The organism is Paenibacillus rhizovicinus (genome assembly GCF_010365285.1).
Classification (GTDB): Bacteria; Bacillota; Bacilli; order Paenibacillales; family Paenibacillaceae; genus Paenibacillus_Z; species Paenibacillus_Z rhizovicinus.
In genome coordinates this window covers 2,836,201-2,951,543 of sequence record NZ_CP048286.1, presented here as the reverse complement: position 1 = coordinate 2,951,543, position 115,343 = coordinate 2,836,201, and the positions used below count along the sequence as shown (strand labels likewise).

Annotated in this window: 102 protein-coding genes, 2 pseudogenes and 1 riboswitch (2 of these 105 only partly in view); of the genes and pseudogenes, 78 read left to right on the top strand and 26 right to left on the bottom strand. The window is 56.1% G+C overall.

What is annotated here, in order from left to right; all coding sequences use genetic code 11:
• A protein-coding gene (locus GZH47_RS13180; RefSeq protein ID WP_162640503.1) for a TetR/AcrR family transcriptional regulator crosses the window boundary here: on the top strand, positions 1 to 281 show its final stretch. The gene continues 325 nt to the left of window position 1, outside the view; 281 of the gene's 606 nt are visible here — the last part of the coding sequence; the start codon falls outside the window, past its left edge; its stop codon occupies positions 279 to 281.
• Between the two features lie 99 nt (positions 282 to 380).
• On the opposite strand, the gene GZH47_RS13175 is transcribed toward GZH47_RS13180, so the two are convergent.
• Positions 381 to 1,019, bottom strand: a complete 639-nt coding sequence (locus tag GZH47_RS13175; protein WP_162640502.1) for a fumarylacetoacetate hydrolase family protein — start codon at positions 1,017 to 1,019, stop codon at positions 381 to 383.
• A 190-nt stretch (positions 1,020 to 1,209) separates the two neighbouring features.
• Here GZH47_RS13175 and GZH47_RS13170 point away from each other — a divergent pair, with 190 nt between their 5' ends.
• The 10 genes from GZH47_RS13170 (at position 1,210) to GZH47_RS13125 (ending at position 15,489) form a co-directional block, all read left to right on the top strand.
• Positions 1,210 to 2,574 carry an extracellular solute-binding protein gene (locus tag GZH47_RS13170; protein ID WP_162640501.1) on the top strand — a complete coding sequence of 455 codons (1,365 nt, stop codon included), beginning with the start codon at positions 1,210 to 1,212 and terminating at the stop codon, positions 2,572 to 2,574.
• A gap of 156 nt (positions 2,575 to 2,730) precedes the next feature.
• On the top strand, positions 2,731 to 3,621 hold the full coding sequence (locus GZH47_RS13165) for a carbohydrate ABC transporter permease (RefSeq protein ID WP_162640500.1): 891 nt from the start codon (positions 2,731 to 2,733) through the stop codon (positions 3,619 to 3,621).
• 17 nt (positions 3,622 to 3,638) lie between these two features.
• Entirely contained in the window at positions 3,639 to 4,463 is an 825-nt protein-coding gene (locus tag GZH47_RS13160; RefSeq protein ID WP_162640499.1) for a carbohydrate ABC transporter permease, read from the top strand.
• A 51-nt stretch (positions 4,464 to 4,514) separates the two neighbouring features.
• Positions 4,515 to 6,374, top strand: a complete 1,860-nt coding sequence (locus GZH47_RS13155) for a sensor histidine kinase (RefSeq protein ID WP_404823784.1) — start codon at positions 4,515 to 4,517, stop codon at positions 6,372 to 6,374.
• Complete coding sequence (locus GZH47_RS13150) at positions 6,352 to 7,527, top strand: response regulator (protein WP_162645229.1); 1,176 nt, start codon at positions 6,352 to 6,354, stop codon at positions 7,525 to 7,527. Before GZH47_RS13155 ends, GZH47_RS13150 begins: the two co-directional genes overlap by 23 nt.
• Before the next feature lie 1,204 nt (positions 7,528 to 8,731).
• Positions 8,732 to 9,991, top strand: coding sequence for a DUF445 domain-containing protein (locus tag GZH47_RS13145; protein WP_162640498.1), 1,260 nt, complete (start codon positions 8,732 to 8,734; stop codon positions 9,989 to 9,991).
• A gap of 273 nt (positions 9,992 to 10,264) precedes the next feature.
• Positions 10,265 to 10,458: riboswitch (cyclic di-AMP (ydaO/yuaA leader) on the top strand.
• Positions 10,459 to 10,635: 177 nt separating this feature from the next.
• Positions 10,636 to 12,972 carry a histidine kinase gene (locus tag GZH47_RS13140; RefSeq protein ID WP_162640497.1) on the top strand — a complete coding sequence of 779 codons (2,337 nt, stop codon included), beginning with the start codon at positions 10,636 to 10,638 and terminating at the stop codon, positions 12,970 to 12,972.
• A gap of 180 nt (positions 12,973 to 13,152) precedes the next feature.
• Positions 13,153 to 14,055, top strand: a complete 903-nt coding sequence (locus tag GZH47_RS13135; RefSeq protein WP_225446471.1) for a basic amino acid ABC transporter substrate-binding protein — start codon at positions 13,153 to 13,155, stop codon at positions 14,053 to 14,055.
• A 39-nt stretch (positions 14,056 to 14,094) separates the two neighbouring features.
• The gene (locus GZH47_RS13130) at positions 14,095 to 14,745 is read left to right on the top strand and encodes an amino acid ABC transporter permease (protein WP_162640496.1); all 651 of its coding nucleotides are present in this window, start codon (positions 14,095 to 14,097) and stop codon (positions 14,743 to 14,745) included.
• Positions 14,746 to 14,751: 6 nt separating this feature from the next.
• Complete coding sequence (locus GZH47_RS13125) at positions 14,752 to 15,489, top strand: amino acid ABC transporter ATP-binding protein (RefSeq protein ID WP_404823807.1); 738 nt, start codon at positions 14,752 to 14,754, stop codon at positions 15,487 to 15,489.
• Positions 15,490 to 15,689: 200 nt separating this feature from the next.
• Here the strand turns inward: GZH47_RS13125 and GZH47_RS13120 are convergent, their stop codons facing one another.
• Positions 15,690 to 16,925, bottom strand: coding sequence for an aminopeptidase (locus GZH47_RS13120; RefSeq protein ID WP_162640495.1), 1,236 nt, complete (start codon positions 16,923 to 16,925; stop codon positions 15,690 to 15,692).
• Between the two features lie 324 nt (positions 16,926 to 17,249).
• On the opposite strand from GZH47_RS13120, the gene GZH47_RS13115 reads away from it, so the two are divergent.
• The 7 genes from GZH47_RS13115 (at position 17,250) to GZH47_RS13085 (ending at position 24,697) form a co-directional block, all read left to right on the top strand.
• Positions 17,250 to 17,558: an MGMT family protein gene (locus GZH47_RS13115; protein ID WP_162640494.1), complete on the top strand. Its 309-nt coding sequence runs from the start codon at positions 17,250 to 17,252 to the stop codon at positions 17,556 to 17,558.
• A gap of 42 nt (positions 17,559 to 17,600) precedes the next feature.
• The gene (locus GZH47_RS13110) at positions 17,601 to 18,521 is read left to right on the top strand and encodes a DMT family transporter (protein WP_162645226.1); all 921 of its coding nucleotides are present in this window, start codon (positions 17,601 to 17,603) and stop codon (positions 18,519 to 18,521) included.
• Between the two features lie 33 nt (positions 18,522 to 18,554).
• Complete coding sequence (locus tag GZH47_RS13105) at positions 18,555 to 20,297, top strand: ABC transporter ATP-binding protein (RefSeq protein ID WP_162640493.1); 1,743 nt, start codon at positions 18,555 to 18,557, stop codon at positions 20,295 to 20,297.
• Between the two features lie 69 nt (positions 20,298 to 20,366).
• Entirely contained in the window at positions 20,367 to 22,175 is a 1,809-nt protein-coding gene (locus GZH47_RS13100) for an ABC transporter ATP-binding protein (protein WP_162640492.1), read from the top strand.
• 22 nt (positions 22,176 to 22,197) lie between these two features.
• A complete protein-coding gene (locus GZH47_RS13095) occupies positions 22,198 to 23,262 on the top strand; it encodes a phosphotransferase family protein (RefSeq protein ID WP_162640491.1) in 1,065 nt (354 codons plus the stop codon).
• 25 nt (positions 23,263 to 23,287) lie between these two features.
• Entirely contained in the window at positions 23,288 to 24,232 is a 945-nt protein-coding gene (locus GZH47_RS13090) for a hypothetical protein (protein ID WP_162640490.1), read from the top strand.
• 114 nt (positions 24,233 to 24,346) lie between these two features.
• The gene (locus GZH47_RS13085) at positions 24,347 to 24,697 is read left to right on the top strand and encodes a cupin domain-containing protein (protein ID WP_162640489.1); all 351 of its coding nucleotides are present in this window, start codon (positions 24,347 to 24,349) and stop codon (positions 24,695 to 24,697) included.
• A 104-nt stretch (positions 24,698 to 24,801) separates the two neighbouring features.
• Here GZH47_RS13085 and GZH47_RS13080 read toward each other — a convergent pair whose 3' ends face one another.
• On the bottom strand, positions 24,802 to 25,824 hold the full coding sequence (locus GZH47_RS13080) for an LLM class flavin-dependent oxidoreductase (protein ID WP_162640488.1): 1,023 nt from the start codon (positions 25,822 to 25,824) through the stop codon (positions 24,802 to 24,804).
• A 441-nt stretch (positions 25,825 to 26,265) separates the two neighbouring features.
• Positions 26,266 to 27,231, bottom strand: a complete 966-nt coding sequence (locus GZH47_RS13075; RefSeq protein WP_192043606.1) for an MraY family glycosyltransferase — start codon at positions 27,229 to 27,231, stop codon at positions 26,266 to 26,268.
• A 206-nt stretch (positions 27,232 to 27,437) separates the two neighbouring features.
• Here GZH47_RS13075 and GZH47_RS13070 point away from each other — a divergent pair, with 206 nt between their 5' ends.
• The 16 genes from GZH47_RS13070 (at position 27,438) to GZH47_RS12995 (ending at position 40,299) form a co-directional block, all read left to right on the top strand.
• On the top strand, positions 27,438 to 28,019 hold the full coding sequence (locus tag GZH47_RS13070) for a DJ-1/PfpI family protein (RefSeq protein WP_162640487.1): 582 nt from the start codon (positions 27,438 to 27,440) through the stop codon (positions 28,017 to 28,019).
• A 52-nt stretch (positions 28,020 to 28,071) separates the two neighbouring features.
• Positions 28,072 to 28,626: a hypothetical protein gene (locus GZH47_RS13065; protein WP_162640486.1), complete on the top strand. Its 555-nt coding sequence runs from the start codon at positions 28,072 to 28,074 to the stop codon at positions 28,624 to 28,626.
• 307 nt (positions 28,627 to 28,933) lie between these two features.
• Positions 28,934 to 30,553 carry an ABC transporter substrate-binding protein gene (locus GZH47_RS13060; RefSeq protein ID WP_162645224.1) on the top strand — a complete coding sequence of 540 codons (1,620 nt, stop codon included), beginning with the start codon at positions 28,934 to 28,936 and terminating at the stop codon, positions 30,551 to 30,553.
• A 73-nt stretch (positions 30,554 to 30,626) separates the two neighbouring features.
• Entirely contained in the window at positions 30,627 to 31,577 is a 951-nt protein-coding gene (locus GZH47_RS13055; RefSeq protein ID WP_162640485.1) for an ABC transporter permease, read from the top strand.
• 4 nt (positions 31,578 to 31,581) lie between these two features.
• Complete coding sequence (locus GZH47_RS13050; RefSeq protein WP_162640484.1) at positions 31,582 to 32,424, top strand: ABC transporter permease; 843 nt, start codon at positions 31,582 to 31,584, stop codon at positions 32,422 to 32,424.
• 27 nt (positions 32,425 to 32,451) lie between these two features.
• Positions 32,452 to 33,468, top strand: coding sequence for an ABC transporter ATP-binding protein (locus GZH47_RS13045; protein WP_162640483.1), 1,017 nt, complete (start codon positions 32,452 to 32,454; stop codon positions 33,466 to 33,468).
• Positions 33,465 to 34,376 carry an ABC transporter ATP-binding protein gene (locus GZH47_RS13040; RefSeq protein WP_162640482.1) on the top strand — a complete coding sequence of 304 codons (912 nt, stop codon included), beginning with the start codon at positions 33,465 to 33,467 and terminating at the stop codon, positions 34,374 to 34,376. Before GZH47_RS13045 ends, GZH47_RS13040 begins: the two co-directional genes overlap by 4 nt.
• 27 nt (positions 34,377 to 34,403) lie before the next feature.
• Positions 34,404 to 34,841 carry a hypothetical protein gene (locus GZH47_RS13035; RefSeq protein ID WP_192043605.1) on the top strand — a complete coding sequence of 146 codons (438 nt, stop codon included), beginning with the start codon at positions 34,404 to 34,406 and terminating at the stop codon, positions 34,839 to 34,841.
• Positions 34,842 to 34,998: 157 nt separating this feature from the next.
• On the top strand, positions 34,999 to 35,568 hold the full coding sequence (locus GZH47_RS13030; protein ID WP_404823782.1) for a methylated-DNA--[protein]-cysteine S-methyltransferase: 570 nt from the start codon (positions 34,999 to 35,001) through the stop codon (positions 35,566 to 35,568).
• Positions 35,569 to 35,759: 191 nt separating this feature from the next.
• Positions 35,760 to 36,389, top strand: a complete 630-nt coding sequence (locus GZH47_RS13025) for an HD domain-containing protein (protein ID WP_162640480.1) — start codon at positions 35,760 to 35,762, stop codon at positions 36,387 to 36,389.
• 144 nt (positions 36,390 to 36,533) lie between these two features.
• Positions 36,534 to 37,061 (top strand): GNAT family N-acetyltransferase, encoded by a 528-nt coding sequence (locus GZH47_RS13020; protein WP_162640479.1) that lies wholly within the window; start codon positions 36,534 to 36,536, stop codon positions 37,059 to 37,061.
• A 71-nt stretch (positions 37,062 to 37,132) separates the two neighbouring features.
• Complete coding sequence (locus tag GZH47_RS13015; protein ID WP_162640478.1) at positions 37,133 to 37,567, top strand: SMI1/KNR4 family protein; 435 nt, start codon at positions 37,133 to 37,135, stop codon at positions 37,565 to 37,567.
• Positions 37,568 to 37,607: 40 nt separating this feature from the next.
• Positions 37,608 to 38,153 (top strand): hypothetical protein, encoded by a 546-nt coding sequence (locus GZH47_RS13010; RefSeq protein WP_162640477.1) that lies wholly within the window; start codon positions 37,608 to 37,610, stop codon positions 38,151 to 38,153.
• Between the two features lie 41 nt (positions 38,154 to 38,194).
• Positions 38,195 to 38,710: a GNAT family N-acetyltransferase gene (locus GZH47_RS13005; RefSeq protein ID WP_162640476.1), complete on the top strand. Its 516-nt coding sequence runs from the start codon at positions 38,195 to 38,197 to the stop codon at positions 38,708 to 38,710.
• 90 nt (positions 38,711 to 38,800) lie between these two features.
• The gene (locus tag GZH47_RS13000) at positions 38,801 to 39,256 is read left to right on the top strand and encodes a hypothetical protein (protein ID WP_162640475.1); all 456 of its coding nucleotides are present in this window, start codon (positions 38,801 to 38,803) and stop codon (positions 39,254 to 39,256) included.
• A 152-nt stretch (positions 39,257 to 39,408) separates the two neighbouring features.
• Complete coding sequence (locus GZH47_RS12995) at positions 39,409 to 40,299, top strand: NAD-dependent epimerase/dehydratase family protein (protein ID WP_162640474.1); 891 nt, start codon at positions 39,409 to 39,411, stop codon at positions 40,297 to 40,299.
• A gap of 135 nt (positions 40,300 to 40,434) precedes the next feature.
• On the opposite strand, the gene GZH47_RS12990 is transcribed toward GZH47_RS12995, so the two are convergent.
• Positions 40,435 to 46,368, bottom strand: coding sequence for an S-layer homology domain-containing protein (locus GZH47_RS12990; protein ID WP_162640473.1), 5,934 nt, complete (start codon positions 46,366 to 46,368; stop codon positions 40,435 to 40,437).
• 312 nt (positions 46,369 to 46,680) lie between these two features.
• Between GZH47_RS12990 and infC the strand changes: the two genes are divergently transcribed.
• The 6 genes from infC (at position 46,681) to GZH47_RS12960 (ending at position 52,432) form a co-directional block, all read left to right on the top strand.
• Positions 46,681 to 47,178, top strand: coding sequence for a translation initiation factor IF-3 (infC, locus tag GZH47_RS12985; RefSeq protein WP_162645222.1), 498 nt, complete (start codon positions 46,681 to 46,683; stop codon positions 47,176 to 47,178).
• 182 nt (positions 47,179 to 47,360) lie between these two features.
• Entirely contained in the window at positions 47,361 to 48,038 is a 678-nt protein-coding gene (locus tag GZH47_RS12980; RefSeq protein ID WP_162640472.1) for a FadR/GntR family transcriptional regulator, read from the top strand.
• 100 nt (positions 48,039 to 48,138) lie between these two features.
• Positions 48,139 to 49,455, top strand: a complete 1,317-nt coding sequence (locus GZH47_RS12975) for an ABC transporter substrate-binding protein (RefSeq protein ID WP_162640471.1) — start codon at positions 48,139 to 48,141, stop codon at positions 49,453 to 49,455.
• Positions 49,456 to 49,530: 75 nt separating this feature from the next.
• Positions 49,531 to 50,412, top strand: a complete 882-nt coding sequence (locus tag GZH47_RS12970; RefSeq protein ID WP_162640470.1) for a carbohydrate ABC transporter permease — start codon at positions 49,531 to 49,533, stop codon at positions 50,410 to 50,412.
• Complete coding sequence (locus GZH47_RS12965; protein ID WP_162640469.1) at positions 50,412 to 51,239, top strand: carbohydrate ABC transporter permease; 828 nt, start codon at positions 50,412 to 50,414, stop codon at positions 51,237 to 51,239. Before GZH47_RS12970 ends, GZH47_RS12965 begins: the two co-directional genes overlap by 1 nt.
• Positions 51,236 to 52,432, top strand: a complete 1,197-nt coding sequence (locus GZH47_RS12960; protein ID WP_225446469.1) for a trans-sulfuration enzyme family protein — start codon at positions 51,236 to 51,238, stop codon at positions 52,430 to 52,432. The genes GZH47_RS12965 and GZH47_RS12960 overlap by 4 nt, the downstream gene beginning before the upstream one ends.
• Positions 52,433 to 52,504: 72 nt before the next feature.
• Here GZH47_RS12960 and GZH47_RS12955 read toward each other — a convergent pair whose 3' ends face one another.
• From GZH47_RS12955 to GZH47_RS34100, 5 genes are all read right to left on the bottom strand, one after another.
• Entirely contained in the window at positions 52,505 to 52,759 is a 255-nt protein-coding gene (locus GZH47_RS12955) for a hypothetical protein (protein ID WP_162637933.1), read from the bottom strand.
• Between the two features lie 109 nt (positions 52,760 to 52,868).
• Positions 52,869 to 53,837 carry a hypothetical protein gene (locus GZH47_RS12950; protein WP_162640468.1) on the bottom strand — a complete coding sequence of 323 codons (969 nt, stop codon included), beginning with the start codon at positions 53,835 to 53,837 and terminating at the stop codon, positions 52,869 to 52,871.
• A gap of 21 nt (positions 53,838 to 53,858) precedes the next feature.
• Positions 53,859 to 54,857, bottom strand: a complete 999-nt coding sequence (locus GZH47_RS12945; protein ID WP_162640467.1) for a cysteine peptidase family C39 domain-containing protein — start codon at positions 54,855 to 54,857, stop codon at positions 53,859 to 53,861.
• Positions 54,858 to 54,867: 10 nt separating this feature from the next.
• Complete coding sequence (locus tag GZH47_RS12940) at positions 54,868 to 55,791, bottom strand: helix-turn-helix transcriptional regulator (RefSeq protein WP_162640466.1); 924 nt, start codon at positions 55,789 to 55,791, stop codon at positions 54,868 to 54,870.
• A 201-nt stretch (positions 55,792 to 55,992) separates the two neighbouring features.
• Positions 55,993 to 56,181 (bottom strand): hypothetical protein, encoded by a 189-nt coding sequence (locus GZH47_RS34100; RefSeq protein ID WP_225446468.1) that lies wholly within the window; start codon positions 56,179 to 56,181, stop codon positions 55,993 to 55,995.
• Between the two features lie 160 nt (positions 56,182 to 56,341).
• Here GZH47_RS34100 and GZH47_RS12935 point away from each other — a divergent pair, with 160 nt between their 5' ends.
• Positions 56,342 to 56,851, top strand: a complete 510-nt coding sequence (locus tag GZH47_RS12935; RefSeq protein WP_162640465.1) for a hypothetical protein — start codon at positions 56,342 to 56,344, stop codon at positions 56,849 to 56,851.
• A gap of 209 nt (positions 56,852 to 57,060) precedes the next feature.
• Here the strand turns inward: GZH47_RS12935 and GZH47_RS12930 are convergent, their stop codons facing one another.
• The 4 genes from GZH47_RS12930 to GZH47_RS12915 all read right to left on the bottom strand — a co-directional run bounded on the left by GZH47_RS12930 (position 57,061) and on the right by GZH47_RS12915 (position 60,632).
• A complete protein-coding gene (locus tag GZH47_RS12930; protein WP_162640464.1) occupies positions 57,061 to 57,765 on the bottom strand; it encodes a PspA/IM30 family protein in 705 nt (234 codons plus the stop codon).
• Positions 57,766 to 57,839: 74 nt separating this feature from the next.
• The gene (locus GZH47_RS12925) at positions 57,840 to 58,067 is read right to left on the bottom strand and encodes a PspC domain-containing protein (protein ID WP_162640463.1); all 228 of its coding nucleotides are present in this window, start codon (positions 58,065 to 58,067) and stop codon (positions 57,840 to 57,842) included.
• 283 nt (positions 58,068 to 58,350) lie between these two features.
• A complete protein-coding gene (locus GZH47_RS12920) occupies positions 58,351 to 59,643 on the bottom strand; it encodes a glycoside hydrolase family 18 protein (protein WP_162640462.1) in 1,293 nt (430 codons plus the stop codon).
• Between the two features lie 158 nt (positions 59,644 to 59,801).
• Entirely contained in the window at positions 59,802 to 60,632 is an 831-nt protein-coding gene (locus GZH47_RS12915; RefSeq protein WP_162640461.1) for a hypothetical protein, read from the bottom strand.
• Positions 60,633 to 60,931: 299 nt separating this feature from the next.
• On the opposite strand from GZH47_RS12915, the gene GZH47_RS12910 reads away from it, so the two are divergent.
• Positions 60,932 to 61,519 (top strand): guanylate kinase, encoded by a 588-nt coding sequence (locus tag GZH47_RS12910; protein ID WP_162640460.1) that lies wholly within the window; start codon positions 60,932 to 60,934, stop codon positions 61,517 to 61,519.
• Positions 61,520 to 61,611: 92 nt separating this feature from the next.
• Here the strand turns inward: GZH47_RS12910 and GZH47_RS12905 are convergent, their stop codons facing one another.
• Both GZH47_RS12905 and GZH47_RS12900 read right to left on the bottom strand, forming a co-directional pair.
• Positions 61,612 to 62,814: a copper amine oxidase N-terminal domain-containing protein gene (locus GZH47_RS12905; RefSeq protein WP_162640459.1), complete on the bottom strand. Its 1,203-nt coding sequence runs from the start codon at positions 62,812 to 62,814 to the stop codon at positions 61,612 to 61,614.
• A gap of 146 nt (positions 62,815 to 62,960) precedes the next feature.
• Positions 62,961 to 63,818 (bottom strand): helix-turn-helix domain-containing protein, encoded by an 858-nt coding sequence (locus GZH47_RS12900; RefSeq protein WP_162640458.1) that lies wholly within the window; start codon positions 63,816 to 63,818, stop codon positions 62,961 to 62,963.
• Positions 63,819 to 63,932: 114 nt separating this feature from the next.
• Here GZH47_RS12900 and GZH47_RS12895 point away from each other — a divergent pair, with 114 nt between their 5' ends.
• The 7 genes from GZH47_RS12895 (at position 63,933) to GZH47_RS12865 (ending at position 71,862) form a co-directional block, all read left to right on the top strand.
• A complete protein-coding gene (locus tag GZH47_RS12895) occupies positions 63,933 to 65,006 on the top strand; it encodes a Gfo/Idh/MocA family protein (RefSeq protein ID WP_162640457.1) in 1,074 nt (357 codons plus the stop codon).
• 117 nt (positions 65,007 to 65,123) lie between these two features.
• On the top strand, positions 65,124 to 66,005 hold the full coding sequence (locus GZH47_RS12890) for a sugar phosphate isomerase/epimerase family protein (RefSeq protein WP_162640456.1): 882 nt from the start codon (positions 65,124 to 65,126) through the stop codon (positions 66,003 to 66,005).
• A 26-nt stretch (positions 66,006 to 66,031) separates the two neighbouring features.
• A complete protein-coding gene (locus tag GZH47_RS12885; protein WP_162640455.1) occupies positions 66,032 to 66,865 on the top strand; it encodes a sugar phosphate isomerase/epimerase family protein in 834 nt (277 codons plus the stop codon).
• 95 nt (positions 66,866 to 66,960) lie between these two features.
• Entirely contained in the window at positions 66,961 to 67,317 is a 357-nt protein-coding gene (locus GZH47_RS12880; protein ID WP_162640454.1) for a VOC family protein, read from the top strand.
• A gap of 169 nt (positions 67,318 to 67,486) precedes the next feature.
• Positions 67,487 to 69,286, top strand: a complete 1,800-nt coding sequence (locus GZH47_RS12875; RefSeq protein WP_162640453.1) for a copper amine oxidase N-terminal domain-containing protein — start codon at positions 67,487 to 67,489, stop codon at positions 69,284 to 69,286.
• A 121-nt stretch (positions 69,287 to 69,407) separates the two neighbouring features.
• Positions 69,408 to 70,901, top strand: a complete 1,494-nt coding sequence (locus GZH47_RS12870) for a stalk domain-containing protein (RefSeq protein WP_162640452.1) — start codon at positions 69,408 to 69,410, stop codon at positions 70,899 to 70,901.
• A 106-nt stretch (positions 70,902 to 71,007) separates the two neighbouring features.
• Complete coding sequence (locus GZH47_RS12865; protein ID WP_162640451.1) at positions 71,008 to 71,862, top strand: helix-turn-helix transcriptional regulator; 855 nt, start codon at positions 71,008 to 71,010, stop codon at positions 71,860 to 71,862.
• A 77-nt stretch (positions 71,863 to 71,939) separates the two neighbouring features.
• On the opposite strand, the gene GZH47_RS12860 is transcribed toward GZH47_RS12865, so the two are convergent.
• On the bottom strand, positions 71,940 to 72,740 hold the full coding sequence (locus GZH47_RS12860) for a phytanoyl-CoA dioxygenase family protein (protein WP_162640450.1): 801 nt from the start codon (positions 72,738 to 72,740) through the stop codon (positions 71,940 to 71,942).
• Positions 72,733 to 73,023: a hypothetical protein gene (locus GZH47_RS12855; RefSeq protein ID WP_162640449.1), complete on the bottom strand. Its 291-nt coding sequence runs from the start codon at positions 73,021 to 73,023 to the stop codon at positions 72,733 to 72,735. Before GZH47_RS12855 ends, GZH47_RS12860 begins: the two co-directional genes overlap by 8 nt.
• Positions 73,024 to 73,301: 278 nt before the next feature.
• On the opposite strand from GZH47_RS12855, the gene GZH47_RS12850 reads away from it, so the two are divergent.
• The 6 genes from GZH47_RS12850 to GZH47_RS12825 all read left to right on the top strand — a co-directional run bounded on the left by GZH47_RS12850 (position 73,302) and on the right by GZH47_RS12825 (position 81,170).
• Positions 73,302 to 73,805, top strand: a complete 504-nt coding sequence (locus GZH47_RS12850) for a glutathione peroxidase (protein WP_162640448.1) — start codon at positions 73,302 to 73,304, stop codon at positions 73,803 to 73,805.
• A 238-nt stretch (positions 73,806 to 74,043) separates the two neighbouring features.
• The gene (locus tag GZH47_RS12845) at positions 74,044 to 75,840 is read left to right on the top strand and encodes a type 2 periplasmic-binding domain-containing protein (protein WP_162640447.1); all 1,797 of its coding nucleotides are present in this window, start codon (positions 74,044 to 74,046) and stop codon (positions 75,838 to 75,840) included.
• A 106-nt stretch (positions 75,841 to 75,946) separates the two neighbouring features.
• Positions 75,947 to 76,843 (top strand): ABC transporter permease, encoded by an 897-nt coding sequence (locus GZH47_RS12840; RefSeq protein WP_162640446.1) that lies wholly within the window; start codon positions 75,947 to 75,949, stop codon positions 76,841 to 76,843.
• A 12-nt stretch (positions 76,844 to 76,855) separates the two neighbouring features.
• Complete coding sequence (locus GZH47_RS12835) at positions 76,856 to 77,734, top strand: carbohydrate ABC transporter permease (protein WP_162640445.1); 879 nt, start codon at positions 76,856 to 76,858, stop codon at positions 77,732 to 77,734.
• Positions 77,735 to 77,752: 18 nt separating this feature from the next.
• Positions 77,753 to 79,546: a sensor histidine kinase gene (locus GZH47_RS12830; RefSeq protein WP_162640444.1), complete on the top strand. Its 1,794-nt coding sequence runs from the start codon at positions 77,753 to 77,755 to the stop codon at positions 79,544 to 79,546.
• A 10-nt stretch (positions 79,547 to 79,556) separates the two neighbouring features.
• Positions 79,557 to 81,170 carry a response regulator gene (locus GZH47_RS12825; RefSeq protein ID WP_162640443.1) on the top strand — a complete coding sequence of 538 codons (1,614 nt, stop codon included), beginning with the start codon at positions 79,557 to 79,559 and terminating at the stop codon, positions 81,168 to 81,170.
• A gap of 145 nt (positions 81,171 to 81,315) precedes the next feature.
• Here GZH47_RS12825 and GZH47_RS12820 read toward each other — a convergent pair whose 3' ends face one another.
• From GZH47_RS12820 to GZH47_RS12795, 6 genes are all read right to left on the bottom strand, one after another.
• Complete coding sequence (locus tag GZH47_RS12820) at positions 81,316 to 81,759, bottom strand: GNAT family N-acetyltransferase (RefSeq protein ID WP_162640442.1); 444 nt, start codon at positions 81,757 to 81,759, stop codon at positions 81,316 to 81,318.
• A gap of 44 nt (positions 81,760 to 81,803) precedes the next feature.
• Entirely contained in the window at positions 81,804 to 82,235 is a 432-nt protein-coding gene (locus tag GZH47_RS12815; protein ID WP_162640441.1) for a VOC family protein, read from the bottom strand.
• Positions 82,236 to 82,293: 58 nt separating this feature from the next.
• A complete protein-coding gene (gene fdhD, locus GZH47_RS12810) occupies positions 82,294 to 83,085 on the bottom strand; it encodes a formate dehydrogenase accessory sulfurtransferase FdhD (RefSeq protein ID WP_162640440.1) in 792 nt (263 codons plus the stop codon).
• Positions 83,086 to 83,197: 112 nt separating this feature from the next.
• On the bottom strand, positions 83,198 to 85,582 hold the full coding sequence (locus GZH47_RS12805; protein ID WP_162640439.1) for an FdhF/YdeP family oxidoreductase: 2,385 nt from the start codon (positions 85,580 to 85,582) through the stop codon (positions 83,198 to 83,200).
• 222 nt (positions 85,583 to 85,804) lie between these two features.
• Complete coding sequence (locus GZH47_RS12800) at positions 85,805 to 86,173, bottom strand: Na-translocating system protein MpsC family protein (protein WP_162640438.1); 369 nt, start codon at positions 86,171 to 86,173, stop codon at positions 85,805 to 85,807.
• Positions 86,174 to 86,291: 118 nt separating this feature from the next.
• Positions 86,292 to 86,792: a hypothetical protein gene (locus tag GZH47_RS12795; RefSeq protein ID WP_162640437.1), complete on the bottom strand. Its 501-nt coding sequence runs from the start codon at positions 86,790 to 86,792 to the stop codon at positions 86,292 to 86,294.
• Positions 86,793 to 87,005: 213 nt separating this feature from the next.
• On the opposite strand from GZH47_RS12795, the gene GZH47_RS12790 reads away from it, so the two are divergent.
• The 14 genes and pseudogenes from GZH47_RS12790 to GZH47_RS34755 form a co-directional block, all read left to right on the top strand.
• The gene (locus GZH47_RS12790; RefSeq protein ID WP_162640436.1) at positions 87,006 to 87,572 is read left to right on the top strand and encodes a PadR family transcriptional regulator; all 567 of its coding nucleotides are present in this window, start codon (positions 87,006 to 87,008) and stop codon (positions 87,570 to 87,572) included.
• A gap of 191 nt (positions 87,573 to 87,763) precedes the next feature.
• A complete protein-coding gene (locus tag GZH47_RS12785) occupies positions 87,764 to 88,219 on the top strand; it encodes a DUF2269 family protein (protein ID WP_162640435.1) in 456 nt (151 codons plus the stop codon).
• Between the two features lie 102 nt (positions 88,220 to 88,321).
• On the top strand, positions 88,322 to 89,269 hold the full coding sequence (locus GZH47_RS12780) for a DMT family transporter (RefSeq protein ID WP_225446467.1): 948 nt from the start codon (positions 88,322 to 88,324) through the stop codon (positions 89,267 to 89,269).
• Positions 89,270 to 89,791: 522 nt separating this feature from the next.
• Complete coding sequence (locus GZH47_RS12775; RefSeq protein ID WP_162640434.1) at positions 89,792 to 90,682, top strand: ABC transporter ATP-binding protein; 891 nt, start codon at positions 89,792 to 89,794, stop codon at positions 90,680 to 90,682.
• Positions 90,683 to 90,763: 81 nt separating this feature from the next.
• Complete coding sequence (locus GZH47_RS12770; RefSeq protein WP_162640433.1) at positions 90,764 to 91,516, top strand: ABC transporter permease; 753 nt, start codon at positions 90,764 to 90,766, stop codon at positions 91,514 to 91,516.
• A gap of 4 nt (positions 91,517 to 91,520) precedes the next feature.
• Complete coding sequence (locus GZH47_RS12765) at positions 91,521 to 92,666, top strand: sensor histidine kinase (protein WP_225446466.1); 1,146 nt, start codon at positions 91,521 to 91,523, stop codon at positions 92,664 to 92,666.
• Positions 92,667 to 92,747: 81 nt separating this feature from the next.
• Positions 92,748 to 93,347: a response regulator transcription factor gene (locus tag GZH47_RS12760; RefSeq protein ID WP_162645218.1), complete on the top strand. Its 600-nt coding sequence runs from the start codon at positions 92,748 to 92,750 to the stop codon at positions 93,345 to 93,347.
• A 280-nt stretch (positions 93,348 to 93,627) separates the two neighbouring features.
• Complete coding sequence (locus GZH47_RS12755; protein ID WP_162640432.1) at positions 93,628 to 95,043, top strand: S-layer homology domain-containing protein; 1,416 nt, start codon at positions 93,628 to 93,630, stop codon at positions 95,041 to 95,043.
• A gap of 28 nt (positions 95,044 to 95,071) precedes the next feature.
• Positions 95,072 to 95,776 (top strand): signal peptidase I, encoded by a 705-nt coding sequence (lepB, locus tag GZH47_RS12750; RefSeq protein ID WP_162640431.1) that lies wholly within the window; start codon positions 95,072 to 95,074, stop codon positions 95,774 to 95,776.
• 82 nt (positions 95,777 to 95,858) lie between these two features.
• Positions 95,859 to 96,809 (top strand): magnesium/cobalt transporter CorA, encoded by a 951-nt coding sequence (gene corA / locus GZH47_RS12745; protein WP_162640430.1) that lies wholly within the window; start codon positions 95,859 to 95,861, stop codon positions 96,807 to 96,809.
• 97 nt (positions 96,810 to 96,906) lie between these two features.
• A complete protein-coding gene (locus GZH47_RS12740; RefSeq protein ID WP_162640429.1) occupies positions 96,907 to 97,200 on the top strand; it encodes a small, acid-soluble spore protein, alpha/beta type in 294 nt (97 codons plus the stop codon).
• A gap of 226 nt (positions 97,201 to 97,426) precedes the next feature.
• Positions 97,427 to 98,110 carry a response regulator transcription factor gene (locus tag GZH47_RS12735; RefSeq protein WP_162640428.1) on the top strand — a complete coding sequence of 228 codons (684 nt, stop codon included), beginning with the start codon at positions 97,427 to 97,429 and terminating at the stop codon, positions 98,108 to 98,110.
• Positions 98,107 to 99,132 (top strand): annotated as a pseudogene (locus tag GZH47_RS34760) (histidine kinase dimerization/phospho-acceptor domain-containing protein); the annotation flags it as partial. The gene GZH47_RS12735 and the pseudogene GZH47_RS34760, both read left to right, overlap by 4 nt.
• A gap of 474 nt (positions 99,133 to 99,606) precedes the next feature.
• A pseudogene (locus GZH47_RS34755) lies at positions 99,607 to 99,831 on the top strand (ATP-binding protein); the annotation flags it as partial.
• Between the two features lie 305 nt (positions 99,832 to 100,136).
• On the opposite strand, the gene GZH47_RS12725 reads toward GZH47_RS34755, so the two are convergent.
• Both GZH47_RS12725 and arfA read right to left on the bottom strand, forming a co-directional pair.
• Complete coding sequence (locus tag GZH47_RS12725) at positions 100,137 to 100,508, bottom strand: VOC family protein (protein WP_162640426.1); 372 nt, start codon at positions 100,506 to 100,508, stop codon at positions 100,137 to 100,139.
• A gap of 381 nt (positions 100,509 to 100,889) precedes the next feature.
• Positions 100,890 to 102,398 carry an arabinosylfuranosidase ArfA gene (gene arfA / locus GZH47_RS12720; protein ID WP_162645217.1) on the bottom strand — a complete coding sequence of 503 codons (1,509 nt, stop codon included), beginning with the start codon at positions 102,396 to 102,398 and terminating at the stop codon, positions 100,890 to 100,892.
• Between the two features lie 166 nt (positions 102,399 to 102,564).
• Here arfA and GZH47_RS12715 point away from each other — a divergent pair, with 166 nt between their 5' ends.
• The 9 genes from GZH47_RS12715 to GZH47_RS12675 all read left to right on the top strand — a co-directional run.
• Positions 102,565 to 103,479: an ArsR/SmtB family transcription factor gene (locus tag GZH47_RS12715; protein ID WP_162640425.1), complete on the top strand. Its 915-nt coding sequence runs from the start codon at positions 102,565 to 102,567 to the stop codon at positions 103,477 to 103,479.
• An 11-nt stretch (positions 103,480 to 103,490) separates the two neighbouring features.
• Positions 103,491 to 104,453, top strand: coding sequence for a TRM11 family SAM-dependent methyltransferase (locus GZH47_RS12710; protein WP_225446465.1), 963 nt, complete (start codon positions 103,491 to 103,493; stop codon positions 104,451 to 104,453).
• Positions 104,454 to 104,788: 335 nt separating this feature from the next.
• The gene (locus tag GZH47_RS12705; RefSeq protein WP_162640424.1) at positions 104,789 to 106,123 is read left to right on the top strand and encodes a response regulator transcription factor; all 1,335 of its coding nucleotides are present in this window, start codon (positions 104,789 to 104,791) and stop codon (positions 106,121 to 106,123) included.
• 17 nt (positions 106,124 to 106,140) lie between these two features.
• Entirely contained in the window at positions 106,141 to 108,885 is a 2,745-nt protein-coding gene (locus GZH47_RS12700) for a sensor histidine kinase (protein WP_162640423.1), read from the top strand.
• 422 nt (positions 108,886 to 109,307) lie between these two features.
• Entirely contained in the window at positions 109,308 to 110,741 is a 1,434-nt protein-coding gene (locus GZH47_RS12695) for an ABC transporter substrate-binding protein (RefSeq protein ID WP_162640422.1), read from the top strand.
• Positions 110,742 to 110,804: 63 nt separating this feature from the next.
• Positions 110,805 to 111,707 carry a carbohydrate ABC transporter permease gene (locus GZH47_RS12690; protein ID WP_162640421.1) on the top strand — a complete coding sequence of 301 codons (903 nt, stop codon included), beginning with the start codon at positions 110,805 to 110,807 and terminating at the stop codon, positions 111,705 to 111,707.
• A 3-nt stretch (positions 111,708 to 111,710) separates the two neighbouring features.
• Positions 111,711 to 112,541 carry a carbohydrate ABC transporter permease gene (locus GZH47_RS12685; protein ID WP_162640420.1) on the top strand — a complete coding sequence of 277 codons (831 nt, stop codon included), beginning with the start codon at positions 111,711 to 111,713 and terminating at the stop codon, positions 112,539 to 112,541.
• A gap of 202 nt (positions 112,542 to 112,743) precedes the next feature.
• Positions 112,744 to 114,222 carry an ABC transporter substrate-binding protein gene (locus GZH47_RS12680; protein ID WP_162640419.1) on the top strand — a complete coding sequence of 493 codons (1,479 nt, stop codon included), beginning with the start codon at positions 112,744 to 112,746 and terminating at the stop codon, positions 114,220 to 114,222.
• A 204-nt stretch (positions 114,223 to 114,426) separates the two neighbouring features.
• Positions 114,427 to 115,343 carry the 5' portion of a glycoside hydrolase family 2 TIM barrel-domain containing protein gene (locus GZH47_RS12675; RefSeq protein WP_162640418.1) on the top strand. The gene runs 2,206 nt beyond the window's last position, so only the first 917 of its 3,123 coding nucleotides appear in the window; it begins with the start codon at positions 114,427 to 114,429; its stop codon lies off the right edge, out of view.

Genomic DNA, 115,343 nt, shown 5'->3' with positions numbered 1-115,343 from the left:
TCTACCGCATCATGCTGTTAACGAGCGGCGTGCCCGATCTGACGAACCGGCTGCATGACCAGATGAACCGGTCGCTGCATCTGTCGTTCGCAAGGTCGAAGGAAGCAACCGCCGAGATCGACCACGACCTGTTCATCGCTTGGATTATCGGCGGGGCGATCGGCGTGTACAAGTATTGGCTGCAGAACGGCATGCGGCAAACGGAAGAGGAAATTACGAAGCAGATGCTCCGTATCACGCTGGCATCCAGGCATGTCTTCAACGTCCGGCGATCGATGTAAGCAAGCGGAAGCGGCGCTGTCCGAAACAACGTACATCCTTCTAAAATAATAGGGGCCGCCCCGACGTCAAAGAATTGACGCCGGGGCGGCCCCTTCCTGCTATTCGATCAAATCCACGTACAGCGGACCGAACGTCTCTTCCTTGCCGCCGGCAGCGAGCTTCAGCTCCAGCGTATCGCCGTCCGCAAGCGGGCCGACGCCTGCCGGCGTGCCGGTGTAGATAATGTCGCCGGCGCCGAGTCCCATGCGCGTGCCGATGAAGTCGATCAGCTGCTGCAGGGAGAAGATCATGTCCCGCGGCGAGCCGCTTTGCACGGTTTCTTCGTTTTTCATAAGGCTGAAGGTCAAGTTCTCGAATGCTTCTCCACCCTCGAACGGCTGGAACGGCGCCAATACGGCGGAGCCGATGAATCCTTTGGCCAGCAGCCAGGGGTGGCGCTTCTCCTTGAGCTGCGACTGCACGTCGCGCGCGGTCAAGTCGATGCCGAGCGCGATGCCGTCGATGAGCTCGTCCGCTTTCATGCCCGGCTTGTATGCCGTTCGGATCCGAACGACAACCTCCAGCTCGTAGTGAATCTCCCCGATCGTGCCGGGCAGGGCAAGCTTGCCGCTTGCCGGATGCAGCGCGTGCGTCGGCTTGGAGAAGATCATCGGCTCCTCCGGAACGTCGTTGCCAAGCTCCTTTGCGTGCAGCGCGTAATTGCGCCCGACGCAGTAAATATTGCGGATTTCTTCCATATGAACGATCTCCTTCATCAGCGTAGGTCTATTTTTCCATCCTTCTTTCATGATAGCACGAAGGTGGGAAAACTTCATATTCGGTCCTCAGCACCTTAAAAAAGCAAACCTCATCCCTTGATTTCGCGCATTGTTGAAAACAGGTTGGTACATGATAATAAGCGTATATTAACCCAAGGGGGATTCAAAGATGGTTAAAAAGTCTACAAAAACAGCCGCGATTGCACTGACGGCGGCAGCGTTGCTTCTAGGCGCGACGGCATGCGGTAACAAAAACAACGACAACAACAATACAAATACCGGCAATGCAGGCACGAACGCTGGTACGAACGCGGGCGGCGCGAATACAGGCGCAAGCGACGAGAAAGTTACGATCAATTTCCAAAACATCTACCCGGATCCGGCGACTCCTTCCTACAAAATGCTCCACGCGATCGTGGACCAATACCAAAAAGATCACCCGAACGTAACGATCGCGCTCGAGTCCATGAATACGGACCAACAAAAGCTGAAATTGAAGACGCAAGCGGCTTCTAACACAGTGCCGGACATCACGATCGTGAACCCGTCCGCTCAACTGCAGCCTTACCTTAAGGTTCTTGCTCCACTGAACGACATGCTCGATAAGAATGGCCTGAAAGACACGTTCCAAAAAGGCCTGCTCGATTACTACAGCGCTGACGGCAACACATACGGCGTGCCGGACGGCAACAACATCGAAGTCGTCTACTACAATAAAGACCTGTTCGCGCAAGCGGGCATCACGGCTCCTCCAACGACGTTCGATGAATTCTTGGCGGACGTGAAAGCATTGCGCGCGAAGAACATCACGCCGATCGCCGAAGGCGAGAAAGACTCCTGGACGGGTTCGTTCCTGTTCATGAACATCCTGCTTCGCACGAATGGCGGCCCAGGCTTCCTGCAAGACGTCGTTGACGGCAAGAAAACGTTTAAAGATCCAGCGTTCATCGAGGCCGTTACAGCTATGCAGGATCTGATTCAAGCCAAAGCATTTGAAGAAGGCGCAACGTCCATCGACTACAACACGGGCGGCAACATCTTCAAAACAGGCAAAGCGGCTATGATGATCATGGGTACGTGGGAAACCGGCGCGGTCGACTCTTCGGCTGTAGGTCCTAAAGTAGGCGTATTCAAATTCCCAACGGTTAACGGCAAAGGCGATCCGGACCAATACATGCTGGCGCCAGGATCCGCATTTGCGATCTCCGCTAACAGCAAGCACCTGCAAGCAACGAAGGATTTCCTGAACTACTTCATGACGGAAATGCCGAAGAAACAATTCGAACTGAAAAACGCGGTCGGCAGCGGCCAAATCATTGCCGGTGACTTCAAAGCGGCTGGTTACTCGCAACTGCAGCAAGACGTGCTTGAAATGTTCAAAGGCGTTAAAGGCGGCGACATCTCGTTCGATAACACGATGAAACCGGCCGTAGCGCAAGCTCACCTGAGCAGCATCCAAAACATGTTCGTACAGAAAGTAGATCCGGCTGCAGTAGCTGCCGAGCACCAATCCGCATTCGACGCTAACAAGTAAGAATCGTCCAAAAACGCACCGAAGTCGGTGGCGGGCAAGTCGCTTCGGCGGCTCTGCCCGCCCATTGGCTTTGTCCTACGAAGCAGCATCGCGGCGGCCTTCACGGAAGCCGTGATCGTTGCTTCATACTTTTCCATGAATCAGGAGGCAACCCCAGTGAATGTTTTAAAAGTACCGGCCCGTACAATCGCAGTATTCGTCCTGCCGTGTCTACTTATTTACATCGGTCTCGTGTTTGTTCCCATCATCGTTTCGGTTTACGACAGCACGCTCGAATGGGACGGCATCAATGCGGCGAAGCACATCGGGATCGATAACTTTAAGACGATGTTCGCGCACGACGCGCACTTCTGGCCGGCTGTCCGACACACCCTGATGTACGCAGTGTTCTCCATGCTTGAAATTCCGATTTGCTTGTTTATCGCGGCATTGATGAACCGTTATGTCAAGAAAGCGAACACGCTCGTCTCGCTCTACTTCGTACCTGTCGTTCTGTCCACCGTCATCATCGGCCAATTGTGGAAAACAGTCTACAACCCGACGGAAATGGGCGGTATGCTGAACGGCATTCTGAACTCGTTAGGTCTTGACAGCTGGACGCACAACTGGCTCACGGAGCCGAAAATCGCGATGTATTGCCTGTATATCGTATCGTTGTGGCAATATTTCGGTTATCACCTGCTCATTCAATTCACGGGCGTGCAGAACATCCCGCAAGAAGTGTACGAGGCTGCCAAGATCGACGGCGCCGAGGGCTTCAAATCTGACTGGTACATCACGTTTCCAATGGCCGTTCCGATCTTCAAAATTTCTATCGTACTCGCGTTTATCGGCTCTTTGCAGTCGTTCGACCTCGTATGGGTCATGACTGGCGGCGGTCCCGCGCACGCGACGGATACGATTGCGACGCTCATGTACAACAGCTCCTTCACGTCCTACCAATACGGTTACGGAAGCGCTCTTGCTACATTCCTCGTTGTCTTGTGTCTGGTCGTTACGGTTATTATCAACGCCGTGTTCAAAAAAGTCGAAGAGAAGTACAGCTAGAAGGGAGAACGGCAATCATGAAGTCAATATCCAAATGGGTCGTGTATTTGCTTCTGGCGATCCTCGTTATCACGCAAATTTATCCATTGTTTTGGCTGGTTCTGTACTCGCTCAAAACGAACGATCAGATTCTCGGAGGCAGCTTCTTCTCGATGCCGACGACGCCGCAATGGGCTAACTATAAAGCCGCCTACACGAGCGGACATTACTTGCAATATCTCGGCAACAGCGTGCTCGTTACTTGCGTGACGCTGCTGTGCGTCATCGTCTTCAGCTCGATGGTCGCTTACGCGATCTCGCGCTTTAAATGGAAATACGGTCCGATCGTCACGCTCATCTTCCTGATGGGCATGATGATTCCGATGTCGGCGACGCTGCTGCCGCTGATGGTCATCTTCAAGAACATTCACATCCTGGATACGCGCTGGGCGCTCATTCTCCCGTACGTCGCCTTCTCGACGCCGATCTCGGTCTTCATTCTGAGCGGCTTCATGCGAGGCATTCCGGCCGAGATCGAAGAATCGGCGTTCATGGACGGCGCCAGCGTTTATCGGATCTTCCGCAGTATCATTCTGCCGGTATCGGTGCCGCCGATCATGACGGTCATCATCTTGACGTTCATTACGATTTGGAACGAATACATCATGGCCGCGACGTTTATCTCGTCGGAGAAGTTGAAAACTCTCCCGTTCGGCATCTACACGTTCGTGAGTCAGTACAACGTCAACTACGGTGCAATCGGCGCATTCCTTATCCTCGGCGCGCTGCCGGTATTGCTCGTGTACTTCATTCTTTCCGAACGCATTACGAAAGGTATGGTAGCGGGAGCGGTTAAAGGTTAAGCTTAGAGGGTTACTTACACAGCGTGAAGTATAAAGGGTAAGCAAGAAGGAATGCTGCCTTGGAAAGGCGGTAACGGCGTGACGCGCGGTTTTCATTCCATACAATATCGACTGTTCGTGCTTTTCCTGGTGAGCATGTCCGCGATCGTGCTTACGGTCAGCGTCCTGTACTACAACCGAACGACGGTGCAATTTCATGAGAAGATCAGCAGCCTCTCGAAGCAGAACGTATCGCAGACGGCAGGCCTGTTCGATCTTCTTCTGAAAGGGTATGACAGCTTATCCAAATCCGTAACCGGCAATACCGACCTCACTCGCATATTGAGCAATCCTCAAATCGACAGCCCTGCTGTCGATTATTTTAATGAGCAGGCAATTACCAATATATTGGGAGCCGCGTTCTTGTCGCAGGAGGACATCATCGGCATTCATGTGCTGACGGATAAAGGGAAAGTCTATAATTACGGGAATTATGCCAATGTCATTAATCCGGAGTACAGGTCGACCGGCTGGTATGGCGTGATCTCGGCTTCGACCGGCGATATGCAGTGGCTCGGCGTGTTCGATCATTCCATCATCGATCAGGTCGACGACCGCGACGTGTTCGCGTTCGGGCGGCCGATATACGATCTCAACAATCATCGGCCGATCGGCGTAGCCTTGTTCGAGACGGATCCGCAGGCAATCACCGCCGCAATGGACAATTTGAAGCTCGGCGCGCACAGCGAGGTTTTCCTGATGAACAGCAAGGGGGATATTATATCCGCTACGGCTTTCCATTGGGACCCCGCTTGGCTGGCGAAACTGCCGCGTCCGCAGAACGGCGTGCCGGTCGTCGAGGAGCATGACAAGCGGCTGGTCGTCGCTTCGCAGCTGCCGTTCGCGGATTGGACGGTGCTTAGCGTGACGCCGGACCGGGATCTGAACGTGGAGTTGACGGAGACGAAGCGATTCCTGATCATCGTCGGCGCCATCCTCGTCGTGTTCTCCGTGCTGCTCGCGTCGATCTTCTCGCGCACGCTCTCGTCGCCGCTGAAACGGTTGATTTCCGAGATGAAGCAGGTCGAAATCGGGAATTTCCGCGGCTCGCTTAACGTAACGTCCTATCGGGAAATCAATATTCTGGTCGCGTCCTTCAATCAAATGGTTAATCGGATCGCGGAGCTGATCGAGCGGGTAAAGGTATCCTCGATCAGCGAGAAGAATGCGGAGCTTCAGGCTTTGCAATCGCAGGTCAACCCGCATTTCCTGTATAACACGCTCGACATGATTTATTGGATGCTGGACGAGAAAGGCCATGACCGGCTCGGGGAAGTCGTGCTGTCGCTATCCCGGTTGTTCCGCTACAGCAGCCACTGGGTGGATGGCGCGGCCGTCACGCTTCGCGAGGAAACCGAACAGATCGAGCATTATTTGACGATTATCGTAACCCGCCTGGAAGGGCGCTTGACGGTCGACGTGGATGTCGGTGAAGCGTGGTCGAACATCGCCGTTCCCAAAATGACGCTGCAGCCCGTGATCGAAAACGCCGTGAAGCACGGCCTGGAGCCGCTTGTCGACCGGGCGGGGGTGCTGCGCGTCTATATGGAGGAAGAGGATCGCCAGCTGCGCATCATGGTCGCGGATAACGGTATCGGCATGGATGCCGCGACGCTCGCCGAGCTGAACGCGACGCTGAAACGGGCGAAGGACGACACGGTCCAGGATGTGAACGAGGAATCGGAACGGCAAGAGGGCGGCATCGGTCTGGTCAATCTGCAGCGGCGCCTTCAGCATATGTTCGGCGGCGCGTACGGACTGGAATTAATCAGCGAACGGAATCGCGGGACGACGGCGATCATTACGATCCCGATCCTGCCGCAGAAGGAAGGAGGAGCCTTGCATGGCAGTGAACATCCTTATCGCGGATGACGAGAGCGTTATCCGTGAAGGTGTTAAACGCACGATCAAGCGGGCTTTTCCCGCTTATACGATCCATCTGGCCGGCTCGGCCGAGGAGGCGGTCGGCATCCTGGAAAGCCGGCCGATCGATATCGTGCTGACGGATATTTTAATGCCGGGCATCAACGGTCTGGAATTCATGAAGATGTCGCGCCGCAAATATCCGCAGGTGAAATGGGTCGTCATTTCGGCGCATTCCGAATTCTCCTATGCCCAGGAGGCGGTGCGGCTTGGCGCGCGCGACTATCTGCTTAAGCCGATCGGCAAGCAGCGGCTCATCGAGCTGATGGAGCAGTTGGCCCTGGAGACGCAGGCGGAGACCGAGATGTCGCTGGAAGGGGATATGCTGCGTCAGAACTTGAAGTATCTGCGCGAAGCGGTGTTCCAGCGGCTTGCGACGGGGCTGGATATCGGCAACCTGGACATTGCGCCGATTTTTGAGAAATATCCGAACTTCCACCTCGTGCTTGCGCACATCGAAGAGGCGGTCAAACCGGTACATCTAGAGCATTTTATTATCGAGAACGTGCTGTCTGAACTGGTGGACCGGCATGGCCAGGGGTTCGTCGTCAATTTCGACCGGCAGACCTTGCTGGCCATCGTTCATTTCTCGAACCCGGCGGGCGTAGAAGCGATGCTCACGGAGCTGAAGACGCATCTCCGCCACTATCTCAAGGTGCCGTTCCATATTACGCAGTCCGGCACGATCACCGACTTTCAACGGATCGCGCAGGAAGTGAAGCGGCTGCGTCAAGCTGCTTCCATACCCGGCGCGGATCGGACCGAGGGCAGCAGCGACCATGCTATCGACGTGGCGCTGCAGTACTTGAAGGCGCACTACAACGAGGAGCTGTCGCTCGAGAAGGTGGCGTCCGTCGTGTTCCTGAATCCCATTTACTTCAGCCAATTGTTCAAGCAGAAGACGGGGCAGGGGTACAAGGAGTACGTGATAAGCCTGCGCATTGAGCAGGCGAAGGAGCTGCTGCAGCAGCACGGTTTGAAGCTTGCGGACATTGCCGAGCGGATTGGCTATGGGGACGTCCGGCATTTCACGCAGGTGTTCCGCAAGAAGATGAACGTGACGCCTACGGAGTATCGGCAGCAATTCCTCGCGGAGCGGTGAGGGGGCGGGGCCCCTTTGACCCTCCTTTTTTTTATTTAATAACGTTTAAAATTAGGTCAAAAGCGTTCTACAACCTTTTAAAAGCGGTTCAAAACCTTCAAAAAGCGTTTCACAACCCCCTAAATCCCCTTGCCTAAGGGGGACCCCAGGGGCTCCGTCCCTGGACCCGGAAATTTGTCGTGTGTGCTACATTGGCTTTCTTCGAACTAACGTTTGAGGAGGGCTCGTTTTTGTCCGCATGCGGACACACTTTACTTTTCTTAGTGTCTAGGTCAGAAGCTTTCAAAAGCGGTTCAAAAGCGTTTCACAACCCCCTAAATCCCCCTTGCCTAAGGGGGACCCCAGGGGCTCCGTCCCTGGACCCGGAAATTTGTCGTGTGTGCTACATTGGCTTTCTTCGAGTTACGTTTGAGGAGGGCTCGTTTTCGTCCGCATGCGGACACACTTTCAGGCGGCGTCCTTATTAGCTATTGGCCAGCCATCAGTTGAACGCTAGCCGCTTTGAATCATGTCTCCGATGCTAACGAATCGAGTTGGCGTTATTTGCCCTTATATTCTGCTTCTTACATTCTAACGAATCCCAGCAGCGCTAGTTGGCCTTTTGGACCTGCCTGCGAGTCATTTTTGCCTTAATAAGGCGTGCTGGATTCCTTAGCCGGATTCAGATGATTATTTTGTTGGTATAAGACGTATACGGTTCGTTAGAGTCGGCAGCACATCTTTCCTAGCCATACCCTAAAGTGTGTCACACCCCCTGGAACTCCCCATGCATAAGGGACCCCAAGGGTTCCGCTCCGCCCTGGGCCTGGAGGTTGCCGTGCCCGCCATCCCGGCCTTCTTCGAACTGACGTTTGAGGAGGGCTTGTTTTCGTCCGCATGCGGACACACTTTACGTTGTGCGTTCTTCCTTACTATTTGCCTGAAGTTAGCTTGAAGTCGGATATAACTTCTTTATAGATGTATCTAGTCAGTGTTTGTTGAAATGATAGACATATCGTCATATTTTGACGGCTGAATGCGGAAGGTAGTAATTACGGTTCACCTGGGTCCGACGGAAAGACCACATGTAGTAGTTACATGGCCTTGCATAGCTTCACCAGCCGTGCGGGTTGCCGGCCGCTAAGGCCCGTCGGTTCGCGCAGATGTTTTGCAACAGGTTCCCTCATAGTGGTATGGTGTAAGTAGCAATCCTAGGAGGAAGAATATGGCGAACGAATCGAAGAAAAATAAACATTTTGCCAATATATCGCTCGGGGTGATGGCGGCTGGTTTTGCTGCGACTATTCCGTTCCGCGGCGGGGGACTCGGGCTGCTGCACGCGGGTTTTGAAGCCGGCGTCATCGGGGGGCTTGCGGACTGGTTTGCGGTGACGGCGCTGTTCCGCCATCCGCTGGGCATTCCGATTCCGCATACGGCGCTGCTGCCGCGCAATCGGAAGAAGATGTCCGAGGGCATCGTGCGCGTGCTGGAGGACCGGCTGCTTGCCAAAGAGAGCATGCTCGAGAAGCTGAAGCAGTTCGAACTGATGGGGCAGCTGCTGCCCGCCGTCCGCGGCGCGCTGCATTCGGCGGTGCACAGTGAACGGCTTCCGCATCTATTGGAAGGCGTGGTTCGCAGCGTCGACGCGGAACGCTTCGTTCCGATGCTGGCCGGAGAGATTCAGGCGGCCGTGCGGCGGATCGATCTCGAGGCCGCGCTTCGCAGCTTCCTGCGGAAGGCGGAGGAGAACGGCATGGACGAACGGATGCTCGACATGCTGTTAGAACGCGCGGAAACGTGGGTTGCCACGGAAGGCATGCGCCGCGAGCTCGGCAGCGCGGTCATGACGCTCATTAAAGGGCTGAACCTGGGCGGCCTGATGGCGTTCGCGGTCAATGCGTTCGTCGGCTACCTGGAAGAGGATAAGCTCGGAACGATGCTGCAGTCGTTCATCCTTGCCAAGATCAATGAGCTGAAGATCCCGGACACGCAGCGCCGGCTTGTCGTCATGAGCAAGCTGCGCGAAGCGCTGGACCTGCTGATTACGCAATTGGCGGCATCCGGCCAGCTTGACGCCATGCGCGACGAGCTGCTGAACGCTTTCGATATTGAAGGCGAGCTGTACAAGCTGGTTGAGCTCCTGCGGGAGAAGGGAATCGACTTCCTGCACGGCGAAGCTTTTACGACGACGACATGGCCTTTTATTGAAGGGTTGATGAACCGGTTCGAAGAGAACGAAGCGCTGGTCGACGATGCCGAGCAATGGCTCAAGGGCCAGGCCGCGGCGCTGATCGAGCGCAATCATGTGCGGATCGGCTCCTTCGTCAGGGAGAACCTGGACCGTCTCGACAACGACCAGCTCGTCGAACTGATCGAAGACAAGGTCGGGCAGGATTTGCAGTGGATCCGCGTGAACGGTGCGCTATGTGGCTTCCTGATCGGCCTGCTGCTGCGGGGCATCGAGATGGCGACCGGAAATGTCTAATCTAGTGTACGTGGAAGGCCGAAGCGGATGCGTGCAGCCGGATTCCTTGATCATTTGGCAGGGAATAGGCGAATGCGGCGTTGATCGGCCTCCGCTGCTGTCCGATTTTGCGAAAAACAGCCATATAGTGAGGATGCGGGAGGATGCTGGAGATCGCTTCATTTGTAAGCGTTATATCTGGCACGGTTGACTGCATACGCGAGCGGAGTGCGTACGAACTTCCTTTACAAAAGGCGACGGCAAGCGTAACATACGATTCGTGCTTAAACGATGTAATTGATCACGCTGAATTTCCGAGCAGTGGAAAACGGGGGAACCAATGGCATGCCAAGTATCTGAAGATCTTCTTCGGAGCTTGCGCCTGGGGTGAATCCTGAGCAAGGCAGCCGCGGCCGCCAAGCTCGGGTAGGGCAGCTCTCAAGTCCGAATCCGACAGCTAACCTCGTAAGCGATCCGAGAGAGGCGACGAATGTGCGTGCAAATGGACACTTTTTTATATCTGTGCCAAGAAGCCGCGAGGGGCGTTCCTCTAGATAGAGGCCGTTTTTCGTTGGCTTCTTTTTGATGTTCGTTTTCATATGGAGCATAAGTTTCAAGGAAGAATGTAAATTTATAGGTATAGGGCAGGAAAGGGGCTTGTTGTTATGGCCGGCTACCGGCGTAAAACTCCGGAGGAATTGTTATTATCCATTTCTAAAATCCATCGCGGACGACTAAAAATCTATATCGGCGCCGTCAGCGGCTCCGGAAAAACCTATCATATGCTGCGCGAGGGGCAAGCGCTCAAGCAGCAGGGGATCGAGGTAGTCGTGTGCGCCGTTTCGACGATGCGCCGTCCGGAAACCGTTGAACAGCTCGCGGATTTAGAGCGTATTCCGAGCATCCATTGGATGAAAGGCGACGTGGAAAAGAAGGATTTGAATTTGGATGCGATCGTGGAACGCAATCCGGAAGTGCTGCTCGTGGATTCGCTGGCGCATGAGAACCGTCCGGATGCGAAATTTCCGACCCGGCGTGAGGATATCCGGTATTTGCTGAGCCTTGGCATCAGCGTCATCACGACAGTCAACGTCTACGAGCTGGAAGGCGTGACGGAGCAAGCCCAGAAGCTGACCGGCATTGCGCCGGAATGCACCGTGCCCGCCGATTTGCTGGAGCTTGCGGACGAGGTGCGCCTTATCGACGTGTCGCCGGAGACGATATTGAATCGGCTCAGCGAAGGCCGGCTGAACAACGTGAAGGACCCGGAACTGCTGAAGCGCGGCAATGTCGGCAAGCTGCGGGAATTGACCCTGCGCCTGGTGGCGGAGGGCGTGAACGAGTCGCTGGAGAAATACCGCGAGGAACAAGGCTTTATCGGTCCTTCCGGGGCATCCGAGCGCATCTTGGTCGCGGCGCAGTACCATATTAATGGTTCGATCTACATTCGGCGCGGGCAGCAAATTGCCAAGCGTCTCGGGGGCGATCTGCAAGTCGTCGTCTTCACCGACACCAGCCAGGAACCGACCAAGGAGCGGGAAGCGTTCAAGAAGTCGATCCTGAAGCTGGTCGAGAAGATCGACGCGGGTTTCCGCGAAATCGCGATCTCGGGCCGCAAGCAAGTGCCGCGGGCGTTGATCCGTTACGCGATGCTGATTAACGCGACCCGGATCGTCATGGGCCATTCCAAACAGACTCGAACGGAAGAGCTGCGTCAGGGCTCTATCGCGCGCGCCCTGTTGAAACAGACGCGCAATATCGATGTGTTCTTCATGGCCGACCGTGCGGAGCATGAGGGCGAGCGGGTGCTGCCGGTGAAACGCGCGGTGTCGAAACCGCCTTCCGAGCCTTACCGCCGTTTGAGCGAGCAGGAAGTCGAGAAGAAGATCGAAAGCATCCGGCGCGGCACGTTCAAGGTGTACGTTGGCGCGGCGCCGGGAGCGGGGAAAACCTATATGATGCTGCGCGAAGGCAATGATTTGCTTCGCAAGGACATCGATGTCGTCATCGGTTACGTGGATACGCATGGCCGGGCGGATACGGACGCTCAGGTCGGCCGGTTGACGGCTATTCCGCGGATTGAAGCCGGGGAGCGGGGGACCGAAGAAATGGACGTTGCAGCCATCATCGCCCGCAACCCCGAGGTGGTGCTGATCGACGATCTGGCGCACGCCAACGTCCCGGGCAGCCGCAACAAGCGCCGTTATGAAGATATTCGCGAAATCCTGGATGCTGGCATCTCGGTCATTTCGACGATGAACGTGCAGCATCTGGAGAGCTTGAAGGACGCCGTGGAACATATTACGGGGACGATCGTGAGTGAAACGGTGCCGGATCAATTTCTCCGTCTGGCGGACGAAATCGAGCTGATCGACGTTGCGCCAAGCGCGCTGCAGGAGCGTATGCGGGACGGATTGATCTACAAGGCGGAAGATGTGGAAGGCGCGCTTGCCGGCTTCTTCAAGACCGGCAATCTGATCGCGCTCCGCGAGCTTGCGCTGCGGGAGATCGCCGACGATGTGGATGAGCGCTTGGAGTCGTGGGAACGCCACGGTTCGCTGCGCGGTCCTTGGCGCCGGCACGAGTCCATCTTCGTCGCGGTCACGACGGGCAAGAACGCGGAACGCCTCATTCGCCGCGGCTTCCGTATCGCTTACCGCCTGAAGGCCGATTGGCATGTGCATTACGTGCGTCCCGAAGGGGAACGCTCGGCTGCCTGCGATCAGCGGATCGAGGAGATCAAGGATCTCGTCGACCGGCTCGGAGGGACGTTCGAAGCGGAGCAGGGCGTTACCGCGAACCGGATTCCGGATGCGCTGCTTGCGAAGGCGAACGGGCTGAAGAGCACGCAGATGATTCTGGGACAGTCGGGCCGCGGTTTCTGGAGCCGGTTGAAGCAGAAACCGGTCATTGATACGATTTTGCGCGAAGGCCGTCATATGGATGTCTTGGTCGTGGCGGACTTTAATCCGAATATGGCATTAGGGGAAGAAGAAGAGTAGTAGAAGATAGGCGTTGGAACGTTAGGCGTCCGGTTCTGCAGCGAGCGTGCTGCGGATCGGGCGTCTTTTTTGTAGATTATATGTTAGATAATCTAACATTATTTCTGGAAATGAATTGAATACCCGAACTTTCCTTGATAGAATTGGCTTATGATTCGGATTTCATGAGGGGGACGTAGGATGAACAGGAAGTTTATGTTAGGTATCATTACATTAATGTGCGTAATCATGCTCGCAGGCTGTGGAGCAAAGAAGGTTGAAAATACCGAAGGCGGAGCAGCGGCCGATACTTCCGGCACCAACGATGGCGGCTCTGGCAACGGCAGCAGTACTGCCGCCAACACCGGCAGTGACAGCGGAAATGCCGCCGCCGAGACGACGTACCAGTTTGCCAGCGATGCCAGCTACGCCCCCATGGAATTCATGGATAAGGACGAACTGAAGGGCTTCGACATCGATTTTCTCGCGGCGGTGATGAAGGAAGCAGGGCTGAAATACGAGGTGCGCAACGTCGGTTGGGATGCCATGCTGGAGAGCGTCAAACAGGGCAAGGAGTACCAGGCCGGCGTATCGAGCATTTCGATTACAGCGGATCGGGCGCAGACGTACGATTTCTCCATGCCGTATTTTGAATCCAAGAATGTCATCATGGTCAAGGAAGACAGTGCCATTGCGAGCGCGCTGGATTTGAAGGGGAAGAAGGTTGCCTTGCAGGGCGGAACGACGGCGGATACGCTCATGACGAAGATTATGGGGAAAGGCAATACGGACTTGAAGAAGTTCGACAGCAATGCCGTCGCGTTGCTGGAGCTGGATAAAGGCGGCGCAGATGCCGTCGTGGCGGACATCGCCATCGTTCGGGATTACATCAAGAACAATCCGGACAAGAAATACAAGGAAGTGCTGGACGATGTCAACTTCAATCCGGAGTATTACGGGCTGGCTTATCCGAAAGGCAGTGAGCTGAAAGCTGAGCTGGATCCGGCAATCAAAGCTGTCATCGAGAACGGCACGTACGCGGACCTCTACAAGAAATGGTTTGACGAAGTGCCTGACACCACCCGTTTGCTGGCAGCGAAATAAGGATCGAAGCACCGAGCGAAGGCGAAAGGGCGGAGGGGCATGGATTTCAGATTCGATATCGTAGAAGGCTATCTGCCGCTGCTGCTGCGGGGCACGCTGTACACGGTTTGCATTTCGCTTGCTTCGATCGCGCTTGGCTCTCTTCTCGGGCTGGGCGTCGGCTTGGGGAAAATGTCGCGATTCTGGTTTCTCCGCTGGCCGATGCACGCCTATATCAATTTCTTCCGCGGGACGCCACTACTCGTGCAAATCTTCATCGTTCACTTCGGTCTCATTCCGCTTCTTAACGGCAAGACCAATGCGATCGCGGCGGCAGTGACCGCGCTGGCGCTCAATGCGGCGGCGTATACCGCGGAAATTTACCGGGCCGGCATTCAATCCATCGACAAAGGACAGTCGGAAGCAGCGCTGTCGATCGGCATGACACCGTGGCAGACGATGCGGTTCGTCGTACTGCCGCAGGCGGTTAAACGCATGATTCCGGCGTTCGGAAACGAGTTTATCGTGCTGCTGAAGGATTCGTCCCTCCTGACATTGATTACGGTTCCGGAAATCATGTATTGGAGCAACGCGATGAAGAATCAGTACATCCGCATCTGGGAGCCGTATTTGACGGCCGCGTGCATCTATTTCATCCTCACCTACACGCTCAACAAGCTGCTGCAAGCGTTGGAAAGGAGAGTAAGCTGAATGCCGATGTCCGCGCAGCCTATCATTCAAGTTACGAACGTATCCAAGCGGTTCGGCAAGCAGGAGGTGCTGAAGGAGATTTCAGTCGACGTCGCGCCGCAGGAAGTGCTGGTCGTCATCGGTCCTTCCGGGTCCGGAAAATCGACCCTGCTGCGCTGCCTCAACTTGCTGGAGCAGCCGAGCGGCGGCGAGATCGTCATCGATGGCATATCGCTGCTCGCGAAGGAGACGAATATCGTCGCCGTTCGCGCGGAACTCGGCATGGTGTTCCAGCAGTTCAATCTGTTCCCGCATCTAAAGGTGCTGGAGAACATCACGCTGGGACCTGTGCGCATCCGCAAATGGCCGCCTGCCAAAGCGCGGGACAAGGCGATGGCGCTGCTGCGCAAGGTCGGCTTGGAAGACAAGGCGGACGTCTATCCGTCATCGCTTTCCGGCGGTCAGGCGCAGCGCGTCGCCATTGCCCGCGCGCTCGCGATGGAGCCGAAAATCATGCTCTTCGACGAGCCGACGTCGGCGCTCGATCCCGAGATGGTCGGCGAGGTGCTCGCTGTTATGAAGCAGCTCGCCAAGGAAGGGATGACGATGATCGTCGTCACCCATGAGATGGGCTTCGCCCGCGAGGTCGGAGACCGCGTGCTCTTCATGGAACAGGGCCGGATCGTCGAGCAGGGCCCGCCGAACGTCTTGTTCGAATGCCCGCAGCAGGAACGGACGCGGGGTTTTCTGTCCAAGGTGCTGTAGGGAGCCGTAGAAAGCTATCGAGTAACAAAGCGAAAAAGTAACAATGCGAAAAAGTAACAAAGCGAAAAAGTAACAATAAAAAGTAATAATGCGAACAAGTAATAATGCGAAAAAGTAACAAAGCAAAAAACCTTCAAAGCCACCGTGTGGATGTGAAGGTTTTTTGCATGTGTTCGGTTCCTGGACGCGGAGCCGCTGGACTAGATCGCCCAGTTGCCGCCGCGCATGAGCGGTTCAGCCGAACCGTCGGCGCGGATGCCGTCGATGTCCAGCTCGGCGGAGCCGATCATGAAGTCGACATGCACGAGACTGGTGTTCAGGCCTGCTTCGGTTTGTTGTTCTTCGTTCATTTCCTTGCCGCCCTCGATGCAGAAGGCATACGCTTTGCCGATGGCGAGGTGGCAGGAGGCGTTCTCGTCGAACAACGTGTTGTAGAAGGTAATGTTCGTATCCGAGATCGGGGAACGGTGCGGCACGAGCGCGACTTCGCCAAGGAAGGCGGCGCCGTCGTCGGTGCCGATCAGGTTCTTCAGCACTTCCAAGCCCTCTTCCGCCTGAATGTCGACGACTTTGCCGTCCTTGAAGGTCAGCGAGAAGTCCTTGATCAGGTTGCCGCCGTAGCTGAGCGGCTTCGTGCTCGAGACGACGCCGTTCGTGCCATTGCGAAGCGGTGCGGTGAACACTTCTTCCGTTGGCATATTCGCCACGAAGATGTCGCCTTTCGCGTTCTCGCTGCCCGCGCTGATCCAAATATGGCCAGGCGCCAGCTCCAGCGTCAGGTCCGTGCCCGGGCCGGTGTAACGGAGCGCGAAGTATTTTTTCTCGTTCAGGAAAGAGGCCTTCGTATCGAGCGTCTCGATATGCTGCTTCCACGAAGCGACCGGATCCGGCTCGTTGATGCGCGTTGCCGCGAAGATCGCGTCCCACAGCGCATCTTCCTGTTGCTCGGGCGCGACGTCGGGGAAGACTTTCGCCGCCCAATCCATGGAAGGCACGGCTACGATCGACCAGCTGACCTTATCCGACATCGTGTAGGAACGCCATGTCTTAAGCGCGATGCCCGCCGCTTTGTTGGCATTGGCAATACGCTCCGGCTTAATGCCTTTGAGCAGATCGGGATTGGCTGCGATAATGCTGAGGAAAGCCGCGTTGTCCTTGGCCATGTCCTCCCAGCCCTGCGCCCGCCATTGCGGGTATTCCGTGAACGCCTCGTCCGGAGCGAGCTCGTATTTCGTGCGGGTTACCGTATCGTCGTTCCATTCGACGTGCACGTTCTTGGCGCCGACTTCATAGGCTTTCTTCACGACCATGCGCACGAACGGCGCGGACGAAATGCCTGCCGTGACGACCAGCGTCTGGCCGGGCTGGACATTGACGCCGACCTCGACGGCAAGCGCCGCGTAACGCTCGAGCTTTACTTGGAAATCGTTAATCATTTGAAACCACTCCTTACTTGCGGATAACCCTATTTTAGCATATTAGGCGTCCAAACTCTAAAGCACGATGGGGCAGGAGGATAGCACTGGCCGTTGCGGCGAATGTCGTATTTTGCTCTGGATTCGGCTTCTTTTTTGTGGATGCGCTTCGTGGCGCGGTACGGAAATTTCACGAACATATTTTCGTATATTTTGCTCCGTAAACGGGATAATTGAGGTATACTAGGAAGAAATCGGGTCATTTATTCTGTTAGGGAGATACGGCGCATCAAGCGGCTCGCATCACCGGCCCGGAGCTATCGTACGAAAGGAAGGTTCGCGGTCTTGACGCCTTTTACAGCAGACGTAGTGAAGATCATCCGCAGCATCCCGGAAGGCCGCGTCATGACCTACGGCGGGATCGCGGCCCGGGCGGGCAGCCCGCGCGCAGCGAGACAGGTAGTGCGCATCCTCCATTCCATGAGCGGAAAGCACGATTTGCCCTGGCATCGCGTCATTAACGCCAAGGGTGAGATTGCCATCGGCAGCGACGAGGGACGTTTCATGCAGCGGGCGCTTCTTGAAGAGGAAGGCGTGTACGTTAACCCGGCGGGCGCCGTCGACCTGGGGGAGTTCCGGTTCGAGCCCAGTTAGCGGATGTCGGGATTATTTAAGCGAGAGAAAGAAGGAATGCCGGTGCCCAGACTCGTCTATGTCGCACTTCTAGGTTTAAGTCTCATCTGGGGCGGGTCGTTTTATTTTATCAAAATGCTATTGCATGACTTCGGACCGTGGTCCATCGCTTGCCTGCGTTCATCCTGCGGACTCGTCGTCGTGCTGCTCATTATGCTTGCCTTCCGGAAACCGTTCGGCTTCCGTACGATTCCGTGGGGCGCGATGTTCATCATGGCCGCCATTAACACGGCTATCCCTTGGACGCTGATCGCGTTCAGCGAACAGCGGATCCCAAGCGGCATGGCTTCCATCCTCAACGCGACGACTCCGGTATGGACGGTACTAGTCGGCATGGCGTTCTTCCGCGGACGGTCCGGCCGGATGCAGTGGGTCGGCCTCGGCATCGCCACGATCGGCTTGCTCGTTCTGCTCGGCGTCAAGCCGGGCTCCCTGCTGTCGGTGGACGGCATCGGCTTCGCCGGCATGATGTGCGCCGCTTGCTGCTACGGCCTCGGATCGCAGTTGTCCAAACGGCTTTCGGTGCGCGGCTGCACCATGTACCAAATTACATACGGCACCTTGCTGAGCAGCGCGGTTGTGAGCGGAGTGCCCGCCTTGATGACGGAATCGATCACCTTGCCGCATTTGACCTCGATGTCCAACATTCCGATGCTCATCGGTCTGGGCATGTTCGGTTCCGGCTTTGCTTATATTTTGTTTTATTACATGGTGGAGAAGGGGAGTGCCGAATTCGCCTCCATGGTGACGTATCTGGTGCCCTCGACCGCCTTGGTCTGGGGTTACGCGCTGCTTCATGAGACGATCAAATGGAATATGCTTGCCGGGCTCGTCGTTATACTGGCCGGCGTCTTTCTAGCCGGGAGCAAGGGCTCGCGGAGAGAACGGCCGCCCGGCCGGCGCGAAGGCATTCCATCGAGCTAGCGCCCGAGAGGGCAGAAGGAGTGGGGAGAAGACGTGTCTTTCGTTACGCGGCTGCAATGGTTCTTCAAAACAAGATGGCTGCATTACACGCTGGCCATCACATTAATGACGGCGGTCAGCCTGCTGCAGACCATACCGCCCAAGATGATCGGCAACACCATCGACGATATTCAGAAAGGTCATCTGACCGCCTCGGATTTAAGCCGGACGGTCGTGTTCCTCATCGGCTTGGCGCTGCTGCTCTATGTGCTTGTGTACGTTTGGATTACGACGCTCTACGGCAACTCCGTTCTGCTGGAGAAGCTGCTGCGGGGCCGCTTCATGGCCCATCTGACGCGGATGACGCCGAGCTTCTTCCAGCGCAACAGCACGGGCCAGCTCATGGCGCTCGCCACCAACGATATCCTCAACATCGGCAATACGGCGGGCTACGGCGTCATGACGCTCGTCAACACGCTGGTCGGCGCCTCCGTCGTTATCGTTACGATGATTTCGCTGATCGATTACAGGCTCATGCTGGCCGCGCTCATTCCGCTGCCGCTGCTCGCCGTCGTCATCAGCTTCCTAGGCCGCAAAGTACGGGCACGCTTCATGGCCGCTCAGGATGCATTCGGCAAAATGAACGACCATGCGCTCGAGTCCATCTCGGGCATCCGGGTACTGCGCTCCTATGTGCAGGAGAACCACGACCTTGCCGCCTTCGACGACGTGACCTCAGTGGTCATGGACCGCAATCGGGAAGTCTCGCTGCTCAACGCGCTCTTTCAGCCGCTCATCTCGTTGATTGTCGGCGTCAGCTATTCCATTGGCATCGGGTACGGTTCGTACTTGGTCTTCCATGGGGAGATTTCGCTTGGTCAATTGATTTCGTTCAACATCTATTTGGGCATGCTGATCTGGCCGATGATTTCATTCGGGGAGTTCATTAACGTGCTGCAGCGCGGAAACGCTTCCGTGGATCGCGTGGAGCAGTCGTTCTTGCAGCAGCCCGACTTGGCCGATCAAGAGCGGCCCGTCCAAGTGGACGTCCCGGCGAGCATCGAAATGCGGGGGTTATCGTTCACCTATCCGACGGCCGAGCAGCCGAGCTTGCGGAACATTTCGTTTACGCTGGAACGCGGGGGAACGCTCGGCATCGTCGGCCGTACGGGAAGCGGGAAGAGTACGCTGCTCAAACAATTGCTGCGGCAGTATCCGCTGGCGGAGGAACAGCTGTTCATCGCGGGCGTGCCGGTGGAAGCGATCGGGCTCGACAGGGTGAAGCAGTGGGTCTCTTATGTACCGCAGGAGCATCTGCTGCTGTCCAAGTCGATCCGCGATAATATCGCCCTCGGCAAGGTGGACGCCACCGACGAAGAAATCGCCAAAGCGGTGGAGATGGCTTCGTTCACTTCCGATATTGCGCTCATGCCCGAAGGCATGGGAACCATCGTCGGCGAGAACGGCGTCATGCTCTCCGGCGGGCAGAAGCAGCGTCTGGCAATTGCGCGGGCACTGATTCTGGACGCGGAAATACTGGCGATGGACGATTCGTTGTCGGCCGTCGACGCGCGGACCGAGAGCCGGATTTTGCAGCATATCCGGAAGGAACGCGCGGGCAAAACAACGTTCATCACGACGCACCGCCTGTCTGCCGTCAGCCATGCCGACTGGATTCTCGTTCTCGACGAGGGCCGCATCCTGGAAGAAGGCACCCATGAGGAATTGATGCATTTCGGCGGCTGGTACCGGAAGCAATGGGAGCGTCAGCAGATGGAAGCCGGGCTTGAGGATTAAAGGAGACGCGCATCGCGCAACCATTTCACGCGCCCATCGAGGCGACAATCGTCAGGAGGTCTTAGAGCGATGAAGTCATCCACGACGAGCAGGCTTGCCCGCTATGCGCTCGTCTACAAATACCGCATTATCGCGGCCATGCTCATTCTGTGCTGCGCCGTCGGATCCGAGCTTGGCGGACCGTATATCGCCAAGACGATCATCGACAAGCATCTGTCCTCCGGAGACAAGGACATCGACGCCGTTCTGATGCTGCTGGGGTTGTACATCGGCCTGCTGCTGACCGCGAGCGTCTGCAACTTCACGCAGTCGTATTTGCTCCAATCTACGGCTCTGCGCATCATCAAGAATATGCGGATGGACTTAATGAAGCATATTTCCCGCATACCGGTGCGGTATTTCGACAATACGCCGATCGGGCAGGTCGTCTCCAGGATCGCCAACGATACGGAAGCGATTCGCGATCTGTTCATGAGCTTCATGGCGACGTTCGTCGTGAGTCTCGTGCAGTTGACAGGCATTTATGTGGCGCTGTTCATCCTGGACGCGCGGCTGGCGCTGTTTACGCTGATACTGCCGCCGCTGTTCGTCATCATCATGTACGTGCATCTCAAATACTCCAAGATCTACATCACGATCATGCGCGCCCGGTTGAGCGACATGAACGCCATGTTCAACGAGACGATCAACGTCATGCCGATCATTCAGGCGTTCCGCCGGGAGAAGGTGACGATCGAGGAGTTCGAGACGCTCAATCACGACAGATATATCAATCAAGTGAAACAGTTCCGGGTGTTCTCGCTGTCCTCGCGGAATATCGTCGGCACGATCGGCGGTCTGTTGACGGCGATGGTGATTTGGTATTTCGGGAACGAGTCGCTGACGAAAGCGGCGATTTCTTTCGGCGTATTCTACGCGTTTATCGATTATTTGGGCAGAGTTTTCGGTCCCATCATCGGTATTTTCGATCAGCTCACGAACGCGCAGCGGGCGTTCGTATCCGCGGAGAAAGTGTTCGCGATCATGGATCTCGAGGGCACGGATGTCCAAGAAGCGGACGGAACGGCTCGTCCCGAAGGCGTCGTGAAGTTCGACAACGTGACGTTTGCCTACAAGGAAGGCGAGAACGTGCTGAAAGGCATTTCCTTCGAAGCGCGCAAAGGCGAGACGCTGGCGCTTGTCGGCCATACCGGCTCCGGCAAAAGCTCGATCATGAACCTGCTGCTCGGATTCTACGAACCGCAGCACGGCGTCATTTCTATCGATGGCAGGGATATCTCGACATTCTCGAAGCAGGCGCTTCGCAAGCACATGGGCATCGTGCTTCAGGATCCGTTCTTGTTCGCGGGCGACATTAAATTCAATGTCAGCCTCTATAATAAATCCATCACGCTCGACCGCGTGAAGGGCGCGCTGCGCGAGGTCGGCGCTTCGACGTTCATCGAACAGCTCCCGCACGGCTATGACGAGCAGGTCGTCGAGCGGGGCAGCACGCTGTCTTCGGGGCAGCGGCAGCTCATCTCGTTCGCCCGCGCGCTGGCGTTCGATCCGTCCATCCTCATCTTGGACGAGGCGACGGCGAGCATCGACAGCGAAACGGAAGGCCTTATCCAGCAGGCGTTGAAAGTCGTCAGCGAAGGGCGGACGACGCTTGTCATCGCGCACCGGCTGTCGACGATCCGCGAGGCCGATCAGATTCTGGTGCTGCATCGGGGCGAGATCGTGGAGCGCGGCAATCACCGCGAGCTCATGGCTTTGGAAGGACGTTATTATAAAATGTACCAGCTGCAGACTGGAGAAGGCGCCGCGAAGCAAGCGGGCAGTACGGCATTCGAAGGCGGGATGCCGCAAGCCGGCGGATCGCCGATCGTGATTTAGGACTGGGAAGGGAGCGGCGGCGATGATAAGCAATGTGGTGAGACCGGACGGAACGCTCGATGAAGCGATGATCGGCAGCCGCGAGACGCTGTACACGGGAATGAACGGACAACGCGTGGAACGGCTGATCCTCGCTTCCGGCGAGCGCGTAATATTCAAGCCGCTGACCAATGACAGCCAGCATGGCCGCGAAGCATGGGTATATACCCACTTGCTTCCTTCCTTTCCCGCGATCTATCCCCGATTGCTAGCCTATTCGGGATGGGAAGGAACGGATGGCGCACAAGCCGGCATGGCGTTTGAAGCGAAAGCGGCGGAAGACGATTCGACGGCATCGGCCTCTGGCGCCAGCAAAGCGGGCGGCGTCCGTTGGTGCCTGTTCGAAGACTTGGGAACGTTGTCCCATGCGTTCGAAGTCGACGCGGCCGAAGCGTTGATGCCTTTGATTGCGCAGTGGCACTCGCTCCCCGTGGAGGCATGGCTGGATGCTCCGTTTCTAGGGCCTAAGCCGATGATCGAAGCGCTTCTTCAAACGGTACTGCAACAGGAAGCTGCGCTGCGAACGGCATTAATCGGAGTTCCGTTCGGAGATGAATTACTTGAACGGGTGCTTGTGCCGCTGCGTGACGGCGGCGAAGCCCTGCCGGCCAGCTGGAACCTCCGGGTACTGTCCCACGGCGATCTGCATCTCGGCAACTATGCGCGCGTGAACGGAGCGGTTTTTGTGCTGGACTGGGAGCATGTGCATCTGAATAGTCCGCATTGGGACCTGTACCATCTGTTGGACTTGTCTCATCCGGTCTTCCCGAAGGCGCTGGATGCATCCGACAGAGAACGATTGCTCGATCGCTATTTGACGGAATCGGAAGGCCAAGGCATGGCGCGGATGGCGGCGGATGGCTTCAAACAGGACTATGCGCGGTTCTCTGCCGTATTCTCGCTGTGGATGCTGCTGCTGATCGAGAAGGATCTTGCCGCGTTGAACCGTGCCAAGGCACTTCCGGCCAAATGGTCGCCGGAGCAGCTGGCCAGGCAGCGGACGGAGACGCTCGATAGCTTCGTACAGTGCGCGGAGATGCTTGGATAATCGAGCATGAAAGGGGTCATGACCTATGGATGCTGAGTCTAGAACCGATCTTGAGCGCATTCTCGGCCGACTGCGGCAGCCGGAGCTGGTGCGGCTGTTGACAGAAGAATTGTCGGGAAGCGACTTCAATACGCTGCTCTTGGAGGTGTTCCGCGAACGAATCGAAGGTTCTTCTGCCGCTGATCTGCTCAAACGGTATACGGAGAACCGCTTCGTCCATCCGGCCCATGTCGATCCGATCGCATTGAAGCAGCTGGAGCTGGAATTGCTCCACATTGCGGTGCGGCATCATGTCGCTCCCGTCCAGCTGTCGCCCGTCGCGCCGCTCGGCTCGGCGTCGGTCATGGGGAAGGTCGACCAGAATAAAGTGATCTCTGCCTCGCGGGGGACGGAGGTCGTACCGGATGCGACCAATCTTCTGGCGCTGCATGTCTGCGATACGCTTCGGAAGGGCGGGGAGCCGCACAAGCGGAGCGGGTTGTTACGGTATTGCACCACGCACCGGCATGTCCGCGCCCAGAACTTCGGGAAGGCGCCCGGCATGCTGCCGCATTTTCACTTGTTCGGCATGGTCACTTCCGGACTGGACACCGGCTCTTATGGATTCGAGAAGCAAGCGTTCTGGGAGCATGTCGAGGTTTACCGGACGATATTTCGCGAGGCGTTCGATTCCGAGATCGAATTGATCCTTAGTGCGCGTAGCGGGTATCGGGATGCGGAGGGCCTTGTTGCCCGCCTCGTTGCTTACGGCGAGGAATGCTGCAACGATTTGAAGGTTACCGTCGGGCCGGCGTCCCCGGGCAATCTCTACTACGCGGGCATGCAATTTACGATCAAGACGACGATCAGAGGCAAGGATTATGCTATCGGGGACGGCGGTTTCGTCGATTGGACCCAGCAGCTGCTCGGCAGCAAGAAGGAACGGCTGCTCATCAGCGCGATCGGAATGGATCGGCTTCTGGATGCTTAACTGAGCGCACGGAAATAGCAGTCGGATGACAACCGACCGGAAATCTCTGCATGACGAAGGGCATAAGAAGGTTGGGGCGATGGATCGTATAACATGGAGCCAAAGGGGATTGCGATGAAGAAGAAAAACTTTCTAGCGGAGGAGCTTGAATCACTGGATCATTGCCACGAGGGCGTGGGGACGCTGCGTCATATTACCTTGTATAACTCATCTGAGCTTGAGAGCAAATTGAAGTTTTTCAATTACACCGTACTGCCTCCCGGTACCTCGATCGGTTATCATAAGCATGCCCAAGACGAGGAAGTCTATGTCATTCTAGAAGGAACAGGCACGATGACGGTTGACGGCGAGTCGACCCCGGTGAAGAAAGGGGATGTCCTCGTCAATCGTCCTTGGGGCGAGCACGGACTCGTCAACGATTCGGAGGATGATCTGTGCATCCTTGTTTTTGAAGCAGGGTGCTAAAGGCAGCGGTGTGAGCGATGCGGCTGGCAGGGGAATGGCAATTTAACGACAAAAAGAGCCGGAAAGACGCATATGCAATGCGTTCTTCCGGCTCTTCGGTTTCATTAAGCTCCGTTGTCCGCTTGGAGATTCGCGGCTTCGGCGACAATTTCATAGGAGCGCAGACGCGCTTGATGGTCGTATATCTGCGAGGTGACGATCAGTTCGTCGGCCATCGTGTCCTTAAGAATTTCCTGCAGGCGGGTTTGCACAGCGGCTTTGCTGCCGGCTATGCCGAATTGGAATTTGGACAGCAGCGCCTCGCGCTCATGCGGCTGCCAGAGATCGTCCATGTTATCGACCGGCGGCTTCAGTTTGCCGGGACGTCCGCGAATTAAGCTGAGAAATTGCTGCTGCTGCGAAGTAGCCAGACGCTTTGCTTCCTCGTCGGTGTCGGCGGCGACGATGTTGACGCCGACCATGATATACGGCTTCTCCAATGCTTCCGACGGGCGGAAGCTGCTGCGATACAGATGAATGGCCGGCATTAAATACTCCGGCGCAAAATGGCTCGCGAACGAGAAGGGCAGGCCAAGCTCCCCTGCCAGCTTCGCGCTGAAGCCGCTGGAGCCAAGCAGCCAAATCGGCACATTCAGTCCTTCGCCCGGCGTTGCCCGTACCGGCCGGAACTCGTCGGCCGGCGGGTTGAAGAACGCCCGAAGCTCAGTCAGCAGTTCGGGGAATTCCTGCCCATGCGTCGCCAGGTCGCGGCGCAGCGCGCGTGCGGTCGTCTGGTCGGAGCCGGGCGCGCGTCCGAGGCCAAGGTCGATCCGGCCGGGATACATGGACTCCAGCGTGCCGAATTGCTCCGCAATAACGAGCGGGGCATGGTTCGGCAGCATGATGCCGCCGGAACCGACACGAATCCGTTTCGTGCCTCCGGCTACATAGCCGATGACCACGGACGTTGCGGAGCTGGCGATCCCCGCCATGTTATGATGCTCGGCCAGCCAGTAGCGATTATAGCCAAGGCGCTCAGCCAGCTGTGCCAGTTCCAACGTATTGTGGAAGGACTCCGTTGGCGTTCCGCCTTCCACGACGGATGCCAGATCAAGGACGGACAGCGGCACGGTGCGTGTATCAGTCATAGGAAAACCTCCTGGAAGTGTAATGAGTGGGGCGTTTGAAACCGGTCTGTCCGGCATCAAGGCAAAGGCAATGCACCGGAACGCATTGCGAAAGCAAGCCTCGTCAAGTCAAGACAATGGGCATGCAAGGTTAACGCGAATCGAGATGGTATGGCGGACGCAGCCGCCTGATGCACGATCGCGGCGACATGTAGGATGGAAACATAACCGTTATTACTATCTACCCTCATATTATGATACAGTGACATATATTTATCAAGCAGCTAACTATAAGTTAGTGGTTGATCGTTGATCACAATTGCTGGTAATGATGCAATGGGAGTCACCCGTTACCTGCCACCAGTCATCCGTCATTCTTTACAACCAGCTTCACCCAACCTCACTCAACTTCGCGCCTAACCTCGCCTTCCCTCACTCAACTCCACCCAACCTCACCTGCCCTCACACCTGCAGCAGCAGCAAAATAATCGACGACAAGCTCAAGCACCCGTTGATCAAATACAGGAACATGACGGCCTGCTTGGGACTGAGGCCGGCGCGCAGCAGACGGTAATGCGCCTGACTGGCGTCGGCTTGATAGATCGGCTTGCCACCGCGCAGCCGCTTCAGCACGACGAAGATGTTGTCGAAGATCGGCACGCCGAGCGCAAGGATCGGAATGAAGAGCGACAATACCGTCGCTTGTTTGAACGCGCCGTCGAGCGCGATGACCGCCAGGATGAAGCCGAGGAACGTCGCCCCCGCATCGCCCATGAATACCTGCGCCGGCGGTTTATTGTACCGAAGGTAGGCAACCGTGACCCCGACGAGAATAATCGCCATCATGGCGGAGTCGGATTGCCCTTTGGCCATGGCGACTACGAAGAGCGTAACGGCGGAAATCGCCGAAAGTCCGCCAGCCAGCCCGTCCATGCCGTCGGAGAAGTTAATGACCGTCGTCACCCCGAAGATCCATAATATCGTCAAGACGAATTGCAGCCACTCCGGCAAATTCACGAATGCGCCGCTGAGGGGATTGTAGAACCCGCTGAATGTAATGCCGGAGGCGTAGACGACGACAGCGGCGGAAATTTGCACGAGAAACTTCGGCAGCGTCGGAAAATCCTTGCCCCGCGTCTTGTACCAGTCATCGACAGTTCCGATGGCGAGCAGCAAGATAGAGCCGAGAATAATCGCTCCCGTCTGCATCGTGAATCCTTTTGCGACACACAGATAGGTGACGATAAAGCCCGCGAAGATGGCGTAGCTCGCTGTCAGCGGAATCGGCTTGCGATGGATTTTGCGCTCGACGTTCTGCCTGGGCTTGTCCACGAAATCAAGGCGGAACGCCAGTCTCCCGAGCGGCGGTATAACGAGATACACGATCAGAAAGGACACGATGAATGCGATTAGATACGAAATGATCATCAGCTCCAGCTCCATATTTTGGACGACTGCCGTCGCTCTTAAGGATGCCCTTAAGCCCTGCGGCTATTCCTATTTAGTTGACGGGCTTGTCCGACGAAATGTTGCCTAGCCGGAGAAGAATTATTCCAAAATATGCTAATATATGAGGAGGGGCAGCTAAAAACCGACATACGACGAAAGCGAGCCATAACGGGGAGGTACAGGGGATGAGGATAGCTTTTATTTTATTCGACGGCGTCACCTTTTTGGACTTTGTAGGCTTCTATGATGTCATTACGCGATTGCGGTTTTTTGAGAAAACGAAGGATGCGTCATGGGATATTTGCGCGATGCAGGAGGAAATCACGGACGAGCTTGGCATGACGATGAAGGCGAACCGGGTCCGGCCGGATTTGTCTGCCTACGATCTGATTTTCGTTCCGGGCGGCCTGGGTACGCGCGAACTGCGCAATGAGACTGCTTTTGCCGATTGGCTGAAGGGAGCCGAGAAGGCTCGTTACTTGGTTTCGGTGTGCACGGGATCGCTGTTGCTGGGCGCCGCGGGATTCCTGGCTGACGTACGGGCGACCACGCATCCGTTCGCCTATGATCTGTTAGCGCCTTACTGCAAAGAAGTCGTTCAAGCGAGAATCGTTCATGAAGGAAATCGGATTACGGGCGGGGGCGTGGCCACCTCCGTGGACTTGGGACTCTATCTGGTCAGTCTGTTTCTGGACCCTGACGAGGTCGCCAATATCAAGAAGCAGATGGATTATCCGTACGAGGTGCAGGACATCGTCGTTATTTAAGCATTCAGCAGGCGCATAAGCGATACCATTAACGAGTAGGGGAGACGTGGGGATGAGCGAATTCAGCGAAAGTTACCACCTGGTTAGCGGCAAGCAAGAGGAAGGCGCGGCGCTGCTTCGGAAAGCCGGGCTGTCCGGTTACGTATTTCCGGCGCGCAATAATTGGGTTACTCTTCTGCCAAGCGGCGGAATCTTTGAATATAACGAGGACTTAATCGCGAAAAACGGCGGGATTCTGCTGCATTACGTCTATGCGGAAGACCATGGGTGGTCCTTCACGCTGTATGAGAGAACCAGCCAGATCGCTCACTACAGCTGCTATTGGGAAGAAGAGATCGTCCATGATCGAAGCGAATTAAACCTGGATGCGATGATGGGCCTCTTGAACGGCACCGTGGAAAGAGACAAGCCCATCGAAACCGGCGACCTGAATCATCTGTTTGCTTGCGAGGATTTCGAGGAGCTGTTCGAAATGACGCCGGCCTATCGGTTGGCAGAGCGGCTGGGGATTGTCCATTATGAATGGCTGTCTTACGAAAGCGCCGAAAGGCACGAAGACGAGCTGCGGGGCAATCCGGAGTACGAAGGTTACGTGAAAGTGGAATAGCACGCAAACGGCGCCGTCATCCCGGAAGCCCCCGACCAAATCCGGTCGGGGGCTTCTGCTTGCAGAACAGCCGTCCTCGTCGGCAAGGCGGATGAATTCGACAGAAACCCTTATATTTCGACAATTTGATGAACACGCTGATAAATGGCTGCCATTTGTGGGATAATAACACACAATTAGCGAGCAAAACTGGTAAACTGAGCAAATGGAATTTGTTTCATGATTGCAATCCCGAGTAATCCAGTGTACTATACTAGGAGATTAGAAACATCATGATAGACAAGAGAGAGGAAGAGACATCATGCGTATGCGCAAAAGTTATTTTGGGGCAGTCGTATTACTATCTTTAACATTGCTTCTCAGTGCTTGCGGGGGGAACAACAACAGCAATAACACGTCTAACACCGGGAATGCGCCGGCGAACAACTCGGAGCCTGCTGCGAGCGATCAACCGAAAGACGGCGGCAACTTGATTATTGCCGTTGGAGCAGATCCTGTAATTCTTAACCCTAACTACGCAGGCGACCGTGTCAGCCTGACGATCGACCAAGCGCTGTACGCGCCGCTGTTCCAAGTTAACAATGGCAAGAAAACCTTCTATCTGGCGGACAGCCTGGATCTCTCCGCAGATAAATTAACGTATACATTGAAATTGAAAAGCGGTCTGACTTGGCATGACGGCGAGAAGCTGACAGCCGACGATGTCGTGTTCACGATCGATAAGATTCTCGACGAGAAGCAAAACAGCTTGCTGAGAACGAACTTTATCATCAACGGCAAACCGATCCAAGCGGTGAAAGTCGACGACTTGACGGTTGAATTCAAGCTTCCGCAAGTTGCTCCGGCATTCGAAGCGACGCTTGTCCAAGTGTCCCCGATTCCGAAGCATATCTTCGAGAACGAAGCCGACATCGAGAAAAGCACGAAGAACGCTGCACCTGTCGGTTCCGGCGCGTTCAAATTCAAAGAATACAAAACCGGCGAGTATGTAACGCTGGAGCGCTTCGATAACTATTTCGGCGGTAAGCCGCATTTGGATTCCATCACGTACCGCATCGCGAAAGACACGAATGCTGCTAACCTGGCGCTGCAAAACGGCGAGATCAACGTGAAATTAATGGATCCGCAAGACGTAGCTCCGATTGAAGCGACGAACAATTTCGAAATCAAGCCTTATAGCGAAGGCCGTCTGTCCTATCTGATGTTCAACGAGATCAGCGACTCTGGCGTACTCGGCAAGAAAGAAGTTCGCCAAGCGTTGTCTTACGCGCTGAACCGGGACGATCTGATTACGACAACGTACATGTCCAGCGACTATGCAGATCCTGCAAAATCGATCTTGGCATCCGATAACATTTACTTCGATAACGACGTGGCCAGCTTCGATTATGACGAGGCTAAAGCGAAAGAAATGCTGAAAGCGGCCGGCGTAAGCAACCTGAAACTCCGTTTCATCGTATCGGGCGGCAACAAGGCGCAAGAGGCCATTGCTCTGTATGTGCAGCAACAATTGAAGAAAATCGACGTAGCAGTTACGATCGACACCTTGGACGCTTCCGCATTCGGCGCGAAATTGCAGGATACGAAAACAACCGACTATGATCTGTTGGCCGGCGGATATATCATGGGTTACGACCCGGATGCGTACAGCATTCTCTACACGACGGACGCAGACTCGAACTTCTTCCACTACTCCAACAAAGAAGTGGACAGCCTCTTCCAACAAGGCGCGGCTGAAGGCGATACAACTAAACGCGGCGACCTCTACAAGAAGATGCAAGAGATCGTGGCTGAAGATGCGCCGGTCTATCCGATCGCATACACCAAAACGATCGTAGCGATCGATAAGAAATACGGCGGTCTGGACCAAGCCGTGCTAAAACCGGTCGTTATCTTCGAAGATCCTTCTAAACTTTACTTGAAATAAGGATGAGCGCGAGAAATAAGCTGGTACATCCAGCTTATTTTTTTGCCGTCATTCTGTCCGGGGAGCAGCTACTATGAGACGACTAATCGTTCGAAGACTCTTGCAAACTATACCGATGCTGTTCTTTGTTTCGCTCGTGTGCTTCGCGCTCGTGAAGGCCGCTCCCGGGGATCCGGTGCTGTCATTCGTGACGCCGAACATGCATGCGGACGATATTGAACGCGTCCGTCACAACCTTGGCTTGGACAAGCCGGGCTATGTGCAGTACGGTATCTGGCTGAAAGAAAGCCTGAGCGGCAATCTGGGCTATTCGCTCATCAACCATTTGCCGGTGATGAAACAAATCGTGGAGCGACTGCCGGCTACGGCCGGTTTAATGGGCTCGGCAATAGCGCTCGCGGTGCTGCTCGCCATTCCGCTCGGACTGTTGGCCGGGGCGAACCGCAATAAGTGGATCGATAAGCTCGTCAACTTGTTCGCGTATGTGGGCATATCGGTTCCGTTGTTCTGGCTCGCGATTCTATTCGTTTATTTCTTCTCCATCAAGATGCACTGGCTGCCGAGCATGGGCATGCACACGATCGGGAAGGAAAGCGCGATCGATGTCATCAAGCATGGGATCCTGCCTTGCTCGGTGCTCGCGATTAGCTTCCTATCCACCTATGTGCGGTACATCCGTTCGAGTACGATCAGTCAGTTGAAAGAAGACTATGTTCAAATCCAATATGCGTTCGGCTCCGGCAAACGGACGATCCTATTCCGCCATGTAATGAAGCATGTGCTGCTGCCGATCATCACGCTGCTCGGGATGTCGATGGGCGAACTGGTGACGGGGGCGATCGTAACCGAGACCGTCTTCTCCTGGCCGGGCATCGGATCGCTCGGGATGACGGCGGTACGAGGGATGGACTACCCTGTCATTCTGGGGATTACGCTGTTCTCGTCCGTCATGCTGATTCTCGGCAATCTGCTTGCGGACATTCTGTACGGCTTTGCCGATCCACGAATCAAAACAACGAGGTGAGCACATGAATCGGAGCAAATGGCGCAATGTCGGCAGAGAATTGATGACGAACAAGCTGGGGATCGTCGCGATCCTTGTGCTCGTCGTGTTTGTATTGGCGGCCGTCTTCGCCTTCCTGTCGTCCAAAGATCCTAATGAGATGACTCCGCAGAAGCTGGTGCACCCGGGTGCGGGCCATTGGTTCGGAACGGACGATTACGGACGGGATTATTTTGCACGGGCGTTGTACGGCGGACGCGTATCGCTGACGGTCGGGTTTCTGGCCATGATTCTGTCGACGAGCATCGGCGTTGCAATCGGCGTCATCAGCGGTTATTTCGGCGGGTGGATCGATACCCTGCTGATGCGTTTCCTGGAAATCATCATGTCTATTCCGTCTTTCTTGATCCTGCTGCTGCTCAGCATTTATCTCAGGCCGAGCGTCGGCAATTTGATCGTTATAATCGCGCTCTTGATGTGGATGAGCATCGCCCGGATTATTCGTGCTGAGACGCTGGCGCTCAAGGAACGCGAGTATGTACTCTATGCGAAAGCTTCCGGGCAGGGGGCGTTCGGCATTATCTGGCGGCATATCCTGCCGAACCTGGTGTCCGTCATTATCGTCAGCGCGACGAACAACGTCGCTTCGGCGATCATGATGGAATCGTCGCTCAGCTTCCTCGGATTTGGCGTGCAAGCGCCGAATGCCACTTGGGGCAGTATGCTGAACGGCGCGCAAGGTCTGATGTTCCAAGCGGCGTATTTGGCCATATTACCAGGGGTGTTGATTTTCTTGACGGTGCTCAGCTTCAACGTGCTGGGCGATATATTGCGGGTCGGCTTCGAGCCGAAGCTGGGCAAACGGTAAACCGCGGCCACGAGGAGTGAAGGAACGATGACAGAACAGCTGCTGACGGTCGACAATTTGAAAGTTTCTTTCCATACCCGGGCCGGCGAGAACCAGGCGGTAAGAGGCGTCAGTTTCCGCGTCGACGCGGGGGATACGCTCGGCATCGTCGGCGAATCGGGAAGCGGCAAGAGCGTCACGGCGAAGGCGATCATGGATTTGATCGTTGCGCCGGGCGAAATACGGAGCGGCGATATTCGCTTCCGCGGCGAGAGCCTGCGCGGGCTGCCGGAGAAGAAATGGCGCCATATCCGCGGCAATCGGATCGCCATGGTCTTTCAGGATCCGATGACGTCTCTCAATCCGGTGAAGAAGATCGGGATGCAGATCGCGGAAGTCATCCGCAGGCATCGGGGCTTGAGCAAAGAGGAATCCGTTCGCGAAGCGGTCGAGATGCTGCGCAAGGTCGGCATCAATGAGCCGGAACGCCGGGTGAATCAATATCCGCATGAATTCAGCGGCGGCATGCGCCAGCGCGTCATGATCGCGATGGCGCTCTCGTGCAGCCCGGAGCTGCTCATTGCGGACGAGCCGACAACGGCGCTCGACGTCACGATCCAGGCGCAGCTGCTCGATCTGCTTCAGAAGCTCAAAGAGCAGTCCGACACCGCGATCGTCCTCATTACGCATGATCTCGGCGTCGTTGCCAAAGTATGTACCCGCGTCGTCATCATGTACGGCGGCATGGTGATGGAAGAGGGAAGCGTCGAGGATATTTTCTATCGGACGGGTCACCCGTACACCCAAGGCTTGCTTCAGTCCCTTCCGAAGCATGGCGGGGCGAACAAGGAACGGCTCGTTCCGATCGAAGGCTCGCCGCCGGATCTGATCGATCCGCCGTCAGGCTGCCCGTTCATGGAGCGCTGTCCGCATGCGTTCGCCAAATGCGCGGAGCTGCCGCCGATGTACGAGCTCGGCCCTAATCACCGCTCGCTGTGCTGGCTGCTGGACGGCGGCAAGCAGACGCTGGAGCAGGCGTTGGCGGAAGGAGGCGCGGTCAAATGAGCAAGAACGACATCTTGGTCGACGTGCGCAATTTGAAGAAGCATTTTACGAAAGGCACGGATATTTGGGGGCGCAGCAAGGATGTGCTGAAGGCCGTCGACGGCGTCAGCTTCCAGATTCGCAGGGGCGAGACGTTCGGCCTCGTCGGCGAGTCGGGCAGCGGGAAGTCGACGGTAGGACGCTGCCTGATCCGGCTTTACGACTATACGGCGGGAGAAGTCTTGTTCGACGGGCAGGACATGTCCAAGCTCGGAGACAAGCAGTTGAAGCCTTTCCGCAGACGGATCCAAACGATCTTCCAAGATCCGTATTCCTCGCTCAACCCCGGCATGACGGTATTGGATCTGATCGGGGAGCCGATGAACATCCATGGCGTGTACAAGGGCGAGAAGGATCGGATCGAAACGGTCGGCACATTGCTGGAGAAGGTCGGGCTGAAGCGCGAGCATATGAATCGCTATCCGCATGAATTCAGCGGCGGCCAGCGCCAGCGGATTTCGATAGCCCGCGCCTTGTCCGTGCGTCCGGAATTCGTCGTGTGCGACGAGCCGATATCGGCGCTGGACGTATCCGTTCAGGCACAGGTCATCAACATGCTGGAGGATCTGCAGGCCGAGTTCGGCTTGACGTATCTCTTCATCGCGCATGACTTGTCCATGGTGCGCCATATTTCCGACCGGATCGGCGTCATGTATGGCGGCCGTCTCGTGGAAGTGGCGGACAGCGACGAGCTGTACGAGAATCCGCTGCATCCGTATACGAAGGCGCTGCTGTCGTCCATTCCGATTCCGGATCCGCGGACGGCGCGCGACAACAGTCCGCTGATTTACGACCCGCGTGCCGCGGCGGCCGCCGGGGATAACGAGCTGCGAGAAGTCAGTCCGGGTCATTTTGTGGCCGGTCATTAGAACGAACGACTAAGGGAGGAACCGATCATGGAGAACAAAGTGAAGCTGTCTCAATGGGATGCGCTCTTGCTGGAGGGACTGCGGAGATTAGGCTGGTCCGACGACGAGGTACTGCAGCGCGTGCGGGAACGCGATGATCTGCCTGCGGACGATAGCATCTATCAATTCGATTATGCGCAGCTGGCGGACTTCGCGGCAGCCAATCCGGAACTGTTCGAGTCGGCAGTGAAGAACGGCTATGCGATCAAATACAACACCGTCCGCGGCATTCGCTCTTGGATCAACGTCACGTACGCGCAAGAACCGGAGCTCGTGCTGGAAGAAGGCAACGAATCCGTTATCGCGTCGCTGACGCCTGCCGAGCATGAGCGGCTGCTGTCCGTCTTGTCGTTCGGCTGGAACGTGCGCGAGGAAGATCCCGGCGAAGCGGGCGTCTACCGGATCGAGCCGATCCAGCGCTTCTAGGCGCTGCTCCTGGCTGTTAACGCCGGCCGAACGAAGGTCGCTGGATGAAGGAAGTGAAGCAGCCGGAACCCCGGATGCCGGTTATCAAGCCGCCGTGCGGTTGCCTTTGGCAGCAGCGCGGCGGCTTTCGTTATAGATCATGAAGGGGGACTGGCCCGTGGAGAAACAGCAGCAAGCGACTATTGTGTATTGGGATACGTTCGTCCATCCGATCTTTCAGAATCGGGCGCTATATTTGGCTGCCACGGATAGCGGTTTATGCCAGATTACGCTGCCGAACGAAGCGTCGTTCGACACGGTTCGGGCGTGGATCGGCAAACGCATACCGGATGCCCGATTGGTTCAAGATCCCGAACGGCTGTCCGCATACAGCCGGCAGTTGAAAGAATACTGCGATGGAACGCGCAAGCGATTTACGTTTCCGCTCGATTTTAGAGGGACGAAGTTTCAAAATGCCGTTTGGCAAGCGCTGGCGGACATTCCTTTCGGCGAAACGCGCAGTTACGCGGAGATCGCGAGGACGATCGGTAACCCGAAGGCGGTGCGGGCGGTAGGAACGGCCAACGGGAAGAATCCGATTCCTATCGTCGTCCCCTGTCATCGCGTCATCGGCGCCAACCGGACGCTCACCGGGTTCAGAGGCGGTCTGAGAATGAAAGAGGACTTGCTCCGGCTGGAGGGCGTCCGGACGTTTACGAATACAGGGCATGAGCGTTTTCAATTCTAGGGCCGCGGCGGAGAATCGATTCGTTGGCTTGCGAACATGCAGTTGAAGCTGTTCCGGGGATCTTCGATCTCTGGTACGGCTTTTTTTGTGCTGCGGCCATGATCAACCGCCAAAGTGTAACGATTTCGCATTCCAAAATATGCTAGTATGGAAGAAGGGTTAATAGAATCGACTCACGGAGGCTGAGCAGCATGGCAGCGGCGAATTTGGAGAAACAAATGGCGTTTCTGGTCGAAATCGACAAGCTGAAGACGATTCAGCGCAAAGCGAAAATCATGCACGGCGATCGGCTCGAGAACGATGCGGAGCATTCGTGGCATCTGGCGATGATGGCGTTGATTCTGCAGCAGGAAGCGAACGCGGACGTCGATCTGCTGAAGGTCATGAAGATGCTGCTCGTCCACGACATCGTGGAAATCGATGCCGGCGACACGTTCGCCTACGATACGAAGGGGCACGAAGATAAGCAGGAGCGCGAGACGCGCGCGGCGAAGCGGATTTTCGGCTTGCTGCCCGAGGAACAGGAGCGGGAGCTGTTCGGGCTCTGGCTGGAATTCGAAGCGAAGGAGACGGCGGAAGCCCGGTTCGCATCGTCGCTCGACCGTCTGCAGCCGCTCATTCACAATCATCATAACGAAGGCGACTCGTGGCAGCGGTACAAGATTACGGAAGAGATGGTACGCAACCGCAACCGGGAAATCGCCAAGGGCTCGGAGGGGTTGTGGTCGTACGCGCAGGAGATTATCGGGCGATCGGTGGAGAAGGGTTTTTTGCGGAAGTCCTATGAGGATGTTCTTGAGGAGGAGCAGGATGGCTCGTAGTAATGTGAGATTGACTTCAAGGCCTTATGGAATTTACGTCGAAGATCTCATGGTGGGCTGAGTTCGAGGAGTGCGGCGATCCGATATTGTCGTATAAGATGGCGTAACAGATGGAATAACTTTCGCGATGAGAGGGGGCAGAATATGATCGCTTATCGATGGATGACGGTCGAACAAGTCTCGCAGTTGAAGGAAATCGACCGATCCGAGCATATTGACCTCATCTATGAAATGCAGCAGGGAGCGTTGTCGGCGATTCAACGGGATCATGAGTGCCCGAACTGGAACGACGAGCTTCTCTCGGAAATCGAGGCCAGGTATGTCATGGAGCTGCAGAAGGGCGGCGCTGCCGTCGGAGCCTTCGACGGGGATACGCTCGTCGGGTTCGGCGTGCTTGCCCACCGGTTTCGAGGCCAAGCGCAGGACCAGCTGCAGCTTGACCTGATGTTCGTGTCGCGCAACTACAGGCGTCAGGGAATCGGGAGCCGCATCCTGAGCGACCTCAAGGAGAAGGCCAAGGAACGGGGCGCCAGATCGCTCTATATTTCATCGACGGAGACGAGGTCCGCGGTGTCGTTTTATATGAGCAACGGGAGCCGGATCACGGACGAAGTGGACGAGGAGCTCTTCGAGAAAGAGCCGATGGACATCCATATGATTCAGGAGCTGTAGAGTTGTTGTTCAGCATGCCCGGACGAACCGGTTTCGTTGGGGAGCGAGTAGAGATAAAGGAGGTAAGGGGAATGTGGATCCATTTTATAAAAGAAATAGACAGTGAATTAGGGTTCAATGAGCCCGCAACAATGGAGTCCATTCAGATAGTGGAACAACAATTGAAAGCCATAATTCCTCAGTCGCTTAGAAGTCTATTGCTGGAGACGGATGGCGTTCATCACAGTGAATTTTATTATGACATCTTTTGGCCCGTTGAGCGCATTCTCAAAGAAAACCAAAATATTAGAAATGAAGATGATGTTGAATATTATGATTCCTTTGATCATTTATTATTTTTCTCCGATGCAGGAAATGGCGACTTGTTCGCGTTTCTCGTATCGAATGGAAAGGTCGAAAGCGATGAAGTGATTGTTTGGAAGCATGAGAATGATAGCAGGGAAAGGATAAGCTCCTCGCTCGAAGAATTCGTTAAAGGCTGGCTGGAAGGAACGATAGGCGTTTGAGTTGAAGACGATGATCCAATCGAAAGGTGAGACGCGCACAGTGAAGAAAACATCGATTCTAGTCGTTCTCGTCCTGCTCGTTGGCGCTGCTTCGTATCTCGTATACCGGCATGCCGGTCAGAATAAAGTGCTGCCTCGGGATGTGAATGTCACGGTTACGCTGAAACCAAGCCTCAATACGCGCTTTACGGATTTGCCGTACATGCTGGCGGTGGCGGTTCAGAACGACAAGTCTAGCAGTAATATGATATATCCCTATATTCCGGGGATGGAATCACTTTCGTTCGACGATACGGAAAAGAGAGAATTTGCGGTTCCGGGAAGCATAGGAAGCGGTTCGGCCGATGTGAAGCTCGTTCGCGAAGCGCTGGCCGCTGCCGGAATCGACGTCCCTGCGGAGCAGGATTTTGTAGGATTCCCCAGTCCGTCCGAAGCGGGACAATACAAGATGCGGGCGTATTTCAGAGCGCCGGCAGGAATTCGTCCGACCGATAAGCTGTACGTGATTTACGTGCATCATGAGAAAGGCGACTTCGGCAAAGACCTGAGCTGGACGAAGTTAATCAAAGTCAAAGTAGAACTGTAAATTTGCCGGTATACCATTCAACGAAGAAACGGGGGAGAACCATGGAAATCGTCTTGCAAACGCTCGGCAGCGAAGAGCAGAAATCGCTGTGGAAAGCGGCGTTCGAAGCGCATGATATATTCCGGCCCGAGGATTATTACGACCGATGTCTGGACGAAAACACAGCCGGCACCCGCGTCACGCTGCTAGCTTTTGCCAATCATCAGCTCATTGGCTGCTCGCACTTGAAGTACGTGTCCGCGTATCCGTACTTCAAGGAACGGCATATTCCGGAAATCAATGATCTGAACGTCTTTCCTCCCTTTCGCAGGCATGGGGCAGCCAACAAAATGATGGACGAATTCGAGCAAATCGTCGGCCGGGACCATAACCGGATCGGCATCGGCGTCGGGTTGTACAAGAGCTACGGCGCAGCGCAGCGTATTTACTGCCAGCGCGGTTACATCCCGGATGGGAACGGCGTCATGTACCGGGACATCGAAGCGCTGCCGGGATCGATGGTTCGCGTCGATGACGAATTGGTGCTTTATTTTGTGAAAGAACTAGATTACGATTAGGCGGCAATACGGATCCAAACGGTTACGGAACGGATGTACTGCGCACATGAACGAAATCAGCATGAGGATGCAACGAGGGGAGCTGCCGAATTGAAGTCTATCAACTATGCCATCGCCGCATTGCTCGTCGTCATCGTCATTCTTGCCGTCTTCTTGTTCGACAACATCAAGGCCCGGAACGACAGCGACGAGAGCGTTCGCTATTTGCACCAGAGCGCGGATAACGCGCTGCGCTATCAGCTGAGTATCGTGGCAGCAAGCTTCGGCACGGACCTGGACGAGGACGAAGACGGCTTCAACGCATGCCAAGCGGCCGTTTCCGCCGCGGCGGCCTTGTCGCCGCTAACGACCTTCGAAGCGCGCAACGACCTCATCGACGTCGTGCTGGATCGTTTCGGCAAAATGCTGAACAATCCGTCGAACAGGGAAACGGTCATTCATCAAGCGCCGGCGCTGCGGCAAATATTCATGAAGCTGAATCGAGATCCGGCGGACGTCGAGACGACGAAACGGCTGTCCGACTTAGCTGATTCGCTCAAGTTCTAAGCTGCCGCCTGTTGCCTATAAGGACAACCTCCGATTCCGCCTAGGGCGGGGCCGGAGGTTTCTTCGCGTAAGCGGCTTTGCGGGCGCGCCCGGATTGTGGCAAGATAGTAGCATTCAAGCACAACAGAGCTGGACAAGGGAGAGTGGCATTCATGCGTAAAATTATCGTGCTCGGCGGGACGCGTTTCTTCGGCCGGAAGCTGGTCGACCGGCTGCTTGAGGCAGGCGACGAGGTGACCATCGTGACGAGAGGCGGGCTGCCGAATCCGTTCGGAGACCGCGTGAAGCATATCCAGGCCGACCGGAATGACTCGGCCGCGCTGCAAGCCGCGATGGGGGATGAAGCGTACGACGTCGTATACGACAACATCTGCTACCTCCCGCAGGAGGCCGAGGAGGCCGTGAAGCTGTTCGCGGGCCGCTGCGGCAAATACGTGGTAACGTCGACGCTCAGCGTATATCCGTTCGGGGGACCGCGCAATACGGAAGCGATGTTCGATGCCCGCCGTTACGAGCTGCCCGTCTCTTATCCGGCGGACATCAACTATGGAGAAGGCAAGCGTCTCGTAGAAGCGGTACTGCTGCAAAAGGCTCCTTTCCCCGTGGCCGCGGCGCGCTTTCCGATCGTGCTCGGGACGGAGGACTACACGCGCCGGCTGCATTTTCACGTGGAACATATCATGCGAGGGCAGCCGATCGGCATTCCCGTCCCGGATGCTCCGCTGTCGTTTATACTAGCGGATGAGGCGGCGGAATTCCTGGATTGGCTTGGCCGTTCAAGCGCCGAAGGGTCGTACAATGCCTGTTCCGCAGGCGATATTACGCCGGGCGAGATCGTGAAGCTGATCGAGCAGGCGGCCGGCAAGGAAGCCGTCGTTCGGCACGAAACCGACGAAGCCGACAGCTCGCCGTTCGGCGTGCCGGGCGCATGGCAGATGGACACGGCCAAAGCAGAAGCCGACGGCTTCGTTTTCCGGGAGCTGAACGACTGGCTGCCGCAGCTGATCGGGCAGCTTGTACATGAGGAACGAACACAGCCGTGATCGACAAAGGCAGACGTTGTTGAAGGAGAGATAGAAGAACCGGCATCATTGACCGTGGCAAGCCAAGGTCAACGGCAGATCTGCATAAAAAGAAGCCTCCGCGAGCGAATGCAAGCGGAGGCTTCTTCTTATTCGTTATGCAGATGTAGTCGACTGCAGCAGCCTCAGCATCATGACGATCGCTTCGGCACGCGTCGCTTCGGCATTCGGTTCGAATCGATTGCCGTTTCTTCCTTGCACGATACCTTGTTCTTGGAGCGCGGCGATCGCGTCTTGCGACCAAGACGGGAAGTCCGCTTCGTCGTTGAACGATGCGCCGGCCGCCGACTTGGCATGCAGGCCGAATGCTCTGGCCAGCATGACGGCGATCTCTGCCCGGCTAATCGTATCGTTCGGCCGGAAGCTGCCGTCTTCGTAGCCGGTCAAGATGCCGATTCCGGCTGCCTGTTCCACGGCCGTCTTCGCCCATGCGCCGATCGATTGCTCGTCCGTGAAAGAAACGGCGGTCTTGCCGTCGGCTGCGGCCGGATGCACGGCCCTCATCAGCATGACGATAAACTCGGCGCGCGTAACTTCGGCATTAGGCTTGAACGATCCGTCCGTATAGCCGCCGATGATACCGGCCGCTGCCGCTTGCTGAATGAACTTCTCCGCCCAATGTCCGGAAGTGTCGCTGAAGGAGGACGGGTTCGGCACGTCCGGTGTTCCTGGCACGCCCGGTGTTCCTGGTACGTCCGGAGTTCCTGGTACGTCCGGAGTTCCTGGCACGTCTGGTGTTCCTGGAACATCCGGCACGTCCGGAACGCTCGGTACATTCGGAGTCACCTTTTTCCAGCGGGCATAGAGCGTGATATCGCCGGTAATAGGCGTGCTGGCATCCCATATCGTCGTCAGATCGGCATCCGTATACCAGCCCGAGAACTTGTACCCTTTGCGAGTAGGATCGGCCGGCTTGCTTGCCGTTTCATCCTTCGCGACCGTCTGCGGATCTACCGCGCTGCCGCCGTTGGCGTTGAAGGTTACGGTGTAATTGGCAGTTTCCGGCGCAACCTCGCCGCCAGGATTGAGTTGGAGCGGCAGCGTGCTCAGGCCGCCGTACAAATGGAAGCCGATATATCCGGAAACCGGAATATTGCTGTTGTTCGTCTCGTCATAGTTATCCAAATAGTCGTAGATCGTATTCCCGTCTATTTTGACGATGATCCTTGTTCCGGCTGCGGTATTCAACACGCCGAACTGCATGTCGTATTCCCTGCCCAGTTCGAAGATCCCGTCGTTCGGAACCTGATAGTCGCCCAGGCTGGACGCTCCGCCGAATTTCTGGAGCTCGAACACGTTCTGCTTGAAGCCGAGCAGGTAATTCGTGGCGCCCCACGGGTCGCCGATGGTATTGCTGTTGCGAAGCGAGATCGCAAACCAGTCGTTATTCCAGTTATCACCCGGGTTGCCGAGCTTCATCTTGAAATGCCAAATGGCGTAGTTGGGAAGTTCATACCCTTCAAAGCCCAGATGGTTGCCCGTAAAGGTGATGTGCTCGTCAGGCGCGCCAGTCAGGTCGAATTGCGCGCTGGAGGATTTCTTCCACCCGGCCTCATCGTCCATGAGCACGCTCAAGTCCGCCAAACCGCTTGTTCTCGCCACTTCCAGCGCGTCCATGCCGTCTTTCAGTTTCTGGATCATGGCATCGATGGTCGTTTGCGCAGCGTTGGATTCGGTCATCAGGTCCTGCGCGTCGGCGATGATCGCGGCAAAGTCGTCGTGGGCCGCCTGCGGGTATTCGCCGGTTGCCGTGCCGATCGTGATGCCGTTCAAATAGTTCTCGCCAACCTTGATTTGCGCATCCAGAAGAGTGGTGTCGGCGACTTCTTGCAATGCCGTGGTAAAGCTATATACGCCATTGTCGTCAAGCTTCCGGATCGGGTTTTTAGCCGACGTTCCGATTGCCTCTACATGCCAGTAATAGGTCGTTTTTGCGTAGTTCAGGCCGGCAACCTCGATGGAATTATTCTTGGTCGTGCCGGTAAACACGACGTCCGCCAGGTCGGGATCAGTCGCCAAGGTGACCTTATAGTCTGTCGCGCCGACGGCGTGGTTCCACATCAGGTTCAGCTTATAGGCCTGTACGTCTGTCGTTCCGTTAAACGGATAGGTCAGGCTAAAATCGTTCATCACGAAGATTTTGCTTCTATGCGAGTCGAGGTATTGCCCGACCGAAGCATAATCCGGATTGACGAAATCGCTGCCGACGTCCGAAGGGATCTCGGCCAACGAGTAGTCGTTAACCGACGGATCATTGAAAGAGCTGTCATCCGTCAACGTCGCGTTGTTTTCCCGTGTCAACGTCGGCAGGGCCGAGGAAGCGATGTTGTAATCCCCGGAATCGTAGCTGACGTTGTTCGTGATGACGTTGTCCCTCGCCGAGTTCAGATATTCGCTCTGGCCGACGCCGCGCGGTTGCAGCGCGTTGATCGCGTCGCCTCTGTCCTGCCACCAGGAGAGCGCGCTGTCCCAAGCCGGATTGTCGTAGCCGATCGCGTCGTACTGGCCGACCATCTGGTCCTGGTTGCCTTGGTTCCAGTTGTAGTTGACGATGCTGATCGGCGTGGCGCTGTTGACGAACACATTGCTGTCAATATGGTTGCCCCATGAGCCATGGCCGAAAACAGGCGTTTTTACGTTATAGAACATGTTGCTCTTGATGGTCTCGCCGCCCATGTTGTCGTCGAAATAGATGCCATAGGCGCTGTTCTTGCCTTCCAGCCCGGTGATATCGTGCAGCAGGTTGTTTTGGAAGGTGAGGTTGACGTCGGTCCAGTTGCGCCCGCCGTAAATCGCGCCGGCATCGTCGGACTCCGAGACAAGGTCATACAGCTCGTTGTTCTCGAACACGTTGTTGACGCCCCCGATCAGAAGCCCGGAGTGAGGCCCGTCGTGGATCACGTTGTTCGCCACCCTTGCGCCGACCGTTCCGGTCTTGACGCTGATCGCAGGGGTGTACGTCTTGCTGACCAGGTTGAATCTGGAGAAGTAGTTGTTCGTCACATAGTCGCCCGAGTCGGTCAGTTTCTCCTTGTCGCCCGAGCTGTCGATATATATTCCTCCTTTGGAGAGGTCGTAGATATCGTTGCCGGTGAACCCGGAGTTCGTAGCGGCCTTTATGTCCGCGACCTTGCCGCCCAGATTCCTGAACGTGCTGCCTGCCACCATGACGTTGTCGGCGTTTCTGATGTTAAAGGCCGCCGCGCTCGTCGCTTCGAAAGTAAGGCCTTCGAAGTTCAGGTAATTCGCTCCGTTGACAAGGATCATGTTCTTGTCGAGCGTGGCAAGCTGGATGTGGCTGCCGGCCAAATCGTTCGTGGTCGGGTAGTAGTACAAGATGCCCGTGTCCCTGTCAAGGAACCATTCGCCAGGCATGTCGATCTCTTCAAGCAGATTGAATACATAGAAGCGCTTGTCCCTGGCGACTCCGAAATCGGATGTGCTGCCGAGCGTCAGCGTTCTATCCAGGGTATTGGCGGTAATTGGCATGGAATCGTTGAACCAATCCCAGTACCAGTAGCCGGAGGCCCACGCCTGATCGGCTTGCGCCCATCTGTCGGCGGCTTCCGGGATCAGCTGGGAAGCGGCGTAGGAGAACGTCGCGCCTGTGCTGCCGCCCTGCGGAGTCTTGATCGCGCCGGTCGTGGCATAGCCTTGGTTAGGCCATTGGGCGATGGTTTGACGTATGTCGTCGACATACATCTGCGTCGAATCCGGATCGTCGAGCGTGTTGGGGCTGGCTCTGCGAATGCTGCCCCATTGCGAGCTTGGGATGCCGAGCTCGTTCAAGTCTACTTGCATCACCCTGTTCGCGACGCCCGGGTACAGTCTTGCCTTGATGTCCGTGTCCGTCACGGGCGTAAAAGCCGAGCCCGGTATCGTCTGCGCGCCGGAGAAGATGACCTTCTCGTCATTGTAGGCCTTATAGGTTACTGGTTTGTCCGCAGTACCGGAGTCCGCCGCACCGAACTCGACGGTTGAGGTAAGCACGTACTCCCCGCCCCTTAAGTAGACGGTAATTCCTCCATCCGGCACCATTTCATCCGCCATGTAGGCGCGCACGGCGTCTCTGGCTCGCTGCAAGGTCTGAAACGGGCTGCCGACGCTGCCATCGTTCGAGTCGTCCCCGGCCGGCGACACGTAGAGCTCGGATGGCCCGTACGCGAAGTTTTCCGGAACGATGACCTTGGCCGTGCCCGATTTGAGCGCATCCTCGACGGATGCGGCAACCACCGTCAGCAGGCTTGCGTCTTCGTCAGCTCCGACCGTCAGCAAGCCGTCCGAGGTGATCGAAGTGTCCGCGCTGGTGTTTCCCTGCACAGACCAGGTCACGTCCGTGCTTGCGCCGGAACCGGTCACGACGTCGACCGCTGCGGTAAAGCTCGCGCTTTCGCCTTGTCTGACGTCGATCTTGGCCGGATCGACGGTCACGGTCTTGACCGGGCCGTCCGCGGGGTAGATCGTAAACGGCGATCCGGTCATGCCGTACATGTTGATCGTGAGATAGCCGTCCTGATCGATGGGAGCGATATGTGCAGGAGCATTCTCGCCGTAAGAAGCGCCCGTGTCCACGAGATCGAATACGGTCTTGTCGGCTACCTTCAGGATCAGTCTGACGCCGCCGTCCACGTTAAGCGAGCCGAGTTCATAGTTCTGAACCACGCCGGCCTTGGCGGCGACGTTGGCTACCGACGCGACGATTTTCTGCTCGGCGCCGTTCGTAACCCTGTAGAGGTCCCATTGCGAGCGGTCGCCTGCAAGCCTCATAAAGTAATCGGTGGTGCTGGAGTCGTCTACTAACGCCTTCTGTGCCCGGAGCTGGAATCCGATCCAGCCGCTCCCCAGCGCGTCTAATTTTCCCTTGAACGCCCAGACCGTGTTCTTATCGACGGGCTGTGCATAAGAGAACGAGTTGCTCCAGTTGACCGCGGAATTCTGAGCGCCCGGGGTGAGAACAACGTTCTGGCCGGAGGCTTCGACGCGATCGCCGGTTGATGACGGATGCGCCTGCCAGTTGGCTAATGTGCCGCTCGTCATAAGCGTGCTGATGTTGGTGAGCTGATAGTCCCCCGATGTGCCGGATCCGTTGTCGAGAGGCGTTATCGGATATTTCGCCGTGTCGGCAGGGGTAATCTGGGCGTTGTTGGCAATGCCGCCCGTCTGGCCCGTCAGACCTTGGAAATAGAGCTCGAAGCCTTGCGACTGGTCTGTAATGGCGGAGTCTGCCGCGTCGCCGGTGTCCAGAACGTTAAACACGGAGACACCGTTGACTTCAAAGACGAGCCTTACGCCGCCGTCTTCATCGAGTGCGCCGACGACGATTTCTTCTTTCGTGTTGACGGCGAGCAAACCGTTGTTAGGCACTTCTGCGAGCGTGGTCTCCGTCCAGTTTGAATTGGAGCGCCGCAGCTGCAGCGTGCCGCCGTTATCCGTGGAATAGCGGATGTAATACATCCGAGGATTATAGGTATCCGCGGCCAGCACCGTCGTCCGCGGTTTGAAGCCGAACTGAGCGCTGCTGCCCAGCGTGTTGATCTGCATGTCGAACGCCCAGGCGGTGTCCGTTGGAATCGGCTTCGCGTAATAGATGTGCGATGCCCACGTCCCTGTGCCGGTTGCCGACTGCCGGGATTCGCCGAACACCATATTGAACTGGCCCTGTGCCAGGCTGCTCGCGGCGTCCATGCTGACCGTGTCCCAACTGTCGGTATCCTGCATGAGCTGCCCCAGGTTGGTTACTTTATAATCTTCCGAGGGTATCGCCGCGTCGGTCGGAGAGATGTCTATGTCGGTCGCGTTAAGCTGCGCGTCGAGCTGAGCCATGTCCGCCTGCTCGTCGCGGCCTGCTTCGGAATCGGACGGAAGCGCCGCGCTTCCGTCGTCCGGCGAGGGTTCGGCCTGTTCGACGGTGCCGGCTGCGCCGCTCTGGTCATCGACGGAGTCCGCGAAAACGGGAATCTGTACGAGGCTCAGGGTCATCATCAGCGTTATGAGGACCGCCATCATCTTTTTAATTGCTTTGCTGCTCAATCCTGTCACTCCCTTATTCATTTTTCCTTGATAACGTTTACATTTAGGCATGCGCGTTCGTTCGCCGCCGAACGTATCCATCACCTCCGTTTAGGAGAAGCATGCCATGATCCATGCTTCTGTTGTACTGCTAAAAACTCGTTTTTCTTCTGAACGCATTGCTCATATGGCATTTTTCAGTACAAAACGAGCATGAGCGACAAGGGAAAGGGCGAGCAGTGCTTCGCGCTAGAATGCTGATATAATAGAATGCGAGCGTACGTGCTCGGAGCTAGACGATCATGAATATATGAAATCATCGGAGGTCAATCCATCATGATAATGGATGAACAAATCAAAGCGTCAGAGGTTTGGCTGACAGGGCTCGACGGCGAGGATTTAGGCATCGTGTCCAGGGAAGAGGCTTTGCGGATGGCGAGAGAACATAAGGTCTCGTTAGTGTGCACGTCGCTCATGAGCAGTCCCCCGCCGTGCCGGCTGATCAGCCGAAGCGCGGCGAAGCAGGATATGAACGCGCAGAAGCGGGAGGAGAAGCGCAAGGAGCAGCCGCAGAAGACCAAAGAAATCCGGCTGACCCCGCATATCGAGGAGCATGATTACGATACGAAGCTGCGTCAGATCGCGAAAATGCTGGAATCCGGCAGCGCCGTCGAGTTAACGGTGCGCGTGCAAGGCAAGGGGAAGGAAAGCCAGCAGGCGAAGGCGCTCCTGGAGCGGCTGCTTGCGGATCTCAAGGGCAAGGGGACGAAGGAAACGGGGATTCAAGTCAGCGGGAAGGGTGCCGCCGTCAAGGTGCTTCCGATCGAATAGGCATCGTTGCCATTTTAGCGGGTTCAGTCCGATAGGGCGTTCTCTCGCCGAAGGAAGCTTTATACCAATATTGGTTGAAGCTTCCTTATTCTCTGTGGCATAATCAATTTGACATCGGACAGGGGGCTGGCTTACTATTAACCTGTCAGATAGGTTGCTAGGTGAGGGGGAGAGCTGAAACCATGCCAAAAATTCAAAAGATTCTCGTGCATGAGCAGGTGTCGCAAGAAATACAAAATTATATTCAAGAGAAAGAGCTGTCGGAAGGCGACAAGCTTCCCTCCGTTGAGGAAATGACGCAAATGTTCGGCGTCGGCCGCTCGTCCCTGCGCGAAGCGCTGCGGTATCTCGAAGCGATGGATATCATCCAAGTGGAGAACGGCAAGGGCATCTTCGTCCGCGACGTGAACACCTTCCGTTTCATGGGCAAAGTCAAGGTCGAGCAGGAGCGGGCTTTCTTGCTGCATACGCTCGAGGTCCGGCGAGCGCTTGAAGGACAAGCCGTCCGGCTGGCGTCCAAGCGGATCAACGACAAGCAGATCGCGGAAGTCGAGGCATGCCTGGCGGAATACCGCGAGCGGAAAGAAGCGGGCAAAGATACGTCGCAGATCGATTTGGCCTTTCATCGTTATATCATCAAGGCGGCGGGCAATCCCGTGCTGGAGACGGTATTGGATTCTTTCTCCGGGCTTTACGAGAAGTTCTTTAACGATCCGCTGGGGGATAAACAATTGTTTGACGAGACCTATCCGATGCATATTACGATGTTCGACGCGATTCGGATTCATGATACGGAGAACGCGATGGAAGAGTTTTACAAGATGATGGACTGTCTGGAAGCGAAGATCAAGAGCGTTTAAGGGAGCCCTTTTTTTTATTGACAGCGGTTAGCGCTTTCAATATAATCAAACCTATCAGACAGGATGACTGTATGATACATCTAGATGGGGGGAAATCTATATGACTAATCGCAAGAAGGTTTCTGCTTTATTGCTTTGCGGTGCGTTGTCTGCGGGATTGCTGGCAGGCTGCGGCAGTAAGAATGACTCATCGAATGAAAGCGCTGACGGCGGTCAAGTGACGCTGCGCATGATCGAAAGCTTAACGAGTCCGAAACGGACGACACTGATTCAAGCTTCCATTGATAAATTCGAAGCGGCTAATCCTGACATTAAGGTGGAGCTCATTTCTCCTCCATTCGACCAAGCAGACAACAAAATCAGAACGATGCTCGGAGCCAAAGAAGACATAGACGTGCTCGAGGTTCGCGATTTGACGGTCTCCGAGTTTGTGAATAACGGCTTTATCGAGCCGCTTAACGAATATGCCGACAAGTGGTCGGATTATTCCACGGTCAGCGCGATTTCGAAATCGCTCGGCTCCGTGGGAGACAAGCTGTACTTCGTACCGAACGGCTTGTACGAGCGCCAACTGTTCTACCGCGCGGACTGGTTCAAGGAGCAAAACTTGACGCCGCCGAAAACATGGGACGAACTGTTCGAAACGGCGAAGAAGCTGACGGATCCGTCCAAGAACCGTTACGGCTTCTCGTTCCGCGGCGGTGCCGGCGCGAACGGCACGACGGACGCGATGGTGCTCGCTTTCAACGGCGACAACGTCAACCTGGAAGATTCCATGTTCACCAAAGACGGCAAGACGGTCTTCTCGACGCCGGAAGCGAAAGCCGCGATCGAGCTGTACCAGAAGCTGTACAAAGAAGCATCGCCGCCGGACTCCGTCAACTGGGGCTTCCAAGAGCAGGTGCAGGCGTTCACTTCCGGCGTAACGGGCATGCTGCTGCAAGATCCGGACGTCATTCAATCGCTGCAGGAGAAAATGGCCGAAGGCACTTGGGCAACGGCGCCGCTGCAAGCCGGACCGACCGGCAAAGCGCTGCTCGCCGCAGGCGGAGCAGGCTGGGGCATCGCGGCCGAATCCAAGCATAAAGAAGCCGCTTGGAAGCTGATCTCGTTCCTGTCCAGCCCTGCAGAGAACACGGAGTTCTCGAAAGCATACGGACTCATTCCGATCCATACGTCCGCTTCGGAGGACGAGTTCTTCAAAACCGGCCCTTACAAAACGCTGCTCGACATGACGAACGCGCCGGATACGTTCTTGAACTTCAAGCCGCCGTTCGAATATCCGGGTACGGGCCAATGGGGTCAAGTCGAGATGGAATCCGGCCAAGCCCTGCTGCTCGGCCAAGCTTCCTTGGACGATACGCTTAAGAAATGGGACAGCTACTGGGCAGACCAGAAGGCCAACCTGAAGAAATAGACGTCGGTCATTGAGTTGATGCGAGGGCGGCACTAGCCGCCCTCGACTATATTCCAGAAGCAAGGCGGTGCAAACATGAAAAATCAAAAGATCTTTATCCTATCGGGGCTGCTCCCCGCCTTGTTGTTAGTGTTGGCCTTCACGTACTATCCCTTCCTGAAGGGGATCATCATGGCGTTCCAGGATTACAAGCTGTTCGATCTCCGTCATATCCGGTTTGTCGGCTTCGACAATTTCAAGGATGCGTTCCACGATCCGAAATTTTTCACGGCGCTGAAAAACAGCGGTTACTGGGTGTTCTTCTCGCTGATCTTCCAATTCCTGTTCGGCTTGGCTCTTGCGCTGCTGCTGAAAAAGCCTTTCAGAGGCAGGGGGATTTTCCAAGGCTTCGCGTTCTATTCCTGGGCGCTGTCGGGCTTCCTGATCGGGATGATCTGGAAGTGGATGTTCAATTCGCAAATCGGCGTCATTAACGATCTTCTGCTGCGCATCGGCATCATCCACGAGCGGATCGGGTTTCTCTCGAATCCGAAGTGGGCGATGACCTCCGTCATTATCGCCAACGTCTGGTACGGCATCGCGTTCTTCGCGATCATGCTGCTCGCGGCGTTGCAATCCGTGCCGTCGGAGCTGTACGAAGCAGCCGACATGGACGGGGCGACGGGTGTTCGCAAGCTGTGGAACGTCACGCTTCCTTATATTTTGCCTACGATTATCGCCACTACGCTTCTGCGGGCGATTTGGATTTTCAACGATCCGACCATTATCTACGGCTTGACCAACGGCGGTCCTGCCGGCAGCACGCATATTCTGTCCTCCTTGATGCTGGACAAAATCATTTACGCCGGCGACTACGGGGCTGCATCCGCGATCGGCGTTATCATGATCGTGCTGCTGCTGCTGTATACGATCTTCTTCCTGACCGTCACCAAGGCGGAGAAAGTGGGTGACTTCTGATGAAGCTGCGAATCGGAACTGCGCTTAAAGTCGTATTCCTGGCTCTCTACCTGCTCGTCATGGTGTTCCCGCTTTATTGGATCGTCATCACGTCGCTGAAGCCGCAGAAGGATATTTTCTCGTTCCCGCTGCGTTACTGGCCAGAGAAGTTCACCATGGATAACTACATTAATATTTTCAAAATCTCGAAATTCCATATCTATATCGGAAACAGCTTGATCGTTGCGATCGCCGCGGCGTTCATCGTGCTCGTCATCGCGGTTCTGAGCGCCTATGTATTGGCACGCTTCAAGTTCCGGGGTCACGGTCAAGTCATGCTGGCGTTCTTCTTGACTCAAATGCTGCCGGGGTTCATCGCGCTCGCGCCGCTGTACCTCATGATGAGCCACATGGACATGCTGAACACCCGGTTCTCGCTCGTGCTCATGTACACCGTCGGACTCATTCCGTTCTCGACGATCATGCTGCGCGGCTTCTTCCAGCGGATTCCGTCCAGCCTGGAGGAAGCGGCGATGATCGACGGCTGCTCGCGCTGGTCGGCGCTCTTGCGGGTTATTATTCCCGTTATGCTGCCGGGTATCGCCTCGACGTTTATTTTCGCTTTCGTGCAGAACTGGAACGAATTGTTCCTCGCGGTTATGTTTATCGATAACGACTCCCTGAAGACGCTGCCCGTCGCGATGAACTCCTTCATCTTGAAATTCGACGTGGATTGGGGCGCGATGTCGGCGGGAGCGGTATTGTCCATTATTCCAACGATCTTCATCTTCGCGGTCGCGCAGCGATTCATCGTAGAAGGGTTAACACAAGGAGCAGAAAAAGGATGAGCAGCCTAGACAACAATCAGCAGCGGACCACAACGCCGATGGAGGAGCGCTTCACGCAAGTCGCTCACGATCCCATCGATGCGAGGCATCATGGCGCTATCCATGTACCGGTTTATCAGAACAGCCTGTTCGCATTCGAGACGTACGAGGCTTTCGAACAAGCGTTTCAATCGCTGATGCACAACCATATTTACTCGCGGGGCAATAACCCGACCGTCGATTATTTGGAGAAGAAGCTGGCCGAGCTGGAGGGAGCCGAAGAGGCAAAATGCTTCGCTTCCGGCATGGGCGCGATATCCGCAACCATTATGTCCTGCGTCGGGGCAGGCGATCACATTGTCTGCGTTGACCAGGCTTACGGGCCGACGAGGGAGTTTCTGTCCGTCTACCTGAGCCGCTTCGGCGTCGAGACGACGTTCGTCGATGGACGTTTTATCGAGAATTGGCAGGAAGCGATTCGTCCCAACACGAAGCTGTTCTATCTGGAAAGCCCGACCACGCTGTTCTTCGAACTGCAGGATCTGCAGCAATGCGCCGCGTTAGCGAAGAGCATCGGTGCGCGCACGGTCATCGACGGCACTTGGGCGACGCCGATCTATCAGAATCCGCTCGCATTGGGCGTCGATCTGGTCGTGCATTCCGTCACCAAGTATATCGGCGGCCACAGCGACTGCGTCGGCGGCGTCGTGCTCGGTTCGCGGGAATTGGTCGATCGTATCGGCAACAACGAGTACATGCTGTTCGGGGCGATCATGACGCCGCAGACCGCGGCGCTGGTTGCCAAGGGTTTACGCACGCTGCCCCTTCGCATGCAGCGGCACGAGGAGAGCGGGATGATCATCGCGGAGTATGTCCGTTCGCTGCCGTACGTACAGCAGGTCAATCATCCGGGCATGCCGCACCATCCGCAGCGCGAGCTGGCCGCGAGGCAAATGTCGGGCAGCAGCAGCTTGTTCTCCTTCACTACGAACGTGCCGCTCGCGAAGATGAAGGCATGGGCGGACAACCTGCAGTATTTCAAAATCGGCGTCAGCTGGGGCGGCTTCGAAAGTCTCGTTACCGTCAATGCGGCGGGCAAGCAGCCCGAGGATGGCTGCATCGTCAGGCTGTATATCGGGCTGGAGAGCCCGCAGGATCTGATCGCGGATATGAATCGGGCGGCGCGTGAACTGTCGCTGGCCGCGGGTTCGTAAACCTAATTTGAAATAGCAAACCGCCCTCCACCGGCCGCTTGGCCATCGTGGAGGGCGGTTTTCGCATGGCGTTCAATAGGAATGCCGGTCATAGCGCGACTGATGCTGATTGAGATGCGGGTGATGGTCGGACTCGTCGGACTCGTCGTCGTCGGCATGCTGTTCGTGGTCAAAGGCATGCTGCACGTTGTCGACGATTTCCTCGACCGCGCCGCTGATCATATCGAGCGGACCGTTGTCTTCGTGATTCTTAGGCGTATTGATGCCTGCCGCGGTGTTCGAGGTTTCGTTATACATTTCGTCATAGCCGTCCCTGTTTCTCTTCATGGGGATACACCGCCTTTTTGCATGATTTGGAGGACTGTTCCATTCGCATCACTGATATATTACCCCGGATTGGGGAAATACACTCGGCGCCGTGTCCGCCATCCGCATTCTAGCGCAAGGCAATGTCTTCGAAACGATTATGAACCCGCTCGCGCATAAAGGCTTTCATGAGCTGTACGGCTTGGTCTTCCAGCTCGCCCGCTTCCTGCATCAGAGGGACGATCGGGGCGTCTAGGCAAGCCTCGAGCGCTTCCGCCACCCGGTCGAAGCGCTCGGCTACGCCGGCGTAACAATCCGCAATGGGGACGCATGCCGGCCAGATCTTCGCCAGCTCCGCGGTGTACTCGGCCAGATCCCGTTTGGCGGCGGCGTATCGCTGTATTAAACTGCCGGCTCCTGTTCGATCCGTTAGGTGAATATTATTATCGTCTAGTTTATCGATAAACACATCGTAGGCTTGTTTGCCGCAGGCGTAGATGTCCTTGGGAAGCAAGAGGTCGTGCGTCTCCCATTTGAAGATCGCCTGCATGAACGATTCCTTGTAAATTTCGAGCTCGTCGAGCGCGATTCGGGCCTCGAAGGTTTGATAATACCAGTAAGGCGATTCGTTGCGGCCGAAGTCGCTGTAGGGAAGGGACTTCGGCTGCTCTCCTTCGGCCCCGGTACCATCGACGTAGAACAAGCTGGCCGTATCGTCGTCGTAGCCTGCGGCAATGACGAAATCATCCTTCCAGAACACGGAGCCGATCCCGTTGTCGATGGACTGCTTGATCATGGCGACGGCATGCTTCTGATACAAAGGGAACGTCGGGGCGAAGCTGAATCCGGCGTTCGAAGAAGCCGTAATGCCGATAAAGTCGGCTGCGAGAAAATGCTCGGCGATCCAGTTGTACGCATGCCAAGAATCGGCGCTCAGCTGGCGGTCCGCCGAGAAACGAAAGCCGTTCACGGTCATCCCGGCCAGCATCGCTTTGGAACGGCCGAACCATCCGCAATGCGTCAGCACGCCGTGCATCGCATCGGTATAGGATCGGGATTCGCGGGTCATGGTTAGTCCGGTCAATTGTTTGCTGCCCATGGCGGCGGGCACCTCCTGTCGTCAGCGCGCCGAATTGGCGCCCCATCGTGGAATGATCGATCGTTTGCGATCCGGAAACCGCGCGGATACGCTGCGGAATACCGCGATCGCGCGTTCTTCCAGCGCTTCGGCCTGCAGCAGGATGGAGCAGAGCGCTTCGGTCCGCTCGGGATCGATCCGCTTGCCGTCAGGGCCGGTCGTCCAGCAATCGTGGACGGCGGACAGAACGCCGCGCAGCTCCGCGTATCGTGCGGCGGCTTCCTCAAGCCCTGGCAGCGTATCCTGCACGTCGTGCAGATAATCCGCGATTTCGCCTCGCGTATAGACGTAATCTTCTAAGATATAGACGGCTCCGCGTTCGTCATACGCCTCGTTCGCGAGTCCGTTCCTGAAGAAGGAGAAGGCCAGCTTGCCGGAAGCGATCTCTGTGTCGGGCAATGTTTTATGAGGCGTTTCCCAGTCGTAGATGGCCAGTCGAAGCGACTCCAGCACCATGGCGGCCAGGTCGATCTCGACGCGTTCCCCGAACATCTGGCAGTACCAGAAGGGCGTGAAATTCAAGCCGAAATTGTCGTACAGCACGACGCCGTGCTCCGCATTCCAGCCATCCTGCACGTAGAACACTTCGTCTTCATCGTCATAGCCGCAGATGACGCCGAACTCCGGTATCCAGTAAATGACGCCGACTCCGGCATCCAACGACTGTTTGACCCACTTCACGGCATCCGCTTGATAATAAGGATACGTGGCATGCCGCGTGCGGCCTGCGTCCCGGATCGTGAAGAGCCCGAGGTTCTCGATGGCGGGATCATGCTCGTTCCCCCATTGGCCATAAGCCGAGACCGAGAAGGAGAGCAGCTTCCGGTGGACGGCGAACTTGAACGCCATGCCGCTTAGTCCGGCAAGCATGTATTTGGGCCCCGCGAACAGCCCGGCGGCCGTAAGGATCGCATGGAGACTGTCCACGTAGGACTTGGATTGGCGTTTCATTTGAATCTGATGCAGCATGACGCGGGACATGGGGCTGCGTTCACCTCTCGTTCGTTGGGGTCAATTGCTTCAGAATGGCGCTGCACTTGCGCTCGAGCTTGTCGATCAGCCATTTGGGCGCCAAGAGCGTTACCCAGGCCGATTCCGAAGTCCACAGCTGCTGCAGGAAAGCATCCGTATCGTGAAACTCCAGCAAATAGACGAGCGGTTCGGCCGTGCTTCGCATGCGATAGCCGTTCCAGGCCGAGCCTGAAGCGGACTCGGGCAGTTTGAGCTTCGCGGTGAATGGTTTCTTCGTGCTGCCTTCGCTGCCGCCGCTGTTCCATTCCAGTTCTTCCAGTCCGGATGCATCGAAGCGGTCCTTCGTGACGGTCATGCTGACGATGCAGTCGAGCCGCAAGGTTCGCCGTTTCCGCTGGGTCGCGGAGTAGGCGGCGAGATAATCGCAATTGGTTCTGGCGAAAAGCTTCATCGGCCAAACCGTAAGCGGCTCGGCATCGGCGCTTTCTCTGTAGACGAGCGTGACGGCGAGTTGGCGGGAGATGGCATCGGACAGCCGTTCCGTCGTATCGATCAGCGTGGGGTTCATATCGAAGACGGGCAGCCGAAAATCCGTCTGCGCGTCATTCGGGGCGAAGCGGTCCAGCAGGTTGGCGATGCGATTGACGGCGGGAGCGCCGTCGTAATTGTATTCCCGATAGCGGCGAGCCAAATAGTTCAAAATCTTCTGCTCTTCTTCGGTCATATACAGGAGCGGAAGCGCGTATGTTTTATCCTCGTAGCAATAGCCGCGATACTTCGCAACATAGAGCAGGGGGGCTGATAAGGAGCAGGCCAAGTATTCGATATCGCGCTGCGCCTGGCGCTTGGAAATCTCGAACTGCGCGGCCAGCGTGGAGCTGTTCGGATAATTGCCTTCTCTGAGCTGACTGTCAAACCAGCGAATCCGATGCAAGTTGCTCATTTGGATCACCTCTTTATTCAATCAAGCAAGACACTGCGGTAATCTGCAAGCGCATTCTCGAATGGAGAAGCTTACTGCGCCTGTTTGGAAAGACGCCGGCGTTTCTTCCCGGATTACCTCATTACACCATCTGCGCTCGGCGCGTGGCAAGCTGATTTTGAAACGATGAACCCGTTCCCGGGACGGGAACGGGCGTCGGCTTCAGCCCGCATGGACGTCGATTTTGTCCTGCGGGGCGTGGATGCAGCGTTTGCATACTTTTATCGCGGTACCGTCGGATTTGGCACGAGGATAAAGAAGCTTGATCCGCGTACGGCTGCAGATGGGGCAAGTTCCCCGGCCCCGGGATGGCAGGCTCCATAGGATGCGGCCCCGTTTTGTTTTTGCCATAAGATTGTGACCCTCATTTCGATTGCTGTGGTAGTTGCCCTTTCAGTGTAAAACAGCCGGTACGACATAAAATGTCGCAGCAGATTGGTTGATTTTGGCCTTCTGCATGCGGCTATGGTATAATCACAGGCAATTCTATAACCGTTTCCCGGAGGCGATCATGCTTAGTTTCGAACAAAAGCTTTCGATATTGGAGTCCTTTCCCGAGCTCAGCCGGAAGGACGTGTCGTTAGGCCGCGTCAATTATCAGTACGAGGAAAGTTTGTACGAGAAGAAGAACGTTGCCTTCCACCTGCACCCGAACGGCAACGGATTCGTATATGCCGGCCATCTGCGCGGGTACGAAACGGATGATAAAGGATTCGTGAACATTCGCGAATTCGAGGAGACGGAGCTGCGCAGCTTGGTGGCGGAATCCATTCGCTCCTTATCCGAGCGCGAACCGGAACCGGTCGGCTCGTCAAGAAAAGCGGCGGCATCCGGGGGAAGCAGCGGCAAGAGCAACGGCGGCAATGCGTCGGTATGGCATGGCGCCGACAAACAGACGCTGACCTTGAAGCACGAGGATGATCTGTGGTACGTGTACGCGGGCCCCAACCTGGAGATGGTGCTCGAAACGTACGAAGAAGCGGAACAATATTTGCACGAGGAAGGCTTCTTCCTCGTTTAAGTCCCATAATGCACAAACAGAGAGGCCCCGTTCGGTTGAACGGGGCCTCTCTGTTTGTGCTGGCTAGGGAGCTGCGGGGTACGGTGAATGAACACGTCGTCGTTTTAGTCGGAAGCCAGTCCCTGCGGGGCACTGCGCTGTGCTATGAGACTGCGGGCCGCGAGTCGGCGCGACCGCTTTGGTCGGACGTTTAAGAGCGAGGAAACGGCTTACTCGCTGTCTGCCGGCAGTTTCTTGCGAAGCAGCTCCAACTGCTCGTCAACGAGCGAGCTCTTCCCGGCGGCCGCGCCTGCCGCGGCATCCGTGTTGTACGTGCTGCCGAAGCCTGGGGCGCCGTACGAGCCGCGAACGGCAATATGAGCTTCCCATTGGGCGATCTTCTCTTCCATGCGCTGGAAGCCGCGTGCGGCGCTGCCGCCATCGAGGACGGCCGGACCTGCGCTGAAGCTCGGCATCGCGGCGCGCGAATTTGCTTTCGCCAGCCGAATGCGGTTCATCAGTTCTTCTTGTTTCTTCAACAGCTGAGGCAGCTCTGCTTTGGCCGTCTCCAGTCGGATCGCGAGCTCGGAAGTTTGACGCTTCGCGTTGTCATACCAAGTGCGGTACTCGCGCGCCTTCTCTTCGTAGTGCAGCTTCGCCGTCAACGCTTCGCGGGCATGCGCCTCTTGGCCGGCTCTCATCGCTTCCAGCGCTTTGGCTTCGCTTTGCTCGGCCAGCGCGGCGGCTTCCGTCGCTTGCTGCAGCCAGCCTTTGGCGAGCGCTTCTTGCTTCAGCAGCTCATGCTGCACGTTCCCGATTTCCTCTTGCATGCTGCGGACGTACTGGTTCATCATCATTGCCGGATCTTCCATTTTATCGAGCAGCTCATTGGCCGCGGCTTGCGTGATGTTAAACAAACGATTCAAAATTCCCATTGCGTTCATCTCCTAAGTATAGGTGTGTGTTTAGTGTGTTATTGGGTGCTTGGGCGGCGGTGACAGACAATCCATTAACCGTAGTAGCGAAAGGGCTGGTCGGGCATCATGACCTCGAAAGGCGCTTTCGGCACCACGATGCTGGCTACGATATAGAGCAGCAGCGTCGTGCCGAGGCTGAATACGCCCGAGACCAAGAGCACGAGCCGAACGATAGTGGCGTCGATGCCGAACCATTGTCCAATACCGGCGGCAAGGCCGGTCAATTTGCGATCCGAGGTAGAACGGTAAAGTTTTCTCATTATAATTTCTCTCCTTGTTAGCTGATTTTTGTAATAAGCATGTATGGCTGACTGCCCGTGAGCGTCGTTTCTTCTTATCCTTGAGCGATAGCTTAAGTTTACCGGGATTGGCGGTTTCTCGTAACGGTCCAGCGGCGGTTTTGGAATCTAGCCTTAAGGCGGGGATAGACTAAGACCTGAGACCGCATGGATGCGCAGCGCAAACACCCCGCCGGCACGCTGATTCCAGCGGCCGAGCGAGGTGTTTGGAGGTAAGGCGACGGAAACCGTAAGCATTCTGGCGCTAAGGCAGCAGCTTCACGACGTCGAAGTTGTCTTCGAGCAGGAGCCAATTCTGCGGGAAGCTGAGCCCGAGCTTCCAGTAGCTGATGCCGCGCAGCTTCAACTGCTTCATGAGATTGAACTTGGCCTGAATGGACCTTGCATCTTCGAACCATACGCGGTGTTCCTTGCGATTATCGTCCCAGTAGGTGAAATGCGGCGCCTGGGCCGTCGTGTCGTAGAGAATCTCGGCGTTGCGCGTCCTCGCCAGCGCAATAGCGGCTTGCGGGCTGAGCGCTTTGGCGTAAGCGCCGCCTGGAACGAAGGGCAGCGTCCAGTCGTAGCCGTATAAATTCTGGCCCATTAAGATCTTGTTGGCCGGCATTTCGGTAAGTGCGTATTCCAGTACGCTGCGGACGGGACCGATGGGGGAAACCGGCATCGGCGGTCCGCCGCTGTAGCCCCACTCGTACGTCATGATGATGACGAAATCCGCAATTTCGCCATGCGCCTTGTAATCATGCGCGGAATACCAGGCGCCTTCCTGCCCGGCGCTGGTCTTGGGCGCAAGCGCCGTAGACATCGTAAGGCCGGCGGCGTGAATGGGAACGACCGCCTTGCGCAGGAATCGGTTGTATGCCTCGCGGTCCGAAGGCAATAGATGCTCCAAGTCGAAATGGACATCGCGGTAATTCAACTCCTTCGCCGTCTTCAGGATGTTGGCGATCAGCTTATCCTGAAGCGCGGCATCGCTTAGAAGGAGATGGCCCAATTCGTCGCTGAATTGGTCGCCTTCGAGATTCGTGACGGTCATCATCATGGCCGTACGCTGCCTCGTCGCGATACTCTCCAGATCGCCGAGCGGCGGGAGTGCCAGCGTACCGTCGCGCTGAATGCGGAAGCTGGACGGGGCCAGGTAAGTCAGATGCGGCGCCGCCTGCCGGGCCGCTTCCGTTAGCGCGGGCGATACCGTCGTGCCGCGCGGGTCGATGTACGCATTTACGTAAGCTTTCCGTTTCGGCATGGGCGGTATATATAGCCTTGTCCCGATTTGAAGAGGCGCATTCGGGTCCAGATCGTTGAGGGCGGCCAGCCTCGCGGCAGTCGTGCCGAACTTGGCGGCGATGGACGTCAGCGTGTCCCCGGCCGTCACGTAATAATATTGGCCCGCGATTGGAATGACCAGTGCCTGTCCGATCACCAGCGTTTGCGCAGGCGATATTTCATTGGCCGAGGCGATGGCATCGACCGGAATGCCATAATCTTGCGAGAGCCGGTAGAGCGTCTGGCCGGCATGTACGACATGGATCTGCATCGCTTATTCCTCCCATGTGATTCCGCATCATCTGAAGACGTCTCTTCTAACGTATTCAGGCGCTCCTTCGCGCATGTCATCGTTTTTGCCGCATCCGGAACGGACCTCGAAGAGCCTTGGCGCCAGTGCCGTTTCTCCCGCCGTTACGAATCCTTTCGTTAGCTGTACGGAACCTGCGCGCCGACTTGTTTGATGATGCCGGTAATTTGATTCTCGTGTCCGATAACGCGCGTCTTCTGCTCGACGATGCTCCGGGATAAGGAAACGAGCGTAGAGAGCGATTGGAGCGTGCCCTCGAATGAACCGCTCTTCACGCAAGCGTTCAGCGTCTTGACGACGTCGGGGATGCTCTTCTTCGTACCGGATACGGATGCCAGCGCGATTTTGGTTTGGGCATGGATCGGGTCGATGGCCGCGAGGCTGGTCTTGAACGTCTTGATCTTCTTGGCGGTCGCCGCTTTGGCATCCGAGAGCGTCTCTTGGCGAATGCGAATGTCCGCGCGCGCCAGCTGCACGGCAGGCTTGATCATTTCCGCCTGCCGGCTCAGCAAGGAAGCCAGTTCCTTCAGCTTCAATGCCCGGGCGGCCGCGACCTGTTTATTGATCGCGGTGTATTGATCGAAGAGCGGCTGATACCGTCCCCGCAAGGCGTTCAGCTCATTCGTCATCCGGCTCAGCTTGGCCGCGTCGATCAGCTTGATCCGTTTGTTCACGGCGTCGAGCGCGATGTCGTTGTTGGAATGCAGCACCTTGTACTGATCGTCCAGGCTCGTCTCCTGACGCTGGTAAGCTTGCAGGCTGGACGACTGCGCATTCAGCTTGTCCTTCGTGACGGCAGGGGCAGCGGCAATGTGCTTGGCCAGCGCGGTCTGGGCTGTCTGGGACAGCGAGACCGACGCGGCGAACGCCGTACCCGGAACGAGCATTACGAAGGCAAGCAGTGCAAGCAACATGGATGAAAACGGATTCAACCTCATAGACTTAATCATACGACAATCTTCCTCCTTCGCCGCGGAACAACTCCGTGGACGCAAAAAAACCCGCAAGAAAGGCAAGAGTGCCTTTGCTTACGGGTGCTTCCGACGTAAGTGAACCGCGAACATATGTTTTTATAAAATATAGCTGATCTTGAAAAAATAGTCAAGACGAACAGCGAACGCCCGTTGCTGGATTTTCAAGGTATAAGCTATAATAATTGTATATTGAACGAGATGAAAGCCGCATCTGAATACTTCAGTCCTATCGTTTGGCAGCATCGCAAATCGAATGATTTCAGGAGGCTGAGACGATGAACGCAGAGTCGGATCGCAAGCTGATTATCGTATTTACAGGTCCGGACGGTTCCGGCCGCAAGACCGTTGCCGACAGTGTCGGAGCCACGCTTGGCATGGGCAAGGTGCTTTCGTACGCGACCCGCAAACCGAGACCGGGTGAAGTGAACGGTCAGGATTATCATTTCATTACTTCGGAATTGTACGAACAGTTCGATCGCGCGGGCGAATTCATCGAGAGCATCAGCATCAACGAAAGCCGATACGGCGTGCGCGGCAGCGACATCGATCAAAGCCTGCAGCTGGGCGGAAGCGTGTATCTCATTCTCAATCCGGAAGGGGCGCAGCTGCTCAAGGAACAGTACGGCGATCAGGTCGTCCGGCTGTTCATCTATGCGGACAGGCGCACGGTGCAGGAGCGGCAGCAGGAGGCGGGCATCGATCCGGCGATCGTCCAATCCAAGATGGATCAATACGAAACGGCGATCGCTTACCAGCCGAAATGCGAACATGCCTTCGAGAACTACGATCTTGCGCATACCGTATTCGATATTTCCAATACGCTGGAGCATTATTTGCAGCGGAATTTGGTGGAGCGGGATTAACCGCGGACACGAAGCGCGAACGAAGCCTAACCATACGCAAGCCCGTTCCTTCTAACGAAGAGGCGGGCTTGTTTGTTTAATCGGTCAAGCGTTTAAACGGCTGACAAAGGCTCGACTTTCAACAGCTTGCCCTCGCCTGCGTCCAGCCATTTGCCATCGGCTGTCTTGCGGTAGGTCGATGCGATGGACAACCGGAAATTTTGAAATGCCGGGCCGTTTACTTTCTCGACCGTTTGCACGACGTAGACGACGGCTTCGGTGGCGGTATAATCGACGATGCGGACCACCTCGTTCGTATACTTGAGGTCGTAAGTGTCCATGGTCTGTTTCGTAGCTGCCATGGTTTGGTCAAGGCCGGGAACATTAGGGTCGATCGTCGCTTTGTAGCCGTCCAAATCCTCGTCGTTGGAAGTTTTGGTCTGCTGATCGACGACGGCCAGAATGGCGGCCTTATCATCGGCGGGCACGTCCGCTTCATGGCTCGTGGCTTCGTCCGTGTTCACGTATTCCATCTTCTGCAGTTCAAGTCCGCTGAGCAGCCATTGCTTGTTCGGCCCGCGTACGAGCTCGATCTTCAGGACGCAGTCATTGTCCAGGTAGAAGCCGCCGCTTTCTTTGGCCGAGTGCTGGCTGACGATAATGACGGCGGACGAGGAGGTGAAGGTCGGGATATCCATCAGCTTCGACGTGGTGCGGACGACGGGATCCCCTTCTTTGGCTTCGCCCTGTGCTTTAACCGCCGCATAGAACGGTGAGCCGGGAGCGATTAGAGACAGGGTGCCTTCCAGATCGCTAGCCGTATCGTAGGCATCCATCCGTGCCAGATACGCCTGAAGTTCTTTGATATCTGCGGCCGTAGGGCCTTTGGCGCTGATCTTGACCGTTTGGGCTGCGGAATCCCAGCTGACGAGCATGCCTGTCGATTCGCCGATGAAACGCAGGGGAACGAGCGTGCGTCCTTCTTGGACGATCAATTGGACAGACTTCGCCGAAGCTTGTCCGTTCACGGTCGCGGCTCCGCTTGCGACATTCAAGGTCAAGGTAACGGATGCCGACGTTCCCGTGATCGTCTTGCTCTTCGCATCGTACGCGACCCTGAATCCGAGGACGTTGAACAAGGCTTTGAATTCTACATAGGTCGTGCCGTTCGTGATCATCGGCGGCGCGTCGAAGGCAACCTTCTGATCGCCTGCCCATACGGTAATCGGCGGTTTGCCGGTCGCTGCGGATGCCAGGCCGGAGAAGGCCAGCAGCAGCAGCATGGCGGAAAGCAGCAGTGCGGTGATTTTCTTCAAAATGAACACTCCTTACGCAAAATGGAAAATAGGATACAAAAGTCAATATACCAGTAAATTCCATGTCATGAACAGGTAAAATAAGGAAAATATTATGTCAGTATTAACATATCGAACTTGACGATTCCGACCGGTGGCCGTGACAATTATCCCATTCGCGACCGGTAGGTCGTCGGCGCCGCATCCGTGTATTTCTTGAACAGCCGCGAGAAATAAAACATGTCGGAGTAGCCCAGCAGACCGGCGATCTCCATGACTGTTTTGTCGGTGTTCAGCAGCAGTTTCTTGGCCTCCGCAACCTTCAAGCGATGCATGAATTCACCGAGCGGATAGCCGGTGTAATTATGCACGATCCGCCGCAGCGTCGGGACGGAGATGTGATGCCTTGCGGCGATTTCGCCGCTGTCCGGCTTCCCGTAGACGGTGCCGGTCAAGTCGTCCAGCAGCTGGTGGACGAACATCGTTCTGCTGCTCGTTTCCGGCTCGCGGAAGCGCAGCGACATGTCGAAGAGGAGCGCCTCCAGCGCCAGTGCGGCCCGGTCCAGGTTAGCGGGAATCGCGCTTTCCAGCAGGCTGAAGATGAGTTCGATTTTGCTGAAGAGGCTCTCGTCCGTACCGACGAATTTGACGGCCTCCGGCTGCTCGTACCAGCTGTTCAGCCACTCCTGCACGCGCGAACCCTCCAACGTGAAATAGTACTCGTCCCAGAAGCCGCCTTCCTCGGGGCCGTATTGAAAGACCTCTCCGGGAAACAGGCAAAATACCGTTCCCGCCTCGACTGTCTGCTTTGCTCCGTCCCCGGCTTGGTAGTAGCCCCGTCCTCCTCCGATGTATACGAACGCCCATTGATCGAACGACGCATCCGCCCGCTGTTGAATCCGACCGGGCAAATGGCCCGCATAGCGAATGAGGAGCGACTGTATGCGCAGCTTCTTCAAATCAATCACATTATCATAGAGCCGTATAGGAAGCGGACTGATCATATTGTCCATGTAGGTTGGCATAATGTACATTCTCCTAGCGGATTTGTCATGGTATGTTTAAGACATTGTTTTAATTACATTAGTCATGCAAGTCAATTATATCGGCCGGCTTGCGGGAAGGGAAGGGACGAGATCATGGAGAACACAGGTAGAAAGCTGCAGGTAGGCGTCATTGGAAATGGATCGATTTCCGGTTTGCATTTGGAGGCTTATCGGAAGAATTCCGATGCGGAGCTTGTCGCCGTGTGCGATTTGAACGAGGAACGCGCCCGCGCAGCAGCGGAGAAATACGGCGCGAAGCGCGTGTATACGGACTACCGCGAGCTGCTGGCCGACCCGGCGATCGAAGCGGTCAGCATCTGTACGTGGAACGACAGTCATGCGGAGATCAGCCTTGCCGCACTGGCAGCGGGCAAGCATGTCCTGTGCGAGAAGCCGATGTGCAAGACGGTGGAAGACGCCGAGCGCGTTCAGCAGGCCGTGCGCGAGTCGGGCAAGGTCATGCAGGTCGGATTCGTGCGCCGTTATGCGGGCAGCGTAGAAGTGCTGAAGCGTTTCATCGACGCGGGCGAGCTCGGGGAAGTCTATTATGCCAAAGCTTCCTGCCTGCGCAGACTCGGGAATCCCGGCGGCTGGTTTTCGGACAAGAGCCGTTCCGGCGGCGGACCGCTGATCGATCTCGGCGTTCATATCATCGACATTTGCTGGTACCTGATGGGCCGGCCGAAAGTGAAATCCGTCAGCGGCAACACCTATCATAAGCTGGGCAACCGCGCGCATATTCAAAATCTCAATTTCTATAAAGCGGCCGACTACGATGCATCGCGCAACGATGTCGAGGATGCGGCGAACGCGGTCATCCGGTTCGAGAACGGCGCATCGCTGCTGGTCGACGTCAGCTTTACGCTGCATGCGGTGAAGGATGAGATTTCGGTCAAACTGTTCGGCGACAAGGGCGGAGCGGAAGTCGAGCCGGCGCTCGTCATCATGTCCGAGAAGCATGATACGATCGTCAACGTAACGCCGCAAATCGACCATACCACTTTCGACGCGAACGAAGCGTTCGGCAGGGAAATCTCGCATTTCGTGAACAGCTGCCTCGGCCGCTGCGAAACGCTGAGCCCTGTCGAGGACGGGCTGGAGGTGACGCGCATGCTGAGCGCGGTATACGAATCGGCGGCGTTGGGCAAAGAAATCCATTTCGATTAAGCGGATAAAGCAGATTGGTTTGCGTGTCCAACCGTGAGGTTGGACATGCAGCATTCTGCCAAGCCCGTTTCGTCCCGCGGCAGGCGGGTAAATTCAGAATAAGAAAGGATGAGGATTATGGCTACTCCTCTGAACAATAAAATCGGCGTGATCGTGGACAGCTTCGGCATCGGCGTACGGCAAGGGTTATTGAAAGCGAAAGAGGTCGGCGCGGAAGGCGTGCAAATTTACGCGGTATCCGGCGAAATGGATCCGGCGGTTCTGGATTCGGCGGCAAGACGCGAACTGCGGAGCTACATCGGCGGACTGGGCTTGGAGATTTCCGCGCTTTGCGGCGACCTCGGCGGACATGGTTTTCAAGATGCGGCAGCCAATCCGGCCAAAATCGAAAAGTCGAAGCGGATCCTTGATTTGGCGGTCGAGCTTGGCACGCCGATCGTAACGACGCATATCGGGATCGTGCCGGATGACCGCGACGGCGCCATCTATGCAGCCATGCAGAGCGCATGCGACGAGCTTGGCCGGTACGCGAAGAGCATGAACGCTTACTTCGCGATCGAGACGGGACCGGAGCCGGCGGCGCATTTGAAGAGCTTCTTGGACACGCTCAGCACGAACGGCGTTTCCGTCAATTTCGATCCGGCGAATATGGTCATGGTGACCGGCGACGACCCCGTGCAGGGCGTCATTACGCTGAAGGATTATATCGTCCATACGCATGTGAAGGACGGCCGTCGTCTGCGCGTCGTCGATCCTCGCAAAGTCTATGGCTTCCTCGGTTACGAGGAGATGTCGCATGAACACATTGCCGAGATGGCCGGCGAAGGAGCGGATTTCGCGGAGCTGGCGCTGGGCGAGGGCGACGTGGATTTCGAAGCGTATTTCGCGGCGCTGCAGTCGATCGGCTACGGCGGTTATCTGACGATCGAGCGCGAAGTCGGCAGCCAGCCGGAGCAGGATATCCGCAAAGCGGTGGAATTCATTAAACGGTACCGTTAACGTACCGGAGAGGCGGAAATGAAGAAATGAAAGTATCGGTAAGCGTATGGAGCGTCCATCATTATTTGTACAACGGTTCATGGACCAACGCGGACTTCATTGACTATGCGGCGAGTATCGGAGCGCAAGGCGTGGAATTGCTGAGCATTTTCTGGAATGCGGAAACCGACGTGCCTGCCGTTCGCGAGGCATTGGCAAGAACGGGTCTGAAGCTAGCCTGCTTCGGCGCGTGCAACGATTTCGCCAACGCTACTGTGGAGGGACGGGCCGCAGCGCTCGCGGATATCAAGAATTCGGTCGACATGGCGGCGCTGCTCGGCGCATCGGTCGTTCGCGTCTTCGCCGGCGACACCAAGGAAGGCATCGGCTACGACCAAGGCAAAGTGTGGATCGTGGAAGGACTGCAAGAAGCGGCAGCTTACGCGCAAAGCCGCAATATCGTATTGTGCCTGGAAAACCACGGCGTCTTCGCGGGCAGAAGCGAGCAAGTGAAGGAAATCATCGAGCAGGTAGATTCGCCGGCTCTTCGCAGCACGTACGACATGGGCAATTTCCTGCTTGTGGACCAAGATCCGCAGCCGTCGTTCGATGAACTGGCACCTTATATCTCCCATGTGCATGCGAAGGATTTCAAGCAGGTAGAAGAAGGCGCGGAAGGCGCTTACCGTACGCTTAGCGGCAAGTCCTTCTATGTCGGCGTCGTGCCGACGGCAGGCGATGCAAGCGTGGCCGAAATCATCGTTAAGCTGAAAGCCATCGGCTATAAGGGATGGATGAGCGTCGAATACGAAGGCTTGGAGGAGCAGAAGGCAGGCACGTCCAGGGCGGTTGAGCTCCTTCGCGGCACGGTATCGGTGTAGAAGAAGCATGCGCACGCGTAACATGAGATGAATTTGGGTAAACATTAGTGAAACGCATTTAGAGTTTTCGGAATGAAGAAAGCGGGGGAATGCCTATGAAGCCGCTCATTAAGAAAGACCTGATCGGCGTTATGCACTATGTCCGGGATTTGGATCATGCCAGCGCGTGGTATTGCGAGAAGCTCGGTTTGGAGCTCCGGGGATACGGCAAGAACGATTTCGTGGAGCTCGGTCTGGACGAGCAGTATGTCATGCATCTGTTTAAAGACGAAACCGCCCGTCCGGCGGAACGAGCGACATTCGCGTTCGATACGGACGATATCGAGGCGGCGCGCGGCATGCTCGCTGACCGTGGCGTGACGGTCGGACCTTTGGAACGGCACGGCGATCACGCGTCGTTCACGTTTCGGGATTGCGACGGCAATGCGCTCATGATGTGCCAATATGATTAAAGCCGGTCCGCAGCGACTCGTGCCAGGAAGCCAAGGCGGCTTCGGGAGCGAATCGCTGCGGATTTTTATTGCTTTGGGCAGGGACGGGCATGCAACCTTTCCACGCATGCGGTCGTCGACTTATTGAGATGATCAGATCCGGTTTGTATAATGCGGGAGGCGTGTGAAAATGATACAGCGACGATCGTATAAGCTGCTGCTTGCGGCGGCTTTGCTGCTCGCTTCGGGCAGTGCGGGCCAGCAAGGGACGGCGATGGCGGCGGGCAGCGCCGATATGCCGGCGGCGGCCGATCCAAGTACAGCCGTGCAGCCGATGCTGGACCCCGGTTTCGGGTACGAAACGCATTTTACGCATGATTTGGCCATGAGCTTGCTGGCGAGCAGCCCGGTGGCGGCGTATTTGCCCACTCGCCTGCCTGATTCCGGTTGGCAATATTACGGCTTGAAGAGCGCGCTGAGCGGGGACGGATATGCCGTAACGGCATTCCGCACGGCGAAATTACAGCCGGTTTCGGAAACGCTGCCAAGCGCGGGCGGGAAGTCGGGGGTCGACCCGGCCGCCGTGCTTTATGAGCTAAAGGCTGGTACGGCGGCCGAAGCGGGGCTGGCCGTGCCGCAGACAGCCAAGCGGCTGCTCGGCGCCGATGGCTGGACGTATTGGGCGGACGGCGCCTCGGATACGGCTGCCGCAGCGCTAACCGCGAAGTTTGCCGCCATGTCCAAGCCCGGTTCGCCGGTGAACGGAGCGACCGGCACCGTACTGGCTGCGAGCGCCGGGTCGAAGACGGTCTATTCCGCCAGCTGGACGATCGACGGCAGCGTGTATTATTCGTTCGTCAGCTACGGTTCATTGGCGGATTTCACGGCCATGCTGACAAGCTTCCGTCCGGTGACGAACCTCCTTGCTTCCGCGGACGTCGTGCTGCTGCCGAAGGAGATGCAGCTGAATATGCAGATCGGCCGCGGGCGGCTTTACGAGCCGTACGAGAACCGGTTCGCGGAGCTTGCCAAGGCGCCGGCCGTGTATAACGGCTCCGTCTACCTGCCCCTGCGGGACATCGCGACGGTCATCGGCGGCAAGATTCGATATATCGGCAAGGAAGGCGCCGTCTACGTTTCGCGGGACGGGGACGAAGACGAACTGAAGCTGGATTTGCGGACAGGGACGGTCGCGAGAGGACAGGAGAAGCTAGGTGCAATCAAGCCGATCGTGAAAGACGGAACGACACTGGTGCCCCTCCGGTTCATGACGGACCAATTCCGGCTTGCGGCGGATTACGACGCGGCTTCGAAGGGCGTAACGGTGCATGCCAACCAGTGGGCGCTGAAGGACGCGCTTCCACGGACGAGCAGCGCTGCAGATTTGGCGGTCAAGGTATTTACGATCGGAGGGCCGCCGTTTCTGTACGATAATGAGAAAGTAGCCATCAACACTTCACACGGCTATACGAATTTGAAGCCCCCGCAAGGCTATAACGGGCTGAAGTACGTCATTTACGAGGTCCATGTGCCGCTCATTCCCGGCGAGAACGAGCTCGTCCTGCGGGATATGGCCAACAACCGCGTGTTGACTGGCATTCCGATTAGAAGTACGGTGAAGCCAGAGGACATTCCGTTCCGGTACGGCGGGCTCGTCTGGTTCGACGGCATGGACCTGAAGCTGAAGCTGACGTCCACCGACGGGAAAGCTTGGCCGGCCGGCTATGCCGAGACGAGCGGCGCGATTACGATCGCGAGCGATGCCGATTTCAAGGCGTTGAATTTCAACTCCTTGCAAGCAGGTTATCAAATCGGCACGTTCAAGAGTAAAATCGTGTCCGCGCCTTTGCAAGACGGCAAGCTCAGCTATCGGCTGCTCTTGGATAAAGGCCCGGGCACGTACGAGGTGACGCTGTACTCGCCTTTTGCGAATATGGATTCGGTGCAGGTCGTCAGCTTCATCGTCGTTGTTCCGCCGAAGAAAGCCTGAGGATAGACTGCTGGGAGCGGTTGAGGACCGCTATGACTGACGAGAAATGCCGAGGACTGCACAAGTGCAGCCGCAACCAGGCAATTGAACCGCATATCCAACATTGAGAGGGGATCATTCGATGACCATTCGTTTCAAACCCGTGCTTGTCGCCGCATTGGCGGCCGTCATGCTCCCATACGGCAGCGCGGTTTCGGCCGCCGCTTCCGCTGCTGCGACCGCTTCCGCTGCTGCGCCTGCTTCCGCTGCCGTCACGTCAGCTGCGACAGCTGCCTCGAAGTCTTTCAAACAAATCATAGCCGGGAATTATTATTCCGCCGCGCTGCGGGCGGACGGTTCGGTATGGACGTGGGGACGGAACCTGTGGGGCGAGCTCGGCGTGTTGAAGCAGAATCAAATTACTTCCGTCGCGGCGCCGGTCCGGCTTCCGAATCTGTCGGGCATCACCGCGATCGCAACGAACGGCGCGGGCATGCAGGTCGGCTTGAAGAGCGACGGCACCGTCTGGGAATGGGGTTCCATTGTCGGCTTGAAGGCGTCCATTCGCGAATCGGCGCTGCCGCAGCAAGTGACGGGCGTCACCGGCGCGACCGCGGCGGTCGCGCTTAACAGCGCGGGCGTCGCTTTGAAAGGAAACGGCGGGCTGATCGTATGGACGCACGAAGCATCCACCGGCAAGGCAGTCGTTAAGCAAGTGTCCGGCACTTACAAATGGACGAATCTGGTCTCATCCGGAGATATGGCGTTCGCGCTTGATGCGGCTGGGATCGTGTGGGAAATCGGCGCGCGTACGGAAAGGGACGGAACCACGTCGATCGTGCAGCCTTTTCGTCTGACGGGCATCCCGGCCTTGAAACAAATTTCGCCTCAATCGCTGTACGGTCAAATGTACGGCATAGACCGCAGCGGCGGTGCTTTGAAATGGACGCTTGCGCCTAACGCGGCTTACGACGGCTCCAAGCTGGCACCAGCGAACGTAATCGGCAAGGCGGTGCGAATACACCCCGAGCTGAAAGTGAAGGACATTCAAGCTGGCATGCTGCTGACCGAGGCAGGCGACGTCTGGACGCTCGAGAAGGGACCGGCAGGGAACGCCGGCAAAGTGAAGGGGCTTTCCGGCATCGTCTCCATTGCTTCCGGTTCCTATCACTACTTGGCGCTGGACGCAAGCGGCCGGGTATGGGGCTGGGGAGCGGACAATTGGAACGAGACGGGGAACGTCCGGCCGCAAAAGGACGGCATGGTCTATAGGCCGGTACCGATTCAGCAAGCGATCGACGTCTATGTGAACGGCAAGCTGCTCGTGGCTCCCTTTCCCGCCCGGATCGATAACGGCAGCACTTCGGTTCCGATGAAGGCCGTGCTTCAGGCGATCGGCGGAAGCTTCAGCGTTGCCGCCGATTATTCGACTGCGATTACCTATAAGCAAACGACGGCGACCCTGCGCAATGGCGGCGATTTTGCCGAAATTAACGGCAATCTCGTATCGCTCCCCGTCGTGCAAAAGGCGTTCAACGGCGTTGAAATGATTCCGGTCGGACTGTTGAAACTGCTCGGCATTCATGCGACTTGGGATGCGAAGCTCGGGGAACTGCGGCTGACCGGGGCGCTTTGACTCCGGGATTGACCGCTTATCCACTGCGAGCAGCCTGTTTACTCGTAAACGGCTATTCTCGCGTAGGTAGAAGCAGCTATCCAATTCGGTGAACGGAAGGGTATCCATGCATAATGAAGCCTTAAGCAATTACATCGCCAACATGCAGCTTCATATTTCGGAAGCGGCATTCTTCCATTGCACGGCAAGCTGGCATCACATGGACGTGTTATCGGATTTCAACCGGCTGTACTACATGCTCGGCGAAGGCGGACATATTCGAATCGGCGAAGAAGAATGGTATCCGAAGCGGGGGCAACTGGTCGTGATGCCGGCAGGCACGATGCTGTCGGTTCAGACCATGGAGGGCCGGGAGTTCTCCAAATTTTTCTGCCACTTCAACGCACGGAGCGGCGAGCAGGAGCTGTTTCAGCTCTTGGAGACGCCGAGCTGCGTGGATGTGGCCGATTCCGAAGAGACGGAGCGGTTATTCGGCGAATTGGTGGACCATTACTATAGCAGCGAACTGACGTCCATGCTGCGCGCGAAGCTGCTGCTGCAAGAGCTGCTGTGCCAGTTCCTGGAGCGAGGCGGGGGAGCGAAGCTGCGGCAGCCGGCAAACGGCAGCGTCGATAAAGTGAGCCGGGTGCTGGCTTACATCGACCATCATTTAGCGGATGACGTGACGCTGGAACAGCTGGCGGAGCTGGCGCATTTCCACCCGAATTATTTCATCCGGTTCTTCAAGTCGGCAACGGGGCGCTCGCCGATGCAGTACATGAATCAGCGGCGGATGGAGCAAGCGAAGACGTGGATGGTGACGACGGAGATTACGATTTCGGAAGCCGCGGAGCGGGTCGGCAGCTCGCTGTACCAATTTTCCAAAATGTTCAAGCAGTACACGGGTTCAAGCCCGAGCGAATACCGCAAAACGATGCGCATGCAGCGCTTGCAGCAAGGGCAGCAGCTGCCCTTGCCGTAATCCGCGGATGTGCTTCGCTCCGCGGCAAGCGCTTGTCGGTACGCGGCGCTCTGGCTGTGGCGCATCGACGCCGATCCTTAAATTCCCATGCGCGTCAAAGCGCCTTCGAACGAGACGTCGACGCTGTCGTCGCCGGTCACGTAGCGCCATAACTTCGCGCGCTGCATGTGGTCGAGCCGGTCCTCGTTGCCTTGCCAACGCTGATAGCCATGCTCGATAATGCTTCGGACTTCCGGACTGTCGGAGCCGTCCAGGTTGAAGAGGCCGCGCTGCTCCTGGCCCGGGCGAAGCCGGAGCTTGAAGGCGTACCGCGTGCGGTCTGTCGCGTTCGGCTGGGCGCAGTGCCAAATGCCATGGTGGAGAATGGCGAGCGTGCCCGCTTTGCCGGCAAGCTGGCGCTGGCCGACGATGTTTTTGTACCGCGCGAGGCTGAACGTATTGATTTTCCGCAAATGCGAGCCCGGAAGGATGAGGGTCGGTCCCATTTCCGGGGGGGCGTCGTGGGAGAAGTAGAAGAGCTGAATGTCGAACGCGTGCGGCCGTACGTCGATGATGGAATCGCCGTGCCAATCCTGGGCGACGGGATAATGATCCGGCACGATATGGAGGAACGAATGGTCGTACACGGGCCGGCTGCCGACGAGGCTCTGGATGATTCCCTGCACCTCGGGCAGCTCGAACACCTCGCGGATCGCATCGGTTCTGTTCCAGAAGGTATGTCCTTGACCGCCTTTGACCTGCTCTTGATATACGCGTTCATTCAATTCCTGCGGCACGAACGCATCCAGCAGCAGGAAGCCTTCCGTCACGAAATGAGCCATCTGCTCCGCGCTCAGCAAATGCCGGCGGTCGACCGGCACGATATTCAGTTCACTCATGGACGAGCACCTTCCTTTCCATTACGTACTCATAGGGCAGATGCCCGGTATCATGTTCCTGGCCGGCCGGATAGTGCGGCAGCGCCGGGATTTGCAGCACGTTCCATCCTTCGCGCATGGCGTGAAGCACGGATTTGTAGGGCGGTACGGACGAGTCGCCAGTGTTCATCTGCAGCGCATCCTCGGGTGCGGCGCCGTCGTACAGCGACCAGGCGATGACCGGCGATTTGAGATCCGGCGTAGTGGAATGCAGAAACAGGATTTGCTGCCTTGTTTCGTTCAAGCGAAGAACCTCCTTCATAGGCATAGGGTTGAAGTGGAGTAACCATCGTGCTTGCCCTCATTGTAACGGGATGGAGCCGTGTTGGGGATATGCGGAATTAAGAACGGTTTGTGCAAAATTAAGGCGATTGCCGCGGGCTGTTATTATTCACGCCGCTGAGCGAAGCGCCGTTCATGCAACGGGGCTGTCGAACGGCCTTTCTGGGAATAATCGAACTGTTCAAACGGCCATAAATTTTATACAATAGTATTGTATAAAATCAAATGAGGTGATTCGTGATGAACGTCTATGATTTCACGGTTCTGACGTCCAGGGGCGAACGGAAGCCGCTTGCCGATTACCGCGGCAATGTGCTGCTTATCGTGAATACCGCGACGAAATGCGGGCTCGCCCCGCAATTCAAGGCGCTGCAGCAGCTGCACGAGAGATACAAGGATCAAGGCTTGACCGTGCTCGGGTTTCCGTGCAATCAGTTCAGGGATCAAGAGCCGGTTAAAGACAGCGAAATGCAGGAAACCTGCCAGATTAATTTCGGCGTCACCTTCCCGCTGCTCGGCAAAATCGACGTCAACGGTCCGAACGCGGATCCGCTTTACAACTATTTGAAACAGGAAGCGTCGGGGTTCCTGAGCTCGTCCATCAAGTGGAATTTCACCAAGTTTCTCGTCGATGCGGAAGGCCGCGTCGTCAAACGGTTCTCGCCGACTACGAAACCGTTGAAGCTTGAAGGACAGATCCAGAAGCTGCTGGCTGGCGCAAAGAAAGGCACGCCTGTCGGCTAACCGCAAGCGCCAACTCACGATGCAACCAGCTCCGAAACTTAATGTTTCGGGGCTTTTTCCATTGTTTTTCTTAAATGTTTTAAAGTCCCGGCAGGCGATGGATAGCAGTTTTAGGATGCTATGTTAAAATGTGAAATGTATGATTTACGCTATTAAGTAAAAATCGAATTATATAAACCTCGATTTTCCTCCCTTATACTCAACTTGTACCAATCACCATATAGAAAAGGGGTATCACATGAAACGGTATGTAAAGCTTGCGAAATGGACGACGCTTGCGCTCGTTATCAGCTCCTTGCCGACTCTGGCCGCTTGTTCGAGCGACAAGAACAACGAAGCGGCGAACAACAACGGAACGACCAACAATCAAACTGCAGACAACGGGACGAAATCCACTGTGGATCCGGCGGCGATGTGGCAGCAAAAATTCGATCCGCCGGTTACGATTACGACAGCGGTCGTAGATGACGGCGCTTCCAGGGGCAATGCCTTCAAACCGGGCGAATCCATGGAAGACAACGTGAATACGCGTTGGATGAAAGACAACATGGGTATCAATGTGAAATACGATTTCATCGTGACGAAAGCGGAAGATTACGATACGAAGATTCGTTTGCTGCTCTCCAGCGGCGGCAAGCTCCCGGACGTGTTCTCGGCACCGGGCGACTCCTTGCAAAACCTGATCGACGCCGGCAAAGTCATGCCTCTGGACGATGCCATCGAGAAATACGCGCATCCGGAATTTAAAAAGATCCTTGAAAAATTCGACTACGCGCTCGGCGAAGTGAAACGCGACGGCAAGCTTTACGGTCTTCCAGGCTTCTTCATGGGTGACGAAGGCACCGTGATGTGGATTCGCAAAGACTGGCTGGACAAGCTCGGTCTGCAAGCGCCAAAAACGCTGGACGAATTGACGAACGTATTGAAAGCGTTCACGGAAAACGATCCGGACGGCAACGGCAAGGCCGACACGATCGGTCTCGCAGTACCGCTGAAAGAAGGACCATGGACATGGATGGGTCAAACGGACGCGATCGTCGCGGCACTGACGGATCAAATGATCAATACATTCGATATCAAAAGCTACTGGAATAAAGGCGCGGACGGCAAGCTGACCTACGGCGCGATTCAGCCGGACGCGAAGAAATACCTCCAGCTCATGAAAGACTGGATGAGCAACGGCTACATCGATAAAGAATCCGGCATCATGGATCCGATGAAAGCTTCCGAGGCTGCAGCCGCAGGCAAAGCCGGCGTCATGTTCGGACCTGCCTGGATGGGCGGCTGGCCGCTCGGCGATGCTGCGAAGGTCGATCCGAAAGCCGATTTCGAAGCCTACAATCTTCCTTCCGGTCCAGACGGCAAGTTCGGCCGTGCCGAGAAAGGCATCACTGCAGGCTTCACGATGTTCAACAAAGACTTCAAGGGCATCGAGGCATGGTTCGCGTATTTCAACAAATTGTTCGCAAAGAACTTGAATCAAGACGGAGATCCATACAATGATCCGCGCTTCAAGGACGGTTTCCATGAAGGGTACGACTACGTGAATTACAACGGCAAAATCGTCAAAGGCGACTACAAAGCAGCCGGCGTGCCGGAAGACAAATGGCCGCTGAAAGACGGCAGCCGGATGGATATGCGCTTCATGATGGCGAGCATCACCGGCGGCACGACGACGATTCCGTATTCGAACACGGATGCGATCAAGAAATTCCTGGCCGATCCGAACGCCGAGCCGCAAACGTCCACGGAATTCGATGTCAAGGCATCGCCGGCCAGAACCTTAGCGGCGCAAGGCGTACGTTTGAATCAAGGCATTACCGAAGGTAAAAACTACTTCACGGGTCCGCTGACGCCGACGATGAAGTCGAAAGGCCAATTGCTCACGAAGCTGGCGACGGAAACGTACCTGAAAATCATCTATGGCGAGAAGCCGATGGACTACTTCGATGATTTCGTGAAGCAATGGAACGATAACGGCGGCTCGAAGATTACGGACGAAGTCAATGCTTGGTACGCTGAAAGCAATAAGTAAGGACTGAACGTCTACGGAATAAATGGTTTGAGATTCAATAACGGGGGATCAGGCTGCCGCAAGCTGTCGCCGATCTCCCGTTTTCCATAGAAAGGAAGGATGCAGCGTGGCTTCATATTGGAGAAAGACCTGGCCGTTTCATTTGCTTCTGTTGCCTGCATTAGTATTAGTCATCATTTTCGCGTACATTCCGTTATTCGGTGCTGCAATTGCCTTCGAAGATTATCAGCCTTGGCTCGGCATTAAAGGTTCGCCGTGGGTCGGATTTGAGCATTTCCGGACGATCTTCGAATATCCGGACAGCAAGCAAGTTATTATCAATACACTGATTATCGCTTCATTGAAGCTGGTCTTCAATTTGGTCATTCCTGTCATATTTGCGTTGCTTCTGAACGAAGTCGTCAACACGTATTTCAAACGCGTCGTGCAAACGCTTGTCTATTTGCCCCATTTCTTGTCTTGGGTTATTCTCGGCGGTATCTTGATCGACCTTCTGTCGACAGAAGGCGGTATCGTCAATCGCTTTCTTAATGTGCTTGGAATGAAGAGCATTTTCTTCTTAGGTGATGGCCAGTGGTTCCGCTTTACGGTCATCGTCAGTGATATTTGGAAAGAATTTGGATTTTCTGCCATCATCTTCTTGGCCACCTTGGTAGGCATCGACCCCTCTTTGTACGAAGCGGCGGAAATCGATGGGGCAACTCGCTGGCAGCAAGTCGTTAATATAACGCTTCCGCTCATTCTGCCAATTGTCATCGTTGTTGCTACATTGTCGCTTGGCCGGGTACTCGATGGCGGTCAAGATCAGATTTTGAATTTGTACAACCCGCTTGTTTACTCGCATGGCGATATTCTCGATACGTTTGTCTATCGCGAAGGCTTGATGAGCGGCAAATTCAGTTTCGGTACGGCGGTCGGTCTGTTTAAATCGGCAGTCGGATTCATTATGATCTTGATCAGCTACAGATTGGCGTACAAACTAGCCAACTACCGGATTTTCTAAGGAGGGCCTCTCATGCGCTACCGTTCTCGAAGTTACGCTGTTTTTACAGTTACTAATACGATCTTTCTGGCTTTACTAGGTTTGCTCTGTATCCTTCCTTTGATTCATGTCCTTGCCGTCTCGTTCAGCTCGCGAGCCGCAGCTACGGCGAACATCGTTAATTTCTGGCCAGTTGGCTTTACTGCGGACGCCTATAGCAATACGCTTGGCAACCACGATTTTCTGAGAGCGATGTGGATCGGCGTGGAACGGACGGTTCTCTCGACGATCGTCTCGATGGCCGTTGTTACAATGGCGGCTTACAGCTTGTCGAAGTCGAGCATCCGCTTTCCCGGACGGCAGCTGTATACGTGGATTTTCGTCTTCACGATGCTGTTCTCCGGCGGTTTGATTCCGGGCTACATCGTCGTCAGCAAGCTCCATATGATCGATACGATGTGGGCGCTTATACTGCCAGGCGCGGTCAGCGTCTGGAATATGATCCTGATGCTGAACTTCTTCCGCTCGCTTCCACCGGAACTGGAAGAAGCCGCTTTAATCGATGGCGCCGGTCATCTAAGAGTATTGTGGAGCGTTTATTTGCCTGTATCGTTGCCATCCATCGCGACCTTGTCGCTCTTCTGCATGGTAGGAAGCTGGAATTCCTGGTTTGACGGGATGATTTATATCTCCAAGCCGTCCGGCTATCCGCTGGCGACCTTCTTGCATTCGATGATCGTGAGCGACAACCTGTCCCGTGTCGGCGTATCTGCCGATCAGGTACAGAACTTCTCGAGTCGCACGGTGAAAGACTCGCAAATCTTCATCGGCGCCTTGCCGATCCTGTTGGTCTATCCGTTCTTGCAGAAATATTTCGTCAAAGGCATTGTGCTTGGCTCCGTGAAGTCGTAACCTAATGAGATAACTGGAATGACGGGATGGATGCACGTGCTGGATTTTCTGAAGCTCAATCGGCTTACGGGCCGTAGAATGAACATATTCACCAAGATCATGATCGTCATCGTGCTTATGCTCATTCCTATCGTATTGATGTTCAATTATTCGAATAAGATCAGTACCGATGTCGTCGAGAAGGAACTGCTCCAGGTCAACTTGAACCGTCTTCGTTTGTTCGTCGGACAAATGGACGCGGAAGCGGACAGGCTCTGGAAGGCCGGCTACGTCATCGCGAAAGATCCGGATGTTGTGCAGCTTCAGTTTCGGTCGTCTTCCGATCCCGTCTACTCTTGGCTGCAAGCCAAGAAGCAAGTACAAGAGAAGCTGGATTTGCAGTCTTCCACGTTTGAATGGAGCAACAAGCTGACGGTTTATTCTCCGCCTTCGGGGGTCGTCGTTTCGACGAACTGGAAGCAGCAGTACAACGCGGAATATTTCCGCAATCCGGTTCAGGATCGTTGGGATTATCGTCTCATTACGACGGAACGGGGAACGGAGCAGGCGTTTCTGCGTCAGCTCATCATGCCGTTCGATCCGAAGAAGATGCCGGAGAATCCGAGCTTGTATGTGGAAATAACGTTCTCGGCAGAAAATTTGGTCCAAATGCTGGATCGATTGAAGCAGGGCAGCGCCGGCCAGCCGTTTCTGTATAACCCGCTTTACGAGCCGATCCGCTCTTCGGACTCGGAACGCGAGCAGATCGACGATATGTCCAAGAGCTTTGCGGCCGTTATCCCGCATAATCCCGGCAATGAAGGCTCGATCAAGATTTCGTACAAGAATGAACAATATCTCGTCAATTATGCCGCCTCAGCTGCTCTGGGGTGGTATTTGGTCGATTTCGTGCCGATGACTCAGGTGCTTAAGCCGATTGACCAAAGCAAGCTGATCTTTTACGGAGCGAGCTTGATGTTATTGCTGATGGGCGTTTCATCCGTAGCCTTGCTGTACCGCCACGTGCAGAAGCCGATCTATGAATTGATCCGCGCGGTCAAGTCGCTTCGGCGGGGCGACTACGGGTATCGCATCGCGCATTGGCCAAGCAATGAATTCCGCTATCTGATCGAGCAATTCAATATGATGTCTACGGATATCCAGGAGCTTATCGATAAGGTGTATATCGAGCAGCTTCGTGCACAAGAGTCGTCGCTCAAGCATCTGCAGGCGCAGATCAATCCTCATTTCCTGTACAATAATTTTGCCTATATTCAAAGCATGGCGCAGCTCGAACGGACGAAGGCTATCGTAGCTTTCACGCAGCATCTGAGCCAATATTATCGGTATACGACCCGAACGGAGCAGCAATTGACGTTCCTGGCCGACGAAATGGATTTGATTCGCAATTACTTGGAAATTCATCGGATGCAGTCGGAGCGGCTGGAATACGCCGAAGAAATCGATGAAGGCCTGATGTCGCTGCTTCTGCCGCGGCTCCTGCTGCAGCCGCTTGTCGAGAATGCGATCGTGCACGGCATGGAGGGCAGGAAAGGCAAATTCCAGATCCTTATTAGAGGCGGCCGGACGGAAGACGGCTATGAACTGATCGTCGAAGACAACGGAATCGGCATGCAAGAGGATGGACTAATCGCGTTGAGGCAATCGTTGCAGCAGCAGACCAGTTCAAGCCACAGCATCGGGTTGCGGAACGTCCATCAGCGTCTGCGGCATTATTTCGGCGAATCATCGGGACTGTTGGTTGCGCCTTCCTCCATGGGCGGGCTCTGCGTAGGATTGATCATAAAGGACGGGGGCGATTCCGATCTTTGAAGTACTAATTGTGGACGACACGCCTTCCCAGGTTGAAAGCATAGCCGTAACCATTGCGCAAGGCGATCTCGGTTTTGCGCATATTCATAAGACGTATTCGGGCGAAGAAGCGTTGAAAGTCTTTCAAGAACGTACCATCCATATTGTCATTACCGATATCCGGATGCCGGAGATGAACGGGATTGAGCTTATTCGGCAGATTCGCGAGAAGGACCGCAAGGTCAAAATCATCGTGCTGTCCGGCTATGCGGATTTTGAATACGCCCAAAGCGTCGTTCCCTACAATACGTCGGGCTATCTGATGAAGCCGGTTAATCCGGTGCAGCTGCAGGAAATGCTCGGCAAGTTGCTTGGAGAGATCGCTGGCGAAATGCAGCAGCGTAAGCAGCAGCAGCGCGACGTGTATGCGTTTCGTGAAAATCTGCCCGCATTGCGCAACGAGCTGTTGGTTCGGCTGCTCGGCGGCGACCGAGTTCCGTATTCGGAGCTGGAGCGGAAGCTGTTTCTGCTCAATTTGCCTTTCTCGGCGAACCGCGAGGCAGGCATGTTCATCGTGCGGCTGGAGGGAAGGCTGCAGGAATACGTGAATGCCGATCGGGACCTGATCGAATACGCCGTCACGAATATGGCGGAGGAAGTATTCCAAGAGGCCTTTCATCTCTGGTTCTGCCGGGATCACAACGAATACCTCGTCTTCGTGGCTTCGCCGGTCGTGAAAGGGAGCGAGCCATTGGAGACGGGTTCGGCGCTCGATCGCTATGCGCTCGATAAGCTGGCCGCGACGCTGAAGAAGAAAGCCGAATCGTTGCTGAACAACAGCATGTCGATCGTTCTTGGCAGCAACGGGGCGATTTTCCCCGAAGGCCTCCAGGATTTATACCGCAAGCTCGTGAACGGCATCCGGCAAATCGACGACGGCCGGGACAGCGCCTTCCTGCGCGTCATCGAGAGCCCCAGCCAAGTGGTTATTGGCACGATGACATCCTTGTATCGGCCGCCATTGCTGCTTCACCTGCTGGATACGGGCAATTGGGACGGCGCGGAGAAGAAGCTGAACGAAATCTTCAATGAACTGAAGAGCGTGCATTATCCGCCGGAATATGCCAACGAAGCCTATTTCGCCATCGCGAATGCTTACCAGTACATGGCGCATAAGAAAGGGAAGCTGCTAAGCGAGCTTGGCGGCTCCTCGTTGGGACTGATGCCGGCCGCGCCGTCGTTAAAGCAGCTCGAGCGGTGGGCGTTCTTCATTTTCGAAAGCATACGGGGCTTGTTTCACGAGCGGGCCGAGAAGCAGAAGATGGGATTGATCGACAAGGTCCATGAATACGTGGAGCATAACATGAATACGGGGCTGTCGCTGCAGACGCTTGCGGCGCATGTCGGCTTGCATCCGGCGTATTTGTCCCGAGCGTACCGGGCGGAGACGGGCAGCAACCTGAGCGATTATATTTTGCGCCGCCGAATGGAGCTGGCAACGTACCTGCTGTGCAACAGCGACAATAAAATTTACGAGATTGCGCAAATCGTCGGCTATCAGGCGGTTCCGCATTTCATCAAGCTGTTCAAGGCGTATTCGAACATGACGCCGCAGGAATACCGGGACAGGGCGGGGCAGAAGTAAGGCTTGAGGTGTCGACTTGTCGACTACGGCGGAGGAAGCGGACAGGCGGGAATATGCCGGCTCGGCATCGTGTAGTCCGTGCATCCGTCGCACGAGCCTGAATAGCTGCCGGGCCGGCAGGATATGGCGGCGTGCGATTGCTTCGTTAACGGTACATTTGAACGAACCACATTTGAAAACCGTGCTTCTCGTAGAAGCCGACGATTTCGCGCCATTGCTTGCTCGCGGAATTCACGATGGAACGGTTGATGCCGTTCCCCTCGGCGGTTTGCAGCAGTCTGTCGACCAGTTGATGGCCGATCGTTCCGCTTCGATGCTCGGGATGCACATACACCTCGTCGATTTCCAGATAACGCTCCCCGGCGGCGATGACAGCCAGTCCTTCGCTTTCATGCACGCTGCCGGTAATATAGCCGATCACGTCCGAATCGACCTCGGCGATCCAGAAATAATCTCCGATCGACGAACGCAAGCCTTCCTCGCTGTTAGGCCCGAGACCGTAGGTGATATTCTCGGCGGTCCATAATTGAGAACATTCGACCACCTTCGGAAGATCATGCTGCGTCGCTTGCCTGATTGTGAGCATCATTCAGTCACCGCCAATAGGTTGAATAGAATCAGAACGGCTCAGCCCTACGCTTGCTGCCAAGCCATGTATTTATTACCGTCCGGATCACGGAAATGGAAACCCAGCCCGCAATCCCCGCTATCCTTCAGCTCCGAAACCGCCGCACCGTCGGCCTTCATTTGCGCATATAGCTCATCAATCTGCGTCACTTCGAAACAGACCGATTCCATCTCATGCTCTTCATTATTGTCGTCCCAATCATGCGTCACGAAATTGGATGTCTGCTTCTCCTTCGTCTCCAGGAAGAAGATGCCTTGTCCGGAGGCGAGTTTCACATTCCCTTGAGGCGACAAAGTAATGAGGCCGTGCTTCATGAAAAATGCTTTGGCCGTCGCTGCGTTCGTAACCGGGATGTAGACGCATTCGATTCTTGCCAGACGCGCCTTCGCATGCGGATACTTGCTTTCTAACTCGCGTTTCAATGCCAATTTGTCCACCGCCATGAACTCCTTCGTTATCGGATTGTATTCGCAAACATTTCATGCGAATGGCGAGTTACGGCTCCACGATCCGTTCCCCGTGCGTATACACGTTCATTTCGCGTCCGCGGATGAAACCGACGCAGGTGATGCCGAGATCGTCCGCGAGCTTCAAGGCCAGGTCGGTGGGCGCCGACTTGGAGAGAAGGATGCCGACGCCGATTTTGGCGGCTTTCAGCACGACCTCGGAGGAGAGGCGTCCGCTGAAGGCGATGATTTTGTCCGCCACCGGCAGGCGCTGCTGCAGGGCATAGCCGAACAGCTTGTCGAGCGCGTTGTGGCGGCCGATGTCGGTGCGAACGGCGATCAGCGCATCCCGCGTGCAGAGCGCGGCATTGTGCACGCCGCCCGTCAGTTGGAATTCGGCGGAGCTGTGCTGCAGCAGCCGCATGAGCGCCATGCATTGCGCAGGCGAAACCGTTAGACGGCTCATCGACGTCCGGGCCGTGCGAGCGTCGCTGCGAAAATAAAACTGGCGGCTCTTCCCGCAGCAGGACCCGATGAACCGCTTCGAATAATCGTCCTTCCCCGTTGACTGCGGCCGGTGCAGCTCGGCATACACGTAACCGCGTTCCTCGTCGATCCGCAGCTCCTTCAAATCCACGGCTTCTCTGATGATGCCTTCCGAAGCCAGGAAACCGATCGCGAGCTCCTTCAAATCCGTCGGCGAGCAGACGATCGTCGCGAACTCCTCGCCGTCGAGCTCTACGGTGAGCGGATATTCCGAGGCGATGTCGTCCTCTCGCAGCGAGGCGGCGCCGTCCGTGTATTTGCGGATGGGCCAGGTTGTCGTGATGCGCGGCAGCATAGTGTGATCTCCTCCTACTTGTAGATCATGTGTCTATCGAAAGGGACGTTCGGCATAAATGAGGATCCGTCGACAGGAGTGCAGCGCTGCGGCCGGAATCTATCAGCGCCTATCAACGCACGGAATGCCGTCCCTCGTCATCCGGTTCATCCATTTCATGATCCAGCTCCGCGATGCGCTTCTCGACATAGCGGGTATCCTTGAGCGCATGGAACGTGTCCGCGCGCTCCAACACGACCGCCGTATTGTATTCCGGAATGCCGGCATGGGGCTCGTAGACTTTCTTGGGCAGCAGCGCGTTGCATTCCGGCCAGTACAGCTCCAAATTACCGGCGGCGATCGAGGCGAATTTCGCCCTGCCGTGGAACGTGCCGCAGCTGTTGTAGAGCACGACGGCATCGCCTTCCCGAATATCGTGCTTCGCGCCGTCGTTCGGGTGCATGAGCACGTCGTAACGGTCGGCGGCATTGAACGGATCGGTGCTGCTGTAAATCATCGAGTTGAACTGCTTGCCGCGGCGCGAAGTGATATAGAAGTGCCCCTCCGGCTTGCGCAGCTCCGGCAGCTCGATCGGCAGCAGATGGCCGCGGCCGTCCTTCGTCGGGCAGACGCCGCCTTCGCATAACCAGGCGCCGCCCCATTGGAACACGTCGCCTTTATTTCTGAGCCATTGAACGCCGTCGTAGTTCGGCGCGGCGAGCGCGATTTCCGAACGCAGCGCATGCGCGTCCCGGAACGCAACGAGGTTCGCGCGTTTCGGATCAACCCGCGCGGCCAGGTCGCAGTAGATCTGCCATTCCGCCCGTGCCTCTTCAATGCGCGGACCGTCGATCTCCGGCGAGAAGTAGACCATTCGCTCCGTCGACGTCGAGGTGCCGCCGCCCGGCTGTTCGTAGCGGGTCATGGCGGGCAGCACGATTACGGCTTCGCGCGCATCGGCGAGCGTCGACGTATTCAGCACGATATCCTGATGGACGCGGATATCGATTGCTTCCAGGCAGTCGCGGACGAAGGCGGGATCCGGCATCGTCTCCAGGAAATTGCCGCCGGACGTGTAGAACAGCTTCAGCTTCCGCTCATGCGTGTCCGGCAGCTGCGCGTTCTCCAGCGTGACGCCGACGATGTCGCCCTGCCATTTCGGCAGCGGGAAGCCCCAGACGCTCTCGATCCGCGGAATGTCGCTGCCTTTGAACTCGCCGCCGGGCAGGCTGAACGGATCGGCCCCCATCTCGCCGGAGCCCTGCACGCCGCTGTGGCCGCGAATCGGCATGAGGCCGCAATGCTCGCGGCCTAGAAATCCGCGCAGCAAGGCCAAGTTGGCGACCTGCGAAATGTTGTCCGTGCCGAAGCGGTGCTGCGTCAGCCCCATGCTCCAGACGAAGACGCCGGTCTTCGAAGCGGCCAGCAGCTCGGCGAATTCGGCCATTCGCGCGCGGGATAAGCCGGAGGAGCGTTCCAATTGCGCCCAGTCCTGGCGCCGTACATGCTCGCGCAGCGCCTCGTAGCCATCGACGTGCTTGCGCACGAAGTCATGGTCGACCGCGGAGCCGGGCCGCGCTTCTTCCATGTCGAACCAATGCTTCATGACGCCTTGCATGAAGGCGATATCTCCGCCGATGTTGACCTGATAGAAGTCGTCGGCAATCTTCGTGCCGAACAGCGCCGATTCGGCGATCGAGGGCACCCAATAGCCGTCCATCGCCGGCTCGCGGTAAGGATTAATGACGATGATGCGCGTTCCTTTGCGCTTGGCGGCGTACATGTATTTGGTCGAGACCGGCTGGTTGTTCGCGGCGACGCTGCCCCAGAAGATGAGCACGTCGGTGCCGATCCAATCCTTGTAATTGCAGCTGGAAGCGCCGATGCCGACCGATCGCTTGAGCGCGGTCTTGGACGGCGAGTGGCAAATGCGAGACGCGTTGTCGATGTTGTTCGTGCCGAGGAAGCGGGCGACCTTGGCCGCGGCGTAGTACGACTCGTTCGTAATGCCGCGCGCGGTCAAGTAGAAGGCGAGCTGTTTCGGATCGATGGCCTTAATGCGGGCCGCGATCATGTCGAGCGCTTCGTCCCAGGACAAGCGGCTGAAGGTCCGCTCGCCTTTGCGCCGAATAAGCGGATAAGGCAGCCGGCCGAGCTTCCGGAGCGCGGTGCTGTCCATCTTGCGCAGCTCGTCGATATCCGCGTGCAGCACGGACGGCTTGATCGCCGGCATCGTGTTCAGCCGCAGCAGGTTAAGGCGCGTCGTGCAAACATGCGGCCCGGCGAGCGTTTGGTCGTATAGGCCGGACACGCCGAGCGCGCAGCCGTCGCATACGCCCTGCGTCAGAATGCGGTACGCATAGGGCAGATTGTCGCGGTTCTCCGCCACCACCTTCAGCGTGTCGCGGATATGATGCGGCTTCACCTTGCCGAGCCCGAAGGGCATTTTGCTCACCCACAGCTTCGGATCCGGGAGGGAGGGCAGCTTGATCGGCCCCGTATGCTTCGTTTTCCCCATGGAACTTGCCTCCTCGTTAATGGCGAAGCGCCCAATGGCGTCTGCGAAGAAATAAAAAAACCGCGCCGAGTCCGGCTTTTTCTTCCGAATGAAACTCGAAACGGCAATCCCATGACAGGAGGCCGGGGTTTCATAAGCCAAGAAAAAATCGTCTCGAACGCGGTTAGTCTCTCGCAGGTTCGCTGCCAAGCGCCAAGCGCATATTCACACTCACAATCACAATCATGAACGGCTGCTGCCGAATTTGCGCTCGATGTCTTGATCGAACACGAAGACGGACATGCCGAAGTCTTTGTCGATATCGATATCCACGTACAGCTCGAGGTAGCGCGCGCCGAGCAGTGCCTCCATTTCGAGCGGCGGATGGCTGCGGTAAATTTCCTTCACCCACTGCGTGCGCGCTTCGCGCAGCAGCTGTTTGCCGTCGTTGGCCGCCGCGATGAATTTCTCCACCGGCGACAGATTGCCTTCCATTTCGCAGATCGCCCAATTCTTGCAGAAGGTCGTCGTTATGCGGCCGGGGCCTTTGCCCATATGCCGCTTGCGATAAGCTTTCACCAAGTTGCTGAATTCCGCTTCGACCTTGTTCATGCGCGCACCTCGTTTTGACCGCAGAACCGGTGACAGGAGCGCTGTTCCGTATCGTGCGGCATCGCCTTCAAACCTAGCTTCATCTTAGCAAGAAAGCGCAACCATGGCAATGCAGCGGCTAGAAATTTACACCAACGATACTTATGAAGAACAGCAGCAGCGGCAGGAAAATAAAGCTCATCACCGCATGCGAAGCCTCGTAACCGGCGCGGAGTTTGGACAAAGCGAAATCCATAAGGAAGAAGAGGGAGGCGAAAGCCGCGCCCCACCCGCCTATCTGCATGGAGGGGAAGAGAAGCCACAGTCCAAGGAAGCCGAAGAAGGCATGCAGCGGCAAGGAAAGCAGGCGATGCGTCCAGGGATAGGGCGACAGCTTGAAGAGCAGGAATTCGATCAACATGGAAGCAGCGACGCCGTAGATGTAGATGATGGGCACGACATAGAGAAGCAGAAAGCAGATCTGGCCGAGCAGCTCCCGCCATGAATCGAACGTAATCCCCCAGATGTTCGTGAGGGCAAGGGAGAGGACAATAACCGTCGACGCGATGGCCGCGGTCGTCATTTTGCGGGCGAACAAGGCAGGAATGGCGCTCAGCAGCGATGGCGTTGGATTCGGCATGGAACCCCTCTTTCGGGAATGGATGTACTGTTGCTGCTCCCATCATATCGCTGCCGGTCATAGCCCGGGAGTTCTATCTTTCATGGTACCTGATCGGAATCGCTGTATCCCGTGTCCGCGCGCCTTTTTCGGGCTGCAGATCCAGCATGCGCTCCGCAAGGTTTTGTGGTACGATTTGGAGCAAAAGAGTGCATTCCTAGGGGGATTTTCAAGATGATCGCATTATCGTACGCCTTGCTCTGCATGCTGGCGCGCAAGCCCTGTTCGGGCTACGAACTGACGAAGCTGCTGCAGGTGTTCTGGCAGGCGCAGCACAGCCAGATCTATCCGCTGCTCGCGAAGCTGGAGAAGGCGGGCTACGTGACGTTCGAGCTGATCGGCCAGACCGGGAAGCCGGACAAGAAACTGTACAGCATCACGGATGCCGGCGTTGCCGAGCTGCAGCAGTGGATTCGCGATCAGCCGGCGGCGGAGAAGCTGGAACGCGACGAGTTTCTTATTAAAATCTACGCGATCGGCCTGATGGAACCGCAAACGAGCCGCAGGCTGTTCCTCGAACGGCGCGAAGCGCTGCTCACCAGGCTGCGCCGGCTGGAGGGAGAAATCAAACTGATGGAAGAGGAGCAGGATCCGCCCGTGACCGACTACGCTTCCAGGCAGTTCGGCCGTTATTTGCTCTATCAGCGGAGGGTGCGCGTAGTGAGAGAAGAGATTGACTGGGTCGACTGGGCGCTGCCTTTGTTCAAGTCTTCCGCATCCGCACTGCCGGAGCGGAACTGACGTCTCGCGGCATGCCTGCCTCATCCGGGCGTGCACAAAATAAATTCGCCGAACGGACTTCCGGACGGCGATCCGAAGGCATGATTGGCTGTAAGTCCGGCGTAATATAGCTGTAAGTGCCCGCGTGCTAAAATACATAATGTTACAAATCAGGGATGGTTTTCTCAATATGTGAAAGAGGTGGGTTCAGGATGAGGTACCTGGTTCTTCTTCATGTGCTGTCAGCCATTATCGGGGTAGGCCCCGCGTTTTTCATTCATGCCCTGTTCGGGAAGAAAGACAACTTCGGCGAAGTACGCAGTGCGTTCAAACTCGGCAGCAAGCTGGAGCTCTTCCCCAAGATCGGAGGCACGATCGCCGTCATTACCGGCTTGATCCTCGTGTTCGCGGACGACTGGCGGTTCGTCAGCTTCTGGATTCTGGCTTCGCTCGTGCTGTACGTGGGCATTCAAGTGCTCGTCATCGGCTTTGCGGCGCCCGTAACGAAGAAGCTCGGCAAGCTGGTGAACGAATCGGGACTGAGCTCGGACGCACCGGTGCCCGAAGAGCATGCCGGTCTGCTGCATCGCATCAATAGGCTCTATTACGGCGCGACGGTCATGGGGGTCCTGCTGTTCGTCATGATGATCATGAAGCCATTTTATTAGACGCCCATACGAATCGTTATTCATCGATCGGCAGCCCGCGCGGCGCCGATTTTTTATATTGTATTTCCGAGCGGAATCCTTCAAACTGGTGGAGGATCGATAATGACAATACTTGGAATGGGGACCGGGCGATCGATGAAGCAGGATCGGAAATGGGTGTATTATTTGGGGCTGGCGCTCGTTGCCGCCGTCTGGGGGGCGAATTTCGGCGTATCGCGCAAAGGGATGGAGACGTTCGATCCCGTGCTGTTTTCCTTCTTGCGCTTCTCTCTCGCAGTTCCGTTCTTCTTTCTTATTCTGAAGCTGAAGGAAGGCAAGGTCGGGATTTCGCTGAAAATGGTGCCTCGGTTCATGATCATCGGGCTCGTCGGCCTGACAGCGCTTGAAATCATCGTGATGTATTCCATCAAATATACGACGCTGGCCAATTCGTCGCTGCTGAACGTCGCGCCATGGCCGATCTTCGCCGCGCTGTTCGGCCCGTTCTTCCTGCGCGAGCGGATTACGTCCCGCTTGGTGGCCGGCGGAATCGCGGCGATGATCGGCGTATGCTTCATCATTCTGGGCGGATCGGAAGGCTTCGACCTCTCCTCGGACAACATGCTCGGCAACCTGCTGGCGTTCGCCGTGAGCATCATCGGTTCGTTGTTCAACCTCGCATGCATGCCATTAATGAAGCAATGCTCGCCGTTGTACCTCAGCACATGGTATACGACCTTCGGCGTCGTCTTCATGTTTCCGTTCACGATCCCATCCTGGGGCAAAGTGGATTGGAGTGCGCTCGGGGGCAGCGAGTACAGCGCCGTGTTGTTCAACGTGTTCCTCTGCACGGTCATCGGGTTCATCGTCTGGAACGAAGGCATGCTCCGAATCGGCGCGACCCGGGCGAATTTCTTCCGATACCTGGTGCCGGCATTCGCGGTAGCGGCAGGCTATCTCTTCTTCGACGAATCGTTCAGCGGCTGGCAGCTGGCGGGCGGAATCTTCATGGTGGCGGGATTAATATGGATTAGTCTGGAACGGGGAGAGCCGGCTGCCGTGAACGTCTAGCGACGTGACGCCAAGCGCCGGCAACCCTTAGAAATTAGACGACCCCCGCTTCATCCCGAAGCGGGGGTCTATTAATGTAAGCCGGGCCTAGCGCCGGTATTCTTGCAGCACTGCCCTGTATGATAAGCGTAACCGCTAATGTCTTCCTACTTTCATAATTAAAACATGCACGAAAGCAACGAAAGCCCTAACCTCTCTAACGTCCTTGCGGTTCCTCGACCGCGCCAGTGTGAATCCGTGTTCCTTCAAGCAGCCGTGTTAAAAGGAAAATAACTGTGGTGATTCATGGAGGGTAAATCACAATCAATCCGAGGAAAAAACCAGAGGTTACACTTGATACTAAATGTGAATTATACGCGCATGAGTGGGATTAGTCAAGCTGCTATTTGCTCCGATCTTGAGAGCAGCCGAAATAGGAAGAAATGACATTTGTCATATGAAACGCATTATATTCATGCATACCGAGCTGACGGACTGAAGGGTACAATGGGTTTATCAGTTAGACGACAGGAGTGAACGATTATGAAAGCAGCTATTCAGCTAACCGGCGTAAGCAAGATTTATAAAGACAAGAAAGCCGTTGACGATCTGACGTTGTCGATCGCGGAAGGCACGGTTGTCGCCCTGCTCGGACCGAACGGCGCGGGCAAGACCACGACGGTGTCCATGATTCTCGGACTTCACAAGCCGACGAAAGGAACCGTGAAGCTGCTCGGCGGCGATCCCGGCGACATCCGCGTCCGCGACCGGATCGGCGCGATGCTGCAGGATGTCAGCGTGATCGACGGCTTGAAGGTGGGCGAGAGCATTAACCTGTTCCGCAGCTATTATGAGAAGCCGCTCCCGCTGGACTATCTGCTCAAAGTTTCGAATCTGGAGGCCGAGAAGAACAAGATGGCTTCCGCGTTGTCGGGCGGACAGCAGCGCCGTCTCGGTTTCGCCCTCGCGCTGGCAGGCGATCCGGAAGTCATCTTCCTCGACGAGCCGACGGTCGGCATGGACGTCACGTCGCGCCAATTGTTCTGGGACACGGTACGGGCGATGGCCGGCAAGGGCCGGACGATCGTGCTGACGACGCATTACCTGGACGAAGCGGACAGCGTCGCGGATCGCGTCATCGTCATCAACAACGGCAAGATTATCGCCGACGGCACGCCGGGCGAGATTAAATCGGGAACGACGGGACGCGTAATCTCGTTCGTTGCCGGACCGACGGTTACGACGGATGCGCTGCACCGGCTTCCGGGCGTTACGGACGTGGAGTGGAGCGGGCGCAAGGTGAAGGTGTTCAGCACCGACACCGACCTATTGATCCGGGCGCTCGTAGAAGGCAAGTTCGACATGCGCGATATTGAAATCCACAGCGGCGGCTTGGAAGACGCATTCCAGGCGCTCGTCCAGCAAGCCAATTAATAATTAACCTGTCTATTCGTTTCAAGGCATGTTTAGCGCGATAAACCGCATATACCATTACCGATTAGGGGATGAATACGAATGAATCAAACGATGTTACGGGCAACGATCGCCCACTGCAAGGCGGAATTGCTGCGGACGTTCCGCAACCGGCGGTTCGTGATTTTCTCGATCATCATGCCGGTCCTGTTCTTCTTTCTCTTCTCCAGCGCGGTCGGCGCTCAGAAGATCGACGGCGTGGACTGGAGCTCTTACTATCTCATGTCCATGACGTGTTACGGCATCATCGGCGCCAGCTTCTCGACGTTCAGCATGCGGTTGTCCCGCGAACGTTCCCAAGGCTGGATTCGGCTGCTCAAAATCACGCCGCTGCCATCCTGGGCGTACATTGTATCCAAAATCGCCTCGCAGGCGTTGATTAATCTCTTCATTATCGTCATGATGTTCCTGATCGGCGGCATCGGCAAGCATATTGACTTGCCTGTCTCCACATGGTTGTCTTGCGGCCTTTGGATTTGGATCGGCGGCATGTCGTTCATGGCGCTCGGCACCTTGTTCGGCTCGGTGCGCAATCCCGATGTCGTGCAGGTCGTCACGATGATCGTCTACATGGGCATGTCCGTGCTCGGCGGTTTATGGATGCCGGTCTCGACGATGTCCAAGACGATGCAGGACATCGCCAAAGCGCTGCCGACGTACCGGCTCGGCCAAGGCGCATGGAACATGCTTGGCGGCGGCTCGGTGGATTGGACCGGCGTCGGAATATTGGCTGCCTACGTGGTCGTGTTCATGGTATTATCATCCTATATCATGAGGAAGCAGGAAGCGGTGTAGATTCATGCGCATGCGCAAATCGTTCAGGCGGCCCGAACAGGGACCGCCTCTCGTTTTTACATTGATTTGGCTCGTTTATCTTGTGTTTCCGCTCGTATCGCTATTCGAGCTGCCGACGTTAGAGATTATCGGGTGTCTCTTCGTCATGCTTATTTTTATCGTGCTTTACGTGAGCGGGTATTGGTTCCAGCGAGGACGCTTGCTCTCCGCGCTGGGGCTCATCTTGATTGCGCTGCTGTTCTGCATGAAGTTCGATGTCAGCGGCGTTTATTTGGCCTTCTACCCGTCGCCGCTCCTCGGCCAGCTGAAGAAGCGCTGGGAATTGGCCGTTGGCTATGCGGCTGTGATTACGTTGTTCCTGTTCGACTTCTTCTATTGGAAGATATACAACGACCAGGATCTGATGGTGCAGCTGCTTCCGGCTATGGCCGTGATACTGTTCATGCCCATCGGGATGAAGCTCGGCATGCGATCGAAGGAGCTGCGGAAGAAGCTGAATTTGGCCAACGAAGAAATCGCGCGCCTGTCGAAGAACGAAGAGCGGCAGCGGATCTCCCGGGACTTGCACGATACGCTGGGGCATACGCTCTCGCTCATTACGCTGAAGAGCGAGCTGGCCGAGAAGCTGATCGCCAAGAATCCTGAGCGCGCCGTGCAGGAAGTCAAGGATATTCAAGTGACCTCGCGCGCCGCGCTCAAGCAGGTGCGGGAGCTGGTTTCCGGGATGAACGCGGTCACGATTCGGGTCGAGGTCGACCATGCGAAGCAGATTCTCGCCGCGGCGGGCATCGTGCTGGAGAAGCAGGGGGATCTGGACATCACGATTCCGTCGCCGCTCATCGATAATATTCTTGGCATGTGCCTGCGGGAGTCGGTTACGAATGTCGTCAAGCACAGCCGGGCTCGCACGTGCACGGTCGAGCTTCAGCGCGATGAGGGCAGTTTGCGCCTCTCCATCGAGGATGATGGCGTCGGTCTGCCCAAGAAAGACGAATCGGCAGCCGCCGGCAACTGCAACGGAATGAAAGGGATGCGTGATCGGCTGAAACTGATCGAGGGCGTTCTGACGGCCGGTCCGGGAAGGGCGGATCATGGCACTCGGCTTGAGTTTACGGTGCCTCTGGTGGATAAAACGGGGAAAACGGACTAGTTGGTGCAGGCGTTTCTGCGATTGGAGCCGAGGCGCTTGCCGGCATCGAACAATCGGTTTTACTGGGAAGGGGAGAGCGCGATGAAGGTTATCGTGGCGGAAGATCAAGGGATGCTGCGCGGCGCGCTCAGCGCGCTGCTTGATTTGGAAGACGATATCGAAGTCGCGGCACAGGCGGAAGACGGCCGGCAGGCACTTGAATTAATCGAGCGGCTGCAGCCTGACATTTGCGTCATGGATATTGAAATGCCGCATATGAGCGGCCTCGATGTGGCGGAGAAGCTGAAGGAACTGGATCATTCCTGTAAAGTCGTCATCTTGACCACGTTCTCGCGCTCGGGTTATTTTCAGCGGGCGATGAGGGCCGGGGTGCGCGGTTTCCTGCTTAAGGATTCCCCGATCGACGAGCTCGGCGCCGCGCTGCGGACGGTGTTCAAAGGCGGCAGGGCAGTCAGCCCGGAGCTGGCCATGACCTTGTTCGACAGCGAGAATCCGCTATCGGAGCGTGAACGCGAGGTGCTGAAACTCGCTTCCGAAGGGCTCTCCGCCGGCGATATTGCGGGCAGGCTCTTTCTGTCGGCGGGCACGGTGCGCAACTACTTGTCCGAGGCGATTCAGAAGCTGGAGGCCAAGAACCGTATCGATGCGATCGGCATCGCGGAGAAGAACGGGTGGTTGTAAGCCGAAGCAGCTGCGGAACCGAGCGGCTGATATGGGAAGATAAGCCTTGGAATGCCCGAATCGGCATTTCGGGGCTTTTTCTCGTGTAACTCTTGACGGATCATGAGTGAAAGGAATGGGTACTATTCCCATTCTTTGATTCGAATTAATGTAATGCGTGTAGATTATTATGTTAAGCTAGTAATTGGAATTTCTTTGGCAGGAGAACTATTAAACTTTCAGATTCGTAATGATAGATGAGATACATAGAGAATGCGGCTCAGGAGGAAATCGAACACAGATGCGAAAACCATGGATTGCAATAGTCGTCGCCGTTACGCTGCTAACCGGACAGATTGGCGGCGCTGCCGAACCGGTCGATGCCGCGGCTTCAAGCCCCCCGAGCGCCTGGGCGAAACCGGAGATCGACGCGGCGATTTCAAGCGGATTGATCCCGTATGGACTGACCAACAGCTATCAGCTGGCGTTAACGAGACAGGAATTCAGCGATATGGCGGTTCAGCTGTACGAAGTATTGACCGATGAGAAGGCGCCCGCGCCGGGAGCCAACCCCTTCAAGGATACGAACAGCGCCGCGGTGTTGAAAGCCTATGCGCTTGGCATCGTGAAAGGGACGGGCGCGAACACGTTCTCGCCTAAAGCGACGATAACGCGCGAGCAAATCGCGCTGATGCTCTATAACACGCTCGTGAAAGCAGGCTTTCAGAATGATTTGACTGCAGGCAAGAGCAAAGGGAGCGCTCCGGTCTTCGCGGACGCGAAGCAGCTTGCCGCATGGTCGCGCGATGCTGTCGGCATGATGGCCGCGAACGGCGTCATGAAGGGCGACGGAACCGGCAGCTATGTACGTTTCATGCCGAAAGCGACGACGACGCGGGAACAGTCGATCGTGCTCGTGTATCGGATTTTCGAGCAGTTCGGCCGTTATTTTGTTCACAATGAATCGGAATTGCTGAATGCGCTGCTGCAGGCGAAGCCGGTGGTGATCGAGGATACCCGAGCGAAGACCGTCGATCAGATGGCGCGTCAAATATTGGCGGCGATCATCAAGCCGGGCATGTCGGACTATGAGCGCGAGCTTGCGATTCATGATTATCTCGTGCTGCATACCGCCTACGATTACGATAACTTCCGCAAAGGGACGGTGCCTGCCGATTCCTATACGATGTATGGCCTGCTCGTAAACGGCATTGCCGTGTGCCAAGGCTACGCCTATACCGCCCAGCTGCTGCTTCGGATGGCTGGCATTGAGACTTATTATGTAAGAGGCACGGCCGGAGGCGGGCCGCACGCCTGGAACAAAGTGAAGATCGACGGCGCGTATTACGACCTGGACGTCACTTGGGATGATCCTGTGCCGGACGAAGCCGGCGAGCAGGCTTACGGATATTTCAACGTCACGGACGACGAGCTGCGCCTCGACCATACATGGACCGACAAACTGCCGCAAGCGACCGCCAAAACGTTGAACTATCATGTCTACAACGGCTTGACCGTCGATTCGTCGGCAGCGCTTGTCGCGAAAGTCGATGCCGCGATCATAGCGCGATCTTCTTCGATTTCGCTCAAAAGGCTCTACAAGGATACGAATAGCCAAGCAGTCTGGGATGCCTTGATCGCGAAGCACAGCGACGTCGGATTCGTTATTTCGACGGACAGCAGCGCAGTCGTGCGTTTCAAATTCACGTATCTCTGATCGTCTAATCGGCAAAGGGGCTGAACGGATGCGGAAAGGACCGACACTGCGCCTGATCGGCAGCGCGGCGGCGATACTCGTGCTGATCGCGGTAATTTGGGCGTTCACGGCTAGGCCCGAGCGCGTCGTGAAGGATTCGCGGACGCCGCTGACGCTGCCGAAGGTGGCGACGACAAGCGGCAAGCTGCTGATCGATTATTATTCCGACGGCATGGCCGGCAAGCAGAGCAACTATTCCACCGATCTCGTCGGCCAATTGGTCGTTGATCCGGATGCCTATAAGCTGGAACCGCCGCAGCGCGGAGACGTCGTTTGGTTTAAGATGCCCGAAATTGAACATGAGGCGGATTACACCCCGCCCAAGCAGAGCGCAGGCCGCGTCATCGCGTTGGCCGGAGAGCGTTACTCCGTCCGCGACAGCGTCATCTACATAAACGGGAAACTTCTGGACACCTACTACGGCCGGCTGCTGCACTGGGGGCAGACCGAGAAGGAATTTCTCGCGAGCAGTGTCGATTTCAACAGCTGCCCGAAGGATTGCCAGGCAACGATGAAAGCCTTCTATCATCAAACCGTACCTGAATTGACGGTGCCGGAAGGAACCGTCTATGTGCTGGCGGATACTTCGGAACGCGGCTGGGGCAGCAATTATTTTGGACCGCTGAAGCTTGATCTGGTGCTCGGCAAGGTTATCGGGTCTACGGGTCAGCCGAAGCCGATTACGAACGGTTAGTTCCGGTTCGTTCGTTGCAAGGCCGGAATCCGCAGTGCTAGTATATTGTTAACATGAAGAAGAACAGATGGAGAGCCATAGTATGATACATATTCTTGCCGTGACTAGCGATCATCGCGTCGTTCAACTATCGTCGCTGGATGAACTGGCGAACCATGAGATTACCTGGTACTGGGCGGATTTCAGCGCGCCTTCGCCGGAAGAAGCCAAGCTGCTGGACGATTATTTCCACTTCCATCCGCTTGCGATCGAAGATTGCCTGTATTATTTGCAGCGGCCGAAAATGGACCATTACGACGATGTGCATTTTCTCGTGCTGCACGCCATCTCGCAGGAGACGCTGGAGATTCAGGAAGTCGATTTATTCATCGGACCAAATTATTTGGTCAGTTATCATCAGCATCCTCGCCGCGAGGTGGAGCGCGCCTGGGAGAAAGTGCTCCAGAAGCCGCGCCGGGAAAAGCACGGCTGCCTTCATGCCGCCTATGTCATCATGGATGAGCTGGTCGACGAGTATTTTCCGGCGGCGCAGGCGATCGAGGATCAGATTCTGGAATTCGAAACCGGGCCCCTCGAGCAAGGGACGCAGCAGAAGCTGGTTCAAGTGTTCGAAATCCGCAACAAGCTGTTGAAGCTGCGCAAAACGGTCGTCCCGATGCGGGAGCTGCTGTACCGCGTGCTCAATACGCAGCGGATCGAGGAATTGAAGCATTATCACCATTTTTTCACCGATATTTACGATCACTTGCTGAAGCTGTCGGAGATCGTGGATTCCAACCGCGACATGACCTCGGACTTGCGCGATCACTATATGTCTCTCAGCGCGAATCGGATGAACACGATCATGAAGACGCTGACCGTCATTACCGTCATCTTCATGCCGCTGACGTTCATCGCGGGTATCTACGGCATGAATTTCGTCAATATGCCCGAACTGACGTGGCACAACGGATATTTCGGCGTGCTGATCGTGATGGCGCTGCTTGCCGTGGGCATGTATGCCTGGTTCAAAGTCAAAGGCTGGTTCGATTGATGAAAGCCGCCCTAGCTGCCCGCTGTCTGTTGTCCGCATAAATTGGCCTTCGTTCGGGGAACGTACACATAAACGGTCCTCAGGAGGCGATTGGCAGATGGCAAGACGGAGTCGGAGGAAGCATCTCGTTCCGGGCGCGGATGCCGCGATGAGTGCATTTAAGGCTGAAGTCATGCGGCGGGAAGGGTTCGTCGTGAATCCCGGCCGTCCGGACGACGTGAAGTTCGAGGTGGCCCAGTCGCTCGGCATTCCGCTGGAGCATGGCTATAACGGCAACGCGTCTACGGAATCGATGGGCCAGATCGGCGGTCAAATCGGCGGCGCGATGGTCAAGGAGCTCGTGCGCATGGCGCAGGAGAAATTGGCGAACGGCAACCAGGGGCAGCCTTAGCGCTCCAGGCGGAGATCCGCGTTGTACGGAAGTAGAAGAGACGAATCGATGCAGCCATCTGTGCGAATGCGCAGATGGTTTTTTGGCATGCTCGGATGGTATGATGAAATGGATACATATGGGAAAATATTTCGTTTTCAGCTTAATTTCAGTTTGGCTTCATTTGTGCTTCAGGATGCGAGACTAAACTAAAGTCCTATATTCATACATTGGGGGTTGTGTGCCTATGCCCGCGGCTATTCTTGTCATTGAGGACGATCACTATATACAGGAGCTCATCGCAGAGTTTCTAAGAGCGCAGCAATACGAAGTGGAAGTGGCGGAAGACGGTCTGGAGGGCTGGGAGAAGTTCCAAGCCGGGACGTATGATCTCGTCATTCTCGATCTGATGCTGCCGACGATGGACGGCTATGCCATTTGCAGGCGCATTCGGGACAAAGGCGATACGCCGGTCATCGTGCTGACCGCGCTCGGCGAGGAGAAGGATCAATTGCGAGCGTTCGAGGAAGAGGCCGACGATTATATCACGAAGCCGTTCTCGTTCCATGTGCTGATGAAGCGCGTGGAGGCGGTGCTGCGCCGCACGCGCAGCGCGCAGTCCGGGGAGCAGCTGTTCGACGGCAGGCTGCGGCTGGATGCGGATGCGTACAAAGTGTTCGTCGACGGCAAGCTTGTGGAGACGACGACCAAGGAATTCGATATTTTGCACACGCTCATCCATAATGCCGGGCGGATCATGACGCGGGACATGCTGCTCGACAAAGTATGGGGTTACGATTATTTCGGCGATTCCCGGATCGTGGACGCGCATATCAAGAACATCCGCAAGAAGCTCGGCATTTCCATTATTCGCACGGTGAAGGGCGTCGGCTATTCGCTCGAGTCGGAGCTGGCAGGGGTGGGCGGATGATTCGGCGCAGGGGCATCCGGTTCAAAATCTTTCTCGTCACGACGGCATTGCTCGTCGTTTCGGCCGTGCTCATCTATTTGACGCTGTATTTCATGCTGCCGAGCTACTATAAATATATCAAACAGTCCAAGCTGGAGAGCGGCGTGAACGAGCTGCTGCGCAATGTGAACGGACAACCCGTTGAAGAGGCGCTGCCGCAGATCGCCCAGTTCGGGCAAGAGCATAACGCCGTCATGATGCTGAGGGATAAGGACGGAGGCGGCTACTACATTCCGCCGAATTTCCGCTCGTTCAAAGGCTGGCTCAACGGAGGAACCGGGTCGATGGACTATCCATTGTTCCGCAAGCAGATGGAAACCGGCAGGTTCGTGGATAAATCGGGCAACGGCACGATCGGTCCTGCATCGGGAGGCGGGACCGGCGGTCAGAAAATGCATATTCTGAGCGCGGAACGGAAGGTATCGTTTGCCGAAAGCAACGAAGCATTCACGCTGTACGTCGATGCGCCGCTGCAGCCGATCGGTGAAGCGGCAAGCGTCATCCTGCTCTTCCTGCCTTACATGCTTATTCCGATCGTGCTGATTGCCATCGGAGGCGCGTTCATTTACGCCAGGCTGATCGCGCGTCCGCTGCTGTCGCTGAACGGCGTGGCGCACCGGCTGGCGAAGCTGGATTTTACGGAGACGGAGCCTGCGTTGAAGTCGCATGACGAGCTGGGCGAGTTGTCGCTCAGCTTAAGCAAGCTGGCGGTCAATTTGCAGTCGACGATGGGCGAGCTGCAGGACGCCAATGCCCAGCTCAAGAGCGACATCGAGCTGGAGCGGGAACAGGAAGCGAAGCGGCGCGAATTCGTGGCGACGATCTCGCATGAGCTGAAGACGCCGATCACCGCGGTCAGCGGCCAGTTAGAGGCGATGATCGGCAACGTCGGGCCGTTCCGCGACCGGGACGCGTACCTGCGTAAGTCGTATACGATCATGAAGGACATGGACAAGCTTGTCCATGAACTATTGGAGCTGTCGAAGCTGGAAAGCCGCGAATTCCGCCCGCTTATGCGTCGGGTGGACCTGACGGAGCTCGTCCGGGAAGCGATCAACAACATGAGCTACCTTGCCGGCGTGAAGCATATGGAGATCGCTTTCGAGCTGCCGGAGGAGGCGATGGTCATCGCCGACGAACGGCTGATCTCGAAGGCCGTTTCGAACATTATTACGAATGCCGTGCAGTATTCCGGCGACGGGGAGCGGGTGTTCGTGCGGCTTGTCGAAGAGCGGCAGACGGATAGGGAGCTTGGGGAACCTGGGGAGGACGAGCGGGTGCATGGCTCGTCCGGTGAAGCGCATGCGGGTGCGAGCGCCCGGTTCGAAGGAGCGTCGAGCGAAATGGCGGCCTTGGAAAGCCCGGCACCGGATGGTCTGACCGGGGAAGGGCTGGCATGGAAGGGAGACGCCGCGCAGAGCTTGTTGGATGATCTGGCTGCGGCGCCGATCCGTTATCGGCTAGAGGTGCTGAACACCGGCGTGCAGCTGGACGAGACGAAGCTGCCGCGTCTGTTCGAGCCATTCTTCCGCGCGGAGCAGTCGCGGAGCCGTTCGACGGGCGGCAGCGGGCTCGGGTTGTATATCGTCAGCAAAGTGCTGGATGCCCATGGCGCCCAGTATCGTATTGGCAATACGCTGGAAGGCGTACGGTTTAGCGTGCTGTTGAAGGGCGCGGCTTAAATGCGCGGGCTTGGGGTTATCGGGGAAGTAACGTTGTTTGTTGGTGGCTAGCTTGCTGACAGCCCAACGGCCAACGGTTCAGCAGCCTGCACCTATCGCCAAAGAACTGCACTGGGGGGCAGTACATCAGGCAAACTTGCCGGAAAAGAACCAATGAACTGCACTTGGTGACACTGGGTGCAGTACATCAGGGGAAATTTCCGGAAAAACACCAATGAACTGCACTGGGTGCAGCTCATTAGGCGAAATTGCCGCTAACCAGCATGTTGCCGGTATTATAGTATCGTTTAATACGATTCGGGCGGTTACGCCTCCATGAACTCGAGCCGGTTGCCGAACGGATCGTTCAGGAAGAAGCGCCGGACGCCTTCTATATCTCTGGCATCATCAAGGTTGTACGGAACATCGAACTCAGTTAGATGTCCAATCAGTCCATCCAAATTCTGCACGATAAAAGCGGGATGAGCTTTCGTCGCTGGAACAAAATCATGCTGCACGCCTATGTGGACCTGATGTGCGCCGCATTGAAACCATACTCCGCCTCGCTGGCGGAGCGGCTCCGGCTTCGAGATCTCCGGCCAACCCAGTACACCTTTGAAAAAATTCCGCGCAGCGGTTTCGCAGCCTTCTGGAGCGGCAAGCTGTACATGGTCTACACCGATGAAAGAGAATGACATTGAATGACCTCCTCTGGATTTGTTTCGTAGCATGAAACAAAGTTTCAATACATTCATTATATGCTTTGTAGGAAGGGAATTCCATATTTAATACACCTCCTAGCTCCAATCGCAACAGTCGATGTAAAACAAAAGGATGATGCAGCACCTATTTCTAGGTCGCCTGCATCATCCTTTTGAATTCTCTATAAGCGGGACTGGCACGAATGTAAGAGCCCCGCTGCCACTCTCGCGGAGACGCGCATGGTCTCCGCCTAGCAGCCACCCTAGCGGAGACGCGCATGGTCTCCGCCTAGCAGCCACCCTAGCGGAGACGCGCATGGCCCCCGCCTAGCTGCCTCCCTCACGGAGCTCCCGCAATCGCCAGCTCCTGCCGCCTGCTTAAGCCAGTTTCACGCGAACCACGTTCCACGACGCCTTGCCAAGCTCGGCGCGAATCGTGCTTCCATCCGCCGCCGAATTGCCGCCGGCATGCGGCGTGACGCGGTTCGGCGCGTCCAATGTATTGGCCGCTTTAAGATCGTCGCTCTCGAGCACGATATGCTCCAGCACGCGGAAAGCGCCGAAGCTGCGCAGATCGATTTCCAGTGGCAGCGATTCGCTGAGATGGCGATTGACCGCGAAGACGGTCACTTCGCCGGTTTCTTCGTTATGCACCGCGACGGCATCCAGATAAGGGACGTCGGTGTAATCCGCAGCGTCGTATTTCGGCGACGTGACGAGCGGCACGAGCACCGTACCGCGCCCGAACACGCTGGCATGCATGTACGGATAATAGATCGTTTGCTTCCAAGCGCCTCCGCCGTTTGCGGTCATGATCGGCGCAATGACGTTGACGAGCTGCGCCATGCAGGCCATGCGCACGCGGTCCGCTCGTTTCAGCAGGCTGATCAGCATGCTGCCGACAAGCAGCGCATCCTCGTGATTATAGATATCTTCGAGCTGAGGCGGCGCAATCGACCACGGCTCGATGCGGGAATCGGCGTCGTTGGAATGATACCAGACGTTCCATTCGTCGAAGGAGAGATGGATTTTCTTCTTGCTGCGCTTCTTCGCCTGCACATAGTCGCAAGTGGCGATGACGGTATTAATGAAGCTGTCCATGCCCATCGATTGGGCCAAGAAGTTCGCTGTGTTGTTGTCGCGGTTACCGTAATATTGATGCAGGGACAAATAATCGACCTCGTTATAGCACAAATCCAGCACCGTGCGCTCCCATTCCGGGAACGTCGCCATCTGGAGGCTCGAGCTGCCGCATGCGACAAGCTCGATGGACGGGTCGACCCAGCGCATGACCTTCGCGCTCTCGGAAGCGATGCGGCCGTATTCAACGGCGGTTTTGGCCCCGATCTGCCATGGACCGTCCATTTCATTGCCGAGGCACCAAGTCTTGATGTCGTGGGGCTGCTTATAGCCATGCTGCACGCGCAGGTCGCTCCAATAGGAGCCGGACGGATGATTGCTGTACTCCACGAGTTGACGGGCTTCCTCCGGACCGCGCGTCCCGAGATTGACCGCCATCATCGGCGAGGTATTCGCTTTGCGGCACCAGTCCACGAACTCGTTCAACCCGATCAGGTTGGGCTCGACGGTACGCCAAGCCAGCTCCAGCCGCTTCGGACGAAGCTCGACAGGGCCGACGCCGTCCTCCCAGTTGTAGCCGGAAACGAAATTGCCCCCGGGATAGCGGACGATCGGCACGTCGATGCCCTTGACCAGCTCCAGCACGTCGCTCCGAAAACCTTGCTCGTCGGCCGTCGGATGGCCCGGCTCATAGATGCCGCCGTAAACCGCCCGTCCCAAATGCTCGATGAACGAGCCGTAAATGCGTTTATCGACCTCGCCAATCGTAAAATCCTTATCCACGATCATTTTCGCTTTCATTGACATCATGACTCACCTCGTAGTTAAATTAATATTATCATTAACTAATTAACAAGAAGTTGACTACAAAACTATTAAACAGCATCCCCCGCAGCTGCGCAAGCTTTTATTGCCTCGGAAATTGAATTAATATAAAGGTTAACTAAACTTGATCAAAGCTGGAGTGAGATCGATGATAAGCGCGAATTTGGATCGCAAATGGCTCCCCCTGTACGAAGCGCTCGCGAGCGATGTTCGTCTGCGTATTCTGGAGCTGCTGTCCGGGCAGTCCATGAATGTCAAGGAGCTTGCGGCGGCGCTCGGCCTAAGCAGTGCCATTGTGACGATGCACACGAAGAAGCTGGAGAAGGGCGGCCTCATTCAGACCAAGCTTGTCCGCAAGGGAGGAGGGACGCACAAAATATGTTCCCTCGCCGTCAGTCGAATCGAGCTCGACCTCCCTAAGCCGCAAGGGGTAAAACGGGAGTGCCAGGAGGTTTCCGTGCCGGTAGGGCATTATACCGACTTCGAGGTGCATCCGACCTGCGGTCTCGCCACGACGGAGCGGAGTATCGGCCAGTTTGACGACCCGCGTTATTTCATGGAGCCGGAACGCATGCATGCGCAGATTCTCTGGTTCGGCAAAGGCTTCGTCGAGTATCGCATCCCCAATTACGTGCTTCCGGGCCAAACGCTTACGGAGATCGAAATTTCGTTCGAAATCGGATCGGAAGCACCCGGCGTTCAGGCGGACTGGCCGTCTGATATTCATTTCTACCTCAACGATACGCTGCTTGGCTACTGGACGAGTCCCGGCGATTCCGGCGAAGGCCGCGGGAGGCTTACGCCGTCTTGGTGGATGGAGATGGTCAATCAATACGGCTGGCTGAAAGTCATCCGCATTACGGCTGACGGCACCTTCATCGACGGTCAGCGGCTGTCCGACGTAACGCTGGAGGATATCGTCATGCTGCGCAACGATTGGCAGCTTCGCCTTGCCGTTCCCGGCGACGCCGAACATGTCGGAGGTCTCACGATCTATGGCGAGGGCTTCGGCAATTACAATCAATCCATCCTCTTTCGAACGTATCGGAGCAGCGGGGTATAGCAGGTGAAATTATGCAAAACGTAGAAAATAGTAGATATTTGTATCCGGCCGCGTCGCATGAGGACGAGCAGGAATTATTTGCAATGGAAATGCGTGCCTTATTCGGCGTTGAAGCACGCAACGGTTATGTGATAATCGATAAAAATGTCGATCCGAGCAGAAGTCCGTTCCTTCGCGGCAGACTGGATGTGATCCTGACGGCCGAAGATCCGGCGGGCATTGCCGAGCAAGTCGCGAATGCGGTGCAGCTGGATGGACAAACCTTTAAGGTAACATTCGTAAGCGGTGGCTTGGCATTCGACGAACAGCGGGCGGCAGAGAAAGAGATCGGCTGGCGCATTCACGGGCAGGCTGACATGCGCTATCCGGACCGACTGTTCGGCGTTGCCCATGTTCAAGGACGGTATTGGTTCGGGGAATACGTGAAAAGCGAGCCGATGTGGCTGAAACATAACGACAAGCCCCAGCCGTATTCCACCGCGCTCGGTACGCGGGTTGCGCGGGCGGTGGCGAACATCGCGGTACCGGATATCCGTGCAGGCGTGCGCGCCATAGATCCGTGCTGCGGAATCGGCACCGTGCTGATTGAAGCAAGATCGATGGGCATCGACATGATCGGGTACGATCTGAACCCGCTCGCGCTGAAGGGGGCGCGCATCAACTTGGCGCATTTCGGCATGCCGGATGTCGTCAAGCGCGCGGATATGACGCTGTTGGAACCGGGAGAGGACGGTCCCTTTGACGCGGCCGTGCTCGATTTGCCATATAATTTGTGTTCCGTCCTCCCGGACGAAGAACGGCTCGCCATGCTGCGCAGCGCCCGTCGTTTGGCGGACAAGGTCGTCATCGTCACGACGGAGCCGATCGACGAGGCGATCTCGCAGGCGGGCTTACGGATAACGGACCGGTGCACGGTTCGCAAAGGCAAGTTCCAGCGCCAGGTTATCGCCTGCGAGAGCGATGGAGGCAGTTGAGAGGGGAGCGGCTTCTCTCTATAACGAGCGAGCCGGAGTCTGAATGAATGAGAATGACCAAGCCGGAAGCCTTACAGGCCTTCCGGCTTGGTCTGTTTTTGCGGTGAGCCGGGGGTTGCTGCAGCCGCAGGAACAAATCCATCCATTTTACAGATTGTACAGTAAAAAATTTCCCAATTGCTTTAGGGCTATCTTTTTCCGCCAGTGCCTTGTCGGCTAGCCGCGACAGCAGTACACTGGTATCAACCACCACCTAGATGAGATCAACCACCACCCAGATTAGATACTGCTGTCGATACTTGCTGGCAACGAAAACAAGCGGGAGGAATCGCAAGGTGTATAAACTGCTGATCGTGGATGACGAGAAAGAAATTCGTGAAGGCCTGGCATCTTGGCCATGGCATCAGGTTGGCATTGAAGTGGCGGGCTGCTGCTCCCATGGTTTGGAAGCGCTTCAATTTGTCGAGGAGAAGCCCGTCGACCTCGTCATTACCGATATTCGCATGCCTTTTATGGACGGCATTGAATTAATGACCGCATTAAACGCGCGATATCCGTTCATTCGGGTCGTTATTCTATCCGGTTACAACGATTTCGAGTATGCCCAGAAAGCACTGCAATTCGGCGCGATCGACTATTTGCTGAAGCCGCTGCAATTTCAGATGCTGCACGATACATTTTTCCGTGCCGTGGAGCGCCTGCGGGAAGAGAAGCAGGCAGAATTCCGCGTGTCCGTGCTGAAACGCAAGGCGGAGCTGCTGGCGCGCGTGCTGCGTGCCGAGTTCCTTCGCCGTTTGTTTCAAGAGCCGCTCTCCGAAGCCGAACTGGAGCAGGGCTTCTCTGATGGCGAAGTGCTGCTGGAAGGGAACTTTTATACCGTAGCGGTCTTCCGTCCGGATCGTCTCGCGGAGCCGGGCGCGGCCATGGGCGATAAAGAAAAGAAACTGCTCGCCTTCTCGCTGGATAATATCTTAACGGATTTATGGGAAGGCAAGGAACTCGGTTACCACTGGGTGAACGGGCAGACGAGCGAGGCGTACGTGCTGTCCATGAAGCGGGAGGCGGAAGCGCATTTCGCCGAATTGCTGCCGCAGTGGCGCAAATACCGGGGCTTGTTCAAATCGGCTTTCTCCGGCGGCGTCGGTCGTCCGGTGGGGTCGCCTGCCGATATTTATTTGTCCGCGCAGGCGGCGTCGGCGGCGTTGGCCGCTAACCCGGAAGAAGGTACGCTGGCGATCGGCGAATCCGCGGCAGCGGCGAACCGTCCCGCTGCGGCCGTGATCGCGAGCAAGGAACAAGCCGCAGCCGGAACTGCCGCGGCCGCAGGCGGCTTCGAAGCGGATACGGAACCGGTCAACATGCTGCTGGTGCAGGCGAAGCAGTATATCCAGGACCATTTCAACCGCAGTTTGACCTTGAAGGAGGTCGCCGACCAGGTTCACATTTCCGGCAGCCATCTGTTTGCGCTGTTCAAAAATTCCGGTCAAACCTTCCTCAGCTTTCTCACCGCCATTCGGCTGCAGCGGGCCATGGAGCTGCTCAGCGGCTCGAATCTCAAAATCTATGAAATCGTCGAACAGGTCGGCTATTCCGATCCCGCGTACTTCACGGAAGTATTCAAGAAATATACGGGCAAGACGCCGCACGAATATCGCTGCAAATCAAGGTAAACGCGGAGGGAGTCATCATGTTGAAACGGTTCGGTCCGACGCTTAGGCGGATCGTCATTCTTACGGCGGCGTTAACCTTGATCACGCAGCTCGCGCTTGCTTACATCGGTCTCACCTACATGGACGTCATCGATAAGTCGCTGCACCAGAAGCGGTCGCAGGATATGCTCTACCAGTTTCAACAGAACGTGCTCGTGCAGCTGAACGACATCGACAATTTGATGCTGCTGCTGCAAACGCCGGAGTTCAGCGATTATTACAAGAACCTTATGCGATTGCGCGATGAGAAAGTTGCCGATTTAGGCATGCAGCAGCTGCAGCAGAAATTCAATATGCTGAACCTGTCTCCCTCCTCCGTGCAGGCTGTTTATTTTCTGTCGCAAACTTTCGTGCAGCGTTCCCTTGTGCAGAAGATCGAATCCGGCACCTTCATGGACCTGCCGCGGCTGGATCTGGACAGGCTTCATTATTCGAAGCTGGACAAGCTGATTCTCCCGGACAGGGACCAATTCACGATGTATACGCAGGCCGATTTCGCGCAATATTTCACCACGGGCAATCCGATGCTGGAGAAGGACGACGTCAGGCAGCTGAGAGCGTTCATGGCGGAAATCCAGAACCGGATCGTGTTCTCGAACGGCAACGAGAACGGCGTGCTTACGATGATCGTGCTGAGCGACCGGTTCTTCCAGCAAGCGATTCCGAGCAGTTTGCCGGAGGGAACGTATTTCTCCGTCCTCGGCAAAGACAATCGCATCCTGTGGACGACTGCGCCTTCAGACCCGCTGAAAGATGCCTCGGAGGGCGCCGGTACCCCGGTAAGCTCATCGAACGGCAAGTCCAAGTACCAGAACGAAATCAAGAATCTGCTTCCCTTCAAGCTCAGCATCATGTATACCGATACCGGCAGCGGAGCAAGCATGCTTCGCGGGGACCGGATTTACATCATGGCTGCGGTGTCTCTGGTTACGCTGCTAATCACGGTGTTGATCAGCTATTTCTATTTGAAGCAGGTATTCAAACCGTTCCGCATGGTTTCCAAGCAAATCAAGAGCTTCTCGCTCAGCAGCGAGTGGCTGCTGCGGCCGCTGCCGGATGATCTGATCAAGAAGGGCTTTCATGCCGTATCGATGCGCAACAAGATCATTATCGCGCTCATCGTGGCCGTCGGCCTCCCGGCGGTATCGGACGGCATTCTGTACAACTGGCTGTCCAAGCACGACATCCGGCGCGAGATGCAGACGTCCGTCGACGTAACGGGCCGCTTCTCCGCGGTCAGCATTCATAACCGGCTGCAATTTACGGAGACGATTCTGAAGGAAATTTCCGCGAGCCGGCAGCTGCAGGATTACGTGACCAACAATTACACGACGCCGCTCATGCTGGGCGGATTGACGACGAATCTGCTCATGTTTCCGGGCTTGAACGATATTTCCTACTTCGTGCTGTTGGATCAGAACGGGAATTGCATTTATTCATCCATTTTCTCGAATAACAAAACCGCGTTCAATACCGATAAGTCGTTCCTGTCGGATCAAGACGCCCCGTACTGGATTTCGAATTACGACAACGTCTTCAATCCGCTGTCGACGGCGATCGTGAAACGAATCGACGGACCGGGGGACGACGGGGAAGCCACGTATCTGCTCATGGTGCCGAAGCAGTCGACGTTCGAGAACATCGACTCGGGGCTGATCAACACCTCTTATGCCATTACCGATGCCAAGGGCCGTACGATCTACGAATCGCGCCAGCGCACCGTCGGGGATTTGCCCGGCCAGCATTTCTACACGAGCGGCATCCCGAACACGAACTGGAAGCTCACGCTCAATTTCGTCTTCAACGACGTACTGGAGAAGAACCGCGAGTATCAGCAGCAATTCCTGCTGTTCACCTCCGTCGTTTTGCTGTTGTCCGTCGTGGTGGCGGTCGCGATCGCGATTCAGTTGGTGAAGCCCGTTCACCGGCTGAAGGAGACGATGCTTCGGGTCGGGGAGGGCGATCTGTCCCTTCGGCTGGAAGAGCTCGAACAAACGGAGCTTGGGGGCATCGTGCGCAGCTACAACCGGATGATCGACCAGCTGGACCGCGTCATGCGCGAAGAGAACGAGCTGATCGCGATGAAGACAAGGGCTGAGCTCGACATGCTCCAGGCGCAGATCAATCCGCATTTTCTGTACAACACGCTGGAAGTCATCAATATGCGGAGCATGAGAACAGGTAATCTCGAGGTAAGCGCCATCGTCGGCGCGCTGGCCGACTTGTTCCGGTACAGCATTGCCAAAGGCTCGGGCATCGTGGAGCTCCACAAGGAGCTGGCGCATGTTGCGAACTACGTCACCATTCAGCAAATCCGTTTCGGCCACAGCTTCGAGGTTGAATACGAAGTGCCCGACGAGCTGCGGAGCAAGTCGATCGTGCGTTTCGTGCTGCAGCCGATTATTGAGAACGCGATCAAGCACGCTTTTCTCGGCTGGGAAGAGGGCGGTCTCATTATCGTCTCTGCAGTCGCGGAGGGCGGCAATCTGCAGGTGCGCATCGCGGATAACGGCGTGGGCATGGACAAGGAGACTTTGGCAATGGTAAGGGCCGACATGCAGCGGGAGTACGGGAAAGAGCAGAGCGACGAGAACGGCATCGGGCTGCGCAACGTCTACCAGCGGCTCAGGCTGATCTATAAAGAAGGGACATCCATGACGATCGAAAGCCGCGAGATGAGGGGGACGGCCATTACGCTGACGGTCCCGCTGCAAGATTCGTAGGATTCGCAGCCTATCGACGCTTATGCGGTGCGCAAAGGTATGTCGGTCATGAAGCACGGGTTGCCTGCAGGTTCACATCGACTGCGGGCAGCCTGTTTTTCTTTCCTGCGGAATGGCCGCCGTTACTGTTGTCCATAAAAAAACATATATGTGTCCTGGCAAGTCGTTCGACAATCCATGCCAACCATTCGACAGCCGAAGGAATCATTCGACAATCCAGCGCAAATCATACGATAACCCCGGTAAATCATACGATCGCCCTAGAAACCGCAAGATTACCATAGGAAACCGCACGATTACCCTGCAAGGATCATAGGATTACCCATTAAGATTGGAGGATTCCCTTATTTAAGCGCTTACATTTTCCGTGTTATTCTGATGGAGGTAGGAATTCTACTAATTTCTTCTAGGGGGAAAAGAAATTGAAAAAATGGACGGTCATGCTTATGGCTGTTACGGCAACGGCAGTCGTACTGTCAGGTTGCGGCAGCAGCAACAACAATGGCGGGAACGATTCCGGCGGTAACACGGCTAACACCACGAACAACGGCGGCGGAAATACAGGATCTACTAACACGAAGAACAATGCCGGCACCAAGAGCGGCGACGTTGTAACGATCAAAACAAGCATCACGGCAGGCGAGCTGTCCAAAGATCAAATCGCCGAATTCGAGAAAGAGCATCCGAACATCCACGTTGAAATCGAAGAAGTCGATGCCACGAAGCTGGCAGCAGAGCTGGCTACTGGCGACGCCCCTGACGTTATTCGTATTCTCGGCGTACAAGATCTTCCTAGCTATGTAATCAAAGGCATTGCGACTGACTTGACGGATCGCATCAACACCAGCACGGTGTTCAAAGCGGACGACCTGATGGATATCACGAACGTATACCGCTTCGACGGCAAGACAGTCGGCGCCGGCCCAATCTACGGCTTGCCGAAAGACTGGTCCAATGACTATGCCATTTTCTATAACAAAAAAGCATTCGACGCTGCAGGCGTACCGCTTCCGAGCACGACGGAGCCAATGACGCTGCCTGAGTTCATCGATCTGGCTAAGAAGCTGACGATCAAAGGCGCTGACGGCAAAATCAAACAATACGGCATCGGCACGAACAGCGGATCGAAAGTAGAGCCTACGTATGACGGCATGCTCGAATATCTGCTCAGCGCCGGCGTGAACATCAACACCGACGACTTCTCGTCGATCAACTTCGACAATCCTGCGGTTAAGGATTACATCAATACTTGGTTGGATGCAGTTAAGAACAACGTCGGACCTAACTCCGTTAACAACGACCAATCGGACAGCGGCGATCTGTTCTTCAAGAACCAAGTTGCTATGCAAGTGTTCGGTTACTGGTACAGCGGCGTAATTCGTAACGAAGAACGCGCTAAATCCCATATTGAAGATTTCGGCATGCTGCCTACGCCAATAGCTCCGGGCGGAACTCGCGTAGCGCCTACGGGCAGCGCGACCGGCGGTATCATCAACGCGGCTTCCAAACATCCGGACGAAGCTTGGACGTTCTTCGAGTGGTACTTCGGCGGCAAACCAGCCGACGATCGTGCTAAAACTGGCTGGGGTCTTCCGATCTTCAAGAGCAAAATGGCTTCCCTGCCTGCCGTTACTGCATTCGACAAACAAGTCAATGAAGTTATGAAAGGCGAAATCGAGAACTCCAATAAATACATTATCTGGAACCCTTACCTCGGCAATGGTGGCGGAGCAGTCTTCAGCAAATACTCGCAACCGTTGCTCTTCGGTAAATCATCTATTGAAGATGCAATTAAAGGCATGACTAAAGATGCTGGCAATGCCATCGAGGAAGCGAAAGCCGCAGCCGGACAGTAAATTAAGTCTAGCGGGGAGGGTTCGAGGGCGAACTCTCCCTTCTCGTCATAAAGGAGCGAAAGTATGAAAGAGAAGACTAAACGAACCGTTGCGTTCTACTCGATGATCTCACCATGGTTTATCATGTTCTTGATTTTCGGTCTTTATCCGATGATATACGGTCTCTACTTGAGCTTCACCAACTACTACGGCTTTAATATCAAGAAACTGAAATGGACCGGCATGCATAACTACCACCGGGTATTTACGGACTCTGACGCCATGTACTCGCTCGGTCGAACGTTTTATGTCACGATTATCAACGTACCTCTCGGCATGGCGGTCGCTCTCGGTCTGGCCATGCTGTTGAACAGACAGGTGCGCGGAGTCGGGATATACCGGACGCTCTTCTACCTGCCTTCCATCGTGCCAGCGGTGGCAAGCGTCATCATGTGGAAGTTTATGTTCTCCAGCAATGGCGGCGTACTAAACGGTATTCTGGACTTCTTCGGTATAAACCCCGTGAACTGGCTTGGATACGACTATGCCACGACTTCCCTGCTCATCATGCTCTTATGGGGCGCAGGTGGCGGCGTGTTAATCAATCTGGCGGGCTTGAAAGGCATTCCGCGGGATCTATATGAAGCGGCATCGATCGACGGTGCAACAGCGCCACAGCGGACGTTGCGGATTACGCTGCCGCTCATGACGCCGGTTATATTCTTCAACGTCATTATGGGTATTATCGGCTCGCTGCAAATCGGTTTGCAGGCCATCCTGCTGAGCGGTTCGAGATTGCTCGACCGTCCGATCCAGCCGAACTATCTGTACTTCGTCCATGCGTTCCAGCAAATCTTTGCCTTCCAACGGTTCGCATACGGTATGGCATTGCTATGGGTATTGTTCTTAGCGATTCTTATCCTAACGGCGATCGTGTTCGTGACAAGCAGATTCTGGGTTCACTATGAAACGGATCAGGAGGGATAACGAGTGAAGACAGAAACGACAGTCAAAGGAAGCATTCCACTATATGTGGCGTTGATTCTCTTCTCCGCCATCTTCGTATTCCCGATGTACCTGGCCTTCGTGCAAGCGCTCAGCGCCTGGAATACGACGCCAGGCTTCGTGCCGGTCGGCTTCCATCCGGAGAACTTTAAGTACGCGACGACTTTGATCGACTTCTGGAATTTTACGAAAAACTCGGTCATTCTCTGCGTGATCTCGCTCCTCTCGGTCGTGTCGAGCGGCTTGGGCGGCTATGCGTTCGCGCGGATCGCGGCGCCGGGCCGTAACGCGCTGTTCATGATCGTATTGTCGACGATGATGCTGCCAACTATTATTACGCAAATTCCGCAGTATATCCTGTTCCACAAATACGGCTTGATCGATACGTTCTGGCCGTGGGTATTCGGCGGTATCGGAGGCAGCGCATTCTTCATCTTCTTGTACCGTCAATTCTTCGCGGCGATTCCGAAGGAGCTGGAAGAAGCGGCGCGGATCGACGGCTGCTCGATCTTCCGGACGTACTGGAATATCTTCTTGCCGATGTCGATTCCGATCGTGGCAACGGTAACGATCATGATTTTCCAAGGCACGTGGGGCGACTACCTGGGTCCGTTCATGTACCTGAAGCAAGATCACTATCCGCTCGCTACTGCACTTAGTATGATCAGCTACAAGATCGAAGGGAACGACAAACTGATTCTGACCTCCGTATCTACGGCAGGCGCGATTCTGCTCGTCGTTCCGGTTATCATAACGTTCTTCCTCGGACAACGCTATATCGTCGAGGGGATCGTTACCACAGGCGTTAAAGGGTAATTGAACTGTCTGCAGCGCTAAGCGCGCATCGGGGAACCGGCGCGCTTAGCGCTTTTTTATGCGTTTATCGCGTTTCTCATACCATACGATTACCCTGTAAAATAAGAGTATCATCGTATACAAACGCTTACATCGCCCGTGCTATCCTTAGTTCAAGGGTTCGAGCAAGGATTATTTTCATTTCTGCAAGGGGGTTAATGAGTTGAGGAAATGGACGTTCATGCTTACGGCAGTCACGGCTGCGGCCGTTGTGCTGTCGGGTTGCGGTAACGGCAGCAACAATGGAGGCAGTGCCGCTAACGGCAACAGCGGCAACAGCGCGAATAGCGGAAATACAACCAACGGCGGGAATGCCGCGACGACGAACGATAGCGGCGATACGTCCGGCAACGCGGCAGCAACAACCGATAATACGGGCACCAAGGGCAATGGCGAAGTCGTCACGATCCGCACGAGCATTTCGAGCGGCGAGCTGTCCAAGGATCAAATCGCCGAATTCGAGAAGGATCATCCCAATATCAAAGTCGAAACCGAAGAGCTCGACGCGACGAAGCTGGCGGCCGAGCTGGCAACGGGCGATGCGCCCGACGTCATCCGCCTATCCGGCGTATTCGATCTCCCGAACTATGTCATCAAAGGCATTGCGCTTGACCTGACGGACCGAGTCAATACGAGTTCGGTATTCAAAGCGGACGATCTGCTGCCGATCACGAACGTGTTCCGCTTCGACGGCAAGACGGTCGGTACGGGCCCGATCTATGGCATGCCGAAAGACTGGTCCAACGACTATGCGATCTTCTATAACAAGAAGGCGTTCGACGCCGCAGGCGTGCCGGTGCCGGATCCTACGAAGCCGCTGACTTGGCCGGAAGTATTCGAACTGGCCAAGAAGCTGACGATCAAGGACGGCGACAAAGTCAAGCAATACGGCCTGGCTGCCAACGAATGGGGCAAGACGGAACCGAACTTCAATAACCTGCTTCAATATCTGCTCAGCGCGGGCGTAGATATCAACGGGGCTGACAACGGAACGGTCAACTTCGATAACCAAGCGGTCAAAGACTATATCAGCATGTGGGTGCAAGGCATTAAGGATAACGTCGGCCCGAACTCCGTCAACAATGACCAAACGTCCGGCGGAGATTTGTTCTTCAAGGATCAAGCTGCAATGATCATCGACGGTTACTGGTACAGCGGCGCGATCCGCAGCAACGAAGGAGCCAAGACGCATCTGGCCGATTACGGCATGCTGCCTACGCCGATCGCGCCGAACGGTATGCGCGTAGCGCCTACGGGCGGCGCAACCGGCGCGATTATCAACAAGGATTCGAAGCATCCTGACGAAGCTTGGACGTTCTTCGAGTGGTTCTTCGGCGGCAAGCCGGCCGACGACCGCGCGAAGGCGGGCTGGGGTCTCCCGATCTTCAAGAGCAAGATGGATCTCCTGCCGAAAGACACGGAATTCGACAAGCAAGTCAACGCCGTTCTCCAAGACGAGCTGAACTACACGAGCCAATATCTGAAAGTGAACCCTTACCTCGCAGGGGGCGGCTGGTCGATCTTCGATAAGTACGTGCAGCCGCTGTACTTTAACAAATCGACGTTGGACGATGCCGTCAAAGGCATGACCAAAGACGCTAACGTGGCCATCGACGAAGCGAGAGCCGCAGGCGGAGAGTAAGCATAATTCAAGTTTACGGGGAGGGTTCCGGGCGGAACTCTCCCTGCTTGTCATGAAGAGAGATGAAGAGGTAAGCGTTGCGTTCTGCTCGAGCGAACCGGCAAAGGAGCCGTCGTGCTCTTCGCCTCCGAACGCGGCGTTTATCGGCGAGCCCAGATCGTACTGTTCGGCGCAAGCCGTTAATGAAGAGAGGATGAGCGCAGCATGATCGCAATCGAGAACTACTGGGAAAATCCTGAACGTCTTCACGTCAATCGTGAAGCGCCTCGGGCGTATTACATTCCGTATCGGGACGCGGCATCGGCGAAACGGCGCAAACGGGGGCAGTCCCCTTTTTACCGGACGCTGAACGGCAATTGGAAATTCCAATACCGCGCGTCGGTGCAGAATGTGGATGCGCCTTTCTGGGAGGAAGCTGCTGACGTTTCCGGCTGGGATGATCTTATCGTGCCGTCCTGCTGGCAGGCGAACGGCTATGACCAGATGCATTACACGAACGTGGCTTATCCGATTCCGTGCGATCCTCCTTACGTGCCGGACGACAATCCGGCCGGACTCTATGTCCGGGAATTTCTGCTCGGCGACGATTGGAACGGCAAGGAGCAATATGCCGTGTTCGAAGGCGTCAACTCCTGCTTCTACGTGTGGGTGAACGGCGAATTCGTCGGCTACAGCCAGGGCAGCCGCGTGCCGGCGGAATTTCTGATTACGCCGCATGTTCGTCCCGGCCGAAACCGGATGGCGGTCATGGTGTTGAAATGGTGCGACGGTACGTATATCGAGGATCAGGATTTGTGGCGTTACTCGGGCATTTTCCGGGATGTCTATTTGCTGGCTAGGGACAAGGCGCATATCCGCGACGTGTTCAACCGGCAGTCGTTCACCGAAGGCTACGGCAGCGCGGCGCTGCGCGTTGAAATGGAAACGACGGACAGCGTTCGGACGGTGGCCGAACTGCGCGATGCGGGCGGAAGCCTGATTGCTGCAGCCGAAGCGGATATTTCCGGACAGGGCACGGTCACGCTGAACGTGGACGCTCCGCTGCTTTGGACCGCGGAGACGCCGTATCTATACGAGCTGACGCTGCGCGCCGGCGAGGAAACGCTGCTTTTCCCGATTGG

Coding starts and splice junctions, on each gene's coding strand:
- GZH47_RS13175 (WP_162640502.1), bottom strand. CDS start 1,019: ATGGAAGAAATCCGCAATATTTACTGCGTCGGGCGCAATTACGCGCTG.
- GZH47_RS13170 (WP_162640501.1), top strand. CDS start 1,210: ATGGTTAAAAAGTCTACAAAAACAGCCGCGATTGCACTGACGGCGGCA.
- GZH47_RS13160 (WP_162640499.1), top strand. CDS start 3,639: ATGAAGTCAATATCCAAATGGGTCGTGTATTTGCTTCTGGCGATCCTC.
- GZH47_RS13155 (WP_404823784.1), top strand. CDS start 4,515: ATGCTGCCTTGGAAAGGCGGTAACGGCGTGACGCGCGGTTTTCATTCC.
- GZH47_RS13145 (WP_162640498.1), top strand. CDS start 8,732: ATGGCGAACGAATCGAAGAAAAATAAACATTTTGCCAATATATCGCTC.
- GZH47_RS13140 (WP_162640497.1), top strand. CDS start 10,636: ATGGCCGGCTACCGGCGTAAAACTCCGGAGGAATTGTTATTATCCATT.
- GZH47_RS13135 (WP_225446471.1), top strand. CDS start 13,153: ATGAACAGGAAGTTTATGTTAGGTATCATTACATTAATGTGCGTAATC.
- GZH47_RS13130 (WP_162640496.1), top strand. CDS start 14,095: ATGGATTTCAGATTCGATATCGTAGAAGGCTATCTGCCGCTGCTGCTG.
- GZH47_RS13125 (WP_404823807.1), top strand. CDS start 14,752: ATGTCCGCGCAGCCTATCATTCAAGTTACGAACGTATCCAAGCGGTTC.
- GZH47_RS13120 (WP_162640495.1), bottom strand. CDS start 16,925: ATGATTAACGATTTCCAAGTAAAGCTCGAGCGTTACGCGGCGCTTGCC.
- GZH47_RS13100 (WP_162640492.1), top strand. CDS start 20,367: ATGAAGTCATCCACGACGAGCAGGCTTGCCCGCTATGCGCTCGTCTAC.
- GZH47_RS13095 (WP_162640491.1), top strand. CDS start 22,198: ATGATAAGCAATGTGGTGAGACCGGACGGAACGCTCGATGAAGCGATG.
- GZH47_RS13090 (WP_162640490.1), top strand. CDS start 23,288: ATGGATGCTGAGTCTAGAACCGATCTTGAGCGCATTCTCGGCCGACTG.
- GZH47_RS13085 (WP_162640489.1), top strand. CDS start 24,347: ATGAAGAAGAAAAACTTTCTAGCGGAGGAGCTTGAATCACTGGATCAT.
- GZH47_RS13080 (WP_162640488.1), bottom strand. CDS start 25,824: ATGACTGATACACGCACCGTGCCGCTGTCCGTCCTTGATCTGGCATCC.
- GZH47_RS13075 (WP_192043606.1), bottom strand. CDS start 27,231: ATGATCATTTCGTATCTAATCGCATTCATCGTGTCCTTTCTGATCGTG.
- GZH47_RS13070 (WP_162640487.1), top strand. CDS start 27,438: ATGAGGATAGCTTTTATTTTATTCGACGGCGTCACCTTTTTGGACTTT.
- GZH47_RS13065 (WP_162640486.1), top strand. CDS start 28,072: ATGAGCGAATTCAGCGAAAGTTACCACCTGGTTAGCGGCAAGCAAGAG.
- GZH47_RS13060 (WP_162645224.1), top strand. CDS start 28,934: ATGCGCAAAAGTTATTTTGGGGCAGTCGTATTACTATCTTTAACATTG.
- GZH47_RS13055 (WP_162640485.1), top strand. CDS start 30,627: ATGAGACGACTAATCGTTCGAAGACTCTTGCAAACTATACCGATGCTG.
- GZH47_RS13050 (WP_162640484.1), top strand. CDS start 31,582: ATGAATCGGAGCAAATGGCGCAATGTCGGCAGAGAATTGATGACGAAC.
- GZH47_RS13045 (WP_162640483.1), top strand. CDS start 32,452: ATGACAGAACAGCTGCTGACGGTCGACAATTTGAAAGTTTCTTTCCAT.
- GZH47_RS13040 (WP_162640482.1), top strand. CDS start 33,465: ATGAGCAAGAACGACATCTTGGTCGACGTGCGCAATTTGAAGAAGCAT.
- GZH47_RS13035 (WP_192043605.1), top strand. CDS start 34,404: ATGGAGAACAAAGTGAAGCTGTCTCAATGGGATGCGCTCTTGCTGGAG.
- GZH47_RS13025 (WP_162640480.1), top strand. CDS start 35,760: ATGGCAGCGGCGAATTTGGAGAAACAAATGGCGTTTCTGGTCGAAATC.
- GZH47_RS13020 (WP_162640479.1), top strand. CDS start 36,534: ATGATCGCTTATCGATGGATGACGGTCGAACAAGTCTCGCAGTTGAAG.
- GZH47_RS13015 (WP_162640478.1), top strand. CDS start 37,133: ATGTGGATCCATTTTATAAAAGAAATAGACAGTGAATTAGGGTTCAAT.
- GZH47_RS13005 (WP_162640476.1), top strand. CDS start 38,195: ATGGAAATCGTCTTGCAAACGCTCGGCAGCGAAGAGCAGAAATCGCTG.
- GZH47_RS12995 (WP_162640474.1), top strand. CDS start 39,409: ATGCGTAAAATTATCGTGCTCGGCGGGACGCGTTTCTTCGGCCGGAAG.
- GZH47_RS12980 (WP_162640472.1), top strand. CDS start 47,361: ATGCCAAAAATTCAAAAGATTCTCGTGCATGAGCAGGTGTCGCAAGAA.
- GZH47_RS12975 (WP_162640471.1), top strand. CDS start 48,139: ATGACTAATCGCAAGAAGGTTTCTGCTTTATTGCTTTGCGGTGCGTTG.
- GZH47_RS12970 (WP_162640470.1), top strand. CDS start 49,531: ATGAAAAATCAAAAGATCTTTATCCTATCGGGGCTGCTCCCCGCCTTG.
- GZH47_RS12965 (WP_162640469.1), top strand. CDS start 50,412: ATGAAGCTGCGAATCGGAACTGCGCTTAAAGTCGTATTCCTGGCTCTC.
- GZH47_RS12960 (WP_225446469.1), top strand. CDS start 51,236: ATGAGCAGCCTAGACAACAATCAGCAGCGGACCACAACGCCGATGGAG.
- GZH47_RS12955 (WP_162637933.1), bottom strand. CDS start 52,759: ATGAAGAGAAACAGGGACGGCTATGACGAAATGTATAACGAAACCTCG.
- GZH47_RS12950 (WP_162640468.1), bottom strand. CDS start 53,837: ATGGGCAGCAAACAATTGACCGGACTAACCATGACCCGCGAATCCCGA.
- GZH47_RS12945 (WP_162640467.1), bottom strand. CDS start 54,857: ATGTCCCGCGTCATGCTGCATCAGATTCAAATGAAACGCCAATCCAAG.
- GZH47_RS12940 (WP_162640466.1), bottom strand. CDS start 55,791: ATGAGCAACTTGCATCGGATTCGCTGGTTTGACAGTCAGCTCAGAGAA.
- GZH47_RS34100 (WP_225446468.1), bottom strand. CDS start 56,181: ATGGCAAAAACAAAACGGGGCCGCATCCTATGGAGCCTGCCATCCCGG.
- GZH47_RS12935 (WP_162640465.1), top strand. CDS start 56,342: ATGCTTAGTTTCGAACAAAAGCTTTCGATATTGGAGTCCTTTCCCGAG.
- GZH47_RS12930 (WP_162640464.1), bottom strand. CDS start 57,765: ATGGGAATTTTGAATCGTTTGTTTAACATCACGCAAGCCGCGGCCAAT.
- GZH47_RS12925 (WP_162640463.1), bottom strand. CDS start 58,067: ATGAGAAAACTTTACCGTTCTACCTCGGATCGCAAATTGACCGGCCTT.
- GZH47_RS12920 (WP_162640462.1), bottom strand. CDS start 59,643: ATGCAGATCCATGTCGTACATGCCGGCCAGACGCTCTACCGGCTCTCG.
- GZH47_RS12915 (WP_162640461.1), bottom strand. CDS start 60,632: ATGATTAAGTCTATGAGGTTGAATCCGTTTTCATCCATGTTGCTTGCA.
- GZH47_RS12910 (WP_162640460.1), top strand. CDS start 60,932: ATGAACGCAGAGTCGGATCGCAAGCTGATTATCGTATTTACAGGTCCG.
- GZH47_RS12900 (WP_162640458.1), bottom strand. CDS start 63,818: ATGCCAACCTACATGGACAATATGATCAGTCCGCTTCCTATACGGCTC.
- GZH47_RS12895 (WP_162640457.1), top strand. CDS start 63,933: ATGGAGAACACAGGTAGAAAGCTGCAGGTAGGCGTCATTGGAAATGGA.
- GZH47_RS12890 (WP_162640456.1), top strand. CDS start 65,124: ATGGCTACTCCTCTGAACAATAAAATCGGCGTGATCGTGGACAGCTTC.
- GZH47_RS12885 (WP_162640455.1), top strand. CDS start 66,032: ATGAAAGTATCGGTAAGCGTATGGAGCGTCCATCATTATTTGTACAAC.
- GZH47_RS12880 (WP_162640454.1), top strand. CDS start 66,961: ATGAAGCCGCTCATTAAGAAAGACCTGATCGGCGTTATGCACTATGTC.
- GZH47_RS12875 (WP_162640453.1), top strand. CDS start 67,487: ATGATACAGCGACGATCGTATAAGCTGCTGCTTGCGGCGGCTTTGCTG.
- GZH47_RS12870 (WP_162640452.1), top strand. CDS start 69,408: ATGACCATTCGTTTCAAACCCGTGCTTGTCGCCGCATTGGCGGCCGTC.
- GZH47_RS12865 (WP_162640451.1), top strand. CDS start 71,008: ATGCATAATGAAGCCTTAAGCAATTACATCGCCAACATGCAGCTTCAT.
- GZH47_RS12860 (WP_162640450.1), bottom strand. CDS start 72,740: ATGAGTGAACTGAATATCGTGCCGGTCGACCGCCGGCATTTGCTGAGC.
- GZH47_RS12850 (WP_162640448.1), top strand. CDS start 73,302: ATGAACGTCTATGATTTCACGGTTCTGACGTCCAGGGGCGAACGGAAG.
- GZH47_RS12845 (WP_162640447.1), top strand. CDS start 74,044: ATGAAACGGTATGTAAAGCTTGCGAAATGGACGACGCTTGCGCTCGTT.
- GZH47_RS12835 (WP_162640445.1), top strand. CDS start 76,856: ATGCGCTACCGTTCTCGAAGTTACGCTGTTTTTACAGTTACTAATACG.
- GZH47_RS12830 (WP_162640444.1), top strand. CDS start 77,753: ATGACGGGATGGATGCACGTGCTGGATTTTCTGAAGCTCAATCGGCTT.
- GZH47_RS12820 (WP_162640442.1), bottom strand. CDS start 81,759: ATGATGCTCACAATCAGGCAAGCGACGCAGCATGATCTTCCGAAGGTG.
- fdhD (WP_162640440.1), bottom strand. CDS start 83,085: ATGCTGCCGCGCATCACGACAACCTGGCCCATCCGCAAATACACGGAC.
- GZH47_RS12805 (WP_162640439.1), bottom strand. CDS start 85,582: ATGGGGAAAACGAAGCATACGGGGCCGATCAAGCTGCCCTCCCTCCCG.
- GZH47_RS12800 (WP_162640438.1), bottom strand. CDS start 86,173: ATGAACAAGGTCGAAGCGGAATTCAGCAACTTGGTGAAAGCTTATCGC.
- GZH47_RS12795 (WP_162640437.1), bottom strand. CDS start 86,792: ATGCCGAATCCAACGCCATCGCTGCTGAGCGCCATTCCTGCCTTGTTC.
- GZH47_RS12790 (WP_162640436.1), top strand. CDS start 87,006: ATGATCGCATTATCGTACGCCTTGCTCTGCATGCTGGCGCGCAAGCCC.
- GZH47_RS12785 (WP_162640435.1), top strand. CDS start 87,764: ATGAGGTACCTGGTTCTTCTTCATGTGCTGTCAGCCATTATCGGGGTA.
- GZH47_RS12780 (WP_225446467.1), top strand. CDS start 88,322: ATGACAATACTTGGAATGGGGACCGGGCGATCGATGAAGCAGGATCGG.
- GZH47_RS12775 (WP_162640434.1), top strand. CDS start 89,792: ATGAAAGCAGCTATTCAGCTAACCGGCGTAAGCAAGATTTATAAAGAC.
- GZH47_RS12770 (WP_162640433.1), top strand. CDS start 90,764: ATGAATCAAACGATGTTACGGGCAACGATCGCCCACTGCAAGGCGGAA.
- GZH47_RS12765 (WP_225446466.1), top strand. CDS start 91,521: ATGCGCATGCGCAAATCGTTCAGGCGGCCCGAACAGGGACCGCCTCTC.
- GZH47_RS12760 (WP_162645218.1), top strand. CDS start 92,748: ATGAAGGTTATCGTGGCGGAAGATCAAGGGATGCTGCGCGGCGCGCTC.
- GZH47_RS12755 (WP_162640432.1), top strand. CDS start 93,628: ATGCGAAAACCATGGATTGCAATAGTCGTCGCCGTTACGCTGCTAACC.
- lepB (WP_162640431.1), top strand. CDS start 95,072: ATGCGGAAAGGACCGACACTGCGCCTGATCGGCAGCGCGGCGGCGATA.
- corA (WP_162640430.1), top strand. CDS start 95,859: ATGATACATATTCTTGCCGTGACTAGCGATCATCGCGTCGTTCAACTA.
- GZH47_RS12740 (WP_162640429.1), top strand. CDS start 96,907: ATGGCAAGACGGAGTCGGAGGAAGCATCTCGTTCCGGGCGCGGATGCC.
- GZH47_RS12735 (WP_162640428.1), top strand. CDS start 97,427: ATGCCCGCGGCTATTCTTGTCATTGAGGACGATCACTATATACAGGAG.
- GZH47_RS12725 (WP_162640426.1), bottom strand. CDS start 100,508: ATGTCATTCTCTTTCATCGGTGTAGACCATGTACAGCTTGCCGCTCCA.
- arfA (WP_162645217.1), bottom strand. CDS start 102,398: ATGTCAATGAAAGCGAAAATGATCGTGGATAAGGATTTTACGATTGGC.
- GZH47_RS12715 (WP_162640425.1), top strand. CDS start 102,565: ATGATAAGCGCGAATTTGGATCGCAAATGGCTCCCCCTGTACGAAGCG.
- GZH47_RS12710 (WP_225446465.1), top strand. CDS start 103,491: ATGCAAAACGTAGAAAATAGTAGATATTTGTATCCGGCCGCGTCGCAT.
- GZH47_RS12700 (WP_162640423.1), top strand. CDS start 106,141: ATGTTGAAACGGTTCGGTCCGACGCTTAGGCGGATCGTCATTCTTACG.
- GZH47_RS12690 (WP_162640421.1), top strand. CDS start 110,805: ATGAAAGAGAAGACTAAACGAACCGTTGCGTTCTACTCGATGATCTCA.